Source organism: Paenibacillus nasutitermitis (assembly GCF_014641075.1).
GTDB lineage: Bacteria > Bacillota > Bacilli > Paenibacillales > Paenibacillaceae > Paenibacillus_Z > Paenibacillus_Z nasutitermitis.
On the sequence record NZ_BMHP01000002.1, the window covers coordinates 1,844,818 to 1,956,471 of the forward strand.

The 111,654-nt window shown below is 51.2% G+C and carries 104 protein-coding genes (1 of these 104 only partly in view); 34 read left to right on the forward strand and 70 right to left on the reverse strand.

Translation table 11 applies throughout. From position 1 onward, the window contains the following. The 7 genes from IEY46_RS18670 to IEY46_RS18700 form a co-directional block, all read right to left on the reverse strand. Window positions 1–359, reverse strand: partial view of an O-antigen ligase family protein gene (locus IEY46_RS18670; protein WP_229750360.1) — the beginning only. 1,033 nt of this gene lie to the left of the window's left edge; 359 of the gene's 1,392 nt are visible here — the first part of the coding sequence; the start codon lies at window positions 357–359; the stop codon falls past the left edge of the window. 24 nt (window positions 360–383) lie between these two features. Then, window positions 384–1,373 (reverse strand): GDP-mannose 4,6-dehydratase, encoded by a 990-nt coding sequence (gmd, locus tag IEY46_RS18675; protein WP_188993494.1) that lies wholly within the window; start codon window positions 1,371–1,373, stop codon window positions 384–386. Window positions 1,374–1,402: 29 nt separating this feature from the next. After that, window positions 1,403–2,341 carry a GDP-L-fucose synthase family protein gene (locus IEY46_RS18680; RefSeq protein WP_188993496.1) on the reverse strand — a complete coding sequence of 313 codons (939 nt, stop codon included), beginning with the start codon at window positions 2,339–2,341 and terminating at the stop codon, window positions 1,403–1,405. 35 nt (window positions 2,342–2,376) lie between these two features. Next, the gene (locus IEY46_RS18685; protein WP_229750399.1) at window positions 2,377–3,036 is read right to left on the reverse strand and encodes a sugar transferase; all 660 of its coding nucleotides are present in this window, start codon (window positions 3,034–3,036) and stop codon (window positions 2,377–2,379) included. Between the two features lie 56 nt (window positions 3,037–3,092). Continuing rightward, window positions 3,093–3,980, reverse strand: a complete 888-nt coding sequence (galU, locus tag IEY46_RS18690; protein WP_188993500.1) for a UTP--glucose-1-phosphate uridylyltransferase GalU — start codon at window positions 3,978–3,980, stop codon at window positions 3,093–3,095. Between the two features lie 253 nt (window positions 3,981–4,233). Continuing rightward, entirely contained in the window at window positions 4,234–4,923 is a 690-nt protein-coding gene (locus IEY46_RS18695) for a CpsD/CapB family tyrosine-protein kinase (RefSeq protein ID WP_188993502.1), read from the reverse strand. Continuing rightward, window positions 4,904–5,638, reverse strand: a complete 735-nt coding sequence (locus IEY46_RS18700) for a YveK family protein (RefSeq protein WP_188993503.1) — start codon at window positions 5,636–5,638, stop codon at window positions 4,904–4,906. The genes IEY46_RS18695 and IEY46_RS18700 overlap by 20 nt, the downstream gene beginning before the upstream one ends. 306 nt (window positions 5,639–5,944) lie before the next feature. Here IEY46_RS18700 and IEY46_RS18705 point away from each other — a divergent pair, with 306 nt between their 5' ends. Beyond that, window positions 5,945–6,313, forward strand: coding sequence for a helix-turn-helix domain-containing protein (locus tag IEY46_RS18705; protein ID WP_188993505.1), 369 nt, complete (start codon window positions 5,945–5,947; stop codon window positions 6,311–6,313). A gap of 64 nt (window positions 6,314–6,377) precedes the next feature. Here IEY46_RS18705 and IEY46_RS18710 read toward each other — a convergent pair whose 3' ends face one another. Next, on the reverse strand, window positions 6,378–6,530 hold the full coding sequence (locus tag IEY46_RS18710; RefSeq protein WP_188993507.1) for a hypothetical protein: 153 nt from the start codon (window positions 6,528–6,530) through the stop codon (window positions 6,378–6,380). A gap of 1,052 nt (window positions 6,531–7,582) precedes the next feature. Then, entirely contained in the window at window positions 7,583–12,187 is a 4,605-nt protein-coding gene (gene gltB, locus IEY46_RS18715) for a glutamate synthase large subunit (protein WP_188993509.1), read from the reverse strand. Window positions 12,188–12,532: 345 nt separating this feature from the next. Here gltB and IEY46_RS18720 point away from each other — a divergent pair, with 345 nt between their 5' ends. Continuing rightward, a complete protein-coding gene (locus IEY46_RS18720) occupies window positions 12,533–13,876 on the forward strand; it encodes an SGNH/GDSL hydrolase family protein (protein ID WP_188993511.1) in 1,344 nt (447 codons plus the stop codon). 122 nt (window positions 13,877–13,998) lie between these two features. Here the strand turns inward: IEY46_RS18720 and IEY46_RS18725 are convergent, their stop codons facing one another. From IEY46_RS18725 to kapB, 4 genes are all read right to left on the reverse strand, one after another. Further along, a complete protein-coding gene (locus tag IEY46_RS18725; protein ID WP_188993513.1) occupies window positions 13,999–16,020 on the reverse strand; it encodes a YhgE/Pip family protein in 2,022 nt (673 codons plus the stop codon). Between the two features lie 124 nt (window positions 16,021–16,144). Further along, entirely contained in the window at window positions 16,145–16,732 is a 588-nt protein-coding gene (locus IEY46_RS18730; protein ID WP_188993515.1) for a TetR/AcrR family transcriptional regulator, read from the reverse strand. 260 nt (window positions 16,733–16,992) lie between these two features. Further along, window positions 16,993–17,526, reverse strand: a complete 534-nt coding sequence (pyrE, locus tag IEY46_RS18735) for an orotate phosphoribosyltransferase (RefSeq protein ID WP_188993517.1) — start codon at window positions 17,524–17,526, stop codon at window positions 16,993–16,995. A 53-nt stretch (window positions 17,527–17,579) separates the two neighbouring features. After that, the gene (gene kapB, locus IEY46_RS18740; protein ID WP_229750361.1) at window positions 17,580–17,975 is read right to left on the reverse strand and encodes a kinase-associated lipoprotein KapB; all 396 of its coding nucleotides are present in this window, start codon (window positions 17,973–17,975) and stop codon (window positions 17,580–17,582) included. Between the two features lie 258 nt (window positions 17,976–18,233). Between kapB and IEY46_RS18745 the strand changes: the two genes are divergently transcribed. Continuing rightward, a complete protein-coding gene (locus IEY46_RS18745; protein ID WP_188993521.1) occupies window positions 18,234–19,349 on the forward strand; it encodes an MGDG synthase family glycosyltransferase in 1,116 nt (371 codons plus the stop codon). A 164-nt stretch (window positions 19,350–19,513) separates the two neighbouring features. Further along, window positions 19,514–20,929, forward strand: a complete 1,416-nt coding sequence (locus IEY46_RS18750; protein WP_188993523.1) for an NAD-dependent malic enzyme — start codon at window positions 19,514–19,516, stop codon at window positions 20,927–20,929. 160 nt (window positions 20,930–21,089) lie between these two features. Here IEY46_RS18750 and IEY46_RS18755 read toward each other — a convergent pair whose 3' ends face one another. Next, the gene (locus tag IEY46_RS18755; RefSeq protein ID WP_188993525.1) at window positions 21,090–22,385 is read right to left on the reverse strand and encodes a glycosyltransferase family 39 protein; all 1,296 of its coding nucleotides are present in this window, start codon (window positions 22,383–22,385) and stop codon (window positions 21,090–21,092) included. Window positions 22,386–22,495: 110 nt separating this feature from the next. On the opposite strand from IEY46_RS18755, the gene IEY46_RS18760 reads away from it, so the two are divergent. The 4 genes from IEY46_RS18760 (at window position 22,496) to IEY46_RS18775 (ending at window position 25,143) form a co-directional block, all read left to right on the forward strand. Then, window positions 22,496–23,200, forward strand: coding sequence for a glycosyltransferase family 2 protein (locus tag IEY46_RS18760; RefSeq protein ID WP_188993527.1), 705 nt, complete (start codon window positions 22,496–22,498; stop codon window positions 23,198–23,200). 98 nt (window positions 23,201–23,298) lie between these two features. After that, window positions 23,299–23,661 carry a DUF2304 domain-containing protein gene (locus tag IEY46_RS18765; RefSeq protein ID WP_188993528.1) on the forward strand — a complete coding sequence of 121 codons (363 nt, stop codon included), beginning with the start codon at window positions 23,299–23,301 and terminating at the stop codon, window positions 23,659–23,661. Beyond that, complete coding sequence (locus tag IEY46_RS18770) at window positions 23,658–24,029, forward strand: EamA family transporter (protein WP_188993530.1); 372 nt, start codon at window positions 23,658–23,660, stop codon at window positions 24,027–24,029. The genes IEY46_RS18765 and IEY46_RS18770 overlap by 4 nt, the downstream gene beginning before the upstream one ends. A 115-nt stretch (window positions 24,030–24,144) precedes the next feature. After that, the gene (locus IEY46_RS18775; RefSeq protein ID WP_188993532.1) at window positions 24,145–25,143 is read left to right on the forward strand and encodes a copper amine oxidase N-terminal domain-containing protein; all 999 of its coding nucleotides are present in this window, start codon (window positions 24,145–24,147) and stop codon (window positions 25,141–25,143) included. Window positions 25,144–25,273: 130 nt separating this feature from the next. Here IEY46_RS18775 and mgrA read toward each other — a convergent pair whose 3' ends face one another. The 4 genes from mgrA to IEY46_RS18795 all read right to left on the reverse strand — a co-directional run bounded on the left by mgrA (window position 25,274) and on the right by IEY46_RS18795 (window position 31,062). Further along, a complete protein-coding gene (gene mgrA / locus IEY46_RS18780) occupies window positions 25,274–26,263 on the reverse strand; it encodes an L-glyceraldehyde 3-phosphate reductase (RefSeq protein ID WP_188993534.1) in 990 nt (329 codons plus the stop codon). 145 nt (window positions 26,264–26,408) lie between these two features. Continuing rightward, entirely contained in the window at window positions 26,409–28,235 is a 1,827-nt protein-coding gene (locus IEY46_RS18785) for a B12-binding domain-containing radical SAM protein (protein WP_188994016.1), read from the reverse strand. A gap of 249 nt (window positions 28,236–28,484) precedes the next feature. Next, window positions 28,485–30,062, reverse strand: coding sequence for a stalk domain-containing protein (locus IEY46_RS18790; RefSeq protein ID WP_188993536.1), 1,578 nt, complete (start codon window positions 30,060–30,062; stop codon window positions 28,485–28,487). Between the two features lie 118 nt (window positions 30,063–30,180). After that, complete coding sequence (locus IEY46_RS18795; protein WP_229750362.1) at window positions 30,181–31,062, reverse strand: helix-turn-helix transcriptional regulator; 882 nt, start codon at window positions 31,060–31,062, stop codon at window positions 30,181–30,183. Window positions 31,063–31,206: 144 nt separating this feature from the next. Between IEY46_RS18795 and IEY46_RS18800 the strand changes: the two genes are divergently transcribed. Then, on the forward strand, window positions 31,207–32,016 hold the full coding sequence (locus IEY46_RS18800) for a phytanoyl-CoA dioxygenase family protein (protein WP_188993540.1): 810 nt from the start codon (window positions 31,207–31,209) through the stop codon (window positions 32,014–32,016). 100 nt (window positions 32,017–32,116) lie between these two features. Here the strand turns inward: IEY46_RS18800 and IEY46_RS18805 are convergent, their stop codons facing one another. The 3 genes from IEY46_RS18805 to IEY46_RS18815 form a co-directional block, all read right to left on the reverse strand. Continuing rightward, window positions 32,117–33,214, reverse strand: a complete 1,098-nt coding sequence (locus IEY46_RS18805) for a hypothetical protein (RefSeq protein ID WP_188993541.1) — start codon at window positions 33,212–33,214, stop codon at window positions 32,117–32,119. Between the two features lie 235 nt (window positions 33,215–33,449). Next, a complete protein-coding gene (locus tag IEY46_RS18810; protein ID WP_188993543.1) occupies window positions 33,450–34,232 on the reverse strand; it encodes a squalene/phytoene synthase family protein in 783 nt (260 codons plus the stop codon). A gap of 574 nt (window positions 34,233–34,806) precedes the next feature. Further along, window positions 34,807–35,241: an immunoglobulin-like domain-containing protein gene (locus IEY46_RS18815; RefSeq protein WP_188993545.1), complete on the reverse strand. Its 435-nt coding sequence runs from the start codon at window positions 35,239–35,241 to the stop codon at window positions 34,807–34,809. A gap of 247 nt (window positions 35,242–35,488) precedes the next feature. Between IEY46_RS18815 and IEY46_RS18820 the strand changes: the two genes are divergently transcribed. Continuing rightward, window positions 35,489–36,484, forward strand: coding sequence for an RluA family pseudouridine synthase (locus IEY46_RS18820; RefSeq protein WP_188993548.1), 996 nt, complete (start codon window positions 35,489–35,491; stop codon window positions 36,482–36,484). A 21-nt stretch (window positions 36,485–36,505) separates the two neighbouring features. On the opposite strand, the gene IEY46_RS18825 is transcribed toward IEY46_RS18820, so the two are convergent. Both IEY46_RS18825 and IEY46_RS18830 read right to left on the reverse strand, forming a co-directional pair. After that, window positions 36,506–37,174: an MBL fold metallo-hydrolase gene (locus IEY46_RS18825; RefSeq protein WP_188993549.1), complete on the reverse strand. Its 669-nt coding sequence runs from the start codon at window positions 37,172–37,174 to the stop codon at window positions 36,506–36,508. A gap of 142 nt (window positions 37,175–37,316) precedes the next feature. Next, a complete protein-coding gene (locus tag IEY46_RS18830; protein WP_188993551.1) occupies window positions 37,317–37,772 on the reverse strand; it encodes a DUF4362 domain-containing protein in 456 nt (151 codons plus the stop codon). Window positions 37,773–38,017: 245 nt separating this feature from the next. Here IEY46_RS18830 and IEY46_RS18835 point away from each other — a divergent pair, with 245 nt between their 5' ends. Beyond that, window positions 38,018–38,776 (forward strand): TspO-related membrane protein, encoded by a 759-nt coding sequence (locus IEY46_RS18835; RefSeq protein ID WP_229750363.1) that lies wholly within the window; start codon window positions 38,018–38,020, stop codon window positions 38,774–38,776. 484 nt (window positions 38,777–39,260) lie between these two features. Here IEY46_RS18835 and IEY46_RS18840 read toward each other — a convergent pair whose 3' ends face one another. The 3 genes from IEY46_RS18840 to IEY46_RS18850 form a co-directional block, all read right to left on the reverse strand. Beyond that, window positions 39,261–40,154, reverse strand: coding sequence for a metallophosphoesterase family protein (locus IEY46_RS18840; protein ID WP_188993553.1), 894 nt, complete (start codon window positions 40,152–40,154; stop codon window positions 39,261–39,263). Continuing rightward, window positions 40,151–40,987, reverse strand: a complete 837-nt coding sequence (locus tag IEY46_RS18845; RefSeq protein ID WP_188993555.1) for an HAD-IIA family hydrolase — start codon at window positions 40,985–40,987, stop codon at window positions 40,151–40,153. Before IEY46_RS18845 ends, IEY46_RS18840 begins: the two co-directional genes overlap by 4 nt. 216 nt (window positions 40,988–41,203) lie before the next feature. Then, window positions 41,204–41,797: a glycerol-3-phosphate responsive antiterminator gene (locus IEY46_RS18850; protein ID WP_188993557.1), complete on the reverse strand. Its 594-nt coding sequence runs from the start codon at window positions 41,795–41,797 to the stop codon at window positions 41,204–41,206. A 154-nt stretch (window positions 41,798–41,951) separates the two neighbouring features. Here IEY46_RS18850 and IEY46_RS18855 point away from each other — a divergent pair, with 154 nt between their 5' ends. Beyond that, window positions 41,952–42,566, forward strand: coding sequence for a DUF2087 domain-containing protein (locus tag IEY46_RS18855; RefSeq protein ID WP_188993559.1), 615 nt, complete (start codon window positions 41,952–41,954; stop codon window positions 42,564–42,566). An 84-nt stretch (window positions 42,567–42,650) separates the two neighbouring features. Here IEY46_RS18855 and IEY46_RS18860 read toward each other — a convergent pair whose 3' ends face one another. Both IEY46_RS18860 and IEY46_RS18865 read right to left on the reverse strand, forming a co-directional pair. Further along, window positions 42,651–44,075 carry a S41 family peptidase gene (locus tag IEY46_RS18860; protein ID WP_188993561.1) on the reverse strand — a complete coding sequence of 475 codons (1,425 nt, stop codon included), beginning with the start codon at window positions 44,073–44,075 and terminating at the stop codon, window positions 42,651–42,653. Between the two features lie 204 nt (window positions 44,076–44,279). Continuing rightward, window positions 44,280–45,224, reverse strand: a complete 945-nt coding sequence (locus IEY46_RS18865; RefSeq protein WP_229750364.1) for an aldo/keto reductase — start codon at window positions 45,222–45,224, stop codon at window positions 44,280–44,282. Window positions 45,225–45,379: 155 nt separating this feature from the next. Between IEY46_RS18865 and IEY46_RS18870 the strand changes: the two genes are divergently transcribed. From IEY46_RS18870 to gpmA, 8 genes are all read left to right on the forward strand, one after another. Beyond that, window positions 45,380–46,222: an AraC family transcriptional regulator gene (locus IEY46_RS18870; protein WP_188993563.1), complete on the forward strand. Its 843-nt coding sequence runs from the start codon at window positions 45,380–45,382 to the stop codon at window positions 46,220–46,222. Window positions 46,223–46,312: 90 nt separating this feature from the next. Next, window positions 46,313–47,113 (forward strand): Cof-type HAD-IIB family hydrolase, encoded by an 801-nt coding sequence (locus IEY46_RS18875; RefSeq protein WP_188993565.1) that lies wholly within the window; start codon window positions 46,313–46,315, stop codon window positions 47,111–47,113. Between the two features lie 177 nt (window positions 47,114–47,290). Further along, on the forward strand, window positions 47,291–48,805 hold the full coding sequence (locus IEY46_RS18880) for a spore germination protein (RefSeq protein WP_188993567.1): 1,515 nt from the start codon (window positions 47,291–47,293) through the stop codon (window positions 48,803–48,805). A 17-nt stretch (window positions 48,806–48,822) separates the two neighbouring features. Further along, the gene (locus tag IEY46_RS18885; RefSeq protein ID WP_188993568.1) at window positions 48,823–50,019 is read left to right on the forward strand and encodes a Ger(x)C family spore germination protein; all 1,197 of its coding nucleotides are present in this window, start codon (window positions 48,823–48,825) and stop codon (window positions 50,017–50,019) included. 8 nt (window positions 50,020–50,027) lie between these two features. Then, window positions 50,028–50,270 carry a hypothetical protein gene (locus tag IEY46_RS18890; RefSeq protein ID WP_188993570.1) on the forward strand — a complete coding sequence of 81 codons (243 nt, stop codon included), beginning with the start codon at window positions 50,028–50,030 and terminating at the stop codon, window positions 50,268–50,270. A 5-nt stretch (window positions 50,271–50,275) separates the two neighbouring features. Then, on the forward strand, window positions 50,276–51,391 hold the full coding sequence (locus IEY46_RS18895; RefSeq protein WP_188993572.1) for a GerAB/ArcD/ProY family transporter: 1,116 nt from the start codon (window positions 50,276–50,278) through the stop codon (window positions 51,389–51,391). Between the two features lie 125 nt (window positions 51,392–51,516). After that, complete coding sequence (locus IEY46_RS18900) at window positions 51,517–52,650, forward strand: stalk domain-containing protein (protein ID WP_188993574.1); 1,134 nt, start codon at window positions 51,517–51,519, stop codon at window positions 52,648–52,650. A gap of 52 nt (window positions 52,651–52,702) precedes the next feature. Further along, window positions 52,703–53,473 (forward strand): 2,3-diphosphoglycerate-dependent phosphoglycerate mutase, encoded by a 771-nt coding sequence (gpmA, locus tag IEY46_RS18905; protein ID WP_188993576.1) that lies wholly within the window; start codon window positions 52,703–52,705, stop codon window positions 53,471–53,473. A gap of 70 nt (window positions 53,474–53,543) precedes the next feature. On the opposite strand, the gene IEY46_RS18910 is transcribed toward gpmA, so the two are convergent. The 6 genes from IEY46_RS18910 to IEY46_RS18935 all read right to left on the reverse strand — a co-directional run bounded on the left by IEY46_RS18910 (window position 53,544) and on the right by IEY46_RS18935 (window position 59,509). Continuing rightward, window positions 53,544–54,614 carry a sulfate ABC transporter substrate-binding protein gene (locus IEY46_RS18910; RefSeq protein ID WP_188994021.1) on the reverse strand — a complete coding sequence of 357 codons (1,071 nt, stop codon included), beginning with the start codon at window positions 54,612–54,614 and terminating at the stop codon, window positions 53,544–53,546. Between the two features lie 21 nt (window positions 54,615–54,635). Then, on the reverse strand, window positions 54,636–55,700 hold the full coding sequence (locus IEY46_RS18915) for a sulfate/molybdate ABC transporter ATP-binding protein (RefSeq protein WP_188993578.1): 1,065 nt from the start codon (window positions 55,698–55,700) through the stop codon (window positions 54,636–54,638). Between the two features lie 3 nt (window positions 55,701–55,703). Further along, window positions 55,704–56,501 carry a sulfate ABC transporter permease subunit gene (locus IEY46_RS18920; protein ID WP_188993579.1) on the reverse strand — a complete coding sequence of 266 codons (798 nt, stop codon included), beginning with the start codon at window positions 56,499–56,501 and terminating at the stop codon, window positions 55,704–55,706. Beyond that, window positions 56,498–57,304 (reverse strand): sulfate ABC transporter permease subunit CysT, encoded by an 807-nt coding sequence (cysT, locus tag IEY46_RS18925; protein WP_373288839.1) that lies wholly within the window; start codon window positions 57,302–57,304, stop codon window positions 56,498–56,500. Before cysT ends, IEY46_RS18920 begins: the two co-directional genes overlap by 4 nt. A 191-nt stretch (window positions 57,305–57,495) precedes the next feature. After that, entirely contained in the window at window positions 57,496–58,128 is a 633-nt protein-coding gene (locus IEY46_RS18930) for a YigZ family protein (RefSeq protein WP_188993583.1), read from the reverse strand. A gap of 31 nt (window positions 58,129–58,159) precedes the next feature. Continuing rightward, window positions 58,160–59,509 (reverse strand): glucose-6-phosphate isomerase, encoded by a 1,350-nt coding sequence (locus IEY46_RS18935; protein ID WP_188993585.1) that lies wholly within the window; start codon window positions 59,507–59,509, stop codon window positions 58,160–58,162. Window positions 59,510–59,874: 365 nt separating this feature from the next. Between IEY46_RS18935 and IEY46_RS18940 the strand changes: the two genes are divergently transcribed. Next, window positions 59,875–61,206, forward strand: coding sequence for an NAD(P)-binding domain-containing protein (locus IEY46_RS18940; protein WP_188993587.1), 1,332 nt, complete (start codon window positions 59,875–59,877; stop codon window positions 61,204–61,206). A gap of 97 nt (window positions 61,207–61,303) precedes the next feature. On the opposite strand, the gene ppnP is transcribed toward IEY46_RS18940, so the two are convergent. From ppnP to IEY46_RS18960, 4 genes are all read right to left on the reverse strand, one after another. Then, window positions 61,304–61,621 carry a pyrimidine/purine nucleoside phosphorylase gene (gene ppnP, locus IEY46_RS18945; protein ID WP_188993589.1) on the reverse strand — a complete coding sequence of 106 codons (318 nt, stop codon included), beginning with the start codon at window positions 61,619–61,621 and terminating at the stop codon, window positions 61,304–61,306. Between the two features lie 174 nt (window positions 61,622–61,795). Further along, a complete protein-coding gene (tkt, locus tag IEY46_RS18950) occupies window positions 61,796–63,811 on the reverse strand; it encodes a transketolase (RefSeq protein WP_188993591.1) in 2,016 nt (671 codons plus the stop codon). 414 nt (window positions 63,812–64,225) lie between these two features. Further along, complete coding sequence (gene purU / locus IEY46_RS18955) at window positions 64,226–65,125, reverse strand: formyltetrahydrofolate deformylase (RefSeq protein ID WP_188993593.1); 900 nt, start codon at window positions 65,123–65,125, stop codon at window positions 64,226–64,228. An 81-nt stretch (window positions 65,126–65,206) separates the two neighbouring features. Then, a complete protein-coding gene (locus IEY46_RS18960; RefSeq protein WP_188993595.1) occupies window positions 65,207–66,334 on the reverse strand; it encodes a deoxyribonuclease IV in 1,128 nt (375 codons plus the stop codon). 337 nt (window positions 66,335–66,671) lie between these two features. Here IEY46_RS18960 and IEY46_RS18965 point away from each other — a divergent pair, with 337 nt between their 5' ends. From IEY46_RS18965 to IEY46_RS18975, 3 genes are all read left to right on the forward strand, one after another. Beyond that, complete coding sequence (locus tag IEY46_RS18965) at window positions 66,672–67,085, forward strand: DUF2621 family protein (protein WP_188993597.1); 414 nt, start codon at window positions 66,672–66,674, stop codon at window positions 67,083–67,085. Between the two features lie 158 nt (window positions 67,086–67,243). Further along, window positions 67,244–67,762 carry a LytA/YqiH family protein gene (locus IEY46_RS18970; protein ID WP_188993599.1) on the forward strand — a complete coding sequence of 173 codons (519 nt, stop codon included), beginning with the start codon at window positions 67,244–67,246 and terminating at the stop codon, window positions 67,760–67,762. 88 nt (window positions 67,763–67,850) lie between these two features. Further along, a complete protein-coding gene (locus IEY46_RS18975) occupies window positions 67,851–68,753 on the forward strand; it encodes a TIGR01777 family oxidoreductase (protein ID WP_188993601.1) in 903 nt (300 codons plus the stop codon). Between the two features lie 33 nt (window positions 68,754–68,786). Here the strand turns inward: IEY46_RS18975 and IEY46_RS18980 are convergent, their stop codons facing one another. The 10 genes from IEY46_RS18980 to IEY46_RS19025 all read right to left on the reverse strand — a co-directional run bounded on the left by IEY46_RS18980 (window position 68,787) and on the right by IEY46_RS19025 (window position 79,377). Continuing rightward, entirely contained in the window at window positions 68,787–70,541 is a 1,755-nt protein-coding gene (locus tag IEY46_RS18980) for a DUF6382 domain-containing protein (RefSeq protein ID WP_188993603.1), read from the reverse strand. Between the two features lie 19 nt (window positions 70,542–70,560). After that, a complete protein-coding gene (locus tag IEY46_RS18985; RefSeq protein WP_188993605.1) occupies window positions 70,561–71,079 on the reverse strand; it encodes an A24 family peptidase in 519 nt (172 codons plus the stop codon). A 32-nt stretch (window positions 71,080–71,111) separates the two neighbouring features. Continuing rightward, on the reverse strand, window positions 71,112–72,077 hold the full coding sequence (locus IEY46_RS18990; protein ID WP_188993607.1) for a TadE/TadG family type IV pilus assembly protein: 966 nt from the start codon (window positions 72,075–72,077) through the stop codon (window positions 71,112–71,114). Next, window positions 72,040–74,274: a DUF5702 domain-containing protein gene (locus tag IEY46_RS18995; protein WP_188993609.1), complete on the reverse strand. Its 2,235-nt coding sequence runs from the start codon at window positions 74,272–74,274 to the stop codon at window positions 72,040–72,042. Before IEY46_RS18995 ends, IEY46_RS18990 begins: the two co-directional genes overlap by 38 nt. 38 nt (window positions 74,275–74,312) lie before the next feature. Continuing rightward, on the reverse strand, window positions 74,313–75,035 hold the full coding sequence (locus tag IEY46_RS19000) for a TadE/TadG family type IV pilus assembly protein (protein ID WP_188993611.1): 723 nt from the start codon (window positions 75,033–75,035) through the stop codon (window positions 74,313–74,315). Next, window positions 75,028–75,216 (reverse strand): Flp1 family type IVb pilin, encoded by a 189-nt coding sequence (locus IEY46_RS19005; protein WP_188993613.1) that lies wholly within the window; start codon window positions 75,214–75,216, stop codon window positions 75,028–75,030. The genes IEY46_RS19000 and IEY46_RS19005 overlap by 8 nt, the downstream gene beginning before the upstream one ends. Before the next feature lie 84 nt (window positions 75,217–75,300). Beyond that, window positions 75,301–76,182: a type II secretion system F family protein gene (locus IEY46_RS19010; RefSeq protein ID WP_229750366.1), complete on the reverse strand. Its 882-nt coding sequence runs from the start codon at window positions 76,180–76,182 to the stop codon at window positions 75,301–75,303. A gap of 15 nt (window positions 76,183–76,197) precedes the next feature. After that, window positions 76,198–77,037, reverse strand: coding sequence for a type II secretion system F family protein (locus tag IEY46_RS19015; RefSeq protein WP_188993616.1), 840 nt, complete (start codon window positions 77,035–77,037; stop codon window positions 76,198–76,200). Further along, window positions 77,034–78,272 carry a TadA family conjugal transfer-associated ATPase gene (locus tag IEY46_RS19020; protein WP_188993618.1) on the reverse strand — a complete coding sequence of 413 codons (1,239 nt, stop codon included), beginning with the start codon at window positions 78,270–78,272 and terminating at the stop codon, window positions 77,034–77,036. Before IEY46_RS19020 ends, IEY46_RS19015 begins: the two co-directional genes overlap by 4 nt. After that, window positions 78,238–79,377 carry an AAA family ATPase gene (locus IEY46_RS19025; protein WP_188993620.1) on the reverse strand — a complete coding sequence of 380 codons (1,140 nt, stop codon included), beginning with the start codon at window positions 79,375–79,377 and terminating at the stop codon, window positions 78,238–78,240. Before IEY46_RS19025 ends, IEY46_RS19020 begins: the two co-directional genes overlap by 35 nt. A 353-nt stretch (window positions 79,378–79,730) precedes the next feature. Here IEY46_RS19025 and IEY46_RS19030 point away from each other — a divergent pair, with 353 nt between their 5' ends. Continuing rightward, entirely contained in the window at window positions 79,731–80,369 is a 639-nt protein-coding gene (locus IEY46_RS19030; protein ID WP_188993622.1) for a nitroreductase family protein, read from the forward strand. A gap of 93 nt (window positions 80,370–80,462) precedes the next feature. Here the strand turns inward: IEY46_RS19030 and ndk are convergent, their stop codons facing one another. Together ndk and IEY46_RS19040 are read right to left on the reverse strand one after the other, a co-directional pair. Beyond that, the gene (gene ndk / locus IEY46_RS19035) at window positions 80,463–80,936 is read right to left on the reverse strand and encodes a nucleoside-diphosphate kinase (RefSeq protein WP_188993624.1); all 474 of its coding nucleotides are present in this window, start codon (window positions 80,934–80,936) and stop codon (window positions 80,463–80,465) included. Between the two features lie 126 nt (window positions 80,937–81,062). After that, window positions 81,063–82,874 (reverse strand): M3 family oligoendopeptidase, encoded by a 1,812-nt coding sequence (locus tag IEY46_RS19040; RefSeq protein ID WP_188993626.1) that lies wholly within the window; start codon window positions 82,872–82,874, stop codon window positions 81,063–81,065. A gap of 190 nt (window positions 82,875–83,064) precedes the next feature. Between IEY46_RS19040 and IEY46_RS19045 the strand changes: the two genes are divergently transcribed. Together IEY46_RS19045 and IEY46_RS19050 are read left to right on the forward strand one after the other, a co-directional pair. Further along, complete coding sequence (locus IEY46_RS19045; protein WP_188993628.1) at window positions 83,065–83,256, forward strand: YycC family protein; 192 nt, start codon at window positions 83,065–83,067, stop codon at window positions 83,254–83,256. Further along, window positions 83,253–83,483, forward strand: coding sequence for a hypothetical protein (locus tag IEY46_RS19050; protein WP_188993630.1), 231 nt, complete (start codon window positions 83,253–83,255; stop codon window positions 83,481–83,483). Before IEY46_RS19045 ends, IEY46_RS19050 begins: the two co-directional genes overlap by 4 nt. 168 nt (window positions 83,484–83,651) lie before the next feature. On the opposite strand, the gene IEY46_RS19055 is transcribed toward IEY46_RS19050, so the two are convergent. Then, entirely contained in the window at window positions 83,652–84,371 is a 720-nt protein-coding gene (locus IEY46_RS19055) for a DUF2225 domain-containing protein (protein ID WP_229750367.1), read from the reverse strand. 4 nt (window positions 84,372–84,375) lie between these two features. Next, a complete protein-coding gene (locus IEY46_RS19060) occupies window positions 84,376–84,774 on the reverse strand; it encodes a globin domain-containing protein (RefSeq protein WP_188993634.1) in 399 nt (132 codons plus the stop codon). A 461-nt stretch (window positions 84,775–85,235) separates the two neighbouring features. Between IEY46_RS19060 and spoVV the strand changes: the two genes are divergently transcribed. From spoVV to IEY46_RS19075, 3 genes are all read left to right on the forward strand, one after another. Beyond that, window positions 85,236–86,309 carry a dipicolinic acid transporter SpoVV gene (spoVV, locus tag IEY46_RS19065; protein WP_373288840.1) on the forward strand — a complete coding sequence of 358 codons (1,074 nt, stop codon included), beginning with the start codon at window positions 85,236–85,238 and terminating at the stop codon, window positions 86,307–86,309. A 66-nt stretch (window positions 86,310–86,375) separates the two neighbouring features. Further along, window positions 86,376–87,173: an NAD kinase gene (locus tag IEY46_RS19070; protein WP_188993638.1), complete on the forward strand. Its 798-nt coding sequence runs from the start codon at window positions 86,376–86,378 to the stop codon at window positions 87,171–87,173. Continuing rightward, window positions 87,173–88,912 carry an ABC transporter ATP-binding protein gene (locus IEY46_RS19075; RefSeq protein ID WP_188993639.1) on the forward strand — a complete coding sequence of 580 codons (1,740 nt, stop codon included), beginning with the start codon at window positions 87,173–87,175 and terminating at the stop codon, window positions 88,910–88,912. Before IEY46_RS19070 ends, IEY46_RS19075 begins: the two co-directional genes overlap by 1 nt. A 69-nt stretch (window positions 88,913–88,981) precedes the next feature. Here the strand turns inward: IEY46_RS19075 and IEY46_RS19080 are convergent, their stop codons facing one another. Together IEY46_RS19080 and lipA are read right to left on the reverse strand one after the other, a co-directional pair. After that, window positions 88,982–89,731 (reverse strand): YutD family protein, encoded by a 750-nt coding sequence (locus tag IEY46_RS19080; protein WP_229750402.1) that lies wholly within the window; start codon window positions 89,729–89,731, stop codon window positions 88,982–88,984. 22 nt (window positions 89,732–89,753) lie between these two features. Next, window positions 89,754–90,650: a lipoyl synthase gene (gene lipA / locus IEY46_RS19085; protein ID WP_188993643.1), complete on the reverse strand. Its 897-nt coding sequence runs from the start codon at window positions 90,648–90,650 to the stop codon at window positions 89,754–89,756. 124 nt (window positions 90,651–90,774) lie between these two features. Between lipA and IEY46_RS19090 the strand changes: the two genes are divergently transcribed. After that, on the forward strand, window positions 90,775–91,806 hold the full coding sequence (locus IEY46_RS19090) for a M23 family metallopeptidase (protein WP_188993645.1): 1,032 nt from the start codon (window positions 90,775–90,777) through the stop codon (window positions 91,804–91,806). A gap of 237 nt (window positions 91,807–92,043) precedes the next feature. Here the strand turns inward: IEY46_RS19090 and yunB are convergent, their stop codons facing one another. From yunB to IEY46_RS19105, 3 genes are all read right to left on the reverse strand, one after another. Beyond that, on the reverse strand, window positions 92,044–92,880 hold the full coding sequence (gene yunB, locus IEY46_RS19095) for a sporulation protein YunB (protein WP_188993647.1): 837 nt from the start codon (window positions 92,878–92,880) through the stop codon (window positions 92,044–92,046). Between the two features lie 128 nt (window positions 92,881–93,008). Beyond that, complete coding sequence (locus IEY46_RS19100; RefSeq protein WP_188993649.1) at window positions 93,009–93,695, reverse strand: TerC family protein; 687 nt, start codon at window positions 93,693–93,695, stop codon at window positions 93,009–93,011. A gap of 119 nt (window positions 93,696–93,814) precedes the next feature. Further along, window positions 93,815–94,705, reverse strand: coding sequence for an AraC family transcriptional regulator (locus IEY46_RS19105; RefSeq protein ID WP_188993651.1), 891 nt, complete (start codon window positions 94,703–94,705; stop codon window positions 93,815–93,817). 132 nt (window positions 94,706–94,837) lie between these two features. Between IEY46_RS19105 and IEY46_RS19110 the strand changes: the two genes are divergently transcribed. Further along, window positions 94,838–97,516 (forward strand): glycoside hydrolase family 78 protein, encoded by a 2,679-nt coding sequence (locus IEY46_RS19110; protein WP_188993653.1) that lies wholly within the window; start codon window positions 94,838–94,840, stop codon window positions 97,514–97,516. 73 nt (window positions 97,517–97,589) lie between these two features. On the opposite strand, the gene IEY46_RS19115 is transcribed toward IEY46_RS19110, so the two are convergent. The 4 genes from IEY46_RS19115 to IEY46_RS19130 form a co-directional block, all read right to left on the reverse strand. After that, complete coding sequence (locus IEY46_RS19115; RefSeq protein WP_188993655.1) at window positions 97,590–98,114, reverse strand: GrpB family protein; 525 nt, start codon at window positions 98,112–98,114, stop codon at window positions 97,590–97,592. Between the two features lie 88 nt (window positions 98,115–98,202). Next, the gene (locus tag IEY46_RS19120) at window positions 98,203–99,240 is read right to left on the reverse strand and encodes a phosphotransferase enzyme family protein (protein WP_188993657.1); all 1,038 of its coding nucleotides are present in this window, start codon (window positions 99,238–99,240) and stop codon (window positions 98,203–98,205) included. 86 nt (window positions 99,241–99,326) lie between these two features. Beyond that, on the reverse strand, window positions 99,327–99,776 hold the full coding sequence (locus tag IEY46_RS19125) for a DUF1569 domain-containing protein (protein ID WP_188993659.1): 450 nt from the start codon (window positions 99,774–99,776) through the stop codon (window positions 99,327–99,329). Between the two features lie 270 nt (window positions 99,777–100,046). After that, window positions 100,047–100,943: a phytanoyl-CoA dioxygenase family protein gene (locus IEY46_RS19130; RefSeq protein ID WP_188993661.1), complete on the reverse strand. Its 897-nt coding sequence runs from the start codon at window positions 100,941–100,943 to the stop codon at window positions 100,047–100,049. 174 nt (window positions 100,944–101,117) lie between these two features. On the opposite strand from IEY46_RS19130, the gene IEY46_RS19135 reads away from it, so the two are divergent. Further along, a complete protein-coding gene (locus IEY46_RS19135) occupies window positions 101,118–101,999 on the forward strand; it encodes a helix-turn-helix transcriptional regulator (RefSeq protein WP_188993663.1) in 882 nt (293 codons plus the stop codon). Window positions 102,000–102,150: 151 nt separating this feature from the next. Here IEY46_RS19135 and IEY46_RS19140 read toward each other — a convergent pair whose 3' ends face one another. From IEY46_RS19140 to IEY46_RS19180, 9 genes are read right to left on the reverse strand one after another with little or no spacing between them, the layout of a single operon-like run. Beyond that, complete coding sequence (locus IEY46_RS19140) at window positions 102,151–102,792, reverse strand: bifunctional 4-hydroxy-2-oxoglutarate aldolase/2-dehydro-3-deoxy-phosphogluconate aldolase (protein ID WP_188993665.1); 642 nt, start codon at window positions 102,790–102,792, stop codon at window positions 102,151–102,153. 52 nt (window positions 102,793–102,844) lie between these two features. After that, window positions 102,845–103,837: a sugar kinase gene (locus tag IEY46_RS19145; RefSeq protein WP_229750368.1), complete on the reverse strand. Its 993-nt coding sequence runs from the start codon at window positions 103,835–103,837 to the stop codon at window positions 102,845–102,847. Next, complete coding sequence (locus tag IEY46_RS19150; protein ID WP_188993667.1) at window positions 103,834–104,295, reverse strand: RidA family protein; 462 nt, start codon at window positions 104,293–104,295, stop codon at window positions 103,834–103,836. Before IEY46_RS19150 ends, IEY46_RS19145 begins: the two co-directional genes overlap by 4 nt. Further along, the gene (locus IEY46_RS19155; protein ID WP_229750369.1) at window positions 104,295–105,104 is read right to left on the reverse strand and encodes a creatininase family protein; all 810 of its coding nucleotides are present in this window, start codon (window positions 105,102–105,104) and stop codon (window positions 104,295–104,297) included. Before IEY46_RS19155 ends, IEY46_RS19150 begins: the two co-directional genes overlap by 1 nt. A 13-nt stretch (window positions 105,105–105,117) precedes the next feature. Continuing rightward, window positions 105,118–106,233, reverse strand: coding sequence for a hypothetical protein (locus tag IEY46_RS19160; protein WP_188993669.1), 1,116 nt, complete (start codon window positions 106,231–106,233; stop codon window positions 105,118–105,120). 14 nt (window positions 106,234–106,247) lie between these two features. Continuing rightward, entirely contained in the window at window positions 106,248–107,246 is a 999-nt protein-coding gene (locus IEY46_RS19165; RefSeq protein WP_188993671.1) for a Gfo/Idh/MocA family protein, read from the reverse strand. Window positions 107,247–107,270: 24 nt separating this feature from the next. Continuing rightward, the gene (locus IEY46_RS19170) at window positions 107,271–108,110 is read right to left on the reverse strand and encodes a carbohydrate ABC transporter permease (RefSeq protein WP_188993673.1); all 840 of its coding nucleotides are present in this window, start codon (window positions 108,108–108,110) and stop codon (window positions 107,271–107,273) included. Then, entirely contained in the window at window positions 108,097–108,975 is an 879-nt protein-coding gene (locus IEY46_RS19175) for a carbohydrate ABC transporter permease (protein ID WP_229750370.1), read from the reverse strand. Before IEY46_RS19175 ends, IEY46_RS19170 begins: the two co-directional genes overlap by 14 nt. A gap of 20 nt (window positions 108,976–108,995) precedes the next feature. After that, a complete protein-coding gene (locus IEY46_RS19180; protein WP_188993675.1) occupies window positions 108,996–110,321 on the reverse strand; it encodes an ABC transporter substrate-binding protein in 1,326 nt (441 codons plus the stop codon). Window positions 110,322–110,600: 279 nt separating this feature from the next. On the opposite strand from IEY46_RS19180, the gene IEY46_RS19185 reads away from it, so the two are divergent. Further along, a complete protein-coding gene (locus IEY46_RS19185) occupies window positions 110,601–111,485 on the forward strand; it encodes an AraC family transcriptional regulator (protein ID WP_188993678.1) in 885 nt (294 codons plus the stop codon). The last annotated feature ends 169 nt before the right edge of the window (window positions 111,486–111,654 follow it).

Here is a 111,654-nt window from a genome sequence, read left to right on the forward strand (position 1 = left end):
CGAATAATCCATTTAAACAGCTTGATATAAGCGCCATCCTCTGAATTTCGCTGGACATAGACTTTGAAGCTCAAATAGATAACAAGCCCGGCCAATAAAGAGGATAAAGCATCATTCATGCCTACAAACGAGTAATGAAACTCAATATTTCTGAAGCATGTAACAACAATGGAACAGATAACAATAATTAATACGCAAAGCTCGGTTTTTTTGTATGACAGCTTCAGGATGTGAGGAAAATTAAAAGCAAAAAAAAGAGCGATAAAAACCAAGGAAATTGGTTTATAAGCCGCTCCGAACATGATGGGAAAATTATCTAGCGGAAATAGGAAAGCTGCGATATAAATTAAAAAATTCATACGGATTCTCCTACCTGAGAGCACCTATGACCTCATTAACTCATAATAACGCGTCTCTGATTTTACTCGTTTCATATCCTCATCCACCATCATATGAACCAATTGTTTGAAATCCACCTCAAGTTTCCATCCCAGCTGTTCCTTTGCTTTCGTACAATCGCCCAGAAGAAGATCAACCTCGGCCGGCCGGACAAATTCCGGATCCAATACAATATATTCTTTGTAATTAAGGCCGACATAAGAGAACGCCGTTTCCAGAAGTTCCGCAACCGAATGCATTTCACCCGTAGAGATGACATAATCATCGGGTTCATTCTGCTGCAGCATAAGCCACATCGCTTTGACGTAGTCACCGGCAAAACCCCAGTCGCGCAAGGAATCCAAATTTCCCATTCTCAGCTCCGACTGCAATCCCAGTTTAATCCGGGCCACCCCGTCCGTAACCTTCCTGGTCACAAACTCAAGTCCCCGACGCGGCGATTCATGGTTGAACAGAATCCCCGAGCACGCGAACATATTGAAGCTTTCGCGGTAGTTGACCGTTATCCAATGGCCATAGAGCTTTGCTACACCGTATGGACTGCGCGGATAGAATGGCGTCGACTCTTTCTGGGGAGTTTCGACAACTTTACCGAACATCTCACTGCTGGAAGCCTGATAAAATTTAGCCAATGGCTTCATGATCCGAACAGCTTCCAGCATATTGGTGACAGCCAGAGCCGTCATTTGCCCCGTAGCAATAGGCTGCGGCCACGAAGCGGCAACAAACGATTGGGCGGCCAGGTTATAAACCTCATCCGGATCCGAGATCCGCACAGCCTCGATAAGCGAAGCCAGATCACCCAAATCGCCGGATATCCATTGAATTTGATCCTTGATATGCTCGACATTTTCGTAATTCGGTGTGCTGGTCCGTCTGCGCAATCCGTATACCTTATATCCTTTTGACAGAAGCAATTCAGCCAAGTAAGAACCGTCCTGCCCCGTAACACCCGTTATTAATGCTCTTTTCATATGATTCCTCCGTCAGAATAAAATGTAATTTAGTAGGCTGCAAGCTGTTCCTCATTAAAAGCTGCGTACACGGAACGAATACCTTCTTCCAGCGGAATTTGAGCTGTCCAGCCGAGCGCATGTATTTTCGTGACATCTACCAGTTTCCGCGGCGTTCCATCCGGAATGGAAGAGTTGAATGTAAGCTCGCCTTCGTAACCGACAATCGATTTGATCATCTCTGCTAATGAATGTATGGCGATATCATCGCCAACGCCGATATTAATAATTTCATTGTCTTCGTAATGCTTCATCAGGAATAAACAAGCTTCAGCTAGATCATCCGAATGCAGAAATTCGCGCTTGGGCTTACCTGTCCCCCATATTTCGACAGAAGCTTCGCCCTTCATCTTGGCCTCATGGAACTTTCGGATCAAAGCCGGAAGTACATGAGAAGACTTCAAATCAAAATTATCGTTGGGGCCGTACATATTCGTCGGCATCGCGGAGATAAAGCGGGTGCCGTACTGCCGGTTATAAGACTGGCACATGTTGATTCCAGCGATTTTGGCAATGGCATAGGGCTCGTTCGTCGGCTCTAATTCACCTGTGAGCAAATATTCTTCTTTGAGGGGTTGAGGCGCAAATTTAGGATAAATGCATGTTGATCCGAGGAATAAGAGCTTTTTCACATGAAACTGATATGCCGCATCAATGACATTCGTTTGAATAAACAGGTTGTCACGAATGAAATCTGCCGGGTAGTCATTATTAGCAGCGATTCCACCGACCTTAGCAGCCGCCAGAAACACATATTCGATTTGTTCTTCCTTGAAGAATTGCAGAACAGCATGACGGTCTCTTAAATCAAGCTCTTTACTTGTTCGCATAACCAAATTCGTATACCCTTTTTCTTCAAGCTTGCGCACAATTGCGGACCCAACCAGACCTTTATGGCCCGCAACATATATTTTAGCGTTTAAATCCATTATTTCACCCTCAATCCTTGGCTTCTCCCGGATGCCTAATAAGCATCCTTAGATCCCAGAAGTACTCTTACCGTTTTCAATATAATCTTGATATCATACAGGACGCTTCTTTTCTTAATATAAAGCAGATCCAATTGCACCATTTCATGAAAGCTCAGCTCATTGCGCCCGCTGATCTGCCATAAGCCTGTACAGCCCGGCGTCACTTTCAGGCGAAGCTTGTCGTAATTCGTATATTCCTCAACTTCTCTTGGCAGCGGCGGCCTGGGACCGACCAGCGACATATCGCCGCGGATAACATTCCACAATTGCGGAAGCTCGTCAATGCTCGTTCTACGGATGAATTTCCCGATCCTGGTAATACGCGGATCTTCTTTCATCTTGAACATGGCGCCGTTAATTTCATTCTTGGCCAATAGATCCTCCAGCAATTCTTCGGCGTTCGAGACCATGGAACGAAATTTGAACATCTTGAATGGCTTCTCGTGTTTGCCGATCCGTACCTGATGAAAAAAGATCGAACCTTTGGGGTCCTCCATTTTGATGATGATGGCGATCACGATAAATGCCGGGCTAATACAAACAAGACCGATAAAAGCCATGATAATATCCATAGCGCGTTTCATCATCAAATAGGAACGTTTAGACTTTTTCCTCTCCAGGGGATGAGTTCCGTACAGAGAGGCACCCTCCAGAACACCTTCGCCTTCTTTTCTTTGTGGAGTAGGAGCCACCTGGAATCACCTCATCTTTACATAATCTTATTGGAGTGTTCACGTTCCAGCATGCCTTCCAAAACAGAAAGCAGCGGAATGCGCAGTTCATCATTGCGAAGTGCAAATTCCAGGGTCGTCGTAATAAAGCCGAGCTTCTCGCCCACATCGTAACGGGTACCGTCAAAATCATAGGCAAACACGCCCTGTACTTCGTTCAGCCGTTGGATGGCATCGGTTAACTGGATTTCTCCGCCCGCGCCCTTCTCCTGTTTATCCAGGAAATAGAAAATTTCCGGTGTGAGGATATAACGGCCCATAATCGCCAGATTGGAAGGCGCGCTGCCCAGCTTCGGCTTTTCCACGAAACGGTTAACCATATGAAGCTTGCCATTGGAATCCACAGGATCGACGATGCCGTAACGTTCTGTCTGCTCGTAAGATACGGCTTGAACCCCGATGACGGAACGATTTGTTTTTTCATATTGATGAATCAGTTGCTTGGTGCATGGCTCGTCAGATACGACAATATCGTCTCCGAGAAGGACAGCGAACGGTTCGTCACCGATGAAATTGCGCGCGCACCAAACGGCATGGCCGAGTCCTTTTGGCTCTTTTTGACGTATGTAGTGAATGTCGACATTCGACGATTTTTGGACTTCTTCCAAAATGCCCAGTTTGCCTTTTTCCATCAAGCTTTGTTCCAATTCCAGCGCAATGTCAAAATGATCTTCAATGGCCCGCTTCCCTCTGCCGGTCACAATGATAATATCTTCAATACCGGAAGCGATCGCTTCCTCAACAATATACTGGATCGTTGGCTTATCGACGATAGGCAGCATTTCCTTGGGCATTGCTTTGGTGGCTGGCAGAAATCGGGTCCCCATACCTGCAGCAGGAATAATAGCTTTTCTCACTTTCTTCATTCATCTTCACCCTATCTCTATTTATTTTTTGTTTCGTGGTCATAGTGCTAAAAATCCGAGCTATCGATTTCGCAAGTGGAGAAAAATCGATAGCTCGTATTTTTAGTGGGGGCATCCAACCCCCCCTCACATCACACCCTTGACAATAATGTCTAAGGTCATTGCGACCCACAGCGTGACCGAGTGCCTACAGTGATAAAGGTACAGTAGACATTACCTGTATGGCGCTTACGGCTAAGAGTTTATGGATTCTTTATTCCGCGACGCCGTATACATAATTAAAGCCTGATTTGATATCCTTGCGGTTGATATTGTTCAGTACAGCACCAATGATACGCGCATTCACGTGCTCCAGGCTCGCTTTGGCCTTCTTAACCAGTTCTTTGTCTACCTTGCCTGCAGAGACTACCATAATAACGCCATCGCATAATGCGCTCACAATCAGACTATCCGTCACAGCAAGAATCGGCGGGGTGTCGATAAGCACAATATCAAACTGCTCCTTAAGTTCCTCAAGCAGCGAATTCATTCGGTGATTACCTAGAATTTCAGAAGGATTAGGCGGAATTGGCCCGGCAACAAGAACAGACAGATTTTCAATTTCGGTGCTTTTAATCGCATCCCGCCATTTAATCTGATCTGTCAAAATATTGGTCAAGCCATTGCGGTTATTCTGGGACAGGACCCGGTGCAGGGACGGTTTGCGCAAATCCGCATCCAGCAGCAGCACTTTCTTGCCTTCTTGTGCGTATGCGATAGCCAGATTGCTGATTGTCGTGGTTTTGCCTTCATCCACCTGGGCCGAGGCTACCATCAACACCTTCATAGGTGTATCCAATGAAGAGAATTGTATATTCGTCCGCAGTTTACGGTACGACTCCGATATGGGCGACTTAGGATTCAAAAGCGTGATCAGATGACTCTCACCGGTTGATTGTCGCATATGCGCCTTCACCTACTTTCTTGTTCTTGGAAGAAGATTGATTACGGGGCCGAATGTCCTCTTTATTCATATTCATAACCAGAGCAAGTGTCGGGAGCCCAAGATCGCTCTCAAGCTCAGCTTCTGTTTTATAGGTGTTGTCCAAATAATCAAGCAGAAATACAAGTCCCAGCCCAAGCATTAACGATACGGCAATGGCAATCGCTATATTCATCGGAGGATTGGAATTATAAGGGCTTGGCGAACCAACCTCAATAGCCCCGCTCAGAATCGTGACATTATCAATGTTCATAATGGAAGGAATCTGTTCCTTGAAAACTTTTGCTATGGCATTAATGCTCTTAGCGGCATTCTCATAGGAAGTATCATCATAGATCAAATTCATAATTTGAGAATTATTCGCCGAGGCCACCGATATTTTGCCTGGGCTTACTTTCAATTCCGGGTACTCTTCATATACCTTATTTAAGATAGCAGGCGATTTGATAATTTCTTTATACGAATTAATGAGCATAATATTCATCTGAAGAGTGTTCATATTGACAGCCCCCGCATTTTGGGAGGATTGATTGACAATCAATTTCGCATTAGCCTGATACAGGGGAGTTGTGAGATAATAACTTTTGATTCCGGCTATAATACAACCAATGGCGACAATGATAGCGATCAGCCATATTTTCTTGATAACAATTTTAAAATAATGTTTCAATTCCACGTTTGGTGCCTCCTGTAGCATCAGGATAATATCCTTTATGCGATTTTTTTAATAAAAACCAATTTTTTCCTTGCAATATAATGTCGTAACATGGTGACATATAAGAATATAAAAAATAATTGTGGTAATACTGAATAACATGTATGATACGTTATGTATCAATTTCACTGTTTACTTTACGATACAGAATGTAACATGTCAAGTTTTTTTTCATAGTTTTTTCACCATTGCTACGTTTTGTTTCATATCATGCAATTGAAAGCGTTTAGTATTAATATGTTGGTAAGGCTGGTTAGGAGGAGTATTATGAACATAGGAAACCGCATTTCCAAACTGAGGGATGATAGGGGGTGGACTCAGGAACATACCGCTGCTTCACTGGGAATCTCACGAGCTGCATTATCCCATTATGAAAAAAACCGCAGAGAACCCGACACAGAAACACTATCGAAATTTGCCGACCTATTCCATGTTTCTGTTGACTTCCTTGTAGGAAGAACAAATTCTCCCCAAGCTATCCTGGATGATCCCATACGCCAGTTTGTCGATCAATTAGAATTGGCGGATGAGCAATTGCTACAGAATTTCGCTTTAACCATAGATGGCCGGAAGTTGTCTGTCGAAGAAGCTCGGCGTTTCATCGCCTTTGTACGCGCGGAGAGAATGATGAACTAGATTTTTTCAAACAAAAAACCATAGATCGGCTGCTATTCTGAGCCAACTATGGTTTTTTTTGTGCTCATCCTTCTTTCTTCTCTAATAATGTAACAACTTGCTCCAGGGTATGATCCGGGATTCCCAGCTGCTGAGCAATATCCCGCACATCAAGCTCCACTTGCTCATCCATCTCATGGACATTCTTCTCATGATTCTTTTGATTCTTTGAATTCATTCCAAATCAACACCTCAGCTTTTTGTGTTCTGACACCCATACAAATGCTTTCTCTGGTTAATTGGTCCTTATTCAACACTCATTTCAAACGACCTGTAATTAAAAAGTCCTTGTATATAAGAATTCTCTTTTCTTACATACAAAGACCATCTGTCATCTATGTTGGGTTGTTTGAGAAACATTTCAAGAAGAAGATTCCCGTTAATAGAAACCGGCCTTACGCTTAAGCTTTAACTTTATCGGTCCATTCCTTTGATATGCCGAGCTGCTCTATGATCATTTGAATATCAATTATCGTTTTTTGATTTGAGTCATTCTTTTCAGAAATTCTTTCGCTATAATTTATCATGACCTTACATCACTCCTTAGACCTATTAAATCCTTCAGCTGTTGCAGGCTGTTACCATTGTAACCGCTTTGTTTCGATTAAGTTGTCGTTTAGTGAATGTCACAAGCGCACTTTCTTCTTGTCTTTTTGTCGAATTAACTAAAAAAATGGAAATTGCTATTCATTTAACACGATTGGGTAACGATAATACAGATACTAGGTGTATTTTGTCCTGCCGGCATCACGTGAATAAACTCACGCTGGAAAGACTGTAGTTACTAAAACGAATCATCCCTATTAAATGTTTCGTTAGGATAGACGCTTTTGGGTCTATTATAACGAAAAAGGCGATTAAGTTTCTCTCATAATTCCCTGGTATTTCCTCATAAATCAACTTCTCCACAGCAAAAACCGGCCTTATAGGAGTGTGAAGGCTTTCGTTCACAGCTATAAAACCGGCCGTTCTAATTCATTAGTTACCCCTCAACGTCTGAATTGAATCGCTCGTTCATAAATTTAATTTAATTAAAAATAAGACTATCGCCCTCTGAAGGCCACGGGCTGAAATCCGCTTAATTTATTGCGAATCATCAACAGATTATTCCCCTCACTGCCTGGATATTTCATTCCCGGAGCTACTATAGAATCAACAAAAAAGACGGTCCGAGAAACTCGGACCGTCTTTCTGTCATGCTCTCTTGCAGCATTTCCGGCTATTTAATGGCTAGTTGCCGCCTACGCGGGCCAGCTCCTTCATATTCGCTTCGAAGGCTGCAAGAAGGGCCTCCTCGCCGGCTAAGCCGGACTGTTCCATCTTCTCGATTTGCTGCAGCATTCGTTTGTAATCCTTCGGAATAACTTTTACGAACTTCGACAAGAACGTCTCCCAGTCGGATAAAATCCGCTCTCCGATCGCACTACCCGTATAGGTCACATGGCGCTCAATCATCGCGCGCAGCTCCGTGACTTCCCTCGGGTCCTCCACACGCTCCAGAAGCACCATTTCGATGTTGCAGCGCTTGTAGAAATCACCGGCCTCATCGAGCACATAGGCGACGCCCCCCGACATCCCTGCGGCAAAATTGCGGCCGGTGCCGCCCAGAACAGCGACACGGCCACCGGTCATATACTCGCAGCCATGATCGCCTACTCCCTCTACAACCACTCGGGCTCCCGAGTTCCGTACGGCAAACCGTTCGCCGGCAATACCGCTGATATAGGCTTCTCCGTTCGTTGCGCCATACAACGCGGTATTTCCGATAATGACATTCTCATCCGCCTTGAACGTCGCCTGCGGCGAAGGTGCGATGATAATTTTCCCGCCGGAAAGTCCCTTCCCGACATAGTCGTTGGAGTCGCCTTCCAGCGAAAGTGTAATGCCTCTCGGTACGAACGCGCCGAAGCTTTGTCCTGCCGAGCCGATAAAGTGGAACGATATGGTGTCATCGGGCAGACCCTTCGCTCCAAAGCGGCGGGTGACCTCGCTGCCCAGGATCGTGCCGACAACACGGTTGATGTTGCGGATCGGCAGCGTTGCGCGGATTTTCTCCCCGCTTTCCAACGCGCGCTCGGCGATCGGAATCAACTTTTGTCTATCCAGCGATTCATCCAGCTTGTGATCCTGCTCCTGGATGCAGTAACGCGCAGCCCCTTCTGGAAGCTCCGGCTGATGCAGCAGGCGGGTCAGGTCAATGCCCTTGATCTTGTAGTGGTTAATGAGCGTTTTCGTCTCCAGACGATCCACACGTCCCACCATATCCTGTACGCTGCGGAAACCAAGCTCCGCCATAATTTCGCGCAGCTCCTGCGCAACAAACAGCATATAATTGGCGACATGGCTTGGATCACCCATGAATTTCTTGCGCAACTCGGGATTTTGCGTCGCTACGCCGACCGGACAGGTATCCAATTGGCAGACACGCATCATGATGCAGCCCAGTACGACCAACGGTGCCGTGGAAAAGCCGAATTCCTCAGCGCCAAGAAGAGCGGCGATGGCAAGATCGCGACCATTCATGATTTTCCCGTCGGTTTCCACCACGACACGGTCGCGAAGATTGTTCAGCATGAGCGTTTGATGCGTTTCCGCCAAACCAAGCTCCCAAGGCATACCGGCATGACGGATCGATGCCAGCGGCGAAGCTCCCGTTCCCCCGTCATAGCCGCTGACCAGAATAACGTCCGCACGGCCTTTAGCTACGCCGGCGGCAATGGTTCCGACGCCTACTTCGGAAACCAACTTCACATTGATGCGGGCCCGCGGGTTCGCATTCTTCAGATCGTGAATCAGCTCCGCCAAATCCTCGATGGAATAAATATCATGATGCGGCGGCGGTGAAATCAGACCTACACCAGGCGTAGATCCGCGCACTTCAGCTACCCAGGGATACACTTTACGGCCAGGCAGCTGTCCGCCTTCGCCCGGCTTCGCGCCCTGCGCCATCTTGATCTGGATCTCGTCGGCATTAACCAGATATTCGCTTGTTACGCCAAAGCGTCCCGAAGCAACCTGTTTAATGGCGCTGCGGCGGGAATCTCCGTTCGCATCCGGGATAAAGCGGGCCGGATCCTCGCCGCCTTCGCCTGTATTCGACTTGCCGCCAATACGGTTCATCGCGATTGCCAGGGATTCATGGGCTTCTTTGCTGATGGAACCATAAGACATGGCGCCGGTTTTGAACCGTTTGACGATGGATTCCACGGATTCCACTTCATCCAGCGGAATCGGCTCAGCATCTGATTTGAAATCAAGCAGCGACCGCAAAGTCAGATGCTTCTTGTCTTCGCCCTGAACGAGGGCCGAAAACTTCTTGTAAAGCTTATAGTCGTTAGAACGCGATGCCATCTGCAGCGTATGAATGGTTTGCGGGCTGAACAGATGGTCTTCGCCGTCCTTGCGCCATTGGTATTCGCCGCCGGAATCAAGCTCCTTCTCAGCGCCTTCCTGCTCGGCAAACGCGCGGTTGTGATGCTTCAGATTCTCTTCGGCAATCACATCGAGGCCTATACCGCCGATACGGGATTGCGTCCAGGTGAAGTATTCGTCAACCAGTTCTTCCTTCAGACCGACAGCCTCAAAAATTTGCGAGCCGCGGTAGGACTGTATGGTGGAAATCCCCATTTTGGAAAGAACCTTTACAACGCCTTTGGTTGCCGCTTTGATGAAATTCTTAACGGCTTTCTCATGCGTTACGCCGCGCAGCAAGCCTTCGCTAATCATGTCATCGAGCGTTTCAAATGCCAGATACGGATTGATGGCGCTGACTCCATAACCCAGCAGAAGGGCAAAATGATGGACTTCGCGCGGTTCGCCCGATTCCAGCAGCAGGCAGACCCTGGTACGCGTGCCTCTGCGGATCAGATGGTGATGCAGGGCAGAGACGGCGAGCAGGGCCGGAATGGCCGCATTCTCGCGGTCCACGCCGCGGTCGGATAAGATCAGAATATTATGGCCTTTGCCGATTACGCGGTCTGCCGCTTCGCACATCTGGGTCAACGCGAAGCGCAGGCCGGCTTCACCGTCGGCTGCCTCATACAGAATCGGCAGGGTAATGGATTTGAAGCCCGGGCGGCGCACATGACGCAGCTTGGCAAACTCTTCATTAGAGAGAACCGGTGTAGCCAGACGGATATGACGGCAGCTTTCAGGCTCTGGATTAAGCAAATTACGTTCAGGACCAAGCGTTGTTCCCGTCGCCGTAATAATCTCTTCGCGAATGGCATCGATCGGCGGATTCGTCACCTGGGCAAACATTTGCTTAAAGTAGCTGTACAGTCGCTGCGGACGTTCCGAGAGAACGGCGAGCGGCGCATCGTAGCCCATGGACGCAATCGGCTCAACACCGCTGCCAGCCATCGGCTCCAGCACTTTGCGCAAATCCTCGAAGGTATAGCCAAAGGCCTGCTGGCGCTGTTGCACCGTGGCATGGTCCGGTTCAGGAAGCTCAGGCGCATCCGGCAGATCATCCAGCCCGACAAGATGCTCATCGAGCCAGTCCCGGTAAGGATGCTCCTTCACGATCTGCGCTTTGACTTCCTCATCCGGAATAATCCGGCCTTCTTTAGTATCCACCAGCAGGATCCGTCCTGGACGCAGGCGGTCTTTATACAAAATATTCTCCGGCTCGATCGGAACCGTACCCGCTTCCGATCCCAGTATAATAACGTCATCCTTCGTCACGTAGTAACGAGCGGGACGAAGTCCATTGCGGTCGAGCAGAGCCGCGATTTGCGTGCCGTCGGTAAATGCCATCGCCGCAGGACCGTCCCAAGGCTCCATCAGGGTGCTGTGATACTCATAGAACGCCTTCCTGTCGTCAGCCATATCCTCATGATTGGACCAGGGTTCGGGAACCATCATCAAGGCAGCATGCGGAAGCGAACGCCCGGAGAGATACAGAAACTCCAGCGTATTGTCGAACATGGCGGTATCGGAGCCGTCAGAATCGATTACCGGCTTGATTTTATCCATATCGGAACCGAACAGCTCGGTCTCAAACAAGGTCTGGCGCGCATGCATCCAGTTCACATTGCCGCGCAGGGTGTTAATTTCTCCATTGTGAATCATAAAGCGGTAAGGGTGAGCCCGTTCCCAGCTGGGGAACGTGTTGGTGGAAAACCGGGAGTGAACCAGCGCTAGGGCTGTTTCCACGGAGTCATCATTCAGTTCCAGATAGAATGAACGAACCTGCTCCGTCGTGAGCATGCCTTTGTAGACAATTTTCTTGCTCGACATGCTGGGGATATAAAAGGAGTCAGCGCCTTCAGCGCCGGAATAACGGATGTTGTGTTCGGAACGTTTGCGGATGACATAGATTTTGCGCTCGAAAGCAAGCTCATCCCGAATGTCCGCGCTGCGCCCGATAAACACTTGGCGCACATATGGCTTCACGGATTTGGCGGACTCGCCAAGCTTCCCATCATTCGTCGGTACCGTACGCCAGCCGATCAGAGTCTGGCCTTCTTCGCGAATAATGGCTTCCAGTTCGCGCTCGTGTTTGCTGCGCAGAGCCTCGTCCTGCGACAAGAACAGCATGCCTACCGCATACTCTCCGTTTGCCGGCAGTTCAATGCCCTGCGCTTTAAGCTCGCGGGCGAAGAAACCATGCGGAATCTGCAGCATAATGCCTGCTCCGTCACCCGTGTTCGGCTCGCTACCCTGACCGCCGCGATGTTCCATATTCTCCAGCACCGTCAGGGCTTGTTGAATAATGGCATGTGATTTTTTTCCTTTGATGTTAGCAACAAAGCCCATACCGCAAGCGTCTTTCTCAAATTGCGGATCGTACAGGCCTTGCTTCAGCGGCAACCCATAACGATTCTCTTTCATTTCGTGCAACCTTTCTATGAGAAATTTGTGATAACCGGGATATACCAAAGATCCGTCTTCATTTTCGCCAGGTTTTCATTTAGAATGAAGCTATGGTGAGCATACAGCATACCAAACCGGCGAAAAATGAACAAGTCATAATCGCTGCATGAAAGTTACGGGAAAGCCCGCCATCATCAGCATTTTTTCGATCAAACGCTGCAAAACGTTATTATTTTATTTTATCATCACCCCATAATGATATCAATTTAATATTTTTATGGAGCTGATAAGATATCTTTTAAAATCAGCAGCGCAATGGTTGAAGATTGCTTTCCTACAGTTTAACAAAAGGACGTGGAAAGATTGAGCAGCAATTTCAGGAAAACGAATTTGGCCGCCTGCGTACTGGCAGCTTCTCTGATGACCGGCACCGCCGCTTATGCGGAGCAAGCGGCGAAGACCCCCTCAACAACCCGCCCGGCCGCGGTCCATTATGCTGCCGGCTTGAACGAAACGGCAGCTGACCCCGCACTAAGCGCGCCGCTGCGCATCGCCGCTGTCGGCGATTCTTTAACGGCTGGCTATGAGAATGGCCTGGCCGAAAACGCCGTGCCTTACGGGTACGCCGACCGCGTGTATGAGCAGGCCTTGTATCACGGAGCTGCGGAGTTCAAAAATTTCGGCGTCCTTGGCCTGAAATCGGAAGGACTGCGCAAGTGGCTGGAGGCTGCCCAGAGCGGTACAGGCGCAACAGCAGACGACATCCAGCCGGGCATCTCAAAGTATCGCTTCGCTCCCGAAACGCTCGCCAAATCTGCGGAGCTGCGGATGACGCTGGAGCAGGCCGATTTGATCGTCATGACGATCGGTGGCAATGATTTCCTGCCCTTATTCGATGAAATCAAGCAGCGTGTTATGAGCCCGGACGATATCCAGGCCTGGATCGATACCATGCTGGAAAGCTACAAGCAATCGCTGGAGGGCGCGCTGACCGCTGCGCTTGGCATCAACCCGGGCGCCCAGCTCGTTTTTGCCGACCAGTATCTCCCTGTACCCAAGCCATCCACGCTCAACAAAGCGATTACCGATGAGCAATATGCCGTTCTTCAAGGTGCCGTGAAGAAACTGCGCGAGCTCGACGAAGCTGTCGCAGCCAATTTCCGCACCCAGGGCTATAAGGTGACCACCGTTGACGTGTCTGAACCGTTTATGGGCAAAGAACTGGCCTATACCAGCATTCTCCAAGGGGATATCCATCCCAAGCAGGCCGGTTACGAGCAGATGGGCAAAGCGTTCGCCAAAGGCATCTGGGGCGAGTACCGCGAGCTTGCTCCGCTTCCCGCCGACGTACCGCTGAATATCGTCATTAACGGCGGCGCGCTCAGTGGAAGCAACAAACCGATTCTCAAAAACGACACGACTTTCCTGCCCATGCGCGATATCGCGAATGCCTTGAAAGCACAGCTGGCATGGGATGCCAAAACAAAGACGGCCACCATTCAGGCGAACAACAAAGTCGTTGCCTTTACGATCGGCGCCAAGACGATGAAAGTCGACGGCATTCCTGTGCCCTTGGAGACACCGCCTTATCTGCAGCAAAACGGCAAAAACTCGTTTACCTACCTACCGCTCGCCGCGCTCTCCAGGGGACTAGGTTATCAGGTCGTTTACCGCAAGCCTCTGCAAGCTGCTTTTATCAATTCCTAAAGGAGGCCCCTACCACCTGAAGGCCTGTTGGAACAAAGAAGCCGTATTCCCGGTCGGTCCGGGTATACGGCTTCTTTTGATGTTCCCTGAATTCCAATGGCGCTGCCCTCAAGCAGCAGCTATCAGGCAGTCAGCATCTTGCTGCCCTGCAGCTCCGCCGTGCGGCGGTTCTTGCGGTACAGCAGCAGGAAGAAAACGAGTGACATTGCGGCAAAGACGATGCCGAATAAGGCGATATGAAGCGACAGATTGCCTGTTTTGTCCAGCGACTCCCCTGTAATCACAGTGCGGAACGCCGAAATCGAATACGTCATCGGCAGCCAGTCGCCGGCAGTGCGGAGCCACGCCGGAACGAGCTCGCGCGGATAGGTTCCGGCGCTGCCGGTCAACTGCAGGATCAACAGGATAACCGCGATGAAACGTCCGGGCTGGTCCATCGCCGTGACCAGAAATTGAATGATCATCATAAAGGTCACGCTTGTCAGTACAGTCAGCCCCACAAAAGCCAGCGGATGATTCACATGAACGCCGATTCCGTAGACGAGAATCGCGTCGGCAATGAGCCCCTGAACCGTTCCGATACTCAGAAACAGCAGCGCTTTGCTGGCAAACCAGCTCCAGCCCGAGCGCGGTGGCTCGGCGGTCTCGCGCATCGGCAGCACCATCGTCGAGAGCAGCGCGCCTACAAACAGGCCCAGAGACAGAAAATAGGGCGTAAAGCCGGTGCCGTAATTGGGCACATTGCTAAGCTTCTGCTCCTCTACCTGGACCGGCTTCGCGAACATGTCGTACAAGGCGTCGGTACCTTGGACGCCGCTTGTTTCGGCGGCTGCCGAGCCGAGCTTGTCGGCAAGCTCCGCCGATCCGCCGGCGAGCTGCCTGGCGCCGCTGGCAAGCGCGGCGGAGCCGCTCTTAAGCTTGCCGGAGCCATCGGCAAGCTCGGCCGCGCCGCGGCCTGCCGCAGCCGCGCCGTCCGCCAGCTTCGCGGCGCCGCCGGCCGCTTCCTTGGCGCCCGCGGCAAGCTTGGCGCCGCTCTGCTTCGCGTCTGCGAGCTTCGCATGCAGCGCGTCAATCCCCTTCAGCAGGGAGCTCTGCCCCTGCTGGAGCTGGGTCGCACCGGCAGCCAGCTTGGCGCTGCTGCCGGCAAGCTCTCCCGCGCCAGCCGCCGTCTTCCTGGCGGCGGCAAGCAGTTCCTGCAGCGCAGGGTCCTGCGCTGCATCCTCGTTCGCGGCGGCGTAAGCCTCGAGCGCCGCCGCCAGCTTCGCGGAGCTGTCGGCAAGCTGGCCGCTCCCCGTCTTGGCCGCGTCCAATCCCGCGGACAGCTTCTTGGCGGCCTTCAGCGCATCCTCCGCGCCGCCGCCGAGTTGCTTGCCCGCTGCAGCAAGCTTGCCCAGCCCGTCAGACATGGACGCGGCTCCGGTACTCAAGACAGCGGTGCCCTTGGCAACCTGCGCCGCTCCCTTGTCAAGCGCTGCCGCTCCGTTTTGGAGCGCAAGTGTGCCGCTGGCCAGCTTGCCCACGTTCTCGAGCAGCAGCGAAGCGCCGCTTGCCGCGTCGGCTGCGCCATCCTTCAGCTTGGCGGCCCCTTCGCTTGCCTTGGTAATGCCATCGGCAGCATCGCCGATCTGATTGAAAACCGCTTCCGCATACGATTTGGTCACTTCCTGGGACAGCTCCGCCTGCAGCTGATCAATGGCGGTATGGCCGATTTTTGCGGCCAGATAATTATCGCTGTCATTGGAGATATACTGGAGCGACGCCGGCTGCGGATTCTCATCGAGCAGCGTGGTGGCCTGCTTCGAGAAGGAAGCCGGAATTTCAATCGCATAATAATAGTCGCCGGCTTCGAGTCCCTTCTCTGCTTCGGCCCGGTCGACAAAAGCCCAGTTGAATTGCTTGTTTTCCTTCAGGTTTGCAACCAGATCGGAGCCAACAGCCAGCGTTTTCCCCTCAAAAGCAGCACCCTGGTCCTCGTTCACCACGGCAACCGGAAGCTCGCTAAGCTTCCCGTAAGGATCCCAGAAAGCGCCGACCAGCATGCCGCTGTACATAATAGGAATAAACAAAATCCCGATAATCGGGATTAACAACTTGGGATTGCGAACCATACGGGAAATTTCCTTCCCGAATAAAGTAAAACCCATCTTAACCGCCTCCGGAACAAAATATGAACAAATGACTGATTTGGTATATTGGTCAATATTACTCAAAAAAAGAAGCAGCTGTTGACGCCTTGTAAGCCTCAAACCTTTTATTTGCCCACTTGCTTTAATTACCGACGCCGCTTTTCAGCAAAGCCGTAAAGTAGCCGGCGATATCCTCATGCGACAACGGCTCATGCTGATTGCTCCAATCCACGGCAAGCGAGATATAGAGCTTGAGCATAATAAAAGCTGTCAGCCCCGGATCCACGGGACGCAGCTCCCCTTTATCGACAGCCAGAGCAACCTCCTGCTGGATAAAATGGACAATCGCCTGCTCCAGCTTGGCCGTCCCTTCCTTGGCCATGGGAGTGCCCAGATCCCGGACTTCCTGGGACAGCTTGACGATGAGCTCATGCTTCGAACGGAAACGGAGCAGCTCATGCAGCACTTTCGCCAAATTATCGAAGAACGGAGCTTCGCGGTCAATGGTTCGCTCCGCCAGCGCACGCAGCTCGTGTGTCAGCTGCCCGATAATCTCATCGAACAGCTCTTCCTTAGTGGCAAAGAAGGTGTAAATCGTACCCTTACCTACAGAAGCGATCTTGGACACAAGATCCATGGTCGTCGCTTTATAGCCGAACATCGCAAACGAGCGGGCTGCCGCTTCGACTACCTGGAGCCGGCGGTCAACCGGAAGTTTCTTCTGATCCATTTGCCGCCGCCCCCTTCTCATTGTGCTTTTATCTTCGAAACTGACCAAAATACAAAATCAGTCACTCAGTCAATGGATAAATAATAACATGTTCCGCTGCAGCAGGCAACCCCAGTGGGGCAAAAATTCGCCTAACAGATTTCTTCACCGCGCATTAGCTCCCTGTGCGGAGCGGGGTGACATATGTTGGCAGTCGGCCACAGGCCTGCATACAAAAGCGGTCCGTTCCCTGCATGGGACTCAATCCCATGCCCGCTTTCCTAGGGCCGCGCCCCCAGCTCATTTAATTCTTCCATTGTATATAGAGTGTGCAGCCGGAGATTAATTTCCTCCAGGCGCTTGCGTCCCTGCGGGCTGCGGAGAATGACGCAAATCACATCTTCCACGATCGCCCCCGCTTCACGCAGCAGATTGACGCTCATGACCACCTGCCCCCCCGAGGTAATGACATCCTCGATGACGCATACCTTTTTGCCGGCGACGTCAATTCCTTCGGCGATTTTACAGGTGCCGTGATCTTTTGCTTTTTTCCGCACAAAAGCGGAAGGGATGCTTGTTTCCAATGAAAGCGCCGTAGTAAGCGGGATCGCGCCCATCTCGATGCCGGCCAGCACCTGCGTCCCGATGGGGATATAGGTGGACATCTCCGTAGCGATCATCCCGAGCAGCCGCGGATCGGATTCGAACATATATTTATCAAAGTATTCATTGGATATTTGCCCTGAACGCAGTACAAACTCGCCCGTCAAATGGGAAACCGCATAAATTTCCTTCGCCAGCCATTCCTTCTCCATGCCCTTCATCCCTCCTCAAACGATTCAAGAACGTTCCCGCCGTTTCATCGAGCTTAAAGCTTATATTCATGCCGCAGCTGCTCCAGCTGCCCCAAGCCGCGCTCGGCCCAACGTTTCAAACGGTCCAATCCGGCAATTTCACTCTCAAGCGCCGCTTTGAGGGACTCTGGGTAAGAAGGGATCTCTCCCTTGTACGGTGCAAGATCACTGTAGGGAATATTCGTTTTTTCCGTGTAGCTGAGCGCCCGCCGTTCATGAAACAAGGGCACATCCGGATTTTGCGGATTATGCAAATCCCCCTGATCCGGATGCTTCAGCACGGCCAGCACCTTCACAAGCGCACGCGGTCCGCTGCCAGCTTCCATCACTTCCCCTATATATTCCCCCGTCTTATAGCGGATGGCTACTATGGACCCGGCTTCCGGAATAAATCTGTTTTGCTGCTGCATCTTTTTCATCCTCCCAGTCGTCTATAGGTTCATAATGAACGTTCATCGCGCATGGCAAGGAACTCCATGATTTCTTTACCTATTTTTTAGGATAAATTAAGGGACATAAGTGTGCAAGTCACAATTCCAATCTTGTGTTACACAGCCCTTGCATCGTAATATAAGAAAGAGAGATTTTAATGCATGTTGCTATCGCCGGTAGGAAAGGACATCCCCTGGGACGATTTTTCCTATGCGGTCAGAAAAGTAGGTGAGAAGTTGCGTAAAAAAAGAGTGCTGCTGCTCTCTGAGGGGTTCGGTTCTGGTCATACTCAAGCCGCTTATGCGCTGGCTGTCGGATTACGTGCGCTAAATCCCGGCATTTCTACCCGGGTCATCGAGCTCGGCAAGTTTTTGAACCCCGTGCTCGGTCCTTTAATTGTTTCCGCCTATCGCAAAACAGTCAGCAAACAGCCGAAACTGGTCGGCATCGTATATCGAAGACAATACAAGAAATCCTTAAACCGGTTTACCCAGCTTGCGCTTCACCGGATTTTTTATACCCATACATCTCAAGTCATCTCGCAGCTCAAGCCGGATTTAATCGTATGCACGCATCCCGTGCCAAGCGCAGTGGTCTCCCGTCTGAAACGTCTTGGTCTCAATGTGCCTCTTTACACGCTGATTACCGATTATGACGCTCACGGCACTTGGACCAGCCCGGAAGTCAACAAATATCTGGTATCCACCGCTCTTGTAAAGAAGAAGCTTACCGACCGGGGGATCCCGTCAAGCCGGATTGAAGTAACAGGCATTCCGGTTCACCCCAATTTCTGGGAGACCCACGACAAAACTGAGCTCCAGGCCCAGTTCGATTTGAAGCCAATGCCCACTGTCCTTATTATGGGTGGCGGCTGGGGGATTATGTACAGCGATAATCTGCTGGAGTATATGACGCGCTGGCGCGACCGCATCCAGATTATTTTCTGCGTGGGCAGCAATGACAAGGCCAGGGAGAAAATGCTCGCTGACCCGCATTTTCAGCATCCCAATATCAAAGTGCTTGGTTTCACGAAAGAAATCAGCAAGCTGATGGACGTGTCCGATCTGCTCATTACCAAGCCTGGCGGCATGACCTGTACCGAAGGCCTCAGCAAAAGCATTCCGATGCTCTTCTATGAACCGATTCCCGGTCAGGAAGAGGTTAACTGCGAATATTTTGTGGAGAGCGGTTTTGGCGAAATGCTTGTCTCTACGGAGACGATCGACAAATGGTTCGGACTGATTCAGGAGCCTTATGACTCCGTCCAATACCGGCGCAATCTGATGTCCAAGCGCAACCAGCATTATAACCCGATGCAATGCTCCCGTGCCGTCCTGCAGCTGATGCAGTGACGGTTTCTTTTTTTCCCTGCCGTCCCGGTCTGGTGCAAGGTACAGCTTTTTTTTGAAAAAAATGGGGTATGATTGAGCTGCCCCTGCATATCCTGCCGGTGATGGGGGTAAATAAACGGATATAGAGCTGTGTTTTCACAACCATTTAAAGGAGGTCAACGGGTATGAGAAATGTGCCGATGGATGGGAAGACCATTATTCTTCGAATTGAGCTGGACACGCAAAAGGTATATTTCGGGGCAGCCGCCACTGCTATCGAACAGGCAGGCGGCGATATTATCGCCATCGATGTCATTCAGACCGGCCGCGACCGCACCGTGCGTGATTTAACCGTCAAAGTCAGTGAGGCGGCTACCAGTGAGCGGATAAGCGAAGCCCTTGAATCGCTTCCCGGGATCCGCCTGATCAATGTCTCCGACCGGACCTTCCTGCTCCATCTTGGCGGCAAAATCTCCGTACAGCCAAAAACGCCGATTCAGAACCGTGACGACCTGTCGCGCGTCTATACCCCGGAGGTTGCCCGAGTCTGCAACGCCATTCATGAGGACCTGTCCAAAGCTTATACCCTGACGATCAAACGCAACACGGTTGCCGTAGTCTCGGATGGAACAGCGGTGCTTGGCCTGGGGGATATCGGCCCTTACGCGGCCATGCCGGTCATGGAGGGCAAAGCGATGCTGTTCAAGCAATTTGCCGACGTGGATGCGTTCCCCATCTGCCTGGATACCCAGGATACCGAAGCCATAATTGCCGCGGTGAAAGCTATTGCCCCAGGGTTCGGGGGGATTAATCTGGAGGATATCTCCTCGCCCCGCTGCTTCGAAATCGAACAGCGGCTGCGCGAGGAGCTGGATATTCCCGTCTTTCATGACGACCAGCACGGAACAGCCGTCGTTCTGTACGCCGGGCTGCTTAATGCGCTGAAGCTGACCGGAAGAAATATTGCCGACGCCCGGATTGTCGTTTGCGGAATCGGCGCGGCGGGAACGGCCTGTACCAAGATGCTGCTTGCCGGCGGGGCGCGGCATGTAACAGGCGTAGACCGCGAAGGGATTATCTGCCGGGATCATCATTACCCTAACGGAATGTGGCAGTGGTACGCCGAACATACCAATGAAGAGCGAAGGAACGGCGGGCTTGCCGAAGCGATCAAGGATGCCGACGTATTCATCGGCCTCTCCGCCGGAGGCATTCTGAAGCGGGAGCTGATTCAGAGCATGGCCCCTGACCCGATCATCTTCGCCATGGCCAACCCCGAGCCGGAGATCCGCCCGGAAGCGGCGGAGGATATCGTCGCCGTCATCGCGACCGGCCGCTCCGATTATCCCAACCAGATCAACAATGTACTGTGCTTCCCCGGGATTTTCCGCGGCGCGCTGGATTGCCGCGCAAGCTGCATCAATGAGGCCATGAAGCTGGCTGCTGCTGAGGCGATTGCCTCTGTAATCAGCCAGGACGAACTGAGTCCGCTGTATATCATACCGAGCGTGTTCAACCAGCGGGTGGTTGAGGAAGTGCGCAGAAGAGTCGTACAGGCCGCTATTGCCAGCGGGGTCGCCAGGAAGCAGCCGCGCGAATAAAAGGCTTCCCGGCCGCGTTCAAGGAGTTGCAAGCTTCTATCGAAAGAAGACGGCTTGAAGAAAGCAGCCCGGCGTTAAAAAGAGCTTTTTTTTCCTTCCAAAGATCGACCGAAGCGGAATACAAAAAAATCCGGGTCAGCAGGCTCCCGGATTTCCTCTTTTAATGCAGCGTATTGGGGCTAGGCGCCCCGCTTATGCCCTGATTATTTTTGTTCCTTCTATCAATCAGCAGCACGATTCCCGCTGCTGCAAAAATCACCAGCATACTCATCAGCGGATATCCATAACGCCCGAAAGTAATAAATGGAAGATGAATCAACCAATAATAGAGAAACGGAAGCAAAATCGGCAGCATCTGTTTGAGTCGTTTATTGATCAGCAGCATCACAATTCCGGCGAATCCTGCCAGAACATAGAGCCAGTGGAGGACATTGATTGCAGGTCTTGGCAGGCCCGGTACCGGTCTGGAATAAAAAGGCGCCGAGAACAATTGATAGGTTTTGCCTGCCGTAAACCAATACGTATACGACACCGGCGTATGCTTGAAGCTGTAAGCAATGAGCCGCTGGGCGGCCAGCTTCTGCGAGTTGTCGCTTGGACCAAACAGCTTGCCGTCCTTGTATTCGGGATACTGCTCGAAGAATCCTTTGGGCGGATTGGCCCGCTTCACAAGCGCGCCAAGCAGCATGGGATTGCCGCTTGATTTGGTAAATGGAATAAACTCATTGAAATGCACATAGTTGCGGATCCACCAAGGGGACAACAGCGCCATGCTGCAAACGCCGACGATTGCGGTGTATTTCACAATATCTTTCCAGCTGTACCGGTGGACAAGCCACAGCACGAGCAGGCATACAGGGAACAAGGCGCTTTGTGGCTTTACATAACAAGCCAGACCCAGCATTAGGCCGACCCATACATATGCAGCTGCTGTTTTTTTGTTTATGGCATATATAGTGCTGCATAACAGCAACAAAAGCAGCAATTTGAACGTCGATTCTGTTAGGACTGCGCCAGAAGCAAACAAATCAGGAATATAGAAAGCAGCTAAAATAATAGCCACGAGTCCAACCCGGCTGCCAAACACTGACCTGGCAAGGATGAACAGCAGATAGATCGAGAAAGATTGCATGAGACACTGCAGCAGCCTGAAGGCTGTAACTCCCATATCCCGGTCATCCATGATGGCGATAAATCCACTTAGCATCAACGGAATTGTGGGCATAATAAAATTAGTAGGCAACGCGCCGCTATTGTAAACAAGCGTATGGTCCTTCAACAGCACCTGCGCGGCATGAACATATTTGACATCGTCATTATTGCGTTTATCATAAGAACCGAGCAGGAAATGATCGCCGAGCCAAAGCACAACCGCCGCATTGACAATCAGGACAACCGCCATCACTGCATAAACCCATTTTCTTATCGCGGGTGTCTCAGACTTTAATGAAAACAAACTCACAACTCCTCTTCCGTAATAATGGTATTCAATATCGGACGAGTTCTATTATACTATATAAGGCCTGTTCAAAAGCAAATCCACTTATACTAAAGGATGGATCACCAATGCCGCACACCAGAACCAGCGATATCCTGGTCATTATTCCCGCATACAACGAAGAAGCAACTCTCGCCAGAACCGTTCATGAGCTCAGACGTCATACGCCCTATGATTTTGTTGTCGTCGACGACGGTTCCAAAGACCGCACCCCCGACATCATCCGCAAGGAGGGATTCCCTTCCCTTCGCCATGCGGTTAATCTGGGAATCGGCGGTTCCATGCAGAGCGGTTATCGGTATGCCGACAAGATGGGCTATTCCTATGCTATTCAGCTGGATGCTGATGGTCAGCACCGCCCCGAGGATATTTTCAAGCTGGTGGAGTATATGCAATCGAGCGGCTGCGATATGGTGATCGGTTCCCGTTTTGTAGAGCGGAGCGGCTATAAGGGCAGTCCTCTGCGTCGCTTCGGCATCTTCTACTTCCATTGGCTGGTTCGGCTGCTCACCGGCGTATCGATCTATGATCCAACATCGGGCTTTAGAATAGTCGGCCGCTCTACTATTGAGCAGTTCTCAAGAGCGTATCCTACCGATTATCCCGAGGTCGAGGTGCTGGTGAGCCTGTCCAAGCAAGGGCGCTCCATTAAAGAAATCAGCGTGGAAATGCGCAGCCGCCAAGGCGGAACCTCCTCCATTAACTGGTCCAAATCAATCTACTATATGATGAAAGTGACGATGATTTCGCTCATTCGCAAAAGCTTCTCCTAGCCCTAGACTTTCCAGCGGGGACTTGAGGCTTAACCGGAATATCCCGGCACTCTGACGCCGACCGCTGTACAAGCACCTCACAGAAAGGGACGCACTCTATGAATCAAATCGTTTCACTTCTTATCACCCTGATGTTCCTAATTCTTATTATATCGCTTACGGTTACCCACCGGCTTAGGGACCGGTATGCTTTTCTGTGGCTGATCACCGCCGTCGCAGGTGTGATCGCGGCGATTTGCATTCCGCTGCTCAACAAGTTCGCTCTGTGGATCGGCATATACTACATGCCGACTTTTGTTTTTATGATGACGATCCTTTTCATCCTCGGGCTGCTGGTGCGGCAGACGATCAGCTTGTCCAATCAGTCGGACCGTATCAAGACCCTGACCCAGGAGTTTGCCATGATGGAGAAAAAAATGCTGGAGATGCAGCACATAATCGAAGGACGTGAAACCCGTTGAATCTTGTTCAATTTTTCCTTATTCTGGCAAACACCCTGATGCTCGTAACCGGACAATTTATCTGGAAATACGGATTGATGCAAAAGGCCAAGCCGTTTGAAAGCTTCCGCACCATTGTTGAACTGGTCTTCTCTCCTTATATTCTGGGCGGATTGTTTATTTACGGCTGCGCAACGGTGCTATGGCTGTATATCGTCTCCAAGGTCGATCTCAGCCTTGCGTATCCCATTCAAAGTCTGGCTTATGTGATATCCATCGTTGGCGCGTATTACATCTTCGATGAATCGCTTTCCGCTCTGAAAATTGTCGGCTGCCTGCTCATCCTCGCTGGTGTCGCCTGCATTGGACTCTCCGCTAAATATGCATGATCCCGACCTCCATGACTGTGCCGCAAGACTGCCGGGATGGAATGAAATTTTTTGAAACCTCCTTCATTTTATTGGTATATATACCGATAATTAGAGGAAAAGAGGAGGAATTCAGTTGAAAAAAGGGTTTATTTCATTCATGATAGGCGTCTTCATTCTTACCGTCCTGGCTATTCCTGCCGCTGCCGCTGATGGCGGGGCCCATATTTTTGTCAATGGCGCGCCCATCAAAGCAAAATCGGTAACTAAAAACGGCGTTTCTTTTGTCCCTTTCCGGGAATTATTTGAAAAGCTGGGCATGGGAATCGGATACAATGCAAAGTTGAACCAGGTGACCGGCACAAAAAAAGATCTAAAGCTCACCTTCACGCTGGGGTCCAAAACGGCCTATGTCAATGGCCAGAAGAAAGCCCTGCAAGCCGCACCTTTCACAAAAAATGGCGCCACCTATATCCCGGTTCGTATCGTCGGCGAAGCGACGGGGAATGCCGTCTATTGGACAGCCGAAGCGAATTTGATTCAAATTAATAGTCCCTCCTTTAAAGGAGCCTCCTATACCATTGATGGTATCCCCGTCGTGATCGACGCTAACGGAACAGTCTCCTTTGGCCCCGGTGCCTTGAACCAACAAAAGATGCAGCGTGAATTGGCTGAGCAAGAATCGATCCGGAATTTTATCGAAAGTCTCCCGCCTTCACGCAAGGTTGGAGAACCTCCAACGAAGAAGCAGTCCCAAGATCCCGGATATAAAGGTTACCCTGATTATTTTGACGATAATTATGTTGAGGCAGCCGGGGAGAATAAAGATCTGCCGCCGCTGATGAGCAAAGGCTGGATTTCTTTATCCATGTTGTCGGAAATCGAAAATATCAACCGTGTCGAGAATGAGGATCCCAATACGATCACTTTAGCCAGGTACGACCAGGCAAACGGTGTTTTCCGATTTGATATCGTCATGACAGACGCTTACAAAAAAGCAAAAAACGGCAGCTTTGTGTTAAGCGGCATTCAAGTAACAAAATATAACGGTACGATGTATCTTAATATTGAAGACTTGAAGAACGCTGAAGTCATTGATACGAAACCCAAGGAGCCCAGCAATAACCTCGCTTGAAGCCATCCGCCAGCGGTATGGCTTCCATAGCTGCCGGGGATGGATGGTTTAAGTAACAAAAAAAAGCGGCAGGGGACAGCTCCCTTGCCGCTTTTTTTGAAGTGCGGTCATTCCGTTTTTTATCCGAATCTTAGCGCAAAATATCCTCAATCTGTGAAAGCTCTTCATTGGAGAAGTCCAGGTTGCTCAGAGCCGCCACATTATCCTCGATCTGGCTCACCTTGCTCGCACCGATCAGCGCTGAGGTGACGCGTCCACCGCGCAGCACCCAGGCAAGCGCCAGCTGGGCCAGGGATTGGCCGCGCTTTGCCGCAATGGCATTAAGCTTCTGCAGCTTGGCTACGCGCTCAGGGGTTACCGCGCTTTCCTGCAGAGCGCCCGTCTGGCTAGCCGCGCGCGAATCCTCCGGAATGCCGCCAAGATATTTATTCGTTAACAAGCCTTGGGCAAGCGGACAGAACGCGATACTGCCGACGCCATTGTCCTCCAGCACATCCTGAAGACCGTTCTCGATCCAGCGGTCAAACATATTGTAGCTGGGCTGATGAATGACAAGCGGCGTGCCCAGGCGTTTCATGATGGCAATGGCTTCCGCCGATTGCTCCGCGCTATAGCTGCTGATGCCGACATATAACGCTTTGCCCGAACGCACAATATGATCCAGCGCGCCCATGGTTTCCTCAAGCGGCGTTTCTGGATCCGGACGATGGGAGTAGAAAATATCGACATAGTCCAGCCCCATGCGTTTGAGGCTCTGATCCAGGGAAGCGATCAAATATTTGCGTGAGCCCCACTCCCCGTAAGGTCCGGGCCACATATAATACCCGGCTTTGGAAGAGATAATCAGCTCGTCCCGGTATGGTTTGAAGTCTCCGGCCATCACACGCCCGAACATCTCTTCCGCTGAACCCGCCGGGGGTCCGTAGTTATTCGCCAAATCAAAATGCGTTATACCCAGATCAAATGCCCGGTGAAGCATGGCACGACCATTCTCATGCGTATCCACGCCGCCAAAATTATGCCACAATCCAAGAGAAATAGCTGGAAGCTTCAGGCCTGTCCGTCCAACCCGGTTGTACGTCATCGATGCATACCGTTCTTTGTTTGCCGAATATACCACGTTATCGCTCCTTTATCATTCGAATGATCAAAGAATAACTTTCACCCCCATCTTACACTACTGCTTCACGGGGCTCAAGGCTGTCCAAAGCAGCGAATCTTGACAACACAAGAAGCGGCATGCTCTGCGAGAGCATGCCGTTGTTTTAAACCGTTCCTGTCCGCTGCCCGGTGTGAACAAGCTTCTGAATGAACGGGCGTGCAGCAGCGCCGTCTTCCTTGCCTCCGCCGCTGTAGACCACAATTAGCAGTGAGTGCGCCTCTGCAGACAGAACGCCCTCTGCCAGATAAAGAGCAAGGTCAAATGGCAGCAGCTCGATTACCGCATGTTTATGCAGCTCCTTCTCGCCCAGCCCCAGCGCCGCAAATGCTTCCGAGACGTCCCCGGGCTCTTTCGCAAGCTGCCCCATCCAGCCGTTCCAGGCGGCTTTGTCCATCGTGAAATCCCACCATACCTTGCGCGGCTTGTATTTGTGGTTCAGATAATAGTCCAGCTTCATAAGCCCCAGCGCCACATCCGGATTCCATTTCTTCCCGGCCTCCGCCATGCGGTGGACATGCACCTCAGACAGGAACGTCCACAGCCGGGAGAACAGATCCTCCAACTGGTGGCCGATTTTCTGCCAGCCGCGTCCCTCCCAGTAATCGCCGAACTGCTGGAAGAAATCAAAAGCGGAATCAAAGGCCTGTCCAATTAAATAGTGCAGCGCATGATCCATGCGGTGCGCATTCCAATACTTCTCCAGCACATCCTCCACCCGTTTGATACGGACGATATCCGAGAACGGCATAATATCATTCCCCAATATTTCATAGGGAGCGCGGTCCATATAGACATAGCCGTGTTTCTCCGCGTCGCGGCGCATGCCGGTGCCACGCAGCATTTTGAGAAAACCGAGCTGCAGCTCCTCCGGGCCAAGGGCGAACACATCGTTGAAGGTTTTGCGGAAGGTCTCGTAGTTCTCCAGGGGCAGGCCCGCAATCAGATCGAGATGCTGATCGATCTTGCCGCTTTCCTTCACCTTCGTTACAGTACGGCTGAGCTTCGCAAAGTTCTGTCTGCGCTGTACCTCCGCATTGGTGGGATCATTGGTCGATTGTACGCCGATTTCAAAACGGAATATGCCGGCCGGCGCATGCTCGGCCAGATAATCAAGCACCTCCGGCCGCATAATATCCGCCGTAATTTCGAACTGGAACACGCAGCCCCCGTGATTCTCAATGAGGAAATGAAAGATTTCCAGGGCATAGTCGCGTTTGATATTAAAGGTACGGTCCACAAATTTGATCAGCTTCGCTCCGGACTGGATCAGATAGAGCAAATCTGCTTTGGTCCGCTCCATATCGAAGTAGCGGACGCCAACCTCGATGCTCGACAAACAGAACTGGCAGCTAAAGGGACAGCCGCGGCTTGTTTCGAAATAGGTGACCCGGCTCTGCAATCCGGCTGTATCCTCAGGGAAGCGGTAGGGCGAAGGAAGCTTCGCCAGATCCAGCTTCGGACGGGGAGGATTTACGATAATCTCCATCGTGCCGTCCTGGTGCTGCTTGCGGTAAGCCGCTCCGAATACCATATGCAGCTTCTGCGTATCCCGCAGCTCCGTCAGCAGATGATGGAAGGTCTCTTCCCCTTCGCCGACCACAATATAATCGACCTGCGGCAGCCGCTCCATCCAAAAGGCCGTGTCATAGCTGACCTCCGGACCGCCAAGCACGATCCGCAGCCCGGGCATGATTTTCCGCAGCATATCAATGACCGTTATCGTTTCCTCAATATTCCAGATGTAACAGGAGAAGCCGATCACATCCGGTTTGCGGGCATAAACATCAGCCGCGATGTTCATCACGGGATCTTTGATCGTATATTCCGCTATTTCCATATCGAATTCGTGCCCGCTGTAGGCTTTCAGGCAGCGAAGCGCCAGTGATGTATGAATAAATTTGGCATTCAAGGTTGCCAGCACAACTTTCATGTTGTTCAATTCCCTCTTTTGTTTATGGCTTACAAGCCCTTCTATTGTACCGAATATAGAACAAAAAAAGAAGGGCGGCCCTCCCTCCTGCAGCCTGAAGCTGCAAGAAGGAAAGCCGCCCTTCTTCGCCTTATCGCATAAACTAGAAGAAACGGCTAACACGGTCCTTCGCGGCGAAGCAAGTATCTTCCCCTAGAAATATAAGCCTGGTATAGGCGAAAACTTATACCAGGCTTATATTTTGATAAATTAAGTGCGGACCTGCACAATCATTTTTTCTTTGCCTTGCATTTGAATTACAGGGTAACGGACACGCCATTTGCCATCCGCGGTTGCGGTAGCTTCCCCCGGATTCAAGCCGCGCGGCTCAAAGCTGAATTCCTGCTCGTAATAGACGGTAAGTGCAATCGTATTATCCGGCAGCAGTTTGTGCAGCTTGGAGCCGGTATCCATGGCCCAGTAGCGCAGATCTTCATTCGATTTATGCCCATACAGCATATAGAATGCAGGATCAATAACCGCTGTAACAGTCAGCCAGCCCTGCGAATCGCGCTTGACCTCAATCCGTTCCAGCTTGGTCGTGCCTTCCGCTGCGCTGATCTCGCTGAATTTCTTCACGACAAGTTCGCGAATATCATTATCACTGGCTCCCGCCAGACTTTCCGGCAGTGTTTTGGGCAGAAAAGCGATTTTCTCCGATGCTTTTTCGTCCTCGATATTGTAAAGCAGGATGCTGACATTCAGCACGGATATCGCAAAATTCAAATTTGCCTGCGTGGAGTCGACTCCCGAGGTCGTGATTCCCACCAGCTCGCCATAATCGTCAAACAACCCGCCTCCGGAACTGCCGTGATCGATCGGAACGCTAATCTGATACGTCTGGACGCCATCCGCTTGCTGCAAATTGCTGACAATACCGTCAGAGACCGTATTTTGAAAGCCCAGCGGGCTGCCAATGGCAATAACATGGGCACCTTTGTTGACACCGTAGCCGATTACAGCGGGCTCCACGCCAAGCGGCTTCTTCGTTTGAATGACGGCCAGATCCGCTTTCTCGTCGTAGCCGACAACTCCTTCTACCTCGAAGCTGTCGCCGCTGCGCAGCAGCACCGTTGCTTTCTCGGTCTCTTTCACAACATGCAAATTCGTGACGATCCGGTTTTCGCCAATGATTACGCCACTGCCCTGCAATGTATCGGTTGTGATCATCACAACCTTATCATCGTTCATATCCACAACTTCTTCCGTCGTATAGGGGTAGTCCACATCACTGGGACCATAATCGGGATCAACTTCCCCTTCCGTGACGGAATCCTCTTCTTCAGCCTGAGCTTGCAGCGCTTCGTACGAAGTGATCCGGATGATACGGGCTGCCGTATCCAGCTCGACCTTCGCGCCGAGCGCTTCGGCGACAAAACGCAGCGGAACCATTGTCGCTCCATCGATCACCTGCGGCGCAGCCGCCAGGGTCACGCTTTTCCCGTTATTAACGGCTTTGTTGGAGCCAAGTTGAAGCGTGATGACGGAGCGGTCCTTAATGGCGATGATCGTCTTGGTTGCCGGCTCCCAGGTCACGTTGGCCTTCAAGGCATTAAATATCGTGCGCATCGGCACAATCATTGTTCCTTTGATGGTAACGGGCGATGGCGACAAAGCCAGCTTCGTTCCATCCACATATACAGTTGCAGCCTTGGTCTGCACAGCTGTCTTGGGAGCCGCAGCGGCCGCGGCGCTGTAATCTGCCAGTCCCGGGAGAGGTACGAATACAAGTCCTGCTGCAAGTACGGATAATAGCACATTTCGTTTCCATGAATACTTCAATTTCACTTAGACTTTCCTCCAATTTTTTGGCAATTTCCCACTTGGCTATCGTATCACCCTATCCTCTCTCTTGTCTATGAAATTGAATTCAAAGATTTACCGTTATAAGGATTGCTGATACCCGTTAAAGCTCATGCTCCTGCTGTTTGAACTCTGTCGGGGTCAGCCCGGTCTCGTCCTTGAAGTTCCGCGAGAAATAATGAATGCTCGCATAACCCAGACGCTCCGCAATCCGTTCCATCTTCTCGCCTTGCAGCAAATGGTATTTGGCTTTGCGGATACGCTCGGAGATGAGGTATTGCTTAGGCGTTACGCCTGTGCATTTCTTAAACATAGCCGAAAAATAAATCGCGTGATAGCCGCATAAGCCGGCCAGTTCCGCCACGGTCCAGTTTGTTTCCGGATGCTGGCCGATTGCCGACAGCGCAGGTTCGATTTTGACACGCTCCGCAGAAGGAGGCTGCCGGTTCAACAGCTGCCTGGCCAGGGCAATAATCATTTCTGTCATGAGTGCCCGTAAATAAATCGCATAGCCCGGTGTTTCATTACTGTATTCCTGAACAATACGAAGCAAATAAGGCTCCAGGCCCGGCATATTAATAAAAGCAGGCAGCTGAACCTTGTCCTGGCCCGGAATCTCGACAATAAAACCGATCTCCCGGTAGAGCCGCATCTCCTCATCCGAACAGCTCTGCAGGGCGTAAGCGGGATGAATCGGTTCCGGTGAAGGAACCCGCCATTGAAAATGCAAACTGATATATTCGACTTCGCTCAAGATTCGCAGACGGTGCGGACAAAGGGGACCGTATATCACACAGTCTCCGCCAGCAAGCAGATAATGTTCTGCGCCAATTTGAGCTTCCGCTTCACCCGAAAGAATATAAAACAACTGAAAATCGGGGTTTTTACGGGGGCCCCATACGATATTCTCATGAGCCTCCGCTCGCGCCGCAAAATTAACGGCCGGCGCCAGGTCATAAATCGATCCCAGATCGGTTGATATCAAACATGCACAGCCCCTTCGATCATTCATTCGTATTGGAAAAGTGCAAATCCCTCTTCAGTATTTATAAAGACAGCGCTGCCAATCTCCTCTATGCTTATTTTATCAAGTAACCCATACGATTCAACCCTGAGGAGGCAACTACTTATGTTAAGTCAAGCACAAATGAATGAATTTGAAAAGAACGGTTTTTTGAAAGGCGACATCGTCCTGAGCGACGCCGAGGTGGAAGCGCTTCGCGCTGAGCTGGATCTTGTCATGAACGGACAATCTGTCAAGAAGCCGGTTCTTTCCCACAATATGGTGGCAGGCTACGATGAAATGAAAATGACGGTCAGCGAAACGGTCGTGCAAATCGTAAATATCTGGATGGCCAGCGATGCATTCTTTCAACATGCAGCCAACAAAACCATTTGCGAGGAAATCGCCCAGCTCACCCACACAGATCAGCTCCGTATCTGGCATGACCAAATCCAATACAAACCGCCTGTGACCGGCGGTCCGACCAAATGGCATCAGGATCATCCGCTGTGGCCGATCATCACGCCTTCGGATCTCGTCAGCGCCTGGGTCGCTCTGGATGATGCGACCATCGAGAACGGCTGTATGTGGATGGTGCCGGGCAGTCACAAATGGGGCAATCACCAGCAGTATCTGCAAAGCGATGCAGAATTCAAACCGGTTCACAAACAGCCGGAACTGCTGCCGGAAGGCGCCAACGTCGAAGCAGTGCCTTTTGAAATCAAAAAAGGCCAGGTTGGCTACCACCACTGCCTGACCTGGCACGGCAGCCCGAATAATCACTCGCAGCATAAGCGCCGCGCAATTGCCGTGCATTATATGCCTGGCCATACCCGCTACACGCCAACATCCGGGCATCCCATGCTGCCTTTCGTAACGGTAGAAGCGGGCGAGCTGCTTACGGGAGATCATTTCCCGCTCGTCTATCAAAAATAACATCACATGCATCAAAAAAATGGATCGGAAGAAACGCATCGCGCGTCTCCTTCGATCCATTGCTATTTCTCACCCGGTCAGGCGATGCCGCTTTTCCAGACTATTTTCTGATGAAAAAACCGACCAGCTCTTTGGTTTCCGGATTGATCACAATCACCAGCGGTCCGAGCAGCGCATCCTGATCCGTACTGTAGTTGACAGATATCAGCTTGCCGTCTTTGGCCTGAATATCCGCCAGGATTTGCTTTTGTTTATCGTCCGCAGGCATGATACCCGCCTCTTTGGCGCTGATCAGCTCTACCTGCGCTTCGTCTTGTTTGGTTAACAGATGCTCCTTCTGGCTCTCAGGCACGAGGGTCCAGGCCAGATTTTGATATTCCTTGACACTGGCTGAATCAAGCTGTTCCTCGAGCACAACAATTACGTGGGCCGGACTTTGCGGAGGAAGGCTCTTGGTCATGATAGGACCGTAATAGGCACGAATCTTGGTTCCCGGTTTAATCTGGGACCATTCGACCGGCTGCCCTTCAGGTGAGACAACCATCGTCTCTTTGCCGGCATTGAGCGTTAGTGAAGGAATTTCAACATTGTCCTTCATTTCGCCAAACTGGATTTTCCAGCCGCCATCTGTATTATTTACACTCAGAACCGCTTCTTCTTTAATCAGACTTTGCTCGCCGACCTGAATGCTGACCGCATGCGATTGGCCAGGATAGCTCATCGTCATAACGGGGCCGTACTTGGCGGTCAATTGCATACCGGGCTTCAGATCTTTGGCAGCAAAAGCTTTGCCGTTCTTATCAGTCAGAACCGTTTTTTGGTCCACATTCAGAATCACCCAGGTGTTCGTGCCGTGGCCGAGCACTTCAATCTGAGATTTGCCGTCTGTTGAAGAGGCGCTTACGATAACCCCCATCGTCTGCATGAAGTTTTCCTGCTCCTTCTCCCCAAGCTTAATTTCCTTGCCGCTTAGTTCAAGTCCGTAACCAAGGGCAGTCGCCGTATCGCGAGCCGGAAGATAAGCTTTGCCGTTGATATATACAGGGTGCAGCTTCGTATCCGTTCCATTTACCGTCACCTTAATATCGTTATGCAGAATTCCGTTCACTTTTTCCACCAGTCCGTTTGCACCGACCGCCGCTGTCGTGGCCAGCAAGCCTGCAGCCGTCATCATAATCAACCATTTTTGTTTTTTCATTTTCATTGCTCCCTTCGCACGTATGCGCTGTTTGTATTTGCTCTAGCTGCGTTGTTACAATATCTCAGACGCAAATGGAGGTTAAAAGGTTACCAGAACGGTAATTAATAGTCGATATCAGACAGATTGATTCGGTTGTCCTGCCCGTTACGAAGCGGACATCTTTTTCTTGCACCGCACACAAAAAAGCCAAAAACTCCATCATGAGTTTTTGGCTTTTTTGCCGGATGTTCCCTTATCCATTGATCCGGTTAACGATCTTCAGCACCGTGTCACGGGTTAATTTGCTGCCGCCTGCAGCGAGCAGATTCACCGTAGCATGAGCCAGAGCAAGGGGGATTTTACAAAATTTCAAAGCCGGACCCGGTTTCAAGTCCGCGATATACTCATCGGCCAGCTTCAGATTGCGTTTCGTATACGCGAGCATCTCTTTAAACTGCCACCCGTCCGGATAGAAATCAACACCGCGCTTCAGATCCTCGTCCCGGTTCCGCAAAATATTGACTGCCTGCAGTCCTCTGCCGAATGCGACCGCTTTGACAAAATCGGTTTTTGTGCCATCATACCAAAGCCATAGCTCGGAAAGCATTTCTCCTACCATGCCCGCAACACTGTAAGTGTAACGATCCAGATCTTCTTCGGTATGAATGTTCCACTTGGCTTCCACCCATTCGGCCATTTCCTTGGCCATCTTCGCGATGTAACGGAAAACCGTATCAGCGATGGCTGGCGGGCATAGCTCCATCCAGTTACGGAGCTGCATCGTAACGTCGGGAAGAATATTCTGGTAGGGGGTTAATACTTCATGGGTGGCTTGGATAACAGCCGGTGATTGGGAGGATCTGTAAATCCCTTGCAGCAGATCCACTTTCAGCTGATCCGGCAGTTCGTGATGATCCTCGATTTCATCGATCGCCCGCATACAGAGATAGGCAGATGTTACAGCTTCCTTCAGACCGGGTTCCAGGCGGCTGATCGGGATATAAAAGGTCCGGCTCGTTTTCTGCAACATGGTCATGGCATCATTCAGGATGGCGTTCGTAATGGGTATTCCCTCCAAAGTAGCTTTACTAATCGTACCTGTTCAAACCGCCGAAGCCTCATTCTTATGGAATGGCTTCTTCACCGCGTAAGGCATATTTGAACGAAATGGAATAAACGTCTTTTTTTACTTTCCTTTCATAATAACATACCTGTCCTATTGAGCACCAACCCCAAGACCACATAATGATGCTTTTTAACGCTGTAAATGTGAACGGTCAAGTCATATCCGGATATCATTCGTTGAAATCTCTTTCGGCTATACTTAATGACAGATGAAAAAAAGGCTCTTCAGATTTTATGGTGGAACGACTTTTTGACTAAATCCATTATTTCAATACGACTTTGCCGATGCTATGAGAAAACCACCGGTGTTATACAGAATATGGCGATTATTTAATCGCAAACATAATCAATAAGATAAAAATGAGTTGTTCTGAGCGTTTCCTTTATTTCAATAGTGCAGCACGAAGAGTTAATGTCAAACAAGACCCAAACTGTGTAACAAATTGCTATGTTGATAATTGAAAAGAGCCTAACATGGCTCTTTCTTACTCTACGACTTCAAACGGAGCAGCAAGTCCGCCAATAGTAGCCCGATATTCACCTGGGGTTAGTTTGTACTTCAGATCACTTATATTAAGACCTAAGGATGACAATTTATTTGGGGAATGAATTATACCTTCGTCTGTGAAAGAGTCTGCTTTCATTGGTACCTCGTACCACGTATCTTCCAGTTTTTTTTCAAGAAATACATGAATACCTGTCGTGTATTCTTTATTACTGTCATTTCGAATTTCAACAATGATAACCTTAATTGATGTTGGATATTCCGTTTTCTCAGTCTTGATAGTCACACCATTTTCCGAGTCAGGACGTTTTTGAGCAAGGGCTTCTTCCTTAAGGTATGAATCATCTGTTTGACATCCAGTAATAAACAGAAGTAACAACGCGAAACAAAAAGCAGCAAATGGATATTTTTTCATTATTAAGATACCTCCTACACTCATTTCACCAATAATTGGATAGGTAAACAGTGAAAAGTTGTTAATGAACAGTACGAAGATAATGCCGCAACAATCAACTGGAAATCGAAACGATGATTTCCACTATAAATTCCGAATACCCGAAAAAAAAAGCTGCCGTTCCTCCTAATTAGCGCCGATAATGGCAATACCGGTCTCTTTCATGCTATATTGAAGGTAACTTTTATAGGACGGTGTGTACCTTAACATGAACAGCAAAAAACCGGATTCCAAACGCCATTCCGCACATAAACGCAGTACACAAGCGGCTTCAGGCGGCGAGAGAAGCGCAGCCAAAAGCACGGAAAACAAGCCTTACACCGTAAGAGAACATATTGAACTGCTGCCTTTTCTGCTGCAGGCCATCAAGCATCAGGGCCGAAATGCCATTAAATCCCTGCTCAGCCGCGGACAGATCTCCGTTAATGGCCGTTCCGTCACCGCTTATAATCTGGCTCTGAAGCCAGGAGATTCCGTGTCGGTCAGCAGAGACAAGGTTGTCGAGAAACCTCCGCTGATTGGGCTTTCGATTCTACACGAGGATGACCATATTATCATTATCAATAAGGAAGCCGGACTTCTTTCCATTGCATCAGCGCAAGAAACCGAACTGACAGCCTACCGCCAGCTCACTGCCCATGTTAGACTGGAGAACCCGGATAGCCGGATCTTTGTGGTGCATCGACTGGACCGCGACACATCCGGCGTGATGATGTTTGCCAAAAGCGAGGCGGTACAGCAGCAGCTTCAAAACGCATGGCAGGAAACGGTAAAAGAACGAACCTATGTAGCTCTGGTGGAAGGAAAATTGAGGAAGCCGGAGGATACAGTTAAATCCTGGCTCAAGGAAAGCAAAACCTTGCGCATGTATTCGAGCCCTTACCCCAATGACGGCCAGCTGGCCGTCACGCATTACAAGGTTTTGCAAACAAGCAGCGAATTTTCCCTGCTTGAGGTGGAACTTGAGACCGGGCGCAAGAATCAGATCCGTGTTCATATGCAGGATATCGGACACCCTGTCGTAGGCGACAAAAAATACGGTTCAAGGTCCAAAGCCATAGGCCGGCTTGGACTTCATGCCCGGGTTCTTTCCTTCGACCATCCCGTCACCGGAAAGGTAATGCGATTCGAAACGGATATCCCCAAGCAGTTCCTGAACGCCCTGCGGGATGCCCGGCAGCCTTCCTCACGACCTGGCAAGTAAACGGGATCAGGAGGGATCCGCTTATTGGTAAGCCGACAGATAAGCATCCATCTGAAGCGCCGGCTCCAGAACCGGGGAGCCGTGGCATATTTCCAGATGCAGCGGCTTTAATTTGCTGACAATGGCACTGCTCGCGATGGCTTCCTTCATATCCGCAGTGAACATCTTCATCGGCGGCCGCAGCTTTCCTCTTTTTGCGGTAAACAAATCCCCTGCCAGGAGTACCCTGTCGCGTTCATGATAATAAACCACATGTCCGGGGGAATGACCCGGAGTAAGGTAGGGCTTCAAGCTGCCGAATGCGGCTAACCCGGTTCCTTCCGCATCCTCCGGCAGCGGCACGGCAATCCTGGCCTCCAAACTGGCGGCTGCTTTCTTGCGCCGTGGATACGCCAGCATCCCTTCCATATAGGGAATTTCAACCGGGTGCGCATAGACCGGGACGGAACGTTCCCCTATGATCTTATTAACCGCTCCCACATGATCGGAATGACCGTGCGTGAGTATAATCGCTTTCAGCGGACCTGCCGAAAGCTTGTCAATAAAAGTAAGTATTCCCTTTGTCATGCTTCCAATGCCTGCATCCACCAACACAACTCCATCATCTTCCACAACGACCCAGACACGTACAGGAATAACCATCCATATTCTAAGACTCCAGACATGCTGCGATATCCGTTCCGCCTTCATATTTCCTTCCGCCCCTTTCAGTAACCAATGGTTATTAACCGTTGGTTACAATATATCCCGGATTTGTTCTCCTTGTCAACGAGCTTTGATGCATAGCGTATCCGCTGGAGATTAGGAGGCGATAGCAATCGAACATCGAACATTACAATTGGTCTTTTCTAAAAGAAAGAATACTGAGTTGTTCATCTTCTTTGTAGTTATTGCATTTTGATAATTGAACATCAATATATTCCTCATCTCTGTCCTTTAATCGGATTGATCTACAGACATATTCCGTCTTACCATTGTTTGTATTCATTGCGTCACGTGAGTGATCAACAACCCAATTGATTTCTTTACCATTTGAAATAACATCATTAATTTCTGGGCCGCTATCCATTGTTGGAGAAATAATCATTAAATTATCTCCTTTACCATCATTAAATCTTTTCACCAAATTATCAATGCGGTCCAAATCCGCCTGATCAAAGTTAGAGAGAAGGGAGTTGTTTTTGTCTATATTTTCTTTTTGAGACTGGCTTGTTAGTGAGAGAATGACACCCAGCAGTCCAATAATTATAACTGCTTGTACGCAAATTATTAGTTTATTGTATCTCATAAATAACCTCCTCAAGACAAATGCTATCTTATACACTACTGATTAATGTAACACAAAATCATCATTGCGGAGATCCTCCATACGTTTTACGGACGATCCCGATCATCCCGATCATCCCGATCATTATTTGTTCCATGAGAAGCAATCTCTTCTTTGGATTGCTTCGTTTGCTGCGTTTAATGAAAATCAGATAAGGTGAATAGATAGCAGACCTATATGGGAAATCAATGTTAAGGGGGACGCTTGTGAACACTCGAAATACATACCGTATGTGGAATATTTTCGGACTGCTTGCGGTTCTTGCCGCTAATGCGCTTGCTCAATTTCTTCCGCTCAACAACAAGACGACCGCCGAGCTGTCGGACAAACATCCGGTATTGATCACTCCGGCCGGATATGCTTTTTCTATCTGGTCCCTTATTTATGTGCTGTTGATCGGTTTCGTTATTTATCAGCTGGGAACCCGCTCGGGAGCTTCCGCAAAAAATATCGGCCCCTGGTTTTTTGTCAGCTGCCTATTCAATGTAGCCTGGATATTCGCCTGGCATTACGAATATGTGACAACCAGCGTATTCATTATGATCGCGCTTCTTCTTTCTTTGATTATTGTCTATCAGAAAATCCGCTCAGCTTCATCGAGTCCCTCTACCGGGGAGAGGCTCTGGGTCAGACTGCCTTTCAGCCTGTATCTCGGGTGGATCAGCGTCGCATCGATAGTGAATATCACAATTGGACTTTCCAATGCCGGCTGGGAGAGGTTTGGGTTGTCGGAAGTGACTTGGACGATCGTTCTGCTGATTATCGCGTTCGTTCTGGCTTTGATTATCGGCAGCGTTTACCGTGACTCCTTTTATGTTCTTGTATTCGTCTGGGCTTTCGTCGCGATTGCTCTCAAGCAGAAGGATTACACCGACATCTACACCACAGCAATGGTTGGGGCGATTTTTCTTGGCATTTTCGCTATCTATGTGTTATTACGCAGACGGAAACCCTCGAAATGGTAAAAACAAAGGAGCATAAGAGAGCATTTTTAAAGAAAAGCTCTCTTATGTCCAAATTTTTGATTATTCTGAATATTTACAAAATTAATATTTTACATGTACAATGGGTACATATCATTCACAACATGAATGATACACAGTCCACCGAGAGGGGATAGTCCATTGGAGAATGTTAGCGATGCATGTCCTTCGTATCAACGAAACCTTTAGATTTCTGTGGATTTGAATTTCATAGGAAGGAGTAAGCAAAGAAAGCTGCTTGCTTGAGGGACATTGCGGGAAATCAAATTGGATGCTGTGAAGGAGAATAGCCGCTGCTGCTAAAGACAGCGTCAGGGATATTCTTCAAAGTCAAAGTTGATGGTCTTATAGAATTTGCAACGGAAGTTGTTTGAATGGAGTGTGCAGGAAACAATTGAATACGAAAATGGTTAACGGATAGGGTTTCTGGTTGTCACCGACAAGCAGAAACCCTATTAACGTTCCCTTATGCTTTTGTCAAATGAATCATCCGCGAACCACCCTTAAACCCGGCAAGCGTTGTATGATGCATCCTCCCGTCGGTAATGGCGTCCACATGATGGAAATGGACATGCCCGCTAAAAACCCCCCTGATCCGCTCAGCCCCTTTTCCGCGGCGAATCCATTCAGTAAATGCCAGCGTACTCTCGTCAGGGAGCCTGATCTGCCAATTAAGAAGCTCCTGATCCGTCCAATCCTCTGCTCCCATCATGATCGGACTTCCGCCCCATTGGCTTCTGACCGCAGGTTCCAAGGATGGAAGATACAGCGGAATATGCATAAATAAGAGACTGGGCAGTCCGAGCTCGCACTGCTCGCGAATAAAATCAAACTGCTGCTCCGTCAGCTGATAATTGCTGTTGTCCACGCCGATCAGATTCATCCCGCCTAATTGAATGGCCTGGCAGCCAGGAACATTTGAGAACCATTCCTGAAATAAAGGATAGCTCTCTACCCTCATTTCGTCCGTAACGGGCAGATGCGGGAAGCTCCAGTCATGATTGCCGGGCATGTACAGATAAGGCATCTGGAGCTCGCCGAAGGCGCTCTTCATTACTTCCATATTTTTAAGGGAAGGAAAATCAATAATATCGCCGGTAAACACGACACCGTCTACCCGCTCTTCGTTGCTTAATCGGATAAGACCTTGAAGCAAATCCGTAAGGGTGAAGTCCCCCGGCTGCCCTTGCTCGCGAAAACCGGTATGACGGTTGCCAGCCATTCGGCACAACTCCTCTCCTTCCCGCGGATATGCTTCACACAAATGGGTATCCGTGATCTGCATAATGCGAAGATCCTCCTTCAAACCCGGAATGCAAATCGTCGTTTTCTCCTGATTATGCTTCATTTGCTGCTTCATTGGGTTCTCCTCCCCTTCATCTTGAAATAATCGGAATCATGAATGCTTTCCAGAAAAGCACGCATATCCACGAAATGATAATCCGGAGTAATATCCGGGGATGAATGCGTGCCCGGCGGCTCCTGATTGCTGTTAATCCATACGGTTGTCAGTCCCAAAGCCAAGCCACCCTTGATATCCGTTTGCAAATTATCTCCGGTGAATACCGATTCCGTTCGGGCAACTCCAAACAGATCCATACCATATTGGAATAAATACGGCTCAGGCTTGCCGAGAATCTGGATCTCATCATCCAGCAGCGGCTGAAGAGCGGCAAGCAGCGCCCCCGTTTCGGGCACCCTGGCAGCGTTCTCCCCGGGATGGTGGAGATCCGGGTTCGTCGCCACGACTCTGGCCCCGCGAGCTCCGTCAGCAGCGGCGATCTGCAGCTTCTCATAGCTAAACTCCGTGTCCCGGGAAATCACAACAAGCTCTGGTACCGATCCCGAACCGAACGGAATGACCTCATGACCCGCTTCCTCCAGGGAATGTATGAGCGCGCTGCTGCCCGCCACCTTCAACCGGCTGGGTCCAAACCGCCTGCTTATGAAGGCACCCATATATTCGGTTGCCGTCACAATATGTTCCGGCTGCACAGACAATCCCATCGCCTCCAGCCGCCTGGCCACCTCCCAGCCCGTATCGCGGGAATTATTGGAGACGAAGCCGACGTTCTTGCCCGCTGCCCGCAATGTTTCAAGCAGTGCCCCGGCTCCAGGTGCAAGCGTCCGGCCAAAATAAATACAGCCGTCCAAATCAAATAAGTATGTGCTTTTCTCCTGCCATACAGCCATTCACTTTCCCCCTTTGTCTGATTGCGAATTTGGAGCATCCGGATGCAAAAAAAGCTCTAAACAACAAACAGAAATAAGCTTCTGCTTGTTATTTAGAGCTTTCACTCTTGTACGCGGGCTCCAAACAAAACAATTATCTTTACTATATGCCAGCGATTAAATGATTTCAAGACTTTTTGCATTTTTAAACCAATCCGGGACCGCTTGATCATGTTCTTAGCTTAACTGGTCGTAGGTTAATCCCCACAGCCCGCGCTGGCTGGTCGATATTCCCATCGCTCCGGCATCCAGACACTGCTTCGCTTCGGATGGCGTCTCGACCAAGCCGCTGGCAATGACCGGTATCTGTTGGAAAGCATCCGCGAAGCCGGCGATGGTCTTCGGAATCAGCCCCGGCATAATTTCTATGGCGTCGGGCTGGACCGACTCCACCATTCTCATCGCGTTGCGGACCGCTAGCGAATCGATAATAAACACATGCAGGATCGCGAATATCCCGTTTCGTTTTGCCTCCTGAATCAGATGAGCTTTGGGCGTAATAATACCATCCGCACCGATATAGCCTGCAACGAAGTCAACCGCTTCCTTATCGCTTCGGGATAAACCCTTGACCAGATCGATATGAATAAAAGAGCTGATATTCTCCGACCTGGCGCGCGCCACAGCATCCTTCATCTCAATGATAGATCCGCCCATAAAAAAACAGATATCCACCCCGCTGACAAGGGCCGCCTCCAGCTGGCTTAAATCCCGCAATGCCGCAATAACCGGTTTATCCGCTAATCGGTATAATAATCGGATAAGCGTCACCTCCAAGCTTGTCTATTACGTCTTCTCCCCTAATTGTACGTGGATACTCCATACAAGTCACGCCTTAATAAGGGACGATAAGAATCTTGACATCCGCAACTAATTAGAATATTATCTAATTAAATAAATTTCTAATTGGGGATGGTGCAGGATTATGCTTCAGCTTGATAAGATCGTCAACTATCATAAAGCGCTCGCCGATCCAACCCGGATCCGGATGATTATTCTGCTCGCCGCCGGAGAGCTGACAGGACAGGAGCTTGCCGGCAAGCTATTTCTGTCCACGGCCACCATCACCCATCATGCCGCCAAGCTCCGGGCGGTAAGCCTGCTTCATGAACGTCGGGAGAAGAATGCGATTTATTTTTCCCTGGACCGTTATTTTCTGAAGCAGTATGCCGGTTCCCTGCTGGCTTTGCTTCAAGAGCAGGAGCAAGAGCCCTATACCGAGGAGGCCGCTTCTTTGGAAGAAAAGAATGAACGTCTTAAACAATCCGTTTTGCGGAATTTTTTCAGCGGGGAAGGGAAGTTGAAGCATATCCCGGCGCAGCTCAAGAAAAAACGCATTGTATTGGAGAGCCTGGCCGAGCGGCTGGAAGAAGGCAGATCTTATTCGGAGAAAGAAATCAACGGCTTTATTAAACAGTTCCACGATGATTTTGCCACGATTCGCCGGGAATTCATTATGCATGCGTATCTGTATCGCGATCATGAGGTCTATGAACGCAATCCGCGCACGATGTGGGAGAAGTGGGAAAATCTCTCCTAAAGTACGAATAAGAAGAAACATGTCTATAATTCAAAGAAACCGGCTGCACCCATTGGAATACGGCGCAGCCGGTTTCTTAAACACTTATTTACCCTCAGCCTGAAGCGCCTTGAGCGCTGCCCGCAGCTGCGGATCTTCCTTCTTGTACTTCTCCATCAATCTTGCTGTGATCCGGTAGGCCGTCCTGTCATTTACAGCTCCGTTATCGGGCAAAGCCTCGTCACGCTGAAACTTCTTCACGGCTGCAGCCGTACCTTCATCAAAGATTCCATTCCCCGCGCCTGCACTATAGCCGAGCGTGCTCAGCATCGTTTGAACCGTCTGCACCTTGTCCCCGTAATCGCCCTCCTTGATCAGCAGACCGGCCGGAAGCCTTGGGAGCAAGGTATACGAAGGCGCTTCGACGGCAATCGTCGGCTCGATTCCTTTCTTATGAATCCATTGACCGTCGGGAGAACGCCACTGGGCTTCCGTAAGCTTCAGTACGGAGCCTCCCTTTAGCTGTCTGAAGTTCTGGACAATTCCTTTACCGAACGTTTTTTGACCGATTACTGAAGCATTCGCGGTCGTTTTCAGCGCAGCGGTCAGCACCTCTGCGGAACTTGCGGTGTGATCGTCAACTAAAATAGCCAACGGCAGCTTCCATGGTGTTTTTTGCTCCGATTTATGAGTAATCACCTGTTTCTCGTCTTTGTAGACCACTTGAAGAATCGTTTCTCCCTTTGGTACAAACAAATTGGCGATTTCTACCGTTGGCGTCAGGAGACCGCCTGGATTGCCCCGCAAATCGATCAACAGCGACTTCATCCCAAGCTGCTGCAGCTTGGTCACGGCTTCCTTGAACTCGTCGCCGGTCTTCTCTGCAAAACGGGTGATCGAAATTTCGCCGATCTGGCCCTCCTTCATCTCAAACGTGACTGTATGAACAGGCACAGCCCCGCGGGTGACGGGAACCTCCAAAGGCTCATTCATCCCCTGGCGGCGGATCATAAGCTTGGCGGTAGAGCCTTCCTTGCCCTGGACCAGCTGTTTCAAATCCGCCAGCGTGATGCCTTTGGCGGTTTTGCCGTCCACAGACAGAAACACATCGCCGGACTTTAAACCCGCTTTTTCCGCAGGGGCATCCTTTATCGTATTTTCAATGATGAATTCTCCGTCTTGTTCCCGTATTTCAACGCCTATCCCGACAAAGGTATCCTCGTAGGACTGGACATACTGCTCTCCCTTATCCCCGCTCAAATAAACCGAATACGGGTCATCCAGCGAAGCAACCATACCTTCTGTGGCTCCTTCGACAAGCGCCTTGGACGTTGCCCCGTTTAAATAATTATCCATAATTTCTGTATAAGCGTAAGACAGGTTGCGGAAGGCTGCTTCTTTCAAGACGGGATACTGCGCCATCATCGATATTCGTCCGCCGATAAAACCAAGCGCGCAAGCCACCACCACAAGCAGAACCAGGTTCACATTCCGCCGCTGGTTCGCTTCTTGCCGGCCATATTTATTCATCTCTACCACTCCGTTCTGACACAAGGAATCTGCTACTCACTTTATCGCATTCCCGGGTCAGCCGCAAGCCAGGCGCAGCGCCCAAACCTCCCCTTCCGCTGTCAATGTCACCAATGCGACAAATTTTTCGTATCATGCCTGACCGGCAAGGGCTGGGGCCTTTTGTTTACTGCAAGATCTAAACAGGAATAAAACGATACGGTGCTATTCTGCCGGCAGCGTTTCTTCCGCAAGGCTAAGCCAGCCGATTTCGTCTGCCGTCAGGGCTACAGGGAGCGCCTTAAGGCTGTCATAAAGCTCTGAGGTCTGATGCGGTCCAATAATAGCCGCAACCGGAAACGGCTGGTTCAGCACATAGGCCAGCGCGATATGGTTGGTGCTTACGCCATACTTCTCGCCTAACTGCGCGGCACGCCGCTTGCGTTCCCAATTTTCGGCGCTGTAATAAACCCGCACCATGTCCGTCTCCCCGGTCTGCTCCGGCGTATAACGATTCGTAAAGAAACCTCCAGATTGGGAGGACCAGGAAATGACCGGAAGCTGCGACTGCTTATGCCACTGCTCATCCTCCGCATAGGTGGACACGCACCCTGCCCAGCGCGCCTCGATCGGCTTGGCCAGTCCAAGATTGGGACTGCTGCTGGCAAAACCCTTCATTCCGTTCTTCTCCGCATAGGCGTTGGCCTCCCTGATCCGGCCTACCGTCCAGTTGGATGCTCCGAGCGACAGACAACGGCCTGCGGCGATCTGATCGTTCAAGCCTTCGAGAATATAGCCGACGTGGACATTAGGGTCATCGCGGTGAAGCATATAAATATCGACGTAATCCGTTTTGAGACGCTCCAGCGACTCCACCAGATCGCTCTGAATACAAGTTTTGGTCATCCTGGATTGCTCGTAGGGGTGGGCCCCTTTGCCAATGATGACGACATCGCTCCGGTTGCCCCGGTCCTCCATCCATTGCCCAATCGCCTGTGCAGAGCTCGCGCCGTAGATATGACCGGTATCGATCGTATTCCCGCCCGCATGGATATAGGAATCGAGCAATTCGCCGGAATAGTCCATTTTATCGATGCCGAGCATCATAGAACCTTGCACAAGCTGGGAGATGCCCTGCTGAACGCCCTCCACTTTGATTCGTTTCATCATTTTTATCCCGCTCCTCTTCTGTCATGGTTTGTTTGTCCTATATTGATGATTATAAAGGAGGTTTGCAGGCAATAACATCGAATTATATTGCAGGATCTAAAACAATATTGCGAAATCTTAGACTTACCTGCTTAGGGAGGATGGAATGACCGGTTATGAAGCATTTGACACTGCCGTTGGTCCGGCCTGAACGTTTCTACTGCTTTCCCGAATCGGCCGGCTTCTATCAGTCAGCCAGAGACCACACCGTTAACCGTCCCGCGGGTTACCTGAAGGAATTCAATCTTCATCTGGTCACGGCCGGACAGGGATTTGTAGAAGGAGACAGCGGTCGTATTGAACTAAAAGCCGGCGACGCCTTCCTGTATTTCCCGGGTGATAAACAGTTCTATTACAGCAGCCATAACCCTGTCTGGAGCGTAAAATGGATCCACTTCTACGGCAGCGGAGCATTAAACGACCTGACTGAACGGGGCTTCCACCGTTCGATTGTATGGAGGATCCGCTCGCCCAAATTGCTGGAGAACCGGATCGATGACCTTCTCGCGGAAATGAAGCAATATCAATCGCTCTATCCCACAAGTGTCTCGATGCTGATGTACGGCATTGTGGCGGAACTAATTGAACAAGCCGAACCGCTATCGGCGAACACATCCGCAGTGGCAGCAAGCGGACGCATTTCCCACCTGCTCCCTGAGCTGCAGGCGGCAGCAGCTGAAGCTTTCGATCTGGATCATTGGGCAGCAAAGGCGGGTACCAACCGTTATGCCTTCTGCCGCTGGTTCCGAAGGGCTACAGGCCAAACACCGCTGGAATTCGTTACCATGTGCCGGATAGGCAAAGCCAAACAGCTGCTGGTAGACCGGTACAATCTGCCGATCCATGAAGTGGCGCTGCTCTGCGGCTATGAAAATCCGAGTTATTTCAACAAACGGTTTCTGCAAAGCGAAAGGATGACGCCCACAGCATACCGCAACCTTTTTCTGATGGGCCGGTAACCTTGAAGCAAAAAAATCGCTTGTCCGCCGTTTCATTTTCCGCTACAATCAATGAAAACCTAAAGAGAGAATAGGAGCAGGAATAACCATATGTATAAATTGATCGCCATTGATGTTGATGATACTTTGCTGACCGACGATCTGGTCGTTACGCCCGGAACCAAAGAGGCACTTGCTGCTGCCATTGAGAAAGGCGTATTTGTTACACTTGCCACTGGACGCATGTTCCCTTCAGCCAAAAAAATCGCCATGCAAATCGGCTTTAATGTGCCGATCATTACGTATCAGGGCTCGCTCGTCAAGACGCTGATAGATGAGCAGGTCCTCTATGAACGAAGCGTGCCGAAGGATGCCGCCCAGCAGCTGTTTGATTTCTGCGAGGCGCGCAAGCTGCATCTGCAGCTGTACATCAACGATATTCTATATGTCCAGGAGGATAATGAGAAAGCCCGCGGATATTCGGGGCTCTCCAAAATTCCTTTTGTCGTCGAGCCGGACTTCAACAAGCTGATTGACCAGCCTTCGACCAAAATGCTCATCATCGACGATCCGGCTTATCTGGATGAAATTGCGTTGGAATTGACGCCGCTCATCGGGGACCGCGTGCATATCACCAAATCCAAAGCCCATTACCTGGAGTTTATGCATAAAGAAGGAACAAAGGGTCATGCTATCGCGTTTATGGCGGAGCATATCGGCTGTACGCTCGATGACGTCATTGCTATCGGCGATTCATGGAACGACCATGAAATGATTGAAGCCGCCGGTCTTGGCGTAGCCATGGGAAATGCGCTTCCGAAGCTTAAGGAGATGGCCCAATATGTGGCCTCCTCCAATAATGAGGAAGGCGTGCGCGAGGTCATTGAGAAATTTATTCTGAATCCGTCCTGACAGCGTCTGATAGAAGCTGCCGCACAAAGCAAGATTCTTGCTTTGTGCGGCAGCTTTTTTTGTCCGCTTCTTGGTCTCTGCGGTTTTCATAAATTCTTGATCGCATGGTGATAATAGGAAAACGCTTATGAGTGTTTCGTTTGAATAATCTATTTTCCCAAAAAAAGGGGCTTAATAATGGATCCTTTGAACCCGGACAACGCCAGTCCTTTGCAGGAGAACCTTCACGTTAATCTGAAAGCCGTGCAGAATGCCCTCGGTGCAAGTCCCGACTTGATTCTCAAAGAAATATTTCTCAGTGATGGCGTGATGACGGCTATCGTTTATATCGACGGGCTTGTCGATCTCAAGGGATTGCACAACAGCATCATCCAAAATCTGATGTCCTGCAAGGCACATCCTCAGGACGTATGCAACGGTAGAACTCTCCTTGATTTTATAAGAAACGATATCCTGATGGCAGGCGATATCGGCATCATAAACGATCAGAATACGTTGCTTACTTGTCTGCTATCCGGCGATGCCATCCTGCTGGTGAACGGATGCACGGAATGCCTGCGTATCGGAGTAAGCGGATGGGAGAGCCGCAGCGTCTCCGAACCCATCACGCAAACAGTGGTCCGGGGACCTATGGAGGCCTTTAATGAAAATCTCCGAACGAATACCGCACTGCTCCGTCGCAAAATAAAAGACCCTCACCTGTGGCTGGAGCAGCGCTATATCGGCAAAGTTACCCAGACAACCGTAGCCATTATGTATCTGAAAAATGTAGCCGCGGACAGTATCGTAAAGGAAGTACGGTCACGATTGGACCAAATCAACATCGACGGGATCCTGGAGAGCGGATATATCGAGGAATTGATTCAGGATAAGACGCTATCTCCATTTGCGACAATCTATAACAGTGAAAGACCGGATACGATTGCAGCAGGCATCCTGGAAGGACGGGTGGCCATTCTGATTGACGGGACCCCCTTTGCCCTGCTTGTTCCGGCCCTGTTCATCCAGTTTTTTCAATCGGCGGAGGATTATGCGCAGCGCTCGGATGTCAGTACATTGCTTCGGATTATCCGCTTTTTATCCTTCTTCATTTCGCTGCTGGCCCCTTCTCTGTATATTGCCATTACCACCTTTCATCAGGAGATGCTGCCGACTAATTTGCTGATTAACCTTGCCGCGCAACGGGACGGCGTTCCTTTTCCCGCCTTTTTCGAAGCGCTGATGATGGAGATCACCTATGAAATTTTACGTGAAGCCGGTGTACGCATGCCACGGACAGTCGGTCAAGCGGTATCTATTGTCGGAACCCTCGTAATCGGACAAGCTGCAGTGGAAGCGGGCATTGTATCTTCCGTTATGGTTATCATCGTTTCCATTACGGCGATATCGAGTTATGTAATCCCTGCGACAAGCATGTCCATCTCGGTTCGTATGCTCCGTTTCCTGCTCATGGGCCTCGCCGCCTCGTTCGGCCTGTTTGGCATTCTGATGGGAATTATTGTGCTGGTCTTGCATCTGAGCTCACTGCGTTCGTTCGGCGTTCCATACATGAGCCCGTTGTCACCAATGAATTTGAAAGGCCAGAAAGATACCTTCTTCCGGATTCCCTGGCAGGACATGTTAACCAGGCCGCCGCTCCTTGCGCAGAAGAATAATACGAGGCAAAAATCCGGAAAGAAGCAGGGAAAATAAAGGGGGACAAATCCGCAATGTACTGGAGACACGGAATACTGATATTGAGCCTGTTAGCCTTATGTTTGACAGGCTGTTGGGACCGCCGTGAATTAAATGAGCTGGGTATTGAACTTGGGACAGGCTACGATAAAATCGGCGATCAATATCATGTTTCCGTGCAGGTTGTTGATCCGTCATCGGTATCGACCAAAAACAGTGGTTCCGTAAGGTCTCCCGTTGTGATGTACAAGGCCTCCGGTCCTACGATTTTTGAAACCTTGCGGAAGCTGACAATGACAAGCCCCCGGAAAATTTACGGAGCGCATATACGCGTAATCATCGTCGGGGAATCGCTCGCCAGAGAAGGCATCTCCAAAATACTGGATCTTCAGATGCGCGATGCGGAGCCGCGTCCCGACATCTATATGCTTGTCGCAAAGAACGGCACCGCAGAGAATGCCCTAAAAATTATGACGCCACTTGAAAAGATACCCTCCCAGAATCTCTATGCTTCACTGGAAGCTTCCGCCAAGTTCGCGGGCACTTCGACGAAAGTAACGCTGGATCAGCTGGCCACCCAATTAATAACGGTCGGCATTAATCCGGTTATAACGGGAGTCCATATCATCGGTAACCAGCAGATTGGAGAGAAGGAGAGGAATGTAAATGAAATTGACAGCTCCGCGCGTTTGGAGCTGTCCGACCTGGCTGTATTTGAAAAGGACCGCCTGGTCGGGTGGTTGAACCAAGAAGAAAGCAAGGGGTACAACTATATTTTGGATAATATCGGAAGTACCGTAGATCATGTCAATTGCCCTGAAGGCGGAAAGCTTGTATTGGAAACCTACAACTCCAAGACATCACTAAAAAGCCGGATCAGGCAAGGAGAGCCGGAAATCGATGTGAAAGTCGAAAGCATTGCCAATATAGGGGATGTGGAATGCAAAATAGATTTCACCAACCCGGAGACAATCAAGGATCTGCAGAAGGAGTGGTCCAAACAACTTACGCTCCTTATGGAAAACACGGTAAGTACCATACAGAAAAAATATCACAGCGACATCTTCGGCTTCGGACAGACGATCTACCGCAATCATCCGAAAGAGTGGAGCAGGCTTAAGGATCGCTGGGAGGATCTATTTATCAAGCTTAAAGTAAACTATGACGTAAAAGTGACCATCCGCAGAGTCGGCTCGATCAACAATCCGATCAGCAACAAATTAAGGGAGTGACAACCATTATGGTAAGCGTTATTTCAGTTCTTGCCATCGGACTCGCTATCGCCGCTTACGAGCTGCCTGACCTGTTCCGTAAGCGGCAGAAGAAAGAAGTGATCTTCGTCAGTATTTTGCTTGCCATCGGAATCGTTCTCAGTAGCATGGCCACCAAGCCCATGAACCTCCCCAGTCCTTTGAACGTGCTCAAATTGATTTATAAGCCCATCAGTGAACTTGTATTTAACGAAAATGAAACAAGGAGGTGAATCTATTGCTTGAAAAAGGGAAAATCAGCATTCAACAATTAACCATCCTCGCCATTTTTTCCACAATCGGGGACTCTATACTCATCCTGCCCTCCATAATTACCAAGGCCTCTGAGCGGGATGCCTGGTTGTCCATGCTCGCAGGCATTCCCGCCGGGCTGTTCATCGTTTGGCTCGTTCTGCGCCTCTGGAAGACCTATCCGCAGGCGACGATCATTCAGATCAACCGCAACGTGATGGGGAGGACGCTTGGAGGGATCGTCTCTCTCTTGTTTGTACTCTATTTCTTATTGAATACATCGGCGATGCTACGGGAAGCCAGCGACTTTATAACGACCAGTATCCTGGTTGAAACCCCGCTTCGGGCCATTCATTTCATGATGATTCTGGTATTAATGATCGGAATCCGCCTTGGATTGGAGCCGATTGCCAGAGCCAGCGAAATTTTCTTTCCCTGGTTTCTGTTTTTTTTATTCTGCCTGGTCGTTCTCATGCTCCCGCAAGTACACATGACTAACTTATCCCCCATTCTGAGCCGGGGCATCCCCCCTATTTTGCAAGGGATGATTTATACGGTTACCTATCCGTTCACGGAGCTGTTGGTGTTTCTGATGATATTTCCTCATGTGAAACAAGGGACCCATTTACAGCGGGATTTTATCCTTGGCGCACTTATAGGCGGAACCATCCTTTTCATCTTGCTTCTCCTGTCCATCCTCGTGCTGGGTGCCGATATGACAACTTTTCATCTTTATCCCACCTATGCGCTAGCCAAAAAAATCAGTATCGCGCATTTTCTGGAGCGACTTGAAGCGATGATGGCTATTATTTGGCTATTCTCGATTTTTTTCAAAATAATCCTCTATTATTACGGTTTTATATTGGGCACGTCCCAGCTGTTCAAGCTGAAGGACTACCGGATTCTTACCTATCCTGTGGGGATGATCCTGTTCGGTCTGGCTTTCTATATTTCTCCGAACGTCTCCTACTTCTCGGATGTGGCGAGAAAATATTGGCCTTTCTTCGATTTAACATACGCCCTGATCATCATGATGACGTTAATTCTTGCTTATTTGTTCAAAAAAAACATGCAAAAATCCGCCGCAAATCCTGATGCCTGACGGGAAAAGGGTTATTCATTTTGCAGATCCGGGTACAAAAGGTTAAGCGTCTTTAACCATTTTGTTACTCATTTCCGAGAAGAAATCCTTATTATTAGGGATATTCAACATCAGGGAGGATCACTATGACCCATAACAACTTAAAGACGATCAGTATGAAATTGTTGGCCATCGGAGTAGTAGGCATCTTCATCTTTCAGGCGGGAGCCTCGTTTTCTTTTGCCAAAGAGAATCCGGCCGCCGGCGTCAGCCATGCAAAATCATTTGCAGCCAAACAGCAGCTGCCTGCCATTCAATTCACCACGAAGAAGATAAACACCGACACAAAAATGTATACTGCTGCGATCGAGTACCCGGTTGTCCAAGGTCTGCAAAGCGCGCAATACCAAGGCGAGCTGAATCACCGCATCGCCGAAACGGCCAGAGCGGATCTCGAAACTGTACAGCAGCAGGCAGAGAGGGATGCTTCGGCGGCGGAAGCAGCAGGCGATGATTTTATCCCCTATGATATTACCGTCAAATACGAAGTCCAATCGGACGGAAGCACACGGGACAACGGTTATTTATCCATAAAGGTGCTTACTTATGTGTTTACGGGAGGCGCCCACGGCATTACCCGTGCGGACACCTATAATATCCATAATGCCCCAAAGCCTTCACTTATCACGCTGAAGGATTTATTCGGCGCAAATTATAAAACGGTCATCAACAAAAAAGTTAAAGAAGTGATTGCCGCAAACCCTGAGGATTATTTTCAGGATACATTTAAAGGCATCTCGGACGACCAGACTTTTTATCTGCAGGGGAATCATGCGGTCATCCTCTTCCAAAATTACGAGATTGCGCCGTATTCATCGGGCCTCCCGGAAATCCAGATTCCTTTGGCGAATACGGAAACAGGAGATTCAAGCGCCTTGGTAGTCAAAATCAATGGGTCCGTCCTGGATATTGGACAAGCCCCCCTTTATACCAATAAGGATGGCATGACAATGGCGCCTCTTAGGTCCATTTCCACGGCGCTCGGATATAAGCTCATTTGGAATGAGACCCTGCGGCAGGCTGAGCTGACCAAAGGCTCGCAGCGGATTACTGTGACCAAAGGGAAGGTTTCCTACCCAACTAATAAACAGTCCACCATTTCTCTGGATACCGAACCCGTCGTAAAAAACGGCAGCCTGTATGTACCACTCGCCTTTTTTTCCAAAGTATTTCAGGCTAAAGTCGTTTATACATCGGACTCCCTGACCATCTCAAACTAGCCATTTCCGAATAAAGCAGGCTCCTCTGCGGGAAGGAAGGCGACGCAAGAATATGATCAAGCTTGTTCTGATTCGCCATGGCCAAAGCCAATGGAATCTGGAGAACCGTTTCACCGGCTGGACGGATATCGATTTATCTGCGACCGGTCTGGATGAAGCCCGAAAAGCTGGGGAGATTTTACGCAATAACGGCTATGTTTTTGATCTGGGCTGTACGTCTTATTTGAAGAGAGCGATTCGCACGCTCTGGGTTATTCTCGATCAAATGGAGTTGATGTGGATACCCGTATTCAAAACATGGATGCTCAATGAACGCCATTATGGCGCTTTACAGGGTTTGAACAAAGTCGAGACGGCTTTAAAATACGGAGACGATCAGGTTCATGAGTGGAGAAGGTCGGTGAACATCCGTCCTCCTGCTCTTAAGCTGAATGATCCGCGCTGCGAGAGGTCTGATTTGAGATATCGGGGAATTCAAGAATGTGTGCCGTTAACGGAAAATCTGGAGGATACACAGGCGAGGGCAATGGCCTATTGGAATGAAACCATCCAGCCAGCTCTCAAGGCCGGTAAACGGGTGCTGATCGCCGCCCACGGCAATACCATACGAGCGCTTGTGCAATATATCGACCGAATTCCCGGAGATGATATGGCAAGTCTCAACATTCCAACAGGCACACCGCTGGTTTATGAGCTGGATGATCTGCTCCAGCCTTTGCGACATTATTTTCTGGGAGAGTCCGGCAAGGTGGAGAGCAAATCCGTAACAGATCCATTGCCTGGAAACCCACAGCAACAGCCAGGGGCCGACGCCACAGGTTAGAATACGAAGAAAAGCACACTGCGGCGGCAGTGTGCTTCGTCGGTTATTTCCCCAGATAACGGAGAGGCTGCTACAAGCCTGCAAGCACCTGATACCAGATGCCCTTAGGGGAATAGAGCTTCTTGCGTACATCGTCCCATCCGCCGAGATAATGGATATCAAATAGATCAGCCGGCTGCTGGTAGCGGTCTTTGACCTCCGCCATCACCGCGTCGTCAACGGGGCGAAAGCCATGATTGGCGAAGATAAGCTGCGCTTCCGGTGTCTCCAGGTAGGCAAGGAAAGCTTCCGCCGCTTCCCTCGTTCCATGCTTATCCACGTTAACATCCACAACCGCGGCGGGATTCTCGATCAGTATCGTAGTGCTCGGCACAACGATTTCATATTGAACGCCCTTATTGATTCTGGCGATCAGCTCGTTCTCGTAGGTAACAATCACATCGCCTACTCCATATTCAAACGCAGCCATCGAGGCGCGCCCGCTTTTGTCCAGTGACTCCACATTCTGATGAATTTTCTCCAGAAAAGCTTTCGCATAAGCGGGATCCTTCTTGCCCGTATCCGCCTCTGACTTCTTCAGTCCCGCGCCGTATATGGCATTGATGTCCCACTGCGCCCCTCCAGATGTTTTCGGATTGGGATACAGCACCTTAATCTCATCACGGGTCAAATCCTCCCAATCATGAATGTCCTTGGGATTGCCTTCCCGCGTCCCCAGAACGGCAATCGAACGCGTAATCATTCCATCATGCAAAAGCGCCTGCTTCCAGTCATGCGTAATAAAGCCCGCCTTCTGGATTTTATCGATATCGCCTTCCATGGCAAGCACCGCCACATCTGCCTCGAAGCCGCCTGCAATCGCTCTTGCCTGTGTGCCGGATGCCTCATAGGATTCCTGAAAAGCAATCGTCTGTCCGGTTTCTGCCTTCCATTTGTCCTTGAACTTCGGAAGCAGATCCGCAAATGCGTCCTTAACAACGGAATAGGCGCCAATGACAAGCGTGATATCCCCTTGAGGAACATCCGCACCGGTTTCTTCCCCGCTGGAATTATTCCCGCTGCAGGCTGCGGTAATCAATAAAATTAGGGCTGTGCACAATAAACCGGTCAATCGCCATCCTTTAGTCAGGGTAGGTTTCATCATTACACAACACTTTCGTTATTAAATATGAATCGGCATCGGGTCTTCCTTCAGCTTATTCTCCATGATCCATGTGTCGTTATCGTTAAACAGGTACGCCCGGTGAATCAGCACACTGATTTCATCCCCAGGCTTCAGAACGTCTTTCTCCAGCGACCGGTACGTAATCAGCTTGATGTCGCCGACCTCAACTTCTATCATCCACTCGCTGCCGCGGAAGTGAACATGCTTGACGGTCCCGCGCGCCGTTGCCGATGCGATACGAAACTCGCTTTGTTTGCCGATCTCAATATATTCCGGACGGATTAGCGCCTGTGTCCCCGGCCAGGCGGACGCTTCCTCAAAGCCTTTGAGACGCTCAACCTGCGAAACGATCGTAGACTCGCCGATGAAGCTTGCCACAAACTGGGTTTGCGGGCTCTTGTAGATATCCCACGGCGAGCCTTTTTGCTCCAGCCGTCCTTTATTGATGATCATGATTTCATCCGCTACTTCAATCGCCTCGTCCTGGTCATGGGTCACGAAGATGGAAGTGATTCCCACCCGCTCAATCATTTCCTTGAGCCAGGTGCGAAGCTCGGAACGGATTTTGGCGTCAATCGCCGCAAACGGCTCGTCGAGCAGCAGAAGTTGGGGCTCGGGAGCCAATGCCCGGGCGAAGGCTACCCGCTGACGCTGTCCGCCCGATAATTGATGTGGCAGACGATGCTCGAAGCCTTTAAGGCCCGTCAGCTCGACGAGCGTCATGACCCGCTCGCGAATGGCTTCTTTGGACTGCTTCTTCACCTTCAGCCCAAAAGCAATGTTATCATATACGGTCATATGCTTGAACAACGCATAATTTTGGAATACAAACCCGATCCCGCGCTCCTGCGGCGGCAGATCGTTCACCCTCTTGCCGTGAAACACGATGTCTCCGGATGAAGGCTGCTCCAATCCCGCAAGCATCCGGAGTATCGATGTCTTGCCTCCGCCGCTTGGCCCCAGCAGGCCGATCAGGCGGCCTTTCTCAATATCAAAGCTGACATCGCGAACGGCCTGGAAATCGCCGAACTGCTTATTTAATCCGCGCACCTCGATATGCATCGTTTAATGCACTTCCTTTCTCTTTTTGGCCCATTCCATGAGCAGCAGAAGTCCGACAGAGAAAGCCGCCAGCACAAGCGCTACACCATTTGCAGCCGTCACATTAAAATTCTCGACATCCTGATAGACAAGCGTTGTCGCTGTCTGTGTCTTGTTCATGATATTTCCCGAGACGACCAGCACGGCGCCGAATTCACCCAATGACCGGGCGACTGTAAGAACGACGCCATAGATAACGCCCCAACGGATCGAAGGCCAGGTTACATGCCAGAAGGTATACCAGGAATACGCGCCAAGCGTAGATGCTGCCTCTTCCTGCTGGGCACCGATTTCCTGCAGCACCGGCATCACCTCGCGCACCATAAGCGGGAATGTGACGAACAAGGTTGCCAGAATCATGCCCGGCAGCGCATAAACCACTTTGAAGCCGATCCCCTCGAAGAAAGCGCCCATAATGGAGTTCGGTCCCAGCAGCAGCACGATCATAAGACCGCCGATAACCGGCGATACCGCGAACGGCAAATCAACGAAACTGTTGAGCAGCTGCTTGATCCTCCGGCCGAGCCAGGTTGCCCGCACCAGATAAAGGGCCAGCATGACGCCGAACAAAGTATTAATGGCCGTAACCACAAGCACGATACTGCCCGTCATCATAAGAGCATGAAGCGCCTGCTTGCGCGTCAGCGCCTCGGCAAATCCGCTCCATCCATCCTCCCAGGCCCCGGTGAATATCTTCACAATCGGCGCGATCAGCAGGATGAGAAAAACAAGATAGGTTAAAGCAATCCAGAGCTTCTTCATTTGCCTGCCCTCCTCGTCTGAACGAGGTTGACGACCCATAAGATGATAAAAGACAAGGTCAGCAGCAGCACCGAGGTGGCTGCAGCTCCCTGTGTATTGTCGCTTTCTATTTCTCCGAAAATGTATACCGAAGCGATCAGCGTTTTGCCAGGGATGTTGCCGGCTACCAGCACAACTGCGCCGAATTCGGCCAGCGCCCTGGAAAATGCCAGCATCGAGCCGCTCAGAATACCCGGCAGCATCGAAGGAAAGATCACCTGAAAGAACGTTCGCGATTTGGAAGCGCCCAGCGTGTAGGAGGCTTCTTCCTCGGATTTGTCCATCTCTTCAAGCAAAGGCTGAACGGCCCGGATCACAAACGGAAACGTAACGAATACCATGGCTATGATGATAGCGGGCTCGTGAAAAACAATCTGAAATCCGAGCTTGTCGGCTAATCCGCCAACGAAGCTGTTCGGCCCCAGCAGAAGCAATATCATTAATCCGCCGACAGCTGTCGGCAGCGCAAATGGCAAATCTACCAAGCTGTTCAGCAGCCTCCGTCCCGGAAACCGGTAACGGATCAGCACCCATCCGATCATGGTGCCAAGCAGCATATTGCTGACCGTGGCAATAACCGAAAGCTTAATCGTGAGCAGAACCGCTTTCCACGCCAGAGGATCGGTAATGCTATCCCAGAAGGGCCCCCAGCCCAGTTTGAACGATTGCGTATAAATTCCTATAATTGGCAAAATAATCAACACAATAAAGTAAAGCATGATGGTGCTGCGAAAACCGAAACTCCACCAACGGCTGCGCATCATGAGATTCAAGCTGACTTACCCCCCGGCGCTTTCCATGTGGAATCGCGCTAATTCCCATTAAGTTACTCGGTATTAATAATGTAGCAGACTGCAACCTGTCTAGTCAATGATTATATAAGAAAAAATGATCGAACTGATGAGGAAAATAAAACTCCCCGGAAGGTACCGACCGGGGAGTTTTGGGCGAGAGGTTACTCCCCCTCGGTATCAAATAAGGTGCCGCCTTTTGTAATCATGGATTGTCCTTGCGTCAGATCTGTCATCCAGGCCACGAAACGGTCGGCCTCCGCCTCTTCCGGCAGGCAAGTAATGACCACGCGGTCCGTAAAGGCTGTCCCGCCTATTTTCCAGCCTTGGGCATGCAGTTCATTCTCCAGCCTTCCGTACCAGGTATAATCAACGTCTACGATGATCTCGCGGCGCAGAATTCTCACGACAGGCTCAGCAGCCTCGATCGCTGCCACGGCTCCATCTGCATAGGCGCGGATCAAGCCGCCGGCTCCCAGCATAATGCCGCCGAAGTACCGGGTGACGACAATAACGGAATTCTTCAGCTCCTGATGCTTCATCACTTCCAGAATCGGTTTGCCTGCCGTGCCGCTTGGCTCGCCGTCATCCGACTGCTTCTGGTACTCATCACGTTCCCCAACCAGATACGCCGAGCAGTTATGTGTTGCGTCCCTATGCCGCTTCTTGATCTCATCAATGAATGCGATGGCCTCGGCTTCCGACTCAACCGGTTTGCCGTGACCGATGAAACGTGATTTTCTGATGATAATCTCACCGCTGGCCTGCTGACGAAGCGTCTTGTATCGGTTCAGCATAGCTGCTCAAAGCTCCTTGCTTTCTAGAGAATTATAAACGCGCTTCCAGCTCAGCCTTCTCTTTCTCGTATCCGGGTTTTCCGAGCAGAGCGAACATATTCTTCTTATACGCCTCGACGCCAGGCTGATCGAATGGATTGACGCCAAGCAGGTAACCGCTGATTCCGCAAGCTTTCTCGAAGAAATAAACCAGATAACCGAACGTATACGGCGTAAGATCGGAAATGTTGACGATAAAGTTCGGCACTTGGCCGTCCGTGTGCGCGAGCAGCGTACCTTCAAAAGCTTTCTTGTTGACGAAATCCATTGTTTTTCCAGTCAGGAAGTTAAGCCCGTCCAGATTGCTCTCATCATGGCCGATCGTGATTTGCTCCTGCACCTGCTCCACCTGGATAACCGTTTCAAAAATATTGCGGTTGCCCTCCTGGATGAACTGTCCCATGGAATGCAAATCCGTCGAGAAATCTACGGCAGCCGGGAAAATCCCTTTGTAATCCTTGCCTTCGCTTTCTCCGAACAGCTGCTTCCACCATTCCGATACGAAATGAAGCGACGGTTCGTAATTCACAAGAATTTCTGTCGTTTTGCCTTTGCGGTACAAGGCGTTGCGGGCAGCGGCGTATTGGTAAGCTTCATTCTCGGCAAGCTCGGGGCTGGCATACGCCTGAGAGGCATCCGCCGCTCCTTTCATCATCGCTTCGATGTCGATACCTGCAGCCGCGATTGGCAGAAGGCCGACAGCAGTAAGAACGGAATAACGTCCGCCGACATCATCCGGGATAATGAAGGACTCATACCCTTCTTCATTAGCCAGCTTCTTCAGCGCGCCTTGTGCGCGGTCCGTTGTGGCGTAGATGCGTTTGCGGGCTTCTTCCTTGCCGTACTTGCTCTCCAGCGCTTCGCGGAAAATACGAAAAGCGATAGCCGGCTCCGTTGTGGTTCCGGATTTGGAGATTACGTTGACGGACCAGTCGCGCCCTTCCAGCAGCTGCTGGAGATGGGTCAGGTATGTAGAACTGATATTGTTGCCGGCGAACAGGATTTGCGGTGTTTTGCGCTGTTCGTGCGGCAGTAAGTTATAGAAGGAATGCGAAAGCATTTCGATCGCTGCGCGGGCACCAAGATATGAACCGCCAATTCCGATTACAATCAGCACTTCGGAGTCGGACTGAATCTTCGCCGCTGCTTTCTGGATACGCGCAAACTCTTCTTTATCGTAGTTATTCGGAAGATCAATCCAGCCCAAATAGTCAGACCCCGCGCCAGTTCCATTATGCAGCTGGTCATGCGCTGCGCGAACCTGCTGGGATAAATTATCGATCTCGTGCTGACCGATAAAAGCCAGTGCCTTGCTGTAATCAAATTTTACTGCTTTGCTCATGAATTGAATCCTCCTATTTTTTCGGATCTGTTCCGACTGCTATTATGCGCAAGAACCCTTCCGGAATTAACCGCTAACGGATTGACCCTATGGAATCAAGAAGAAATGGCGCTACTAAGTATGTCCATCATTCAGCGGTAGCCTTAGAATAATGGATTTCTTCGTCAAAAACAAGGGAATGCCGTGAACCGGCCGCCGCCCAAGTCTCCTTCATGCCGCCGCAGCCTCTGACCGTACCGCTGCCCGGTATAGACCGTTTCACTCTTTGTTAACGGTCCGGCAGCGCTCTTTCCTTGTTGTTCAACCCTTCTCCTGTCTGATAAGATGAGTAGAACCTGACTCGACAAACAAGGAGATGGAAGCGGATGGTTAAAATCGGTTTTATCGGTCTTGGCGTTATGGGCGGACCCATGGCGGCAAACTTGCTTCGCAAAGGGTACCAGGTCACCCTTTATAATCGTACCCCTGGCAAAATGGACAAGCTCCTTGAGCTTGGCGGCGACCAAACCCAGACTCCCGCTGCTCTTGCGCGCGGCTCCGAAATCATTATTTCGATGGTCAGCCACGATGACGCGATCCGTGAAATCTATTATGGCGACAACGGTCTCTTCAGCGGCCTCATGCCAGGTACGGTTATTATCGACTGCAGCACGATTTCCCCTGCTTTGGTCCGACAGCTTGCAGCCGAATCCGCTGCGAGATTCTCCGATTTCCTGGATGCTCCCGTAACCGGAAGCAAACCTGCCGCAGAGGACGGCTCGCTCGTATTCATGGTTGGCGGCGATCGCGAAGTTCTCCGGCGCGCCGAGGAGGTGCTGCTTGCGATGGGCCGCAAAGTCATTCCTATGGGACCTAGCGGCAGCGGTGCGACCGCTAAGCTGGCCCATAACACGATCGTCGGCATCAATGTGGCCGGGCTCGTCGAAGGCATGGCCATCGCGGCGAGCGGCGGCATCGATGCCGCCTCCTTCATCGAGCTTGTACAATCCGGCGGCGCATCCAGCAAGATGGCCGATATGAAAGGACCGAAGCTGCTTGAACGCGACTTCAGCGTTCAATTCTCTCTCTCCTTGATGCTTAAGGATCTCCGTCTGTCCTCCGAGTTGTCCGACGGCTTGAAGACCCCAACCCCTATTCTGGAAACGGTAAAAAGCCTGTTCCAGATGGGTGAGTCCATGGGACTCGGCGATTTGGACTTATCGTCGGTAGCCAACTGCTACGAGCAGTGGATCAACAAACGGATCACCAGCCACGCGGAAGACCGGCAAGGCCACCAGGAATTTGCAGCAAGCGCCGAAACTGCAGGCCATAACCATTCGGAATCCGCTGCTGACCGGAGAAGAAGCGAACGTGTAGAGCTGCAGATTCCTCTGAAGCTGTCAATCTATCAATGGGAGCAGGAAGGCGCGTTCTCTGGCCAATTGCTTGAAGGGACGCTTTGCAACCTTTCGGATAGCGGGCTCCAGATTGCCACCGTTTCCCCGTTGGAGCTGGATATGTTTGTCGTCATCCATTTTCCCAAGGATTCGGAGCTGCCTCCGGTTACCGGACGCATTATCCGTATTGAAACCAGCGTAAACCAGTTCCGTTACGGCTGCTTGCTGACAGGGCTTGCTCCTTATCAGCGTCTGCAGCTGGAATCCTATATCAACAAACATATTACTGCTGCCGACGGAAACAGCGTGCCACACAGCTGAAATAGCGTTCGGCAGAGATCTCCATTTGCCACCTCCAAAAAAAGGCTGCCCGGGTTGTCCGACAGGACGAACCTCAAGAGCAGTCTTTTTTCGTTGCCTATTCCTGAATATAGGAGCAGCAGTAGTCCGTTACGGCTGTCACCTTCAGCTTGAATTTGGAATTGGCGGGAACCGTGAATTCCCCTTCCCCGGAGATCGCGGTCCACTGTTCCTCGCCTGGAAGCAATACCTGCAGCTGACCGCCAAGAATTTCCATGATTTCTTTGGCATCCGTACCAAACTCATATTCCCCAGGCATCATGATGCCGAGCGTTTTCTTGGTGCCATCCGCGAACAGTACGGTACGGCTCGTTACTTTACCATCGAAATAAACATTGGCTTTCTTAACGATGGTTACATTTTCAAATTGGGACATGTGAATAAACTCCTTTTTCGGGAACGGCAGATTTTTGAGCTTGTAACAGGAACTGTGATACAAATGGCCGGACTTTCCGGGCTTTGGATTTAAAATAAGGCGGGGACTAAAAAGCCGCATCACGCGACCGCCCCCGCCTCATTGAAGAGCTTGACTGCTGGTTTTTTAGACTGACTACAGCAGCGCTTTTACTTTGCTGACTACATTGGCAACGGTAAAGCCGTATTCTTCAATGACTTTGTCGCCTTTGGCGGATGCACCGAAGGTATCAATGCCGAGAATAGCGCCTTTATCGCCAACGTAACGCTCCCAGCCGAATGGTGATGCCATTTCAACGGCAAGACGCGCTTTAACATCCGGAAGCAGAACGGAATCCTTGTATTCCTGAGACTGCTGCTCGAACAGATCCCAACTTGGCATGCTGATAACACGAACGTGAATGCCTTCAGCCGCCAATGCTTTTTGCGAAGCGACAGCAAGCTGTACTTCCGAGCCGGTCGCAATAATTTGCGCCTGCGGGGTGCCTTCTGCAGCATCCGCTACCACATACGCGCCTTTGGAGATCCCTTCGCGCGCATTTGCAATGGTGCCTTCAAGAATGGGCAGGTTCTGACGCGTCAGTACAAGTGCCACTGGCTTGCTGCCATTCTCAAGCGCATATGCCCAGGCGGCAGAGGTCTCATTCGCATCCGCCGGACGGATAACGGTCAGACCCGGAATAATCCGGATCGATGCCAGCTGCTCAATCGGCTCATGGGTTGGACCGTCTTCGCCGACAGCGATACTGTCATGGGTCAGGACATAAACAACCGGCTGCTGCATAATGGCAGCCAGACGAACCGCCGGACGAAGATAATCCGTAAAGACGAAGAAGGTGCCTCCGTAAATTTTCAGTCCGCCGTGAAGACTGATTCCGTTCATAGCTGCTGCCATCGCAAATTCGCGGACACCGAAGTAGATATTCCGTCCATTGTATTCGCCAGGCTGGAAGATCGGCAGCCCTTTGAGATGAGTCATGGTTGAGCTTTCCAGGTCAGCTGAACCGCCGACGAGGTTAGGCACACATTTTGCCAATCCGTTTAATGCATTGCCGGAAGCAACACGCGTGGACAACGCTTTGTCCTCCGTGGTGTACACCGGAAGCTCTTTATCCCAGCCCGCAGGAAGCTTTCCGCTGATCGCCGTCTCGAACTGGGCGGCTAGATCGGCGTGAGCCGCTTTGTAGGAAGCGAACCTGTTGTTCCAATCGGCATTGGCTTTCTCGCCTTTGGCTTTTACTTCTGCAAAGTGGGAACGAACTTCATCCGGCACAAAGAAAGCCTCGTTCTCCCAGCCGTAGAACTCCTTGGTCAGCTTGGTTTCGTCGGCGCCGAGCGGTGAGCCGTGTGGACCCGCATGTCCGCCTTTGCCGCCTTTGTTCGGGCTTCCGTAACCGATAACGGTCTTCACTTCGATCAAAGTCGGTCTGCCGCTCTCGGCCTGCGCTTTTGCTACCGCACCGGCAAGAGCATTCAGATCATTGCCGTCCTCCACGCGCAAAACCTGCCAGCCATAGGCTTCAAAGCGTCCCTGAACATTTTCCGAGAAGGAGAGGTTCAATTGGCCATCCAGGGAAATATCATTGGAATCATAAAGCATAATGAGTTTGCCAAGCTTCATATGTGCAGCCATGGATGCCGCTTCGCTCGAAACACCCTCCATCAGGTCTCCGTCACCGCAGATGGCATAGGTGAAATGATCGATTACTTCATAGCCTTCTTTATTGTAGGTTGCGCCAAGCTGCGCTTCCGCAATAGCCATACCGACAGCCATAGCTACCCCTTGGCCAAGAGGTCCGGTTGTCGCATCAACACCGGCCGTATGCCCAAACTCAGGGTGACCCGGCGTTTTTGAACCCCATTGGCGAAAGTTCTTCAGTTCCTCCATAGGAAGGTCGTAACCGGATAAATGCAGCAGGCTGTAAAGCAGCATGGAGCCGTGACCTGCCGACAATACGAAACGGTCGCGGTTGATCCATGTCGGATTGGATGGATTGTGACGCATGCTTTTGGCAAAAAGCTGATAACCCATAGGAGCAGCACCCATTGGCATACCCGGGTGGCCGGAATTGGCTTTCTCAACCGCATCGATCGAAAGCGTGCGGATTGTATCAACGGAAAGCTGGTCGATGGATTTCTGTGTGACTGTCATAACGTTTAACTCCTCCTATTCTCATGTCCGTACCTATTTTCTCTTCATTTATAAGAAAGTATAATACAGGCCCAAAACTTTGCTTATAAACCCCAAGAACCAACCTTTTTTTCTCTATTGCGCTGTCTTTTTTTGGCGCACTGGCTTTGAAATATTGTACCATTACCTTCCCGTCTTTTCCATCCTTTATGAGTTGGCCGGCGAAAACATTCTGTCGTCTGTATCCAAAAAGAACCGGCCTCATTACCGGCTTCGCCAGACCAGCATGGAGGACAATACCCTCTCACAGCATCCATTCAGATTCTATCAATGACAGGAAGAGAACCGCCAGCGCTATCCTCCCCCTGGAGCAAAAAACGTATCCGTACCGTAAGCACGGCATTGGATACGTTTTGGCAAGACAGCGTTCTCGGGTTAATTAAAAACAACGGTCTTGTTCTGATGGACCAGAAGACGGTCTTCAATATGCCATTTTACGGCGCGGGCCAGCACAACACGTTCAATCGTCCGTCCTATCCGCTTCAGATTGTCGACATCGTCACGATGACTGACGCGCTGGACGTCCTGCTCGATAATGGGGCCGCCGTCAAGCTCCTCCGTCACATAATGGGCCGTGGCGCCGATAATTTTCACACCCCGCTGATAAGCCTGGGCGTACGGCTTGCCGCCGACAAATGCCGGCAGGAAGGAATGATGAATGTTAATAATGCGGTTTGGAAACTGCTCAATGAACTTCGGAGAAATAATTTGCATGTAACGTGCCAGCACGATGAGGTCGACTTTGCCGGTCACCGCTTCAAGCTGCTGTTTCTCGGCTTCGGCCTTTGCGTCCGCCTTGACCGGGATATGGTGAAATGGGATACCGAAAGACTTCACGAGCTCTCCCATGTCCGGATGATTGCTGATAACCATGGCAATATCGGCTTCCAGGTCGCCGGCCTGCCATTGCCAGAGCAGTTCCAGCAGACAGTGGTCTTCTTTGGAAACAAATACGGCCAGGCGTTTCTTGCGGCTGGCGCGGAAGATCGACCATTTCATCTCGAATCGGTCGGACACACGGGCAAAATCCTCCTGAAGTACAGGCAGCTCGCGCTCCAGGTCATTCAAATCAAATTCAAAGCGGATAAAGAACATGCCTCCGCCCGGATCCATCGAATACTGGTCCGACTGGATGATATTTGCCCCATGCTCGTACAGAAAATGGGAAACGGCTGCAACGATGCCCGGACGGTCGGGACAGGAGATCAGCATTCTCGCCCGGTGCCGCTTTTCGGAACGCGCCAAGAGCTGCTGAGGTTGATACGTATTATCCATAATGTAACAGACTTCCTTCCATGCTGTCTTAGTTGTTGCGAAAGCTTACGAAAAACTATTCAGGCACCTTGCTGGCAAGCGCTACGCGTTTACCAGCAGCGACTTTCCAGCAAACCATCCGGTTATACGCTGGTTAATCGCTTCTTCCGACAGCTCGGGCAGGATCCGGTTCTCCGCTACCAGCTGGTACAACCGGTCCATCGGCTCCCGCGGATCGGCTTTTTTCGCTTTCGCGTCATTCTTCAGCACTTCCCAGGTCTGAAGCACAAATTCCCGATGATCGATATCCTGTTTGCCGAAGAAATGATGCAGCCGCTCCACGTCGCTCAGAAACTCATCACCGAAACGTTCCGTGGTATTTCCGCGCAACAGGGCAATCTCCGCCTCATACATGGGGCGCTGCGTTTTGTCTTCCTGGCCGATCCATGGCGTCTCCAGAATAAATGGCCGGTCCTTCAGCTCGGGATGGTGCACGATCCGGTTGATCGCTTCATAGCCGAGGAATCCCGCACCTACGGGAGCATGGCGGTCCTTGCCCGCTCCGCGCGGATTTTTGGTGTCATTGACATGCACCACAGCCACACGATCCAGCCCTACGATCCGGTCGAATTCGGAAAACACGGCATCGGGATCGCCAATCAGGTCATATCCGGCGTCATGCATATGACAGGTATCCATGCAGACGGTCAGACGGTCATTCTCGCCCACTTTCTCGATGATCCGCGCCAGCTCTTCGAAGCTGCGGCCGATTTCCGTTCCTTTTCCGGCCATTGTCTCAAGGGCGATGTTGACATTCGTTTCCTTTGTGCCGTCAAGCACCTCATTAAGACCCTCCGCAATCCGGGCTATGCCGTAATCCGCATCCTTATCGGTATACGCGCCTGGATGCAGGACGATATTGCGCACCCCGATCTTGTCGGTACGCCGGATCTCTTCCTGCAGGAAGCGGACCGCAAGCTCAAACGTATCTGCCTTATATGAGCCAAGATTAATAATATAGGGGGCATGAACGACAATTTCGCCAATGCCCGCTTCGTTCATCAGCGCCTTGCCTTCTTCGATGTATAAATCTTCAATGGGCTTGCGCCTTGTATTCTGCGGCGCACCGGTATAGATCATGAATGAACTCGAACCGTATGAAATCGCCTCGCGGGTTGCAGTCAATAGCCCTTTGTCGGAAAAAGAAACATGGGATCCGATTTTCAACATAAGTTATTTATACGCTCCCTTCATATCTAACAGCTTCTATTATTTACAGCACGTCTAGCAACTGTTTGTCCCTCCTATTTTACAGGGAATAGACAAATAAATCTAGGAGTCTTAGCGACGAGCCTTTTTTTGCATAGACGCCTATTGTTTCGTGACTGGCAAGCGGGGGAATTCCTTCTATACCGATGTTGCAGCCCTCTACGGCGTGCATTATAATAAAGTCAACATTGCTGTCTAAATCGTGAACAATCCGCATGGTGCTTACCAAGCTGGCTGCGGATCAGTTATACTAGACATGGAGAGGTGAACGACCGTGGGCAATGCGCCGGATTGGTTTATGTATTTCATTGTATTCTGGGCTTTCGTCTTGCTCGGATTCATGGCAATAGGCGGGTTCTTTATGTTCCGCAAGTTTTTGAAGGTTCTGCCCCAGCGTGACGGCAAATCCAAGCTTGACTGGCAGAATTACTGGGTGGACCGCAGCAGGGAAATGTGGCCGGAAGATTCCAAAACCTTTCTGGAACGGCTCGTATCGCCAGTGCCAAAAGCCTTCCGCGATATCGCCAAGCATTCCATCGCCGCAAAAATCGCGCAGGTTGCTGTGGAAAGCGGAGCAACGGAAGTTACACAGAACCATTGCATCGAAGGATATATTCGCGCCACGCCTAAACGCGATTACCGCAGTCTGGTCAGTTTTCTGGAGAAGCAAGGAATCGATTATACCCCCTACAAGCATTTGCTCAACAAATAATCATTCATACTGCTGGATGCCTGTCCCAAACCCGGCAGATACGCCGTATAAAGCCACCCCGAAGGTGGCTTTACCTGTATCCGGCCAAAGACATGTCCGGATTGAATAGAAACCTTAAGGGGTATACATACGTTAAAGATAGCAGGAGGTGTTCTTCAATGAACCATACACAAACCAAACCAAACAAAAAGAAGAGAACGCTTTGGCTGATCAGTTGTGCAATTGCCCTTACCGTAATGGCCGGATGCGGCAGCGGTGATAACAATGATACGCCGGTTAATGGAGGATCTGCCAATCCCCCGGCCAACACGGACACTAATAACAATGGAAGCGTGACGGATCCCGATACGGCACTGCCTGATCCTGAACCATCCGAACCATCGGATAACAACGGGACTGATGCAGACCCGGGAACGGAAGGCAATACACCGACAGATCCTGTTGAGGATAAAATATTGAAAGCTGAAGGTGAGTATGTCGGCGAAATAGACACGCATTCTGTGGAAATCAATATTGAAGGTACGGCGACCGTTTTTCAAGTGGACAACGAAGTGTCCAAGCAGCTTGCCGATATTAGCGATGATGCCAGTGTAATATTCGAATATGTTGAGAAAGAAACAGATGCGGGCGGCGAAAAGGTCAAGCAGCTGTGGCTGAAAAGCATTAAGCAAAAATAATCGCCCGTAAGACTGTCCGTGTAATAGCCGGCATTCCCGCGTCTGTATGACAGGGTGGATGGAACAAACGAAACGGAGGAGTCGTGAAATGAAGGTAGCGGTGACTGGCGGAACCGGCTTTGTAGGCGGAAGGCTCGCAGATGCATTGCTGAGTCGTGGCGATGAAGTCATAATCATTTCCCGTTCGGCCGGCAACCGCCAGCAGGAGCGCGAGGGCCTCGTGCGCGTCACCTGGGACGAGCTTGCTGCTTCTGCCGGGCCGCTTGAGGGCTTACACGCGATTGTGAACCTGGCAGGAGAATCGATTAACCAAAAATGGACCGAAGAAGCCAAGCTGCAGATTCTGCAATCCCGGCTCGACGCTGCGGAGCAGGTTGGGAAGCTTGTTGCCTCTCTGAGGCAGATGCCTGGCGTAGTGGTGAATGCATCGGGCATTTCCATATACGGCACTTCGCGGGATGCCGCATTCGACGAGGAAAGTCCGATCCACGTTAACGATTTTCTGTCAGACGTTTCCCAGAAATGGGAAGCCGCTGCCGATCTGATTGACATCCCCCGTTTGGTCAAAGTCCGGGTTGGCGTGGTTCTTGCACGCGATGACGGAGCTTTCCCCAAAATGGCGATGCCCTACCGACTGTTTGCCGGAGGCAAAATCGGGAGCGGGAAGCAGTGGCTGTCCTGGATTCATATTGAAGATATGGTCAGGCTGCTGCTCTTCTGCATCGACAATAATGAGCTGGAAGGCCCCGTCAATGCCAGTGCGCCCGAGCCGGTGACCAATGATGCTTTCGGACGGGCGCTGGGGGCTGCTTTCCATAAGCCGCATTGGTTTCCGGTGCCGGCTTTCATGATGAAGATGATGTTTGGCGAGTTGTCTACCTTGCTGCTGGAAGGACAGCGGGCGCTTCCGCGCAAAGCGTTAAGCTGTGGTTTCGAATTCCGCTACCCGACCATCAAAAGCGCTATGGAGCAGCTGGCCAAGCATAAATAAAGCCACGTTTGTGCCGCAAACCGCAATATCCTGTTAGCCGGTCCGAAATTTGTATTTCGGGCCTTTTTCGCCTGCTAGCTGAAGAATGTCGCCGGAGTGCAGCGGGTAGGCTTTATAAGGAATCATCATATCTCCATTCAATACGCTTCCGTTTCTTGAACCTACATCCTTGGCCGTCCATAAATCGCCGTCCGGATTCAGTTCCACATGAGAGCGGGATAAGCCCGATGACACATCCACATAATGCGCCGCATCCGCAGATCGTCCAATGACAAAACGTTCAGACTGCAACGGGATCCTATCCTTTTGGCCATCTGCCTCCCTCTCCAGCCAAGGCACAGCCTGCCGCCCCTCCCCGGAAGCGGGAGGACCGTCACCCAGCAGTACGGTTGCATCCTGCTGACCCGCCATATTTCCGGGAGATATCGAATAGACGGCGGCTTTACCCGCTGACTTTGGGTTAATTTCTGCCTCCAGCCGACCAGCAGCTTGATGGAAGTAAGGGTTCCCTGCAATGACATCCACATGCCGCCTGGACGATTCTATTTCTGGCAGGATATCGTTTTTGTCCCAGCTTTCTTGAATCGTATTTACTATAGAAGGAGATGGACTAGGACTTGCAGCGGGCTGTGCTTTCAAGGCAGACAAACGTTTGGACCAGGAACTCATGCCGCTTTCGCCCAGTAACGAAGAATCCGGGACAAACCCCTCTTCATCTTCCTGCCAGTTGCTTCCGTCTTGCCTTTCAAGTTCCGCTGCCTCAGGACCGCTTGCCCTGCGCTTGTAAAACAGCATCGCGGCTCCAGCCATTACGGTAAGTCCCAGGCTAATCAATAAACTCGCCCTTGACGGCGAAGCCAGATACAGATAACGCCATATCAGAGCAACAGCCACAATAAACACGGTAGCCGATATCCACGTCTTTCTGGAGGAATCAGCCTGCTTCTCTTCTTCGCCTTCCAACTGCGTGACCGCCAGCTCTTCTTCAGCAGTTGTTCCTAATGCTTTGCCGCGTTCCTCCGTCCCAGCAGAGTCCCACGCTTGATGCTGCTTATTCGCAGCAAGGCGGCCCTCCTCCGGCTCAGGCTCCCCCCTAATTCCAGGCTTGCTGATGCGAATAACCGGCTGCTGCCGCGTATTCGGCTGAACGGAATGCTGACTAAAGCCTGCAGCCGTTCCTGTGGATGGGGCACGATCAGGAGTAGTAGAGTGGTTTTCCTGAATAAGGTTCAGCAGGGATTGCCGCAGTGTGTCCCACGTATCGAAATCCCCCCTCAAATGCTGAAAAATACGCTGCAGACCGATGCCGTCCGGCTGCTCAATGTGGGCGACCCATCGGACAGCCATCGCCAGCACCGCTTCACCGGCTGATGGCAGAACGCCCTCGCCGCGAAGCGGGAGATAGGCCAGACCGATATCCTGCCAGCTGTCCCCCACAAAAAGATATTGTTCATGCAACATGAATCCGGAAGACCGGAGCATATAATGCCGGCAATCGTCAAGAGCTTCCACAACGGCCAGCAGAAGCTGATAAAAGTCTTCCATCGAAAACGGCTGAGCCTGCAGTTTATGCAGCAGCATCCTTTTGCCGTTCAGCGGGTAGCGAAAGCTGACCTGCCCGTCGATATCAATCCATTCAACATGAAGCAGCTTCGGAATCTTATGCGCCTGCAGCATCTGGATCTCAATCTCATCCAACTGTTCGCGGGTAATCCCGGTTTCCCGGTCAACAATCATCTCATGCCCCCGGTTCATCGTAAAATCGATGCGTAACGTTTCCAATCCCATCCTCAATCCCTCCTCTCCCTTAAAAGCCGATCATCAGCCAAAACGTCAATGCTCCTGGTGCGACTGCAAGCATAAACGGAAACCGCAGGCCTTCCGCCGCCAGTTCCCTGATTGACTCCCGCTTTCGCCCTACGGCAGGAATAAAAAAGGAATATAGCCAAGCTTTCAGACGGCGTCCGAATTTCCCGTTAAAGAACAATAAGACAGCTCCCACCGCGCCGGCATACAAAATAGCGTACATGAATACCTGGACAACCGCAGCCGCGCCGATCCATGCCCCAAGAGCACCGAACAGCTTCACGTCGCCGGCGCCGATCCCTTTCAACAGATATATCGCGAGCAGCGGCAGAAAACCCGCCGCTGCACCCAGCAGCGAATGATAAACACCTTCGAGGCCGCTGCAAACCAGGTGAAACATGCAGCCTGCCGCAAAAAAAGATACCGTCAGCATATTAGGAATTCGCATCGCTCTGATGTCGCTGATGAATGCGGCAGCCAACAGCAGAGCAGCCGCGCTGCTGGAAATCATGGTTTCCATCTTGCAATGCCCCTCCATCCCTTTATCTAGGTTTAACTTGTCTTCTTTTGCACCACAAAATGTCGTGTCACTTTCGTACCATCGTCCGCGGTTATCGTCAGCTCCCAAACGCCCGGTGTCGTATTGCCCGATACCAGCCACTGCCAGGACACCTTGCCTTCGGAGTCAGCCGTAGCAGTGCCCAGATGCTTCGCTTGGCTGCGTCCGCTCTTATAATGGATAACCAGATCCAGCGTGCGCCCTGGATCAGTCTGCACGACCAGACGAGCCTGGCGCCCCGGCCTCAGCGGGTCGGGCTCTATGGAAACAATCAGCACCAATGCCTGTGCCGTTTCTCCCCCCTCCGTCTCCCCCCGCTTAGCCGGAACCGCATCGCTGACCCATACCCGCTCCTCAGCCTGATCCTTAAGCACAATCGTTTTCTTGGTGAATGGAAAGCCGAGCTTGAATGTATATTCCGCTTCGATACGAAGATATGGTTCCGTTTTGTGTTCCAAATCCGGGAGGGAAAGAAGACTTAGCTTCAATAGCTCCGGGTCCAGAATGGATTGATCCGCCTCACGCCGCAGCATCGGCTCCACAACAGCCCGGGCAACCTCAGTCGCAACCGCATTTTCTACAGGTTTCCAATCTCCCGTCAAGACAGAAGACATCAGCAGTCCCGCCGGCGAAGGGAGCCATTCCTGCAGCTTGTCGGCGATAAGGGTTATACCCGGCAAAGGCGGCTGACGGGAAGAAGACGGCTCGTCTGACGGCAGATGCTCCGAGACATAAGCGGAAGCAAGCTGAACAGGACGGATATTGGCCGCAGCCTGCCGGACCGTTTGCGATGCCGCTCCATGGAGCGCCATCTGTACAGCGCACAACTGGATCAAGCAAATAAAGAAAATAATAACCATGAGCACGATTGGCATAATGAGTGCTGCCTCCAGCGCTATGCTTCCCGACTCCCCCTGACGCTTACTGGTACGACCAGCCAATTGTTTTAGTCGCTTCATAGCGGCCGCCCTTCACCTTTCCATTCAATAATCCAAGTACCGTAAAGCTTCTCATCAGCCCCGGCAGAAACCATACATTCACCGATGCGCTCAACTCGCCAGTCAGGCCTGTGGACGTGCCAGCCAATATGACTTCCGTATTCTGCTCAATAACGGCAATCGTCCGGGAGGTCCGTTTCTCGCTGTTTCCATGCAGCAGCAGAAAGACGCGCAAATAATCAAGGTAAGTCAGATTCGTAGAAACATACTTCGATAAAGGAGTCGTCCCTTCTTTGGCAAGCATCATCATATCTGCTATGGATTTTTCCAAGCCATACAGCAAAGCTGCTGCAAGTACAAGCAGCGGATGGCCCATGCCTTTGCACTCGACCAGCCCTTCCATCGTCCTGACAGCCAGACGGACACCAAAAATTTCGCCGTATGCCGCAGCAATATTGGCGGCCGGATCATGGAATCCATATAGAATGTACTCTATCTCCTGGTTGCCCAAAGCTAGAGAATCTGAAAACCCGCTATCGCCTGTGCTTTTCATCATCGACTCAAAGTTCTTAGGATCATAAGCATTGAAGCGGTGTACGATGTATTCATTCATATAAAGAGGATCGCGAATGCCTGTCAGCATATCAGCCATCCCCGAGAATATCGAACCCATCCCGCTCATAGATGCCGAAGCCGCATCATGAGGATCTTCCGTTGCCTCCTCCCCCGAGATCGCTTCGTCTGCCCCCAGCTCATTAAAGAGAAGATTGGCCTCAAAGCGCTGCTTCACCTCATCGAAAGCTTGTTGATGCTCCGACTGACCGGATTCGCTCATCCCTTTCATCCAGCCGCGCACCTCATTCCACTTTGATTTGGCTTCTCTCTCTTTCTCCTTTCGCTGCTCGTCCGAGGACTGACGCTCATTCAACCCGTCAGCTCTTGCCTTGATCACGACTCCAGGACGAATATAATCATCTGCATACTGATTAAAGGCTTGCTGCAGTCTTTCAGCGCTTCCGGACATCATTGCGCCAGAACCCGGGTTGGAGAGAGCAGCCGAAACACCGCTTTGAAAGCCTGCCGTTCCGGCATTAAATGAGTTGAATTTGCGAGTTTGAGCGGTAACTTCCTCTTTATAACCAGCAAACCACTCCGACGGAAGGATCATATCCTGCGCGGCCTGCCTGACCTCCTGCAGCTGCGATGCAGGAGCCGAAGCCCCGGAGGCTGGCTGATCGTTGCTTTGCTCCCCGCTGATCAGGTCATACCCGGTATTGTCCCGATTATCCTGCAGCCGTTGAATGACAGCACTCATTTCATCATTGCATCGCCGGGCTTCCTCCAGCTGCTCAAGGGCTTCCGGTTCCAATTCCCGATGACGAATCAACGCATTGCTGCTTTTATGGGCCAAATCATTGGAGACCGCCCTGGCAGTCATAGCGTATGAACCTATCTCCAGCGAATATTTCGGCCTTGCTCCTGCAGGGGGCGCAGAATCATGCGCAATCCAACCCAGATATGATCCATACCCCGAAACAATTCCCGCTACCGCACCGCCTGATTGACCCATACCGCCTACTGCCAATAAGCCATCCATCTCCTGTTCCGCAGCACGCGCCGATTTCCGCTGCAGCTCAAGCGTCTTCTCCAGATGCTTCTCCCTCTTGTCATAGAGTTTGCGTACCTCTTCAAGCACCTCGACGGAAGTTGAAGCCTCCTTCATCGCTTCCGCCAAAGGGGCGAACTTGGAAACCACTTCGAGCGCAAAGTCGACAGGGGCTTTGTATTTCATCTCTTCCAGCACCTGCCGCTTAAACACCGCGTGGGTGCCGAGAACCTCGTAGCTGTTCACATGAGCATCCACCGGCTTGATACGCAGCATTTGGAAGGCATCATCATTATCCATCCAGTTGTTCTCTGCAACATGACGGAATATTTCATTTCGATCAGTGCCGCCCGCACCAAACAATCCGTATTGCTCGTACAGCTGGTTATCATAAGCGGACAGCGTTGAGCGGATGCCCGATTGGGCGGCAACCTCCAGCTGCTTGTGAAAGGCGGCAATTCGGGCATAGTCAATCAATAGGGAGGTCAGCAGCAGAATCCCTGCTGTAGCGACAACCAAATAAACAGACACAGCACCGTCCTCGCGTAAGAATAATCCGCCCGTGTGTTTGTCCAGCCGCGTACTAGGTGAATGCTTTCCGATGACCGACACCTCCTTTGGCAGCCCGATAAATCTCTGGTTTTTATAAGTTATTGCTTTTGCTTGGAACGTTTATCAAGCACCGCTGCGGCTTGCTTTCGCTTGGATTCGCCGCCGGGTTCCCGCTCAAACTTGGCTGTATAATACCGGACCAGATCGACATTGCGAATCAGCTCTACCGGATCGACAATTTCCGCTGAACTGGCGGCTCGGGGCTCGGAATGACCTAGCATCAGCTCCAAAGGACGGATAGACAAGGGCTGCCGCAGCTTGACCCCGATTCCCTTCTGCAGCAACCCGTAGGAGTAGCTCATTTCGCCTTCGAACGGCCGCGGAATCCGCTTCGCTGTCCTGCTCAGTTTGAGCGCTGGAAGGGAGCTTGGAGAATCATCAATCCGGTCCCCGCCGCTTGTCTCGCCGGCACTTTCATCGATGTCGCCTATCTGTACGGTATACCCGCCGCTGGCAGGACTTCCATCGAATCCAAACAACGACTTCAGAGCGCCGTTATCTGAAATCCGCCAATACAAGCCATCATAATTCCCTGTCTGGCCCATGCCGCTTAATGGATCACGATAGCTGTTATCCCAGCGGAATGCTGCCCGTTCCGCCGAGATGGACGCCGCATCGTAAAGCACGACCTTCTGATACATATACATGCTCAGCAGGATCAAGGTCAGAAGCGCGAAGAAGATCGCCGGAAACACCATGGATGCTTCCAGCGTGAAGCTTCCTTCCTCGTTCCTCAGCCAGCGCCGGATCCGGCTATTCATTAAAGATTTCGTTTGCTTTGTTATCCGCTTCGCCCATCAGATCTCTCAGCAGTCCAATAATCCAATCCTTGAACAGCAGCGCCAATATAATAATGACGGCAATAATGAGTACAATTTCCAATGTGCCGATTCCTTCATCTTCTTGCCAGAATTTACGAATACCGCTCCATTGTTTTTCCATTTTTGTTTTTCTCCTTTTGTTAGATTGCAGCGTAACCGCATTCTATTGATAGTTGATTTCATTCACTGGTGGCTTCTTTGCCTATTAGCCGCCCATCAGCATGACTGCCGGTGAGGCGACAAGAATCATCAGAATCAGAAAGATCCCGACAAGTGGAAACACTAGCTTGGAAGATGCTTCTTCGCCAAGGGATCTGGCAACCGCTTTGCGTTTGTCCCACAACGTATAGGATAGTTCCTGTAGGGATAATGCGAGCCTGTCCCCGCCGCGGCGGTAATTGAGCAGCAGGGTCGTTGTAAACAGTGATACCTCCTGTACCGCACAGCGTCTGCTGAAGGCCTCCATGGCAGAAGCAAACGACTCCCCATTCCGGATGCCTTCATTTGCCCTCCGGAGCTCTTCAATAAGCGTGCCCGCCTGTTTATCGTCTCCCCGCCTAGCACAACGTTGTAGCGCCCGCTGCACCGTTTCCCCTGCGCCAAGCAAAAGCATGAGCTTGCTGATGACTTCAGGAAGCATCAGCAGGATCTCCCGTTTGCGCCGCTCAACCTTGCTTCGGGCATCCCTCCACTTGGCGGCAGGGATACCCACGCCAAGCAAAGCGCCGATCAGCAGCAGCGCATTTTCTCCGCTGAGCAGGCACAGCCAGCAGCTGGCCGTCAGAGCCAAATAACCGGTTCCCACGGAGAAGGCAAGAGAAAGTCTTGTCGATTCAATGGTCCAGCCGGTTCCTCCCAGAATGAGAAGCTTGCCGTGCAAGCCAGTCAGCTGTGTCTGTGTCCGGTCCCATACCCCTGACTTGTCCAGAAGCAAATAGAACGGCTTTATCAGCAGGTTTCTGTTGTTGGGCGTATCCAGAGAAGTTTGACCGGTCAAGGCGGCGGCGTAGTGCTTGTTTTGTTTGCCGGACAGGATGAATGCTGCAGCCCACACCATGGTAAGCGCTGCTCCGATCAGCAGGATCATGATCGTCACTCCCTCCTACATGCGGATATCCATAATTTTCGTCATCATCCAATAACACAAATTCAAGAGCAGCAAGGACACCGTCAACAGAACATAACCCATTCCGCCATATAGGGGCTCCATATATTCGGGAGCGGCGAAACCGAGAAACGCAAGAAAAATGAAAGGGACCGCCATCATGATGCGCGACTCATAACGTTTCTGGGCGAGCATCACAGCAATATCCTGCTGGATATCCAGCTTTTCTCCAATGGTTTGGGAAGTTCGGCGGATTACCTCAACCAGATCGCCTCCCGATCGCTTGCAGGTTGTAAATACATCAACAAATTGGGCGATATCGTCGATTCCGGCTCTATGGCTCAAGTCCTCAAGCGCATGCTCCAGCGGCTCTCCATAAACCATGCGCGTCCGGATAATCTCAAATTCAACGAGCACCTCGGTTTTGGGATCGGGATACAGCAGACGCAAATCGTCGAGCGCCGTAACAAAGGCGTTCTCCACGGAACGTCCTGCTGCCAGTGACGATGTGACCGAGAATAACGCTTCTTTAAACTGCAGCGTCAGCCTGAGCCTCCGTTTGACAAGAAGCGTTCTGCGGCTGAATCGCGGGGCGATCAGGCCAGCCACTGACAGAATCAGCGCCACGATGACAGAATGGTAGAATAGATAGGCGGCTGTGAATAAGAGCCCCCCTCCCGCAAGAGCGGCATAAACGAACTGACGTCTGCTCAAATGATAGTGAGAATAATCCGTCAAACCTGCTCCCCCCTGCGCCTTGCCAACACGGGAAGCCTCCTGTGGCCAACCAAGCCATGCCAATAAGCGTCCGTCTTTTTTTGCTGCTCTTTGCTTCATCCCACCTCCTCCCCTAAAGCACTCTCCAGGCCTGCCATCTGAAGCTTCCACCTGCGCTGCAAACGGCTCCCTGTTGGTCTCAAGGCCCCGATAACCCGTCCAGCCTTTTCTCCTTCTTCTTCAAAGCGGTAAAGTGACTGAAGCGATACTTCGCCGTTCAGCAGGCCGGTAATCTCGCAAATTTCCGTCACCCGCCGCGAGCGGTCGCGCATGCGCGATAAATGGACGACGATATCGATCGCGGAGCTAATCTGCTGCCGGATAACTATAATCGGCAGCTCCGCGCCGCTGAGCACCATGGTCTCCAGCCTTGCCATCATATCGCGCGCGCTGTTGGCATGGCCGGTTGATAAGGAACCGTCATGCCCCGTATTCATCGCCTGCAGCATATCAATCGCTTCCCCGCCGCGGACTTCGCCGATAATGATGCGGTTGGGCCGCATCCTGAGCGAGGCCTTAATCAGCTCGCGCATGGTGATTTCGCCCTTGCCTTCCGTGTTGGCATTGCGCGTCTCCAGCGACACCAGATTGGGGATAGAGGCAATTTGCAGCTCCGCAGAGTCTTCGATAGTGACAATCCGCTCATCTGCAGGGATAAACTGGGACAGGGCATTTAGAAAGGTGGTTTTTCCCGAGCCTGTTCCCCCGCTAATAAAAACATTGTATTTGGCGGAGACGAGCTTGCGCAGCAGATCCGCCGCTTCTTCCGTAAGGGCCCCGAGTGCGATCAAATCCTTCATACACAGCGGCTTCTCCGGAAATTTGCGGATTGTCATTGTCGGTCCTTTCAGAGCTACCGGCGGAAGAACAATATGAACACGGGAGCCATCCTTCAATCTGGCGTCCACAATAGGCGAGGATTCATTCACGACGCGATTGACGCCGGCAACGACCGCCTGGATCAGATCCTCCAGTCGCTCCCGGCTCTCGAAAGACAGGGAAAGCCGCATCAGCTTGCCGGCACGCTCAATAAACATCTCCTCGTGGCTGTTGATCATGATCTCCGTGACTGTGGGATCATCCATCAGCGGCTGCAGCAGGTCCAGCCCTCTGAAGGCATGGAACAGACGGCGTACAAGCTGTACCTTGCCTCCTGCCGTCAGCGGATGCTCGCGCGACCATTGAAAGACGTTTCTTTCAATCACCTCCATGAAATCCGCATCCGACATCGCATTGTCCATATCAAGCTGCCCGCGGATCTTAGCCTTTAGCTGCAATACGATTTCCTCCTGCATCTTCCCCTCCCCTTTCCAAAATCGCCAGTCTCACCAAGAGAGACTCCACAGCGCCGCGGTATGCGGGCGATCCACTGTCCTCCAACACGTTATATCCGCCCGCCCATTCCGGCATAAAAGGCAGCGAGCCTGCCAGCCGCAGCTTCAATGCCTCCTCGCATATGGGATCGTTATTCAAGGACCTGGCATTAATAAACTTGAACTTGCGCCGGCAATTCAGAAAATCATTCCCCCATTTCTGCTCGCCGTAACGAAGGGCAAGCTGTGTTTTCCGCAGAACACCCCCATCTCCTGAAACCAGCCATAATATATGGCCGGCCGCCTGAAGCACGGCATGGTGGAGTTCCTCGAGCCGGCTGTCCAGATCAATAATCACAAGATCATATTGTCCGGCGCAGGCAATCGTCCGAATGAGCAGGGCAGTCTGGTCGGCGCTCAGGGACAACAACTCCTCGGCATTCCCGCTTGGCGCAAAATAATCCATCGGCAGCGTGGCGTGACGCTTCCTAAGCTCCGATAAGCGCAGCGGCGACTTATCCGGCTGTGCCTGCAGCGTATAGAGCATCTGCGGAAAATCCTCGGATCCTTCGTCCCCCAGCCAAAGCGAGGTCGCATTCCACTGCTCCAGGTTCAAATAAAATACCCGCATCCCCCGGACTCCGGCTTGTCTTGCAAGCTGCAGCGCAAGCATCGTCTTGCCGATTCCCCCTGCTGCAGAATAAACGGCGACAACAGGAGACTCCTCTCCTTCGGTCCGGCTTGTGCTCGCCCCTGTAGCGGCATGGACCGCGGATAATGCCTGCAGAAGCTGAGGCAGAGGCTGATACTGCAGCACTTCTGCTGCATTCGGATATTGACCGCTTCGTCCTACAAGCGCCACAAGCGGGATAGCACCTGTTTGTTCCCCCAGCTCATCAAGCATGTGGGGCTGGGCCGCAATTAAATCGACAGCGTATCCGCCACGGATAAAATGCCGCAGGGCGGCCGGATTAGTAAAAGCCGTGAGCTGCCAGTCCTCACCGAACGGCGAATGCCGGATATAGTCGGCAAGACGTTCGATATATTCGGCTTCCCTGACTGCGATGATCAGATTTCGTTTATTCACAGCCCCTGTGTCCTCCTTGGAAAATCCTGAAAAATAAAGTGAGCAACAATCGGTTCCGTAACGCAAGCAGTTACATCCCCTTATTGGCCAAAAAAACAAAAAAAGCACCGTAAAAGCGCAGATATTCTGCGCAATTACGGTGCTTCCGTATCGCTTCACTTATGAATGTCCACAATTTACCACGACATAGCGTACATCGTCAACCCCTAAAACCACAAAACCTTTGTCTTATCTCCAAAATCCTATCTTCGGCTTAGCCATATAAATCATTTGATTTATAGTTGATTACTTTTAGTAAGTTAGTTATAATAAGAAAATCAACCAACCAAGACCACCATAAGGAGAGATATAAAATGAGTCAATTAACCAATACCCCTGTTTTATCCACCGAAGAAGTCATTCGTCAGCGTCATTCTGTACGCCAGTTCAAGCGGGATGTTACCATTCCAGAGAGTGTGCTTAATGAAATATTAGAGCTTGCAGCAGCCGCCCCTTCTTCCTGGAATTTGCAGCAGTGGCGTTTTCTTGTCATCCGCGAGCAAGCCCAGAAGGATATCGTAATGCCGATTGCTTACGGCCAGAAGCAAGTATCAGATGCTTCTGTTGTCGTCATCATATTGGGTGATCTGCAAGCTAATCTTACCGGCCAGGAAGTATATGATCAGAAGGTTGCGGCAGGCGAGGTTACCCAGCAAATCCGCGATAATCTGATCGGCCAGATCGACGGCGCTTATCAGAATCCCCAAATCGCCCGTGATGAAGCCAACAAGAATGCCGGTCTTGTCTCCATGCAGCTGATGCTGGCCGCCAAAGCGAAAGGCTATGATTCCGTACCTATGGGCGGGTTCGATGCCGCGAAGCTTGTTGAAACGCTGAACATTCCTTCGCGTTATTTTCCGGTCATGATGATTCCCATCGGCGAAGCCGCAGCTCCAGGGCGGGCGACAGACCGTTTGCCGCTTGAGAAGCTTGTTATCCACGAATCCTTCTAAATTCATGATTTTTTCACATCGGATGCAAAAAAAACTCTTAGCCACCTGTTACGGGTGAGCCAAGAGTTTTTTCCTTTTTGTTTTGCCGGGCTTTTAATGGATCGTACCATGCGCAGGATAGGAATCGAGTTCATCCACATCAAAACTTGGAATTCCCGGCTTCGCGTCCGTTCCAAAGAACAACTCCATTTCCCGGTCCGCGCTTTCGGCTGAATCGGAGCCATGAATAATATTCTCGGCGACCTCGAGGGCAAAATCACCGCGGATCGTTCCAGGCGCCGCGTTCGCCGGATTTGTATGGCCAATCAGTAGACGGGCAGCTGCTACCGCATTCGGCCCCTCCCACACCATCGCGCATACTTGTCCAGAGGTCAGGAAGCTCACCAGCTCCCCGAAAAAAGCTTTTTCCCGATGCTCCTGGTAATGCTGCTCGGCCTTATCCCTTTCTATCCGCATCAGCTTCATTTCCTGCAGCTTGAAGCCCTTTTGCTCAAACCGCGTAAGGATAGGGCCGATGAGCCCTTTTCTGACCCCATCCGGCTTGATCATTACAAATGTTCGTTCCATACGGCTAGTCTCCTTTGGATATCCGGCAGATGAGCTTGCTTTAACAGCTTTCCATAATCCGCCAGTTTCCATTCATGCAGCCATGGAGAATCAGTCCGGACAGCAGCAGTCGAATCCTATATCCCGTTATCCCTTGAGGTTCTCTGTCAGCTCCAGAAAGGTGCGTACATCCTCTGTCGTCAACGCAACCGCAGAGCGCCAGAAGTCCGGCTCATCGAGGCGGACGCCCAGATGCTTCTGGGCAAGCTCCTCTACCGTCATCACGCCAGTGTCCCGCAGCAGCTCCACATAACGCTTGGCAAATGCCGGACCTTCCTCTCTTGCAGCCGCATAGATACCGCTGCTGAACAGATAGCCGAAGGTGTACGGGAAATTATAGAAAGGCACATCCGTCAAATAAAAATGAAGCTTCGACGCCCAGAAATGCGGATGCGCTTCTCCCAGAATACCGCTGTAGGCTTCCCGCTGCGCTTCCTCCATCAGCTTGCTCAGCTGCTCATGGTCAACCATCCCTTCCCGGCGGAGCTCGTAGAAACGGCTCTCGAACAAGAAACGGGCATGAATATTCATAAAAAATGCGGTTGACCGCTGAAGCTTGTCCTCCAACAGGGCAAGCTTCTCATCCGGATCCTCAGCCGCCTGGAAAGCTGAATCGGCTACGATAAGCTCCGCAAAGGTCGAAGCGGTTTCTGCCACATTCATGGCATATTCCTGGGCAAAAGGCGGAAGATCATTCATCACATGCTGATGGTAAGCATGCCCCAGCTCATGCGCCAGTGTGGAAATATTGGACGCTGTGCCTGAATAGGTCATAAAAATTCGGGTCTGTTCGCTTTTTGGGAATGCTGTACAGAATCCGCCTGGCCGTTTGCCGGGACGGTCCTCTGCTTCAATCCAGCCGTCACGGAAAGCCATCTTTGAGAATTCGGACAAATCGGGACTGAATGCCTGAAATTGCTCCAAAATAAAGGCAGCCGCTTCATCGTAGGGAACCGTACGGGTAGCCGAGCCGATCGGCGCTTCGACATCATGCCAGTCAAGCTTGGCTACGCCGAGCAGCTCGGCTTTACGATGCAGGTACCGGACAAGCTCGGGCTTCCCTTCGTTCACGGCACTCCACATCGCGTCCAGCGTTTTCCGGCTCATCCGGTTCATCGATAGCGGCTCCTTCAGAACCGAATCCCAGCCTCGTTTGCCGTACAGCTTAAGCCTGAACCCCGCAAGGCGGTTGAGCGTCTCTGCGCACAGCTCTGCCTGCTCGCCCCACTCTCGTTCCCATTCTGCGAAAGACGCCATCCGCTCGTCCCGGTTACCACTGGAAAGACGGTTGTGCATCTGTCCAGCCGAGAGCGTTACTGCCGCCCCCTCCTTATCCACCGCTTCAAAGCGGGCACGGGAAACGATGGTGTTATAGAAATCGCCCCAGCCGTGATAACCATCGACAGCCAGCTCACCAGCCAAAGCTTCCAGACTCGGCGGCAGCTTTTCTTTAGCCGCGCTGCGCCGCTCATTCAACGTAAATGCCAGCGGCCGGATATCCTCCTGCTCAAGCCAGTTCTGCCAGTGGCTCTCATCTGTCAGCCGCAGCTGTTCATCATAGCTGGTGAGCGCGGCATTGAATTTGGAGGCCAATGTCTTAACCCGGTCACTCAGACCACTGGCCGCAGTGTCTTTGACCTGCTGCGCCATCAGGCAGGAAACGAACGATTCCGCCTGGCGCAAACGAAGCAGGATGGATTGAATCTGATCCGTCCAGTCAGAGAGCTTGTCCAAAGCAGCAGCATTCCCGTTCCCATCTGCCTCATAGGGACGCAGCCCTTGGTCCAATGTATCGATATCTTGCTCAATTCCCTTTAGCTCCGCGGCAAAATCAGCCGATTTCGAGCCTCCCTCGTAAAAAACATCCAGATTCCAGCTTTGCGGATATCCCTGTTCCATGACTGTTTTCCTCCTCCGGGCTAGTTATCTACTTTGGTTCATGCGTTGCGATTTCCACGTCATCGGTGTATAACTGAATTATAGCGAAAGGTTGACCCACTTTACCAATGTTTCGTTGATCACAAGTTCCCAGCGCAGCGCTGTGGACACTTTCCGGGTACAAGTCCGCACTGATTAAGGAGTTGATTGTATGTCCAAACCATTGCAGCTCTCGGCCGAAACAGCCGTCAAGCTATCCAAAGAATTGAATGTGCCCCTTGAGCATTTGATGCATATGCCCAAACATATTCTGCTCCAAAAACTCGCCGAGCTTGCCAAAGCCAATCCCGCTTCGGAGAAACTGGAGCCTGATGAAACCGGCAAAGAGGATCAAGATTCGTGATTCCATTTGATCGTACCTGGCCTTATGACCTTCTGATGAAAGACCTTTATGTGCCCTCCTGTCCGTTCTGCGGCGCGGATAACGTACTGCTTCCGATGAGACCCAAGGAACTGGCGGATGTGCGCAGCGGCAAGAAACGTTTGCTTGTTTTCCCCTGCTGCAACGGCCGCGTCACCGTCGTTGACGCGGATCAGGATTATTTGCTTACGGATACGAAGCTGCGCTAGTAAATGCTGTATACGCAAAGAAGCCGTCCATTTCCGGACGGCTTCTTTGTTTACCCTATACGGTTATTAATCATGTTCACTGCCCCCGTACCTTTCAACTAGAGCTGAGGGAGGACACGACACGAACGATGCCTCCGAATGTGAAGGCGTATCTGTACATTGTGGAAACTAAATGATGCTTGCTGCTTGCACGTTATCTGCCTGCTCACCGTCGATAAGCCCCGTTCTGCCGGCATTTTCGTTACGCAGCAGCTGCCACTGCTCGCGGGAGGCACGAATCATCGATGCGTCGACGATTTTCTTGTCGTTGACGACACGGGAGAACCAGCGCACGGCATCCGCCGGCTCTCCCAGCCTGCGGTGCAGCTCGCCGATCAGATACATCAGCTTCGCATTGTTCAGGCTATCGCTTTCCGTCTCATAAACGTGTACATAAGCGCCATGGGCAAAACGCAGAAATCGCAGCTCCTGCTCCGTCTGGCCCTCATACCGGTATAGCCACGCGATGTGATGGAGAATGCCTGCGATGACGCGCTCCTTGTCACCGATTACCTGTGCGCAAATCAGCGCGAATTTGTAGCACTCCATCGCCTGTTCCGAAGTCCTGCTTCCGCCGTAGTCCCGCAGGACCCACTGCCTGCCGATCCGCTCGTAGTAGAGTCTTTTCTGAGCGTCGCTGAGCTGCTCGGCACTATTCTCGGTCGATGCGAACCCGCATTTGGGGCAAACCCTCACCACGTAAAAATCAGGATTGATTCCGTTTTTAAAATAAGAACAAAAGTCGCTGTCCCGCGTTGAGGCTTTCTTGAAGCTTGGTCTGACTCGGGAGGTCTGATAGGGGGCTTCACAACAAATGCATGTGATCGAAGTCAAATAGAGCGGCTCCATGCCATCACGTCTCCTGTTCGTTATCTCCATTACTGTTCACAAAATGATGAGCGGGTCCTGACAACCGTTGAATGACAAATTCCCGAAGCTCTGCAGGAAGATCATTATCCTCCAGCGCTCCTCGCATGCAGGACAGCCACGCCTCTGCGCGCTCGGGCGTAATCGGAAACGGCATATGTCTTGCCCGCATCATAGGATGTCCGTACTGATCGGAATAAAGGGAAGGTCCGCCGAAAAATTGAGAAAGAAACAAAGCCTGCTTTTCCATGACGGGTTGAATATCCTCCGGAAACAGCGGGGCCAGCATAGGGTGTTTCAGGACTCTGGGATAAAAGGCCTCTACGATTCGGGTTACCCCTTCAAAACCGCCGACCGCATCATAAATATTGCTATAGTTATTCATCGTCATTCTCATCTCCATTTTATAGGTCTTTTGAATTATTTTAAAGTATTTTTTTGAAACTTTTGACTTAGTCCATTGTACAAAAAAAATGCCCTTCTATTGGAGGGCATTCGGTCATTGGATAGTACAAATAAGCATCGAAAATCAGCTCTCATAATCCTCTTCTCCGGGAGCCATCAATGACTCACGAATAACGTAAATGAATGCACACACGAGGATGCCGGCAATAAAACTCATACAGTCATCACCCCAAGCGTTCGGTATACTTCTAGTGTACCATAAACATGTCGAAAATAATACCTGTTTTGCAAGCGTTTTCTTTATTTATTTTTGTTGCAGCTAACCTTTCAATTCCTGCCTTTTTAACATTGATTACCCTATATTGTGATGATTGTCCCAGTCTGCTCATATATCGATTAGTAGAGGATTTATTAGATCGATTGGAGGGGGACTTTGTGCACATCGTCCGATATCTGATCCGGCCGGCGGTTATTCCGGCCTGGTCCGCCATGCTGTTCGTATTGCTCCTGGCCGCTTTTCCAGCGGCATCTCTTGAAGCGTCTATCCGCGGGCTTTCCATCTGGTGGCAGGTGCTGTTCCCGGCCTTGTTTCCTTTCTTTGTCATCTCCGAGCTGCTGCTCGGCTTCGGGATCGTGCATTTTTTTGGCAGGCTGCTGGATCCTCTGATGCGCCCCTTGTTCCGGCTGCCGGGAATCGGCGGTTTTGTAGTCACAATGGGCTACGCATCCGGGTATCCTGTAGGGGCCAAGCTGACAGCCCAGCTATGGGAGCAGGGGCTGGTTAACCGAGCCGAAGGAGAACGGCTGGTGGCATTTACGACAACCTCTGATCCCATTTTTCTGATTGGTGCGGTATCCATCGGGTTTTTCCATAATCCGGCGCTTGCTCCGGTACTTGCCGCGGCTCATTACGGGGGCGGTTTGCTTATAGGCTTCATGATGCGCTTCCATGACCGCCAAGATGAACCAACGGCGGCAGCAAAGACGAACCCAACAGCAGGCAGGCGCAAATCGCGTTTGGCCGAGGCTGTCAGGGCCATGCATGAAGCCAGGCTTCTCGATGGCAGAGCGATCGGGAAATTGCTCCAGGACGCCGTACAAGCCGCCCTGCGCCTGATGATTGTCGTGGGCGGACTGGTAGTCGTCTTCTCCGTCATTATGGAACTGTTAACCAAAGGAGGAGTGATCGGCGCGATCGCTCACATGCTAAACGGTGTTATGGGCTTGTTTGGCCTGCCGTTCTCCCTCTCGGAAGCTGTCGTTACCGGCCTGTTTGAAGTGACGCTCGGCGCAAAAGCTTCCGGCACTGCGGCAGGAGCCGCACTCGTCCATCAAGCTGCTGTTGCGGCATTTATCCTCTCCTGGGGCGGATTATCCGTTCATGCCCAGGCTGCCAGTCTGCTCAGCCGCACGAATCTGCGATACACGCCGTTTCTGATTGCGCGCCTGGTTCATGGCTGTATAGCCATGGCGCTTGTCTATCTGCTCTGGAACAGCCTTGGTCCCACCGTTTGACATTGTATTCATGGGCATTTTCCGATATGATCGAACTATCACCCATTTTGGAAGGGGCTTGTTTCTTTGAACTACGCAGTGGTCGACAGAGGCGATAAACTGTCCCAGGAGCTTGCACAGCTTTTTCACAACATGGCAGCGGAAAAGGGATTTGCACGGAATGAGGAAAAGCCGGAGATCGTGATTTCCATCGGCGGTGACGGAACGCTGCTTCAGGCTTTCCATTCCTTTTCCGACCGGGTCGCGGATGTCGCATTTATCGGCGTACATACGGGCCATCTTGGATTTTTTGCCGACTGGAAAGCTGATGAGCTGGAAGAACTGGTTCACATGATGGCTGAAAATGAGCCGAAGGTCGTTCGTTATCCGATCGCACAGATTGAGCTGGACACCACAGAGGGCCATTCGACTCATTTTGCTCTGAACGAATTTACGCTTAAGGGTGTCGACAATACGCTTGTCGCCCAAATCGATATCAACGACGAGCTGTTTGAAATGTTCCGCGGCGATGGCATCGTCGTCTCTACTCCATCCGGGAGCACGGCTTATAATAAGAGCCTAGGCGGCGCGGTTATCCATCCTTCCATCGAATCCTTGCAGATCGCGGAAATTGCTTCCATTAACAACCGTGTATACCGTACGCTTGGATCTTCCGTCGTTCTGCCGCAGCATCATCATTGCGATATTATTTCGCGCAAGGAACAGCGTCTGCAGCTGTCGTTCGATCATCTTAACATTACAAGAAACGATATCCGTTCTATCCGCTGCAGTGTTGCCGGCCATAAGGTCAGCTTCGCCAGATACCGGCCTTTCCCGTTCTGGAACCGGGTACGTGAAGCGTTTCTAGGATACGATGTGAAATAATGAAGCTTTTTCGATCCTATTTACAATTTGTGAAACCTTACCGCTGGCTTGTCGCGTTTACACTGATTATCGGTATGCTGAAGTTTGCCATTCCGCTTACAATGCCGCTTTTCATCAAATATGTGGTGGACGAGATCCTGATGTCCTCTCTTCCGTCGGAAGAGAAGCTGAATAAATTAGCCCGCGTCATCGGGCTCGCCTTTATTTTGTTCGTCATCGTCCGTTATCCGATTGAATACTTCCGGCAGTATTTCGCCCAGTTTACGACGAGCCGGGTCTTGTTCGATCTGCGCAACAAGCTGTACGGTCACCTGCAGCGGCTTTCGATCCGTTTTTATCAAAACCGGAAATCCGGCGAGATCATATCACGGGTAATGAATGATGCCGAACAAACCAAGTCATTGGTGGAAACAGGCCTGATGAATATCTGGCTGGATATGTTTACCCTTGTCATTGCGCTTGTGATCATGTTCAACATGAATGTGACGCTGACCTTTGTCGCCATCGCCATACTGCCTTTTTATGCGTATGCAGTCAAGAAGCTTTATAAGCGCTTAAAGGCATATTCGCGCTCCAGATCCCAATCACTGGCTGAGATGCAGGGTTATCTGAATGAGCATGTCAATGGCATATCGGTCGTAAAAAGCTTTACGCTGGAGACCCATGAGCAGGAACAGTTCCAGGTTCGCAACCGCCATTTCCTGGAACGGGCTTTCGCTTTGACCAGGTGGAACGCGCTCACACAGTCCATCACCAACACACTGACTGAGATCGCCCCACTGCTTGTCCTGGCCTTCGGCGGTTATCTGGTTATTGAACGGCGGCTCACCCTGGGTGAATTCGTCGCTTTCTACGGCTACCTGGACCGGCTGTACGGCCCCCTCAGGAGACTGGTCAACTCCTCAACTGAGCTTACCCAAGCCTCCGCTTCGCTGGAACGGGTGATGGAGCTGCTCAATGAGAAGCCTGAGATCCGCGATGCGCAGGATGCGATCGAACTTGAGAAGGTAAAGGGGAATATTGAATTCTACGATGTTTCCTTCCGCTATCAGCAAGAAGGCGAGTGGATTCTCCGTCACATTGATTTGGCTATCCCTCATGGGCACACGGTTGCGCTTGTCGGAATGAGCGGGGGCGGCAAATCATCTCTGATCAGCCTGCTGGCCCGGTTCTATGATATCCAGGAGGGGCAAATCACGATAGACGGCCGGGATATCCGGACCATAAGCCAGCAAAGCCTGCGCTCTCATATCGGTATGGTGCTGCAGGATAACATTCTCTTCAGCGGCACGGTGAGAGACAACATCCTGATGGGTAATCCGAAGGCTTCAAGCGAAGCGATTATGGAAGCCGCATACCGCGCCAACGCCCATGAGTTTATCGAGACGCTTCCAAACGGCTACGATACGGAAATTGGAGAACGCGGCGTGAAGCTCTCCGGAGGACAGAAGCAGCGGATTGCCATTGCCCGGGTATTTCTTAAGGATCCCGCCATTCTGGTTCTGGATGAGGCCACCTCTGCTTTGGACCTGGAATCCGAGCACGCTATACAGGAGTCGCTGTCTGTGCTCGCCCAGAACCGCACAACGCTTATTGTCGCCCATCGCCTGTCCACAATTACCCACGCCGACAGGATTGTCGTTGTGGAACATGGCTCCATCGTGGAGCAAGGCACGCATGAACAATTAATGATAAAGGACGGCGCTTATGCGCGGCTTTATAATGTACAGCATTTATAACCGAAAAAGCTGCTCATACGGTTTATTAACCGTACGAGCAGCTTTTATTAATTGGGAGCATCATGCCGATTAAGATTTAGGACCGGAATCCCGTTGACGCTCTCTCTGGCTCGATCTGGGTGGTGACTGCGTCTCTGAAGCGGCAGCCACTGGCGCTTTGGGTGCGGTAAAATGCGGCTTGCGGTGCCGGTTGCCGCGCTCTGTGTTACCGGAGCGCTCTTCCTGGTGATTCGACGTTGACTGCTGCCGCCCGCCATCCTTGTCCCGTTCTTTATCGCGGTCTTTGTTGAAAGGCTTGCGGTTTTCTTTAAACGGTTCCTTCTCCGTATCCTTTGCTGCATCCTTGCGAGGATGCTTGGGGTGGTATTCGCGTCTTTGATGCTCCCGAACGATCCGCGGCGCCCGCACTTCCTGACCGGTTTCGTCCACTTGGCCAGATTCGCCGACCAGCATCGAGAGTTCATAGGCATCTTCAATGCCTTCAAACAACTCCGTATGCTCAGACTCATCCGATTCGATCTCGCTGCCGTCCTCCCCTTGACGCTTGACGCCTGGATGCCGCTGGAGAACAAAATAAGCGCAGCCGAAATTGCAATATTCATTAATATAATCAAGCATGCTTGAGAATGCGCTATCTTTGGTTGCTTTGGGATGATTATCGCGAAAGAACCCTTTCAGCCGAAGCTGATTGTAGCCCCAGTCCCCAATTACGTAGTCATAACGCTCCAGCACCTCGCTGAAACGCTCACGAAACGCTTCGGGGTTCCAGCCATCCTTATTCTCATGGATCAATTCATAGGCTCTGCCGTTGATATGCATCAAGGGTGCTCCCCACTCCTTCTCACAATGTTGCTGTAATGGCCTCCGTGGCCGATTTTACCTGCTCATGGGCATGATAGGAGCTGCGCACAAGCGGAGCGGATTCCACATGGCTGAATCCGCGCTTTAATCCTTCCTCTTTCAGCTTGGCAAACTCGTCCGGATGAACGTAGCGTTCCACTGCCAAATGATTCGGAGTCGGCTGCAGATATTGTCCCAATGTCAGTATATCCACATCTACCGCGCGAAGATCATCCATCGTCTGGAGGATTTCGTGCCATTCCTCACCAAGACCCAGCATGATGCTTGATTTGGTCGGAATGTCGGGCTGCATAACCTTGGCCCGCTTCAATAATTCCAGCGAACGCGAATATTTCGCTTTGGCGCGGACACGATCCGAGAGCCGTTCAACCGTTTCAATATTATGGTTAAGAATGTCCGGCTTCACATCCATTACGGTCTGCAGCGAAGCCTCATTCCCGAGAAAGTCCGGAATCAGAACCTCCACACTGCAAAGCGGCATCCGGCCGCGGACCGCTTTGACGGTTTCGGCAAAAATAGAGGAGCCGCCGTCGGCCAAATCATCCCTTGCGACCGAGGTTACAACACAATGGCGCAAGCCCATTTGCTCCGCCGCATCTGCCACACGTTCAGGCTCCTGAAGATCAAGCTCCGTCGGCAAACCTGTCTTGACAGCGCAAAACCGGCATGCGCGCGTGCATATATCGCCTAATATCATAAAAGTCGCCGTCCGATTCGCCCAGCACTCGTAAATATTCGGACAACGTGCTTCTTCACATACCGTATGCAGCGTTTTGGAACGCATCATATCTTTAATTTCGGCATAATTGCCGCCTGTTGTTAATTTAATCCGGAGCCAGTCCGGCTTTGGCGTAATATCCTTTGCTTTTGTTTTCATTCAAACCAACCTGCTTTCTGTCGTTCTCCTGCGTCTTATTATAGCACGTTTCGGATAAAAACCAATGATTTGCAAATGATAACTACAGTCCATTCGACCATTTCCGCATAAGGAGGAGGGGTACATGAAACGTTTTTTACTTTGTTCCGTCTTGCTCCTGTCCGGTATGATAGGTGTGCTGCAATCATACGGCAATGCTGCCGGAGCGCAAGGCAAGAAGGCCGAGCTCTCCGAGAACGATATTGAATTCCGGGAGAGGAAAATTCTGTATCAGCATATCAGCAGTTTGACCGGTATTCCCTGGTACCGGCTTGCAGCCATCGACCAATATGAAAGAACGATTACAAAGGCCCGGCCAAAAACAAGAAAAACACTCGGGAAGCATATCGGCGTTTTCGTTATGGAACCGAGATGGGCCGGAGTGCTTAATCCCGACCAGCAGGATCAATTGCCCACTTCGATTAAATGGTTCAGCGGAATCGGCCGCGATGGCGATGGGGACGGAAAGGCAAACCGGGAAAACGACATCGATCTGCTCTATTCGGTCGCCAACCATTTCCGGCATTTCGGGCCCTCTGAAGATGACTTCGCCATCGGCGCCTGGCATTATTACCACAACACCCGGGCTGTGCAGCGAATCCGCCAATTCTCTGCATTGTATGACCATTTTGGACGGCTCGACTTGTTCGAGCACGCATTTCCTCTGCCCATCGGAAATAACTACGCATACCGGGGGACATGGGGTACACGCAGAAGCTGGGGAGGTTTCCGCATTCATGAAGGGACCGATATATTCGCCGGCTACGGCATCCATGTTCGCAGCACCTGTTACGGCATAGTCGAAATCAAGGGTTGGAATCCCTATGGTGGCTGGAGGCTGGGCATCCGCGATTTGAATAACAACTACCATTATTACGCGCATCTGTCGGGTTACGAAAAATCTCTGCGTGTAGGGGACATCGTCAAACCAGGCCAGACAGTGGGCTACGTCGGAAGCTCAGGCTATGGCAAACCTGGCACGCAGGGCAAGTTTCCGCCGCATCTGCATTACGGGGTCTACCGCGACAGCGGCCAGCTCGAGTGGTCCTTTGATCCCTATCCTCTTCTGCGCCAATGGGAAAACAACGAAAGGCGGCAGCTCAAGCGGAAGCGTTAGATAGGCGGCCCACCATCCCCGCCTAGCGCAAGCAGTGATCAGGCATAGGAACGCTCACAAGAGGCAGAAGCGGATGGGGCCTCCTCCGGTTTGAGCCGTTTTGCATCTTAACTAATGCTATATGCAAATATTTACAGATAGAACGTTATAAATGGAACTGGTCATGAAAAAAGGCGTATGTCTTCAGGGACAGACGCCTTTTTTCCTTGCTCTATTACCCTGCAAAATTCGTCCATTCTATTTGCCATTGATCGGATCCGTATGATTCGTCGAGGTATCAGGCAGCTTGGAATCCGCCTCGTTCTCTTTTTGCGGACTTGTCGTCGAAACGCCGCTTTGTCCGTCCTGCATGGGCAATGAGATGCTTGGCGCTCCCGCTGCTGAATCGCCGACGGGATTTCCCTTGTTATCGTAATAATACATGGGTACATCGCCGACAACGAGCAGATAGGAAATCGGGATTTCGGTCTCCACCAGCTCCGGCTGCGTATCGAAAGGTATAATAATCGATACCTCCGCGACAATGCGCATATAAACTTCTACAAGGATCATATTGATTCCGGCATCCTGCTGCTTGGTCTGAAGGTCTACCTTAACCGCTCCGGTCGGTTCGAATTTTACCGGTATACGGGGACCGAAGGAAGCGATAATGGCGCTTCCCAACGCCTGCCCAAGCGGGATTTTCTCAGGAATATCCTTGATATCGTTCAGCATGGATTGAACACGGTCCGCCGTCTGGGAGGTAATCCGCATATGCTCGGCATAATTAAGCATAAAACCGGATACTTTACCGTTGTCATTCATTTTCCATTCAATCAGCTTCTCGATATCCCCCTGTTTGGCAACCTGATCGGTGATCGCCTTATTAATGGCCTTGGTAGCTACCTGCTTAACTCTGACTTTTGCCACTGTCATCAATGGCCCTTGCAGATTGCGCTCCACAAAGATAAAGGTCTGAAAGAAAAACAGAAATAGAATAAGCGAGATAAACAACCACAGCTTCCGCCTGTTGCGGGGTTTGCCGCTCCGGCGTTTGCTGGTGCTGTGCCAGCCCCGTCTCCCCCATTTCGGCATGCTGAGCACCCCTTTTCGCACTTCGTCCGCCTTTTCTATCCAAGCTTATGCGAAGGGATTGCAAAAAAGAAGAAACACCCGTCCATGGGATGTTTCTTCTTCTTTTAACCTTACGGGTCCCGTGAAGCTTACCGGGCGGCTTTAGCTTCCGATCGTTTGCTGTGAGTCCAGTTAAGCAAATAACCTGCAGCCACAACTGCAACAGCCAGAACAACGGGGAGCAGATGCTCACTCCATGGCAGCGTTAACTCGATAAACGAACTCGCACCCTTATCGCTGAGAATCATTTCTCCCGCCGTGTAGCCAAGGAGAGCGGCACCCAGTGTGACAATAACGGGAAAGCGCCTCATTAGATGCATCAGCAACTGGCTGGCCCAAATAATAAGAGGGATGCTGATGGCCAATCCGATCACAATGAGCAGGAAGTTCCCACCAGCCGCGCCGGCCATGGCCAACACATTGTCCAGACTCATCACCAGATCGGCCACGATGATGGTTTTCACTGCACCCGATAATTTGGAGCTGGAGGCAATCTGCTCCTCTTCCTCTTCCTGCTTCATCAGCTTAACCGCGATTAGCAGCAGCAGAATGCCGCCAAATGCTTGCACAAAAGGAATGCGAAGCAGCCAAACGGCGATAAACGTCAATACCACCCGCAATCCGATGGCCCCTATACTGCCCCAAAACACCGCTTTTTTCTGCTGCTCCTCAGGCAAATTGCGGCTTGCCAAAGCGATTACTACCGCGTTGTCTCCGCTGAGCACAACATTTATAAGAATCAGCTCGAGCAATACAATAACAAAATTACCTTCCATTTCGTTCTCCCTTATGCCGTATTCGCTTTATTCCTTATCCTGCAGGCAATCCCTGGAAGTTTGCTTGCTCTCTATAGTTCTGCCCTTATACTTCAGGCTTTAAAACAAATACGCCGCATTCAATCGGGCTGCGGCTTGAATGACTGATTGAACGTTTGCCGGTAAGCGCCCGGTGTCTGACCGACAATCCTGCGGAAAACGACCATAAACGAGCTCAGATCTTTGTAACCGACCGATTCGGCTATTCTGCTTATTTTCAACTGGGTGCTTCTGAGCTGCTCGCAGCTTTTTTGGATCCGCAAGCTTTGCAAGTAATAATTAAAGCCTTGTCCGGTATGCCGCTTGAACAACCGCTGCAGATGGCGTTCACTCCACTGGAAGCGGCCGCTCAAATGAGCTAGAGTCAGCTTCTCCGCATAATTCTGCTCCAAATAGCTTAATAGCTGAAGGAAACGTGCCGGTTGGCTCGGAATAGCATGGCTGGTGTCCGTGTGCAGCCGGTAAATCGTCACAATCAGCTGCAGCAGCAATGTATTCAAATAGGTTGTGGAGCCGCTCCGGGGCAATGAATATTCTTTATACAGCAACAGGAACAGCCTCTCGATCTCGGCGTCGGCGTCAAAGACGGCATGATAAGAGCGTGTTTCTTCCTTCAGCCCCTCAATATAAGCGGCGACAGGCTCATCAATCAGGAGCGGCATCAGGCGGTCGATAAGCGACTTGGGGAAAATGCAGTTATAGACTATTAAGGGATCCCTGGCAGCGTCCATCGAGGTAGGGCGAAACACATGGGACGTTCCGATGGGGATTACATGCAGCTGCCCCCGATGGATACGCTGAACCTCTTCTTCGATATAATGAAATCCTTTGCCTTCCGCCACATAAGCAAGTTCAATGAACTCATGGGAGTGAAGCGGGAGAATAAAGTCCTCAACTGCCCGGTTGACATAAAGAAGCAAATGATCACCAAAGAACCCCTCTTCTTTAAACATCTGTCTGACCTGTTCCATGCAGGGATCACCCCTTCCATGATGTCGTATTTACCTCTATATATTGTCCTTTATACCGCATATAAACAGCACATTCAATCCTTATAATGAGAGTAAGAGTTGGACAATATACCTGAAAGGTGAGATCAGCTTATGGCGATCGTAACAAAGCTTCGCTGCGAATATTTGGAGAACCCCATCGGCCTTGATAATCCACACCCCAGAATCAGCTGGCAAATTCAGAGCGGTATCCGGTCCTGGCTGCAGTCGGCCTTCCAAATTCAAGTTTCCCCGAGTCCGGATTTCAGCAGCTTGCTGTGGGATTCCGGCAAAGTCCAAAGTAACGAATCCACCCATATTGCTTTAACGGAATTGGATGTCGAAGCTTCGCGGCGCTATTATTATCATATCCGGGTCTGGGATAAACAAGAACTAGCATCGGCTTGGTCTGAAATCGCTTTCTGGGAAACAGGTTTACTGGAACCAGGCAACTGGCAGGCCCAGTGGATAAGCGCGCCGCTGCAATCCTTCCCGGTGGAATCCGGGCAGTCCCCTCTGCTCCGCCGCATATTCAGCGTGAATGCCCCTGTCAGAAGCGCTCGAATTTATGTCACCGCTCTGGGACTGTATGAATTAAACTTGAACGGTATCCGGGTCGGTGAGGATTATTTCACACCGGGGTGGACCAACTATAATAAACGGCTGCAGTACCAGACCTACGATGTAACCGCGTTATTGTCCAATGGCAGCAATGCAATCGGAGCTGCGCTGGGTAATGGTTGGTTCAAAGGAAATTTGGCTTGGGAAGATAAGAAAAATATCTATGGCGAGCGCACCGCGCTGCTGCTGGAGCTCCATGTGACCTATGAAGACGGGTCCGGGGATGTAATCGTATCCGATAACGGATGGAGGGCGGCCAAAAGCCCGGTCTTGCTGTCGGAAATCTATCATGGGGAAACGTACGACGCGCGTCTGGAAAAGCAAGGCTGGAGCACTGCAGCCTATGACGACTCGCAGTGGGAGCAGGTGGAAGTGCTGGAGCACACCAAAGCGATTCTCATCGCGCAGGAGAACGAGCCCGTCCGGAAAATCGGGGAATTGCAGCCGATTGCCCTCCTCACGACACCTGCCGGAGAAACCGTCATCGACATGGGCCAAAATATGGTCGGCTGGGTCCGGTTCACCATGAACGGCGCTGAGGGGCAAGAAGTCAGCCTGCAGCATGCCGAAGTGCTGGATCAGGAGGGCAATTTTTATACGGAAAATTTGCGGAATGCCAAGCAGGCGATCCACTATATTTTGAACGGACAAGGTTCCGAGACCTATGAGCCGCATTTCACATTCCAGGGCTTTCGTTATGTGAAGCTGACAGGATTCAGCGAGCCGGTCAGATTGGAGGATTTCACCGGTGTGGTTCTCCATTCGGATATGGAGGTGACGGGAGATTTCCAATGCTCGGACCCGCTCATTAACCAGCTCCAGCATAATATTTTATGGGGCCAGAAAGGAAACTTCCTTGATGTTCCGACGGATTGTCCGCAGCGCGATGAACGGCTCGGATGGACCGGGGATGCGCAGATGTTTATCCGCACATCGGCCCATTTGATGAATGTGGCCCCTTTCTTCGGCAAATGGCTGAAGGACTTGGCTTCGGATCAACTGGAGAACGGCGGCGTGCCTTTTGTCATTCCCAATGTGCTGGGCGATGAGGCTCATTCCTCAGCGGCTTGGGGGGATGCGGCGGTCATTTGTCCCTGGGTTATCTATCAATGTTATGGAGACAAGCGGATTCTGGAGCAGCAGTACGAGAGCATGAAAGCATGGGTCGATTACATGCACCGGCAAGGCGAGCAGGAATTCCTCTGGAATACCGGCTTTCATTTTGGAGATTGGCTCGGGCTTGACTCCAAACCGGGATCCTATATCGGAGCAACCGACCGGGACCTCATTGCCACTGCCTTCTTCGCCTATTCCACCTCTTTATTCGTAAAAACAGCCGCCGTACTGGAGAAGAAAGAGGATATCGCCTTCTACTCAAACTTGCATGATGAAATTCTGAAGGCGTTCAAGCACGAATTTATTACGCCTTCCGGGAGATTGTCGGTTCCGACCCAGACGGCCCAGGTGCTGGCTCTGATGTTCGGACTTGTGGAGGGTAAGGCAAAGGAAAGAGCGGAGAAGAAGCTGCTGGAGCTTATGGATGAAAGCAAGCATCACCTGACCACAGGTTTTGTCGGCACACCGTATTTAAACCTCGTGCTCAGCCAGATCGGCAGCAAGGACGCGGCCTATAAGCTGCTGTTCCAGACAGATTATCCATCCTGGCTGTATCAGGTGACCAAAGGCGCAACAACGATCTGGGAGCATTGGGACGGGATTAAGGAGGACGGCAGCTTCTGGAGCAAGGATATGAACTCCTTTAACCACTATGCTTACGGCGCGATCGGCGATTGGCTGTACCGCTGTGTAGCGGGGATTGATACGGATGAAGCGGCACCGGGATATAAGCATATTCTGATTAAGCCGCAGCCGGGAGAGGGACTTACCTGGGCCAAAGCAACCCTTCAGACCCTGCATGGCCTTGTCGCATCCGAGTGGCGCCACCGCGAAGACTCCACCATGGAGCTTCATGTGACCATCCCGCCTAATACGACCGCATCCATTCTGCTGCCTGAAGCGGTGGAGGAAGGGATTCTGGAGAACGGGAAGGATATTGCCCTCTCGGATGGCATTCATTCGATGAGCCACATAGATTCCGGAGCAGCTCTGGAAATCGGGTCGGGCGATTATGTGTTTACTTTCTCCGTGCCTGTCCCCGTACAGGCTGGATAAAAGGTATATAGCACTTGAATACAACGCGATGAGGCAGCTTGCAGGCTGCCTCATCGCGTTGTTTGATATTACCTCATCCCCGGTCGAGGTCTGCTTTTAGGATAGCGGCAACAAATTCGGACTTTCCATCGCAGTAGCTGTCAATGTCATGGCGATGCTGCTTGGCGAGCTTCATTTTTATCGAAGCATATTCCCTGCGGGCGGCTTCATGGGAACGGAGATAGTCACGAAAAGCGATATGCTCCAGATAACCTTTGCCATCCTTGGGGCATACATAAAGATGGTATTTCATAAAGCCGTCCGGAACGGTGGGATTAAACGCCTCGCGCCCTTCTATCCCGAGATTGCCTTGATGTTCGAAGCCTGCTTTGGCCAGACGCTCCACAATAGCCGGCAGCATGCTGTAATCCTCCATCACCGCATCGAGATCGATGATCGGCTTGGCCGGAAGTCCTTCCACCGAGGTGCTCCCCACATGCTCGATACCCAGAATCAGATCGCCGATATAGCCTTCGATCATGCTCCTGATTTGCCGAAACTGCTCCTTCCATACCGGATCGTAAGGAACCACTTCAATCACTCTTGTTTTTTCCGCCATACTTGAACCGGACACTCCCTTCAAAGTAGAGACGACTCGACATGATTCAACCTCTATTATGAATAAAAAAGGGCACTGAGGAAACATCCTATTTTCTGTTTGGCAATCCGGCCTCTACCGCTTGCATATTGGGCTCAATATGATCCCAACGATTGATGCAATGATGAAGAATCATTTCCAAATCGTTTGCCCTCTGGGTGTTATCCAGGTTTCTATACAGAATATTCATCAGCCAATTCGTCAGATTTCGAAGATGATGGCGATAGGCGTAAAACCGGAGCATGTCGATATTTATAGTCACCGGATGACCGATCTGCTTCTCATAAGCAGAAAAAAACACCTCAAAACCATCACCTATATAACTCATAAAATCAAGTTCAGGAGGCGCCATTATCAACGATTCCCAATCAATCACGCAGATCCCGGTCTCATGGCGAATCAGGTTCCCTCCCCAAAGATCCCCATGGCATAAAACCTTTTCTCCGGGATCGGCTGCTGCCGCGCGCCCAAGCTTCTGAACAAGCTCAAGCATCGCTGCGATTTGCTTCTTTCTGGGCAGAACATGTTCCCTTAGGGATTGAAGGTTGGGATCGTCCGCGGACTGGATCTGTTCAAGAGCGGACAAAGCTTTCTCCAAGCCAGGTACGAAATCCAGCGAATAGGTTTCAATGACCAGCGACTGGGCGGCGATGCGGGAGGTTGACTGATGAAGAAGCGCGGCCAGCTTCCCGATTGTTTGCAAGATTTCAATTGAAAAAGGATAAGCCTCCGCCAGTGACTCTCCCTCAATAAAAGGAAATAAAACGGCTGTGCAATCGCTTAATACAATTTTGTATTCCCCTGCACGGGTTCGGATGGGAGACGCAAGATTCCGAAAAAGCCCCTGATGATATAAATGCCAAGTTGCCGGCAAATAACCATCCAGACGGGCAATCCCTTTTCGTTGGCTGTCATTATGATGATCAAATACCTTCAGGTAATACCGCTGCGCAGCCGTGCCATTCAGCAAATACGAATAAGCCGAATCTCCCATCGGAATGAAGAGCAGCTTATCGGCTTGAATTCCGTATTCTTCATTAAGCTTCGTGATTAGCGCGGATTCATCGGTCTGAAGTTTTGTTTTCATTTTGCCTCCCGAACTCGAACAAGGTGCCGCTGCAGCGGTCTTTCTTCTTGTGTACCAAGTATTCGAGTTCGTTAATGAGCTGCTGACTAAACACCAAACTGTTTTAAATGATGGTCCAAGTGCTTATATAATCCTTTTCCCCACTGCTCAGGGGTGAGCTTCCCAAAAAAAGGATGCGGATGAGTCGTACAACTTTCAGGCCCATTACTTTGGAATTCTATTATTTTTTGCTTCAGTCTTTCTTTTTCGGCCTCAAATACTTTTTTATCTGTCACTAAAACAGTCGGAATGGTGGACATGTTGCGGGCTAACGGCTTGTCGTTATAAAAAACGGGTTTTGCAAACTTACCTATCAATACCCCTAACCAGCCTCTTGGTGGACTAGTATTTCCCATTGCAATGTCTTGAAACGCCGAGCAATGAGCGAGCATTTGGGCAACATCCATTTTACCCCAATGAGGTTGTGAAACCGGGCTCAACGTGTCGATACGGTTTAGAATTTCCACTGTATGCAAATAATCAAAGATATCTTTCATAACAGCTCCCTTCAGCTTAATTTCTGAAATTAAACTGGCAAGCCTATTCGTGATGTTTTTTTCTGATATTTAATTAGTTGAGGCGGGATATAGCTTATTATAACATTGTGCAGTTGAGGATATTTCTTATTGATTGCTGTTTAGTCTGATCCGGCGCAACCTGAAGGGATAGCTTGCCGAGTAGCGATTTGTTTCCTATATACACCAAAAGGCATCAAACCCTTGTATTTCACAGGTTTTGATGCCATCTGGCTGTCTCATTTGAGACGTTTAAATCCCCCATTCCTTGCGCGCATCCTCAACCGATTTCAACGGCTCCTTGCCCCAAGCATAATGCGCCTTCGGTTTTTTGCCGACCCATCGCGGATCCGCCGGTTCCGAAGCCAATTGGTACCGCGTATCCGAACTGATTCGATACCGGTTGGTCGTATTATTAAACGAAGCATGCATCATGAACATTCCGAAAATAATCAAGTCGCCTGCCTCAAACGCGGTGGTCGCCCATTGCCCGCCGAACGTATCGACCAATTCGATCGGATCATCGGAGAGCCAGCCCGTCGCTACATTATCCCTGTCAACGTCCATTTGCCCGTACGTTTCTCTGACCTTCGCGTAATGCTGGGAGCCAAGCAGCATCGCAAGCGTACCTTGCTCCAGCGGAATATCCGCCATTGGTGTCCACATCGTATAGAGGTTCTTCGTGCCCCTGCCCATATAAACGATATCGTAATGAGCTCCGGTATTGCCTCCATGCCCAACGGCGCGCGGCCATTTGTAGTCAAACGTCATCGAGGGCCCGCCGAGCAGTCGATCGAATAGCCCGAATACCTTCGGAGAATTGACGATCTCAAGAAAACTCGGAAACTCCGCTTCCAGTTCCGATGCGCCCTTTCCCCACATGCCGCCTTTGTTTTCAGGGCCGATGACGCCTTCCTCTACCTGGGCATCTGGATCAAGCTTGCCTTGCTTGGCGAGGCCTTGACAAAACTCTCGATGCGCATTCAAAACCTTGCTGCGGTCATGGAAGCCCCGAATAAGTAAATATCCGTCCTCTTGCAGTCTGGCCCGGAGCGCCTCCGTATCGTCCATCAGATCGTTCGAACTGCGAAGCTCCATCAGGTATTTACTGCCCATCTCCATTTCTTGGTTTCCCATCATTAATTTCATTATCTATTCCTCCTGCTTGACATGGTTTCTTAATAATAGAATCATAACATTCGGCATTCGAATCAACCATGCGAATTAGTATGGATTTTCTATATAAATGTAGTCTATAATTCGTTTAATGCACAAAATAATGATATATTTGTAGAATTTCATTCAGAAGCAGAGGATGATTCCATGGATCATATGTTTCAATTGCCTGATTTGTACAGCGCCCTGCGGATTCCGGGCATGGAGTATGCCAAGCACAAAGCCGGATGGTCCTACCCAGACCATCGGCATCCTTATTTCGAGTTTTTGTTTTGTATTTCCGGCGAAATGGATCAATGGGTCAACGGACGAATGTACCGGATGTACCCCGGCGACGCGATTATCATCCAATCGGAGATGCTTCATCGAACGGAAGCGCGGATGGATTGCAGTTATTTCGATTTTCATTTCGAAGTGGAAATCAATGCGATCAACATGATCTTCCAACTGACCGCTGATCCCGTGTTGCGCAGCGAATCCTACGGGCACGTTTCCGAATGGGTATCGCGGTTTATCACCTGTTTCGGAGAGCATCTGCAGCAGATAATGGTTCGCGAAGATACGAAGCCCGCGACGATCGCTGACGACATGGCGGCCTCCGTCAAGCAACTGCAGATGCATTCCAGCATCCTGGACTTTATCGCGAATTTGGCATCCGAGCTAATCGTTGTGCAAGATAGCCCGCTCCCGGTAAGCGGCGTCAAGCCCTCGCAATTGAAGCTGGCGCGGGAAGCCGCCTATTGGATGGAATATCATGTGAATACCCGTATCAATATTACGGCCATCGCCCAACAATTAAATGTCCATCGGACGCATTTGCATGAGTGCTTCAAGCTGGTCTATGGCATTTCGCCTTCCGTATTTCAGCAGCGCATCCGGATCCGCGAAGCCAAGAAACTGCTGCAAAACACCGACCTCAGCGTGGAAGAAATCGGCCATGCCCTCTGTTACTCCTCGGCCAGCCATTTCAGTCAAGCCTTTCGCAAGGCTATGAGGGTATCACCGCAGCAGTTTCGTCATTTCAAATGAACGACTTGGAAGGTGTTCAATTTCCCTTCCTTAGTCGACAAGATTCGGTCTCTTGTGATGCACATATGGATCTCCGAGTAAAAAAAAAAAATCATACCCGATGCGAGCCGAAGCTTCAGCATGCAGGTACGATAAAATTGAAATAAGGGACTCATGAACGGCTAGCGAGCGACTCCGCCGCGGCGACATACCGCACGGCATGCTCCCGTAGCTTCCCGTACTCTCCCGCGCGTATCCACGCCAGGTTCACAAGGCTGCCCCCCACGCCGAACGCGCAAGCGCCCGCTGCTGCATAATCCGCCATATTGTCGGGATTCACCCCGCCAGTCGCCACCATCGGAATATGCGACAACGGTCCCTGCAGCTCCTTCAAATAAGAAGCGCCTAACGTTCCGGCCGGAAACACCTTCACCGCTTTCGCCCCGAGCTTCCAGGCACGAACGATTTCCGTCGGCGTCATCGCCCCCGGCACGATCGGCACGTTCGCTGCAACCGCGCAGCAGATCGTCGCCTCATCAATGTTCGGCGTGATTAAATATTCCGCGCCTGCGTCGATCGCTTTCGCCGCCATCTCTTCATCCAGCACCGTGCCCGCTCCGATTCTGGCCCGGTCCCCGAATCGGTCCCGCCAGCGGCGGATGATGCCGTAAGCGCCGGGTGTGTTCAAGGTCACTTCGATCAGGCGGATACCGCCGTCCGTCAGCGCCTCGGCCGTGTCATCGGCGTGAGCTTCGGGAACGCCTCTCACGATCGCAATGACCTTCCTTTGGCGCAGCTCTTCCATCAGTTCCATTCGTTAACCTCCTTTCAACCGAGTCGATCGGCTCCACCGGTTCGACCAGTTTTCACCTCGTCGTTTGCCGCTTGCCCTGCATCAGCGCTTCGAGCTCCGAAAGGGAAGGAAGCCCAGACCAATCTCCCTTGAACTGCGTCGCGAGAGCCCCATATACATTAGCTCTCTCCAAGCCGCGGAGCAGCAGCTCCGGCAGTCTTTCCGTCCGCCAGTCCTCGGTGGGGCCAACCATGACGGACAATAGCCCCGCCGCGAACGCATCTCCCGCTCCGACCGTATCCACGACGCGCTCGACCCGGTAACCCGGCACGCGAAGGATAGCGTCCCCAGTAAAACCGACCGATCCGTCTTCGCCAAGCTTTAACGCAACGACAGACGGTCCCATCTGCAGAAAGTCGTGGCCGTAAGCATCCGGGCTCATCTCCCCGAGCAGGAACTCCGCTTCTTCGGCACCTGGCAGGAACAAGTCACATAGCGGAACTAGCGACAGCAGCGTATCCCGAGCTGTCTTCTCATCCCACAGCTTGCGCCGCAGATTTGGATCGAACGACACGGTCAGTCCCTGTTCCCGCGCCATGTTCATCGCTATCCGGATCGCGTCCGCCGTCCCGTCTCCGAGCGCGGGCGTGATCCCGGTCACGTGCAGGTGCTTCGCCCCCGCAAACCATTCCTCCCGCACATCGGCAGCCGTCAACCGGCTGGCTGCGGAACGCGCGCGATAGAAGTAGACGTTCGGATCGCCATAGCCTTTGAATTCCTTGAAGAACAGACCCGTCGGCGCAGAACTGTCCCGGACGGCCAGTCCGACATCAAGACCCTCCCCAGCGAGCGTCCGCAGAACGAGATCCCCGAACGGGTCTTCGCCCAAACGGCCGATCCAACGGGCTTGCTTGCCCAGCCGGGTTAGTCCGATCGCCACATTGGTTTCCGAACCGGCCACGGATTGGCCGTACAGAGGCGCGTAAGCGATCGGCCCTTCCGTCATAGGCTGGAACAACACCATGCTCTCTCCGATCGTGACAACGTCTGTTTCGTACGGTCTCACTCGATTTCCACGATCATTTCGATCTCGACTGGCGTGTTAAATGGAAGCTCGTTGGTACCGATCGCTGCGCGGGCATGGCGCCCTTTCTCCCCGAATGCCTGAACGAGCAGCTCGGAGGCGCCGTTAATAACAAATGGTTGCTCGGCGAAACCCGGCGCCGAATTAACGAAGGCGAGCAGCTTCACGACCTGCTTGACGCGGTCCAAGTCGCCGATATGATCCTTCAATACAGCGAGCGCGTTAATCATGACCTGACGAGCAGCTGCCTGCCCCTGCTCGATCGTCAGGTCCGTTCCAAGTTTGCCTTCATGCAGCAATACGCCGTTCACGCGACAATCGAAACCCGACGTATAGACAAGGCTGCCCACCGTCTTCGCCGGCACGTACTCCGCAATCGGCTTCGGTGCATTCTCCAATACGACGCCAAGCTCCTCTAACCTTTTCTCCACAATCGCCATTATTCTGTTCCTCCTTCAGCCTTTCGAATCGTCTTATCAAGCTCCAACAGCCAATCGGACACGCTCCCCACGATGGTGTCCAAATATCGTTGCCCTTTCTCTGCGCTCGCTTGATCCGCGGAATCCGAGTACCCGTCGCGGCCTGTAATCAAGCCATGCCTGCCCATGTAATACCCTTCAGCTCTAGCCCAGCTGTTCACCGGATGTCCTGATTGAATCCGCCCGGCGTCCACAAGCTCGGGGCAAATCGCCATGACGAGCGACGTTTCGAAGCCCCCCGCGTGACCGGGAACGAGCCCGACGCCAGATGCGTCCGTACCGCCCAGCGCCGTATTGGCGATGTTCCAATAAGAGGCGGCCACCGTCCAAACGTCATGCCCGACCGCCGTATCCTGCGCAACTTGCGTCATGATCTGATGGTTGCCGCCATGGCCGTTCAAGAATATGATCCGCTCGAATCCATCCTTCACCAAGCTCGTCGCGACATCTGCCAGTACCCGATGATACGTCTCCGCAGAATACGAAATCGTGCCGCCGTAGCTCAGATGATGCTCCGAACAGCCGATGCTCAGTATAGGCGCCATCAGCACTGGCATCCTCCCCGCGACCCGCTCGATCGACTTGCGCGTCACATAGTCGCAGATCATCGTATCCGTGTTCACCGGCAGATGCGGACCATGCTGCTCGGTCGCCGCCAGGGGAACGATGACGTAACCGCCTTCGCGGGCGAACTCGTTCAGTCGTTCCCTCGTGTAATGCTGAAAATGATACCCGCCGTGCGTTGTTTCCATACTCGCCATGAAAGTCATGACGCTCGCCCCCTTAATAGCTGACGCTCAGATGCGGCGTCTGGATTTCCTTGCCTTCGTATAACGAATGCATCAGGGCGTCAAGCGCCCCCGTCGTCAGCAGCGAACGCTCCACCGGGTATGGCGCGTTGCGGGTATGGATGAATCTCTCGATCGCAAGCACCAGATAGCTGAAATGGCTGTGCGGCTTCTGGTTCTGGAGCCGGAACTCGACGCAGACCGGCTCCTCGCCTTCCGCCACCTGATAAGCCGAGACGAACATGCGTCCCTCCGGCTCTGCAAAAATCATCCCCGCCTGCAGCCCGTCTGCGTATTCGAGCTCTACGAACACCGGCTTCTTCAACTGGTACGGAAACATATCGAGGTCCCGCAGGTTAACGAAACCGCCCAGCTTTCGGTAAATCGCATGCCAGTCGTCGGACAGGATTCGGTCGATCGCCGCTTGCTCCGTGAACGTCCGCACTGCGCGGATTCCGGTTTCTCCTCCTGCCCGGTTCTCTGCAACACTTTGCATCATTTCCATCGTATGATAGCAATAGCGCTCCACGTCGTCGTAGGCGAAGCCGAGCATCTTGTGCATTGGAGCGCCGTAAGGAATACTTGCCGCCGCCGGCCTTGGAAGCTGTGGGCAGAAAGGCAGTACGGAGCTGGACATGAACGGAACGTCATGCTTCTTGATCTGCTCATACATCCATTCGATGTCTTCCTGAACGATTGCGAACCCCTTGTCCGTAAAAACCGGAACGATCCGGTCGAACTCCAGCATAACGTTCAAGCATTCTTCGAAAAACGCGCGCCGGGGATAAAGGACCTGCCCGATTTCGTTCTCCGGATATTCGCCAAGCTCCCCGATCACGATGATGCCGTCCAGCTCAAACGTATCGCCGCCATGCAGCAATGCCTCACGAATGGAGGGATACAAGGAGACGCCGTGCTTGTCCGCCATGTCCTTCCCCATGTCGTTGGCAGGGAATTGATCGATGAACATCGACACGATATCTACCGTCGGTTTATAGGTTCTGCCGTTTAATGTGTAGCCGTCCAGGAATTTCGTAATGATGACATCGGCATGGTTAGTAGACCAATATTCTGTAATAATGGCCGCGACTTTTTTATTCGGTTTGTTCATAGCCTAATCTCCCCTTAATAATGAACCGCATATTTGAAATCGATCGAGCGCAGCGTCGTATCTGCGACGTCGACAAGAATATTCGCTTCCTTCACTGCGTTATAATCCGGCCGCATTCCGGCGCGAACCCGGTCACACGCCGATTGCAGCTCGCCCACGAGAGCTTCCAAGCCAAATTCAAGCAGATCAGCGCCGCCCGGTAACGCTACGGATCCGCACTTCCACGGATCGCCGAGCAAATACGTCAGGTCGCTCGTATCGATATCGATCCGCCCTGCGTCTCCGATCACGGATAGTGACCCGTTCGTTAACGGCCCTTCGCCCTCCGTCTTCCAGACGTTGGACATCGTTCCTTGCACACCATTGTCGAATTCAAACTCAAGCCGCTCGATATTCCGGATTCCGTTCTCGAGCGCTTTGGAACCAAATGTCTGCATCCGGTCGAACTTCACCGCTCCGGCCAGCCAGAAGGCGATATCCATCTCGAACAGCAGGTTCTCGTAATACGTCGGCAGCCTGTCGTAATGCTTGCGAATCGACACGCTGCGGGACCGGCTCAGCTCTATTCTCTCAAGCTTGCCCAGCTTGCCTTGTTTAATAGCTTCATAGACGGAACGGTATCCGGCATGGGCGCGCAGCAGACGCGGAACGAATAGGTTCAACTCGCGCTCGATTGCCCGTTTCCACAGCTCCACCGCCGCGGCCGGATTCGTCGCAAACGGATGCTCCGCAAACACGTGGACGCCTGCGGACAAGGCTTGCGACACCGGCAGGAAATGATCGGTTTCGTGCGTGACGACGCTCACCAAATCCAGCTTCTCCGCTGCCAGCATGTCATCGACATTCGAGTAACGGCCAACGATGCCGTAAGCTTCCGCAACCCGGGCGAGCCGTTCCGGCCGAACGTCGCACACTGCGACGACCTCGGCCCCCTTGACCTTGCTGAATGCCTGCACATGGGATTCGCCCCATCGGCCCAGACCGATAACCCCAACTCTAGCTATAGACTTCATCGTTAATCCTCCACTTCCGAGCCGTCACTTGATCGAGCCGGCCGTCAAACTTTTAATCATGTATTTTTGCAGGAAGATGAATATAATCGAGACGGGAACAGTCGCGACGAGCGATGCTGCCATCATGTCATTCCATTCAATTTTGTTCTGCGTGACCAGTTGACCGACTCCGACCGGAACCGTCTTCAGGTTCTCGTCCGACATCAGGATCATAGCGAACATATACTCATTCCAGCCCATTACGAACGAATAGATTGCCGTTGCGACGATACCCGGTAGGATGAGCGGCAGGATGATGTTCCAGAACGTACGGAAAGGTCCGCATCCGTCGATAGACGCCGCCTGGTCAATTTCCTTCGAAATGGAATCGAAATACCCGAGCATCATCCACGAACAGACTGGAATCGTGAACGTAATGTACGTAATAACCAGACCAAACAGCGTGTTGACGAGACCGACTTGCGTCATGATATTGTAAAATGGAATGAGCAGCATGATCGCCGGGAACATCTGCGTTACGAGCAGGAAGGTCAAATAAAAGCCCTTCCCCTTGAACTGGAACCGGGATGTGCCGTAACCGGCGAGCGTCGAAAATATAATCGAAATAAACGTGGACGCGAACACGACAATCAGGCTGTTCGCAAAATAGTGCCCGAACGGATAATCGTTCCAGATATTGCGGAACGCCTCAAGTGTCGGATGGGCGGGAATCCATTGGGGAGGCGTCGCGAACGTGTCCTCCGGCGTTTTCAGTGCAGTGGATATCATCCAGAAGACAGGCACCAGCACCATCAAAGACGCGACGATGAGCAACGCGTACGCGACGATATTGCCTGTAAGGCTGCGAGTTCTAGTTCCTGCCATCGGATAACAACCTCCTGTACGCAAAGCTTATCAACAAACAAATCAAGAATACGATGATCGACAATGCCGCGGCTTGTCCGAAGCGGAAGTCGGTGAATGCCAGCTTGAAAATATCGATGCTCACGACGCTGGTCGAATTGACCGGACCGCCTTCTGTAAGCAGATGAATGATCGTAAAATGCTTGAACCACCAGATGGTTTCCAAGATTAACGTGGAAGCGAGCACGACCTTGAGGCTTGGAAGCGTAATGTACCAGAACGACTTCAGCTTGCCTGCTCCGTCGATGTCCGCAGCTTCGTACATATCCTCGTCAATCGCTTGAAGACCGGCCAGAACGAAGATCAGAACGAGCGGATACCCTTTCCACACGGCGACGAACACGACGCCCAGCATTGCGTATGTCGTGCTGCTCAGCCACGCGATCGGCTCGTTGATCAGATGCAAGGTCATCAGGACGTGATTGACCAGGCCGTAAATCGGATCGAACATCCATTTCCATAACAACGCGACGACAACTTCCGGGAATAACCAAGGCAAGATCAGGATGAGCCTGAAGAAGGTTCTCCCTTTCAGCTTCATGTTGAGCAACAAGGCGAGCAGAATGCCAATGACGAAATTACCGATGAGAACGAGTACCGTAAACTTGACCGTAATCCAGATTTTCTCCAGGAAATCCGGCTTCGTTAAGGCTTCCCAATAGTATTTCAATCCGACGAAATCCCAACGGTTCATCAGATTCGTATCGAACATGCTCACGTAAAATCCGTATAAGATCGGATAAGCGACCAACACCAGCATCATAATAGCGGAAGGCAGGATAAAACCATATCCTGCCCACTGCTTCCTTGAAAAATTGTTTTTCACGGGGAATCCCCTCTTTCACACTATTGATTCCGCTCGATCTCGCTTCTCACGGATTCCGCCGCTTTCGTAGCCGCCGTTTCCGCTTTTGTACTGCCAGCGAGCATGGCTTGATACGCTGTGCCTACCGCGGATTGCACCTGGGAGAAGAAAGAAACGACTGGCTGCGGGACTGCGTATTGCTGAGCGTCCAAGAAGCCTTTGTAGACCGGTGACTGCACTCTTGCGTCGTCTCCCGCTTCCATGCGGGTCGGCATACGCCCGGTGCCTTCGAAGAACTTAATCGCATTTTCTTTCTCCACGAGGAACTTCAAGTACTTCGCTGCGGCTTCTTTGTTGCTGCTTTTCTCCGAGATCGAGAAGCCGAAGGCGCTCAGGTTCGAGGAATGCTCGGTTTTCTTCGGTACAGGTACGGCTGCCAGCTTTCCTTCAAGTTTCGGGTTCTTCTCGATCAACCCCGCGATCGAATGGGAACCGGAGATGACCATGCCGATTTTGTCGTTCGCCATGAGCGTGACGTTCTCGGCATAGGCGTTTTGCATCGCACCCGGCGGCGTAACCTTGTATTTGTTTGCAAGGTCGCCGAAGAATTGAAATGCTTCAATCGCTTCAGGACTGTCTAAATCCGTAACCCATTTGCCGTCTGCATCCTGCTTGAGCTCGCTTGCGCCGAAGCTGTGAAGAATCGGCAAGAACCGATACGTACCCGAGCTGTTGTTCGTGCCGACGAGACCAAAGCCCCATTGATCGGCCTTGCCGTCACCGTCAGTGTCTTTTGTCAGCTTTTGTGCGGATTTCACGAAATCGTCCCAGGTTACAGGCGGCTTCAGGCCTTCAGCCTCGAACCAATCGGTTCGATATATTAACGCGATAGGCGTCGTAAACCAAGGCATGTATTGCAGCTTGCCGTCGATCGTCGATTCCTTCAGCACACTTGGATAGAACCCTTTCACGAAGTCTTCCCCGAGCAGCGGCGTCAGATCCGCGGTAATGCCCATACCGTTGGCCGTAGCATAGAAATCGCTCGTGTTCAGGAAGATATCAGGCAGTTGGTTCCCTGTGGCGAGCGTCGTGATTTTCGCGAAGGCATCGTTCTGGGAAAGTCCCATAAATTCGATCTTGATGTCCGGATTGGCTTTCATGAATTCGTCCGCCAGCTCCTGCTCAATCTCGCCCGCAGGCTTCTCGACGATTGTCGAGGACATGACCTTCAAGGTGACTGGTTTTCCGGAGTCGGAACCCCCGTTGCCATCGTTCGAAGTGTTGCTGCCGCAAGCGGCCAGAACCGAGGACAAAGCAACGATCGCACTTAATGCGGCAATGCTCCTTTTTTTCTGTCTGTTCTTCATGCTTAGACCTCCCATTAGACTATCTTTTTTCGATTCCCCGGAAACTTGAATTTATCACACGCATGAGTCTATAATGGTGGGATAGTTTCTCACGAATTATTCGCGGACGGCCTGTATGGCCCGTCTACCGTCCGAGTTGGAATCGACAATATAAGAGTAACATCCCCCAAGAGCGAAGAACATTTCATAATGTAAACGCTTCTTATACTTTTGGAGTCAAAAAAACGAATCACATACAAGACAAGCAAGCTCGATCGGCACCTGGAAGGAGCATCCTGCATGCAGTATTTCTTTCAACTATCCCGCGTATACAACGCCATCCATTTGATCTCGATTTACTATTCGAGCGCCGAACGGAATTGGTCGTTCCCTAATCATCGCCATACGATTTTCGAATTCAAGCACTGCCTGAAGGGGAAGGTTGAAATAAAAATAGATGGTATCTCCCACATCATTACGGCCGGAGAATCGGTCTTCATGAAAGCGGGCGCCTACCATCAATTAATGATGCTGGAGGACAGCGTTTATTTCGGTTTCCATTTCGATATCGAGATGCCATCGATCTACTCGATCTTCCAGTCAATCCCACATCCGATTATTGACGAAGGACTGCGGGCGTACGTCTCAGAATGGCTGCAGCAGTTCCTGAGCCATTACGGGGAAGATTTCGAACAGCTGCATCACCTCCCGAATACGCCAGTCAACACTTCGGTCACAAGCACGCTGAAGGCGCTGAAAATGCATTCCAGCTTCGTGGAATTCCTCTATACGCTTGCGGAGTTCTATCACGCCCGCTCGCAAGAGACGAAAGACGTCATTCCGCCCTCACACAAGAAGATCGCGCATCAAGTCGCCTTCGAGCTAAACAATACTGATAGGTATAACCTGCAAATCGGGGAAATCGCGAAGAAGCTGAATCTGCACCGGGCACACATTACGAATTGCTTCAAGGAAGTGTACGGCATGACGCCGAAGCAATATTTGATGCAGCTGCGGACCCAGAAAGCCAAGCAATGGCTGACGGAAACGGACCAGACGGTAGAGGAAATTGCCGACAGCCTGATGTTCTCGTCGCCCGCTCATTTCACCAAGTATTTCATTCAACAAACCGGTAGTTCGCCTTCCCATTACCGGGCAAAAAAAGACATCCCCGACATCCCCTAGGCCTCGCCACGCTGGTCGTCTTCCGTTCTTTGGCAAGCTCTCAATCGTTATAATTAAGCATGGGATACAATTTGGAATCCCGTGAATGGGGAAAAGGCAGCCGGAACATATGATATGCTCCCCATACGGTAGACAGGTGAAATAATAAAACCTGTCACTGTAAGGGGAG

Coding starts and splice junctions, on each gene's coding strand:
- gmd (WP_188993494.1), bottom strand. CDS start 1,373: ATGAAAAGAGCATTAATAACGGGTGTTACGGGGCAGGACGGTTCTTAC.
- IEY46_RS18680 (WP_188993496.1), bottom strand. CDS start 2,341: ATGGATTTAAACGCTAAAATATATGTTGCGGGCCATAAAGGTCTGGTT.
- galU (WP_188993500.1), bottom strand. CDS start 3,980: ATGAAGAAAGTGAGAAAAGCTATTATTCCTGCTGCAGGTATGGGGACC.
- IEY46_RS18695 (WP_188993502.1), bottom strand. CDS start 4,923: ATGCGACAATCAACCGGTGAGAGTCATCTGATCACGCTTTTGAATCCT.
- IEY46_RS18705 (WP_188993505.1), top strand. CDS start 5,945: ATGAACATAGGAAACCGCATTTCCAAACTGAGGGATGATAGGGGGTGG.
- IEY46_RS18710 (WP_188993507.1), bottom strand. CDS start 6,530: ATGAATTCAAAGAATCAAAAGAATCATGAGAAGAATGTCCATGAGATG.
- gltB (WP_188993509.1), bottom strand. CDS start 12,187: ATGAAAGAGAATCGTTATGGGTTGCCGCTGAAGCAAGGCCTGTACGAT.
- IEY46_RS18725 (WP_188993513.1), bottom strand. CDS start 16,020: ATGGGTTTTACTTTATTCGGGAAGGAAATTTCCCGTATGGTTCGCAAT.
- IEY46_RS18730 (WP_188993515.1), bottom strand. CDS start 16,732: ATGGATCAGAAGAAACTTCCGGTTGACCGCCGGCTCCAGGTAGTCGAA.
- pyrE (WP_188993517.1), bottom strand. CDS start 17,526: ATGGAGAAGGAATGGCTGGCGAAGGAAATTTATGCGGTTTCCCATTTG.
- kapB (WP_229750361.1), bottom strand. CDS start 17,975: ATGCAGCAGCAAAACAGATTTATTCCGGAAGCCGGGTCCATAGTAGCC.
- IEY46_RS18750 (WP_188993523.1), top strand. CDS start 19,514: ATGAGAAATGTGCCGATGGATGGGAAGACCATTATTCTTCGAATTGAG.
- IEY46_RS18760 (WP_188993527.1), top strand. CDS start 22,496: ATGCCGCACACCAGAACCAGCGATATCCTGGTCATTATTCCCGCATAC.
- IEY46_RS18765 (WP_188993528.1), top strand. CDS start 23,299: ATGAATCAAATCGTTTCACTTCTTATCACCCTGATGTTCCTAATTCTT.
- IEY46_RS18785 (WP_188994016.1), bottom strand. CDS start 28,235: ATGAAAGTTGTGCTGGCAACCTTGAATGCCAAATTTATTCATACATCA.
- IEY46_RS18800 (WP_188993540.1), top strand. CDS start 31,207: ATGTTAAGTCAAGCACAAATGAATGAATTTGAAAAGAACGGTTTTTTG.
- IEY46_RS18805 (WP_188993541.1), bottom strand. CDS start 33,214: ATGAAAAAACAAAAATGGTTGATTATGATGACGGCTGCAGGCTTGCTG.
- IEY46_RS18810 (WP_188993543.1), bottom strand. CDS start 34,232: ATGACCATGTTGCAGAAAACGAGCCGGACCTTTTATATCCCGATCAGC.
- IEY46_RS18815 (WP_188993545.1), bottom strand. CDS start 35,241: ATGAAAAAATATCCATTTGCTGCTTTTTGTTTCGCGTTGTTACTTCTG.
- IEY46_RS18820 (WP_188993548.1), top strand. CDS start 35,489: ATGAACAGCAAAAAACCGGATTCCAAACGCCATTCCGCACATAAACGC.
- IEY46_RS18825 (WP_188993549.1), bottom strand. CDS start 37,174: ATGAAGGCGGAACGGATATCGCAGCATGTCTGGAGTCTTAGAATATGG.
- IEY46_RS18830 (WP_188993551.1), bottom strand. CDS start 37,772: ATGAGATACAATAAACTAATAATTTGCGTACAAGCAGTTATAATTATT.
- IEY46_RS18840 (WP_188993553.1), bottom strand. CDS start 40,154: ATGAAGCAGCAAATGAAGCATAATCAGGAGAAAACGACGATTTGCATT.
- IEY46_RS18845 (WP_188993555.1), bottom strand. CDS start 40,987: ATGGCTGTATGGCAGGAGAAAAGCACATACTTATTTGATTTGGACGGC.
- IEY46_RS18855 (WP_188993559.1), top strand. CDS start 41,952: ATGCTTCAGCTTGATAAGATCGTCAACTATCATAAAGCGCTCGCCGAT.
- IEY46_RS18860 (WP_188993561.1), bottom strand. CDS start 44,075: ATGAATAAATATGGCCGGCAAGAAGCGAACCAGCGGCGGAATGTGAAC.
- IEY46_RS18865 (WP_229750364.1), bottom strand. CDS start 45,224: ATGATGAAACGAATCAAAGTGGAGGGCGTTCAGCAGGGCATCTCCCAG.
- IEY46_RS18870 (WP_188993563.1), top strand. CDS start 45,380: ATGAAGCATTTGACACTGCCGTTGGTCCGGCCTGAACGTTTCTACTGC.
- IEY46_RS18875 (WP_188993565.1), top strand. CDS start 46,313: ATGTATAAATTGATCGCCATTGATGTTGATGATACTTTGCTGACCGAC.
- IEY46_RS18880 (WP_188993567.1), top strand. CDS start 47,291: ATGGATCCTTTGAACCCGGACAACGCCAGTCCTTTGCAGGAGAACCTT.
- IEY46_RS18885 (WP_188993568.1), top strand. CDS start 48,823: ATGTACTGGAGACACGGAATACTGATATTGAGCCTGTTAGCCTTATGT.
- IEY46_RS18890 (WP_188993570.1), top strand. CDS start 50,028: ATGGTAAGCGTTATTTCAGTTCTTGCCATCGGACTCGCTATCGCCGCT.
- IEY46_RS18900 (WP_188993574.1), top strand. CDS start 51,517: ATGACCCATAACAACTTAAAGACGATCAGTATGAAATTGTTGGCCATC.
- gpmA (WP_188993576.1), top strand. CDS start 52,703: ATGATCAAGCTTGTTCTGATTCGCCATGGCCAAAGCCAATGGAATCTG.
- IEY46_RS18910 (WP_188994021.1), bottom strand. CDS start 54,614: ATGAAACCTACCCTGACTAAAGGATGGCGATTGACCGGTTTATTGTGC.
- IEY46_RS18915 (WP_188993578.1), bottom strand. CDS start 55,700: ATGCATATCGAGGTGCGCGGATTAAATAAGCAGTTCGGCGATTTCCAG.
- IEY46_RS18920 (WP_188993579.1), bottom strand. CDS start 56,501: ATGAAGAAGCTCTGGATTGCTTTAACCTATCTTGTTTTTCTCATCCTG.
- cysT (WP_373288839.1), bottom strand. CDS start 57,304: ATGATGCGCAGCCGTTGGTGGAGTTTCGGTTTTCGCAGCACCATCATG.
- IEY46_RS18930 (WP_188993583.1), bottom strand. CDS start 58,128: ATGCTGAACCGATACAAGACGCTTCGTCAGCAGGCCAGCGGTGAGATT.
- IEY46_RS18935 (WP_188993585.1), bottom strand. CDS start 59,509: ATGAGCAAAGCAGTAAAATTTGATTACAGCAAGGCACTGGCTTTTATC.
- IEY46_RS18940 (WP_188993587.1), top strand. CDS start 59,875: ATGGTTAAAATCGGTTTTATCGGTCTTGGCGTTATGGGCGGACCCATG.
- ppnP (WP_188993589.1), bottom strand. CDS start 61,621: ATGTCCCAATTTGAAAATGTAACCATCGTTAAGAAAGCCAATGTTTAT.
- tkt (WP_188993591.1), bottom strand. CDS start 63,811: ATGACAGTCACACAGAAATCCATCGACCAGCTTTCCGTTGATACAATC.
- purU (WP_188993593.1), bottom strand. CDS start 65,125: ATGGATAATACGTATCAACCTCAGCAGCTCTTGGCGCGTTCCGAAAAG.
- IEY46_RS18960 (WP_188993595.1), bottom strand. CDS start 66,334: ATGTTGAAAATCGGATCCCATGTTTCTTTTTCCGACAAAGGGCTATTG.
- IEY46_RS18965 (WP_188993597.1), top strand. CDS start 66,672: ATGTATTTCATTGTATTCTGGGCTTTCGTCTTGCTCGGATTCATGGCA.
- IEY46_RS18970 (WP_188993599.1), top strand. CDS start 67,244: ATGAACCATACACAAACCAAACCAAACAAAAAGAAGAGAACGCTTTGG.
- IEY46_RS18975 (WP_188993601.1), top strand. CDS start 67,851: ATGAAGGTAGCGGTGACTGGCGGAACCGGCTTTGTAGGCGGAAGGCTC.
- IEY46_RS18980 (WP_188993603.1), bottom strand. CDS start 70,541: ATGGGATTGGAAACGTTACGCATCGATTTTACGATGAACCGGGGGCAT.
- IEY46_RS18985 (WP_188993605.1), bottom strand. CDS start 71,079: ATGGAAACCATGATTTCCAGCAGCGCGGCTGCTCTGCTGTTGGCTGCC.
- IEY46_RS18990 (WP_188993607.1), bottom strand. CDS start 72,077: ATGAAGCGACTAAAACAATTGGCTGGTCGTACCAGTAAGCGTCAGGGG.
- IEY46_RS19000 (WP_188993611.1), bottom strand. CDS start 75,035: ATGAATAGCCGGATCCGGCGCTGGCTGAGGAACGAGGAAGGAAGCTTC.
- IEY46_RS19005 (WP_188993613.1), bottom strand. CDS start 75,216: ATGGAAAAACAATGGAGCGGTATTCGTAAATTCTGGCAAGAAGATGAA.
- IEY46_RS19010 (WP_229750366.1), bottom strand. CDS start 76,182: ATGATCCTGCTGATCGGAGCAGCGCTTACCATGGTGTGGGCTGCAGCA.
- IEY46_RS19015 (WP_188993616.1), bottom strand. CDS start 77,037: ATGAAGCAAAGAGCAGCAAAAAAAGACGGACGCTTATTGGCATGGCTT.
- IEY46_RS19020 (WP_188993618.1), bottom strand. CDS start 78,272: ATGCAGGAGGAAATCGTATTGCAGCTAAAGGCTAAGATCCGCGGGCAG.
- IEY46_RS19030 (WP_188993622.1), top strand. CDS start 79,731: ATGAGTCAATTAACCAATACCCCTGTTTTATCCACCGAAGAAGTCATT.
- ndk (WP_188993624.1), bottom strand. CDS start 80,936: ATGGAACGAACATTTGTAATGATCAAGCCGGATGGGGTCAGAAAAGGG.
- IEY46_RS19040 (WP_188993626.1), bottom strand. CDS start 82,874: ATGGAACAGGGATATCCGCAAAGCTGGAATCTGGATGTTTTTTACGAG.
- IEY46_RS19045 (WP_188993628.1), top strand. CDS start 83,065: ATGTCCAAACCATTGCAGCTCTCGGCCGAAACAGCCGTCAAGCTATCC.
- IEY46_RS19055 (WP_229750367.1), bottom strand. CDS start 84,371: ATGGAGCCGCTCTATTTGACTTCGATCACATGCATTTGTTGTGAAGCC.
- IEY46_RS19060 (WP_188993634.1), bottom strand. CDS start 84,774: ATGAATAACTATAGCAATATTTATGATGCGGTCGGCGGTTTTGAAGGG.
- IEY46_RS19075 (WP_188993639.1), top strand. CDS start 87,173: ATGAAGCTTTTTCGATCCTATTTACAATTTGTGAAACCTTACCGCTGG.
- IEY46_RS19080 (WP_229750402.1), bottom strand. CDS start 89,731: ATGCATATCAACGGCAGAGCCTATGAATTGATCCATGAGAATAAGGAT.
- lipA (WP_188993643.1), bottom strand. CDS start 90,650: ATGAAAACAAAAGCAAAGGATATTACGCCAAAGCCGGACTGGCTCCGG.
- IEY46_RS19090 (WP_188993645.1), top strand. CDS start 90,775: ATGAAACGTTTTTTACTTTGTTCCGTCTTGCTCCTGTCCGGTATGATA.
- yunB (WP_188993647.1), bottom strand. CDS start 92,880: ATGCCGAAATGGGGGAGACGGGGCTGGCACAGCACCAGCAAACGCCGG.
- IEY46_RS19100 (WP_188993649.1), bottom strand. CDS start 93,695: ATGGAAGGTAATTTTGTTATTGTATTGCTCGAGCTGATTCTTATAAAT.
- IEY46_RS19105 (WP_188993651.1), bottom strand. CDS start 94,705: ATGGAACAGGTCAGACAGATGTTTAAAGAAGAGGGGTTCTTTGGTGAT.
- IEY46_RS19110 (WP_188993653.1), top strand. CDS start 94,838: ATGGCGATCGTAACAAAGCTTCGCTGCGAATATTTGGAGAACCCCATC.
- IEY46_RS19115 (WP_188993655.1), bottom strand. CDS start 98,114: ATGGCGGAAAAAACAAGAGTGATTGAAGTGGTTCCTTACGATCCGGTA.
- IEY46_RS19120 (WP_188993657.1), bottom strand. CDS start 99,240: ATGAAAACAAAACTTCAGACCGATGAATCCGCGCTAATCACGAAGCTT.
- IEY46_RS19125 (WP_188993659.1), bottom strand. CDS start 99,776: ATGAAAGATATCTTTGATTATTTGCATACAGTGGAAATTCTAAACCGT.
- IEY46_RS19130 (WP_188993661.1), bottom strand. CDS start 100,943: ATGAAATTAATGATGGGAAACCAAGAAATGGAGATGGGCAGTAAATAC.
- IEY46_RS19135 (WP_188993663.1), top strand. CDS start 101,118: ATGGATCATATGTTTCAATTGCCTGATTTGTACAGCGCCCTGCGGATT.
- IEY46_RS19140 (WP_188993665.1), bottom strand. CDS start 102,792: ATGGAACTGATGGAAGAGCTGCGCCAAAGGAAGGTCATTGCGATCGTG.
- IEY46_RS19150 (WP_188993667.1), bottom strand. CDS start 104,295: ATGGCGATTGTGGAGAAAAGGTTAGAGGAGCTTGGCGTCGTATTGGAG.
- IEY46_RS19155 (WP_229750369.1), bottom strand. CDS start 105,104: ATGACTTTCATGGCGAGTATGGAAACAACGCACGGCGGGTATCATTTT.
- IEY46_RS19160 (WP_188993669.1), bottom strand. CDS start 106,233: ATGAACAAACCGAATAAAAAAGTCGCGGCCATTATTACAGAATATTGG.
- IEY46_RS19165 (WP_188993671.1), bottom strand. CDS start 107,246: ATGAAGTCTATAGCTAGAGTTGGGGTTATCGGTCTGGGCCGATGGGGC.
- IEY46_RS19170 (WP_188993673.1), bottom strand. CDS start 108,110: ATGGCAGGAACTAGAACTCGCAGCCTTACAGGCAATATCGTCGCGTAC.
- IEY46_RS19180 (WP_188993675.1), bottom strand. CDS start 110,321: ATGAAGAACAGACAGAAAAAAAGGAGCATTGCCGCATTAAGTGCGATC.
- IEY46_RS19185 (WP_188993678.1), top strand. CDS start 110,601: ATGCAGTATTTCTTTCAACTATCCCGCGTATACAACGCCATCCATTTG.